General features: G+C 72.5%; 100 protein-coding genes and 2 pseudogenes (1 of these 102 cut by a window edge). 37 read left to right on the top strand and 65 right to left on the bottom strand.

Features of this window, described 5'->3' with window-relative positions; translation table 11 throughout:
- The 7 genes from ahcY to AB0I49_RS31995 form a co-directional block, all read right to left on the bottom strand.
- Positions 1-622, bottom strand: partial view of an adenosylhomocysteinase gene (gene ahcY / locus AB0I49_RS32025; RefSeq protein WP_363230651.1) — the 5' end (the start) only. The gene continues 836 nt to the left of window position 1, outside the view; only the first 622 of its 1458 coding nucleotides appear in the window; it begins with the start codon at positions 620-622; the stop codon falls past the left edge of the window.
- Between the two features lie 267 nt (positions 623-889).
- A complete protein-coding gene (locus AB0I49_RS32020) occupies positions 890-1834 on the bottom strand; it encodes a cation diffusion facilitator family transporter (protein ID WP_363230650.1) in 945 nt (314 codons plus the stop codon).
- Positions 1835-1948: 114 nt separating this feature from the next.
- Positions 1949-3148, bottom strand: coding sequence for a mannose-6-phosphate isomerase, class I (gene manA, locus AB0I49_RS32015; RefSeq protein WP_363230648.1), 1200 nt, complete (start codon positions 3146-3148; stop codon positions 1949-1951).
- A gap of 83 nt (positions 3149-3231) precedes the next feature.
- Positions 3232-4449 carry an SIS domain-containing protein gene (locus tag AB0I49_RS32010; protein WP_363230647.1) on the bottom strand — a complete coding sequence of 406 codons (1218 nt, stop codon included), beginning with the start codon at positions 4447-4449 and terminating at the stop codon, positions 3232-3234.
- A gap of 163 nt (positions 4450-4612) precedes the next feature.
- Positions 4613-4798 (bottom strand): Trm112 family protein, encoded by a 186-nt coding sequence (locus AB0I49_RS32005; protein WP_363230646.1) that lies wholly within the window; start codon positions 4796-4798, stop codon positions 4613-4615.
- Positions 4799-4920: 122 nt separating this feature from the next.
- On the bottom strand, positions 4921-6282 hold the full coding sequence (locus tag AB0I49_RS32000; protein ID WP_363230645.1) for a phosphomannomutase/phosphoglucomutase: 1362 nt from the start codon (positions 6280-6282) through the stop codon (positions 4921-4923).
- A 156-nt stretch (positions 6283-6438) separates the two neighbouring features.
- Entirely contained in the window at positions 6439-6882 is a 444-nt protein-coding gene (locus AB0I49_RS31995) for a DUF3499 domain-containing protein (protein ID WP_363230657.1), read from the bottom strand.
- A 277-nt stretch (positions 6883-7159) separates the two neighbouring features.
- Here AB0I49_RS31995 and AB0I49_RS31990 point away from each other — a divergent pair, with 277 nt between their 5' ends.
- Entirely contained in the window at positions 7160-7648 is a 489-nt protein-coding gene (locus AB0I49_RS31990) for a metallopeptidase family protein (RefSeq protein WP_363230644.1), read from the top strand.
- 227 nt (positions 7649-7875) lie between these two features.
- Here the strand turns inward: AB0I49_RS31990 and AB0I49_RS31985 are convergent, their stop codons facing one another.
- From AB0I49_RS31985 to AB0I49_RS31975, 3 genes are all read right to left on the bottom strand, one after another.
- Complete coding sequence (locus tag AB0I49_RS31985) at positions 7876-9459, bottom strand: DUF5719 family protein (protein WP_363230643.1); 1584 nt, start codon at positions 9457-9459, stop codon at positions 7876-7878.
- Complete coding sequence (locus tag AB0I49_RS31980) at positions 9456-13247, bottom strand: glycosyltransferase (protein ID WP_363230642.1); 3792 nt, start codon at positions 13245-13247, stop codon at positions 9456-9458. The genes AB0I49_RS31985 and AB0I49_RS31980 overlap by 4 nt, the downstream gene beginning before the upstream one ends.
- 354 nt (positions 13248-13601) lie before the next feature.
- A complete protein-coding gene (locus AB0I49_RS31975) occupies positions 13602-13865 on the bottom strand; it encodes a WhiB family transcriptional regulator (RefSeq protein ID WP_003983763.1) in 264 nt (87 codons plus the stop codon).
- Positions 13866-14640: 775 nt separating this feature from the next.
- Here AB0I49_RS31975 and AB0I49_RS31970 point away from each other — a divergent pair.
- The 3 genes from AB0I49_RS31970 to AB0I49_RS31960 all read left to right on the top strand — a co-directional run bounded on the left by AB0I49_RS31970 (position 14641) and on the right by AB0I49_RS31960 (position 17509).
- On the top strand, positions 14641-15147 hold the full coding sequence (locus tag AB0I49_RS31970; RefSeq protein ID WP_363230641.1) for a cysteine dioxygenase family protein: 507 nt from the start codon (positions 14641-14643) through the stop codon (positions 15145-15147).
- A 74-nt stretch (positions 15148-15221) separates the two neighbouring features.
- Complete coding sequence (cofD, locus tag AB0I49_RS31965) at positions 15222-16181, top strand: 2-phospho-L-lactate transferase (protein WP_363230640.1); 960 nt, start codon at positions 15222-15224, stop codon at positions 16179-16181.
- Positions 16178-17509, top strand: coding sequence for a coenzyme F420-0:L-glutamate ligase (locus AB0I49_RS31960; RefSeq protein WP_363230639.1), 1332 nt, complete (start codon positions 16178-16180; stop codon positions 17507-17509). Before cofD ends, AB0I49_RS31960 begins: the two co-directional genes overlap by 4 nt.
- A gap of 72 nt (positions 17510-17581) precedes the next feature.
- On the opposite strand, the gene AB0I49_RS31955 is transcribed toward AB0I49_RS31960, so the two are convergent.
- The 3 genes from AB0I49_RS31955 to AB0I49_RS31945 all read right to left on the bottom strand — a co-directional run bounded on the left by AB0I49_RS31955 (position 17582) and on the right by AB0I49_RS31945 (position 21315).
- Positions 17582-18496 (bottom strand): DNA-3-methyladenine glycosylase 2 family protein, encoded by a 915-nt coding sequence (locus tag AB0I49_RS31955; protein WP_363230638.1) that lies wholly within the window; start codon positions 18494-18496, stop codon positions 17582-17584.
- Positions 18497-18546: 50 nt separating this feature from the next.
- Positions 18547-19638: an NDP-sugar synthase gene (locus AB0I49_RS31950; RefSeq protein ID WP_363230637.1), complete on the bottom strand. Its 1092-nt coding sequence runs from the start codon at positions 19636-19638 to the stop codon at positions 18547-18549.
- Positions 19639-19740: 102 nt separating this feature from the next.
- Positions 19741-21315: an N-acetylmuramoyl-L-alanine amidase gene (locus AB0I49_RS31945; protein WP_363230636.1), complete on the bottom strand. Its 1575-nt coding sequence runs from the start codon at positions 21313-21315 to the stop codon at positions 19741-19743.
- Between the two features lie 137 nt (positions 21316-21452).
- Here AB0I49_RS31945 and AB0I49_RS31940 point away from each other — a divergent pair, with 137 nt between their 5' ends.
- The 4 genes from AB0I49_RS31940 (at position 21453) to AB0I49_RS31925 (ending at position 27447) form a co-directional block, all read left to right on the top strand.
- The gene (locus AB0I49_RS31940) at positions 21453-22208 is read left to right on the top strand and encodes a TIGR03089 family protein (RefSeq protein WP_363230635.1); all 756 of its coding nucleotides are present in this window, start codon (positions 21453-21455) and stop codon (positions 22206-22208) included.
- Between the two features lie 179 nt (positions 22209-22387).
- Complete coding sequence (locus AB0I49_RS31935; RefSeq protein WP_363230634.1) at positions 22388-23614, top strand: LCP family protein; 1227 nt, start codon at positions 22388-22390, stop codon at positions 23612-23614.
- Between the two features lie 223 nt (positions 23615-23837).
- The gene (locus AB0I49_RS31930; RefSeq protein ID WP_363230633.1) at positions 23838-25619 is read left to right on the top strand and encodes an LCP family protein; all 1782 of its coding nucleotides are present in this window, start codon (positions 23838-23840) and stop codon (positions 25617-25619) included.
- A gap of 124 nt (positions 25620-25743) precedes the next feature.
- A complete protein-coding gene (locus AB0I49_RS31925) occupies positions 25744-27447 on the top strand; it encodes an LCP family protein (RefSeq protein ID WP_363230632.1) in 1704 nt (567 codons plus the stop codon).
- A gap of 83 nt (positions 27448-27530) precedes the next feature.
- Here AB0I49_RS31925 and AB0I49_RS31920 read toward each other — a convergent pair whose 3' ends face one another.
- Positions 27531-28571, bottom strand: a complete 1041-nt coding sequence (locus AB0I49_RS31920; RefSeq protein ID WP_363230631.1) for a glycosyltransferase family 2 protein — start codon at positions 28569-28571, stop codon at positions 27531-27533.
- A 223-nt stretch (positions 28572-28794) separates the two neighbouring features.
- Here AB0I49_RS31920 and AB0I49_RS31915 point away from each other — a divergent pair, with 223 nt between their 5' ends.
- Positions 28795-30267 (top strand): LCP family protein, encoded by a 1473-nt coding sequence (locus AB0I49_RS31915; RefSeq protein ID WP_363230630.1) that lies wholly within the window; start codon positions 28795-28797, stop codon positions 30265-30267.
- 388 nt (positions 30268-30655) lie between these two features.
- On the top strand, positions 30656-30904 hold the full coding sequence (locus AB0I49_RS31910; protein WP_363230629.1) for a hypothetical protein: 249 nt from the start codon (positions 30656-30658) through the stop codon (positions 30902-30904).
- Between the two features lie 72 nt (positions 30905-30976).
- Here AB0I49_RS31910 and AB0I49_RS31905 read toward each other — a convergent pair whose 3' ends face one another.
- Positions 30977-31519: an acyl-CoA thioesterase gene (locus AB0I49_RS31905; RefSeq protein ID WP_363230628.1), complete on the bottom strand. Its 543-nt coding sequence runs from the start codon at positions 31517-31519 to the stop codon at positions 30977-30979.
- 223 nt (positions 31520-31742) lie between these two features.
- On the opposite strand from AB0I49_RS31905, the gene AB0I49_RS31900 reads away from it, so the two are divergent.
- Together AB0I49_RS31900 and AB0I49_RS31895 are read left to right on the top strand one after the other, a co-directional pair.
- Positions 31743-33041: an LCP family protein gene (locus AB0I49_RS31900; protein ID WP_363230627.1), complete on the top strand. Its 1299-nt coding sequence runs from the start codon at positions 31743-31745 to the stop codon at positions 33039-33041.
- Positions 33038-33970 (top strand): aminoglycoside phosphotransferase family protein, encoded by a 933-nt coding sequence (locus AB0I49_RS31895; protein WP_363230626.1) that lies wholly within the window; start codon positions 33038-33040, stop codon positions 33968-33970. The genes AB0I49_RS31900 and AB0I49_RS31895 overlap by 4 nt, the downstream gene beginning before the upstream one ends.
- 18 nt (positions 33971-33988) lie before the next feature.
- Here AB0I49_RS31895 and AB0I49_RS31890 read toward each other — a convergent pair whose 3' ends face one another.
- Together AB0I49_RS31890 and AB0I49_RS31885 are read right to left on the bottom strand one after the other, a co-directional pair.
- Complete coding sequence (locus AB0I49_RS31890; protein WP_363230625.1) at positions 33989-34459, bottom strand: pyridoxamine 5'-phosphate oxidase family protein; 471 nt, start codon at positions 34457-34459, stop codon at positions 33989-33991.
- 160 nt (positions 34460-34619) lie between these two features.
- Positions 34620-35792, bottom strand: coding sequence for an acyl-CoA dehydrogenase family protein (locus AB0I49_RS31885; protein WP_363230624.1), 1173 nt, complete (start codon positions 35790-35792; stop codon positions 34620-34622).
- 135 nt (positions 35793-35927) lie between these two features.
- Between AB0I49_RS31885 and AB0I49_RS31880 the strand changes: the two genes are divergently transcribed.
- Positions 35928-37268, top strand: a complete 1341-nt coding sequence (locus tag AB0I49_RS31880) for a UDP-glucose/GDP-mannose dehydrogenase family protein (RefSeq protein WP_363230623.1) — start codon at positions 35928-35930, stop codon at positions 37266-37268.
- A 71-nt stretch (positions 37269-37339) separates the two neighbouring features.
- On the opposite strand, the gene AB0I49_RS31875 is transcribed toward AB0I49_RS31880, so the two are convergent.
- The gene (locus tag AB0I49_RS31875; protein WP_363230622.1) at positions 37340-39259 is read right to left on the bottom strand and encodes an N-acetylmuramoyl-L-alanine amidase; all 1920 of its coding nucleotides are present in this window, start codon (positions 39257-39259) and stop codon (positions 37340-37342) included.
- 302 nt (positions 39260-39561) lie between these two features.
- Positions 39562-40146 carry a CGNR zinc finger domain-containing protein gene (locus AB0I49_RS31870; RefSeq protein WP_363230621.1) on the bottom strand — a complete coding sequence of 195 codons (585 nt, stop codon included), beginning with the start codon at positions 40144-40146 and terminating at the stop codon, positions 39562-39564.
- Positions 40147-40233: 87 nt separating this feature from the next.
- On the opposite strand from AB0I49_RS31870, the gene AB0I49_RS31865 reads away from it, so the two are divergent.
- Together AB0I49_RS31865 and AB0I49_RS31860 are read left to right on the top strand one after the other, a co-directional pair.
- Positions 40234-40599, top strand: coding sequence for a VOC family protein (locus AB0I49_RS31865; RefSeq protein WP_363230620.1), 366 nt, complete (start codon positions 40234-40236; stop codon positions 40597-40599).
- Positions 40600-40744: 145 nt separating this feature from the next.
- Positions 40745-41122 carry a VOC family protein gene (locus tag AB0I49_RS31860; RefSeq protein ID WP_363230619.1) on the top strand — a complete coding sequence of 126 codons (378 nt, stop codon included), beginning with the start codon at positions 40745-40747 and terminating at the stop codon, positions 41120-41122.
- Between the two features lie 72 nt (positions 41123-41194).
- On the opposite strand, the gene AB0I49_RS31855 is transcribed toward AB0I49_RS31860, so the two are convergent.
- The 4 genes from AB0I49_RS31855 to AB0I49_RS31840 all read right to left on the bottom strand — a co-directional run bounded on the left by AB0I49_RS31855 (position 41195) and on the right by AB0I49_RS31840 (position 45608).
- Positions 41195-42493 (bottom strand): dipeptidase, encoded by a 1299-nt coding sequence (locus AB0I49_RS31855; protein ID WP_363230618.1) that lies wholly within the window; start codon positions 42491-42493, stop codon positions 41195-41197.
- 159 nt (positions 42494-42652) lie between these two features.
- Positions 42653-43906: a dipeptidase gene (locus tag AB0I49_RS31850; RefSeq protein ID WP_363230617.1), complete on the bottom strand. Its 1254-nt coding sequence runs from the start codon at positions 43904-43906 to the stop codon at positions 42653-42655.
- Positions 43907-43908: 2 nt separating this feature from the next.
- The gene (gene purE / locus AB0I49_RS31845; protein WP_363230616.1) at positions 43909-44493 is read right to left on the bottom strand and encodes a 5-(carboxyamino)imidazole ribonucleotide mutase; all 585 of its coding nucleotides are present in this window, start codon (positions 44491-44493) and stop codon (positions 43909-43911) included.
- Positions 44490-45608: a 5-(carboxyamino)imidazole ribonucleotide synthase gene (locus AB0I49_RS31840; protein ID WP_363230656.1), complete on the bottom strand. Its 1119-nt coding sequence runs from the start codon at positions 45606-45608 to the stop codon at positions 44490-44492. The genes purE and AB0I49_RS31840 overlap by 4 nt, the downstream gene beginning before the upstream one ends.
- 346 nt (positions 45609-45954) lie before the next feature.
- Here AB0I49_RS31840 and AB0I49_RS31835 point away from each other — a divergent pair, with 346 nt between their 5' ends.
- Positions 45955-46461, top strand: coding sequence for a GtrA family protein (locus AB0I49_RS31835; RefSeq protein ID WP_363230615.1), 507 nt, complete (start codon positions 45955-45957; stop codon positions 46459-46461).
- A 27-nt stretch (positions 46462-46488) separates the two neighbouring features.
- On the opposite strand, the gene AB0I49_RS31830 is transcribed toward AB0I49_RS31835, so the two are convergent.
- Together AB0I49_RS31830 and AB0I49_RS31825 are read right to left on the bottom strand one after the other, a co-directional pair.
- The gene (locus AB0I49_RS31830) at positions 46489-47748 is read right to left on the bottom strand and encodes an ATP-binding protein (RefSeq protein ID WP_363230614.1); all 1260 of its coding nucleotides are present in this window, start codon (positions 47746-47748) and stop codon (positions 46489-46491) included.
- A gap of 145 nt (positions 47749-47893) precedes the next feature.
- Positions 47894-48574 (bottom strand): response regulator transcription factor, encoded by a 681-nt coding sequence (locus AB0I49_RS31825; RefSeq protein WP_030890910.1) that lies wholly within the window; start codon positions 48572-48574, stop codon positions 47894-47896.
- A gap of 473 nt (positions 48575-49047) precedes the next feature.
- Between AB0I49_RS31825 and AB0I49_RS31820 the strand changes: the two genes are divergently transcribed.
- Positions 49048-50577 (top strand): oligopeptide:H+ symporter, encoded by a 1530-nt coding sequence (locus AB0I49_RS31820; RefSeq protein WP_363230613.1) that lies wholly within the window; start codon positions 49048-49050, stop codon positions 50575-50577.
- An 89-nt stretch (positions 50578-50666) separates the two neighbouring features.
- On the opposite strand, the gene AB0I49_RS31815 is transcribed toward AB0I49_RS31820, so the two are convergent.
- The 6 genes from AB0I49_RS31815 to AB0I49_RS31790 form a co-directional block, all read right to left on the bottom strand.
- Complete coding sequence (locus tag AB0I49_RS31815) at positions 50667-52103, bottom strand: hypothetical protein (protein ID WP_363230612.1); 1437 nt, start codon at positions 52101-52103, stop codon at positions 50667-50669.
- Complete coding sequence (locus AB0I49_RS31810) at positions 52100-53266, bottom strand: neocarzinostatin apoprotein domain-containing protein (protein WP_363230655.1); 1167 nt, start codon at positions 53264-53266, stop codon at positions 52100-52102. The genes AB0I49_RS31815 and AB0I49_RS31810 overlap by 4 nt, the downstream gene beginning before the upstream one ends.
- Before the next feature lie 104 nt (positions 53267-53370).
- A complete protein-coding gene (locus tag AB0I49_RS31805; RefSeq protein WP_363230611.1) occupies positions 53371-54324 on the bottom strand; it encodes a hypothetical protein in 954 nt (317 codons plus the stop codon).
- A 252-nt stretch (positions 54325-54576) separates the two neighbouring features.
- Positions 54577-55359, bottom strand: a complete 783-nt coding sequence (locus tag AB0I49_RS31800) for an LPXTG cell wall anchor domain-containing protein (protein ID WP_363230610.1) — start codon at positions 55357-55359, stop codon at positions 54577-54579.
- 219 nt (positions 55360-55578) lie between these two features.
- Positions 55579-56070 (bottom strand): ATP-binding protein, encoded by a 492-nt coding sequence (locus AB0I49_RS31795; protein WP_363230609.1) that lies wholly within the window; start codon positions 56068-56070, stop codon positions 55579-55581.
- A gap of 172 nt (positions 56071-56242) precedes the next feature.
- Positions 56243-56611 carry an STAS domain-containing protein gene (locus tag AB0I49_RS31790; RefSeq protein ID WP_363230608.1) on the bottom strand — a complete coding sequence of 123 codons (369 nt, stop codon included), beginning with the start codon at positions 56609-56611 and terminating at the stop codon, positions 56243-56245.
- 239 nt (positions 56612-56850) lie between these two features.
- Between AB0I49_RS31790 and AB0I49_RS31785 the strand changes: the two genes are divergently transcribed.
- The gene (locus AB0I49_RS31785; protein WP_363230607.1) at positions 56851-57837 is read left to right on the top strand and encodes an RNA polymerase sigma factor SigF; all 987 of its coding nucleotides are present in this window, start codon (positions 56851-56853) and stop codon (positions 57835-57837) included.
- Between the two features lie 98 nt (positions 57838-57935).
- Here the strand turns inward: AB0I49_RS31785 and hutI are convergent, their stop codons facing one another.
- The 8 genes from hutI to AB0I49_RS31745 all read right to left on the bottom strand — a co-directional run bounded on the left by hutI (position 57936) and on the right by AB0I49_RS31745 (position 69627).
- Positions 57936-59114, bottom strand: coding sequence for an imidazolonepropionase (gene hutI, locus AB0I49_RS31780; RefSeq protein ID WP_363230606.1), 1179 nt, complete (start codon positions 59112-59114; stop codon positions 57936-57938).
- A complete protein-coding gene (locus AB0I49_RS31775) occupies positions 59111-60463 on the bottom strand; it encodes a formimidoylglutamate deiminase (protein ID WP_363230605.1) in 1353 nt (450 codons plus the stop codon). The genes hutI and AB0I49_RS31775 overlap by 4 nt, the downstream gene beginning before the upstream one ends.
- The gene (locus AB0I49_RS31770; RefSeq protein WP_363230604.1) at positions 60454-61644 is read right to left on the bottom strand and encodes an allantoate amidohydrolase; all 1191 of its coding nucleotides are present in this window, start codon (positions 61642-61644) and stop codon (positions 60454-60456) included. Before AB0I49_RS31770 ends, AB0I49_RS31775 begins: the two co-directional genes overlap by 10 nt.
- 137 nt (positions 61645-61781) lie before the next feature.
- Positions 61782-63452 carry a urocanate hydratase gene (gene hutU, locus AB0I49_RS31765; protein WP_363230603.1) on the bottom strand — a complete coding sequence of 557 codons (1671 nt, stop codon included), beginning with the start codon at positions 63450-63452 and terminating at the stop codon, positions 61782-61784.
- A 133-nt stretch (positions 63453-63585) separates the two neighbouring features.
- Complete coding sequence (locus tag AB0I49_RS31760; protein ID WP_363230602.1) at positions 63586-64587, bottom strand: proline racemase family protein; 1002 nt, start codon at positions 64585-64587, stop codon at positions 63586-63588.
- A complete protein-coding gene (locus tag AB0I49_RS31755) occupies positions 64587-65522 on the bottom strand; it encodes a dihydrodipicolinate synthase family protein (RefSeq protein ID WP_363230601.1) in 936 nt (311 codons plus the stop codon). The genes AB0I49_RS31760 and AB0I49_RS31755 overlap by 1 nt, the downstream gene beginning before the upstream one ends.
- Before the next feature lie 53 nt (positions 65523-65575).
- Complete coding sequence (locus AB0I49_RS31750; RefSeq protein ID WP_363230600.1) at positions 65576-68404, bottom strand: FAD-dependent oxidoreductase; 2829 nt, start codon at positions 68402-68404, stop codon at positions 65576-65578.
- The gene (locus AB0I49_RS31745; RefSeq protein ID WP_363230599.1) at positions 68401-69627 is read right to left on the bottom strand and encodes an FAD-dependent oxidoreductase; all 1227 of its coding nucleotides are present in this window, start codon (positions 69625-69627) and stop codon (positions 68401-68403) included. Before AB0I49_RS31745 ends, AB0I49_RS31750 begins: the two co-directional genes overlap by 4 nt.
- Before the next feature lie 133 nt (positions 69628-69760).
- Between AB0I49_RS31745 and AB0I49_RS31740 the strand changes: the two genes are divergently transcribed.
- A complete protein-coding gene (locus AB0I49_RS31740; protein ID WP_363230598.1) occupies positions 69761-71119 on the top strand; it encodes a diaminopimelate decarboxylase in 1359 nt (452 codons plus the stop codon).
- Between the two features lie 9 nt (positions 71120-71128).
- Here AB0I49_RS31740 and AB0I49_RS31735 read toward each other — a convergent pair whose 3' ends face one another.
- Positions 71129-71545 carry a PIN domain-containing protein gene (locus AB0I49_RS31735; RefSeq protein WP_363230597.1) on the bottom strand — a complete coding sequence of 139 codons (417 nt, stop codon included), beginning with the start codon at positions 71543-71545 and terminating at the stop codon, positions 71129-71131.
- A complete protein-coding gene (locus AB0I49_RS31730; protein ID WP_363230596.1) occupies positions 71542-71796 on the bottom strand; it encodes a hypothetical protein in 255 nt (84 codons plus the stop codon). Before AB0I49_RS31730 ends, AB0I49_RS31735 begins: the two co-directional genes overlap by 4 nt.
- A gap of 201 nt (positions 71797-71997) precedes the next feature.
- Between AB0I49_RS31730 and AB0I49_RS31725 the strand changes: the two genes are divergently transcribed.
- Positions 71998-73326, top strand: coding sequence for an esterase (locus AB0I49_RS31725; protein WP_363230595.1), 1329 nt, complete (start codon positions 71998-72000; stop codon positions 73324-73326).
- Positions 73327-73349: 23 nt separating this feature from the next.
- Here the strand turns inward: AB0I49_RS31725 and AB0I49_RS31720 are convergent, their stop codons facing one another.
- Complete coding sequence (locus tag AB0I49_RS31720; protein WP_363230594.1) at positions 73350-74231, bottom strand: MurR/RpiR family transcriptional regulator; 882 nt, start codon at positions 74229-74231, stop codon at positions 73350-73352.
- 69 nt (positions 74232-74300) lie between these two features.
- On the opposite strand from AB0I49_RS31720, the gene AB0I49_RS31715 reads away from it, so the two are divergent.
- On the top strand, positions 74301-75794 hold the full coding sequence (locus AB0I49_RS31715) for a cytosine permease (protein WP_363230654.1): 1494 nt from the start codon (positions 74301-74303) through the stop codon (positions 75792-75794).
- Here AB0I49_RS31715 and AB0I49_RS31710 read toward each other — a convergent pair.
- The gene (locus AB0I49_RS31710) at positions 75730-77100 is read right to left on the bottom strand and encodes an acyl-CoA synthetase (RefSeq protein ID WP_363230593.1); all 1371 of its coding nucleotides are present in this window, start codon (positions 77098-77100) and stop codon (positions 75730-75732) included. The genes AB0I49_RS31715 and AB0I49_RS31710 overlap by 65 nt on opposite strands.
- A 93-nt stretch (positions 77101-77193) precedes the next feature.
- Here AB0I49_RS31710 and AB0I49_RS31705 point away from each other — a divergent pair, with 93 nt between their 5' ends.
- The gene (locus AB0I49_RS31705; RefSeq protein WP_363230592.1) at positions 77194-77622 is read left to right on the top strand and encodes a hypothetical protein; all 429 of its coding nucleotides are present in this window, start codon (positions 77194-77196) and stop codon (positions 77620-77622) included.
- 343 nt (positions 77623-77965) lie between these two features.
- Here the strand turns inward: AB0I49_RS31705 and AB0I49_RS31700 are convergent, their stop codons facing one another.
- The 14 genes from AB0I49_RS31700 to AB0I49_RS31635 form a co-directional block, all read right to left on the bottom strand.
- The gene (locus AB0I49_RS31700; RefSeq protein WP_363230591.1) at positions 77966-79285 is read right to left on the bottom strand and encodes an MFS transporter; all 1320 of its coding nucleotides are present in this window, start codon (positions 79283-79285) and stop codon (positions 77966-77968) included.
- A gap of 115 nt (positions 79286-79400) precedes the next feature.
- Complete coding sequence (locus tag AB0I49_RS31695; protein WP_363230590.1) at positions 79401-80219, bottom strand: HAD family hydrolase; 819 nt, start codon at positions 80217-80219, stop codon at positions 79401-79403.
- Positions 80216-81379, bottom strand: coding sequence for a hypothetical protein (locus AB0I49_RS31690; RefSeq protein ID WP_363230589.1), 1164 nt, complete (start codon positions 81377-81379; stop codon positions 80216-80218). Before AB0I49_RS31690 ends, AB0I49_RS31695 begins: the two co-directional genes overlap by 4 nt.
- Positions 81376-82812: a dihydropyrimidinase gene (hydA, locus tag AB0I49_RS31685; RefSeq protein ID WP_363230588.1), complete on the bottom strand. Its 1437-nt coding sequence runs from the start codon at positions 82810-82812 to the stop codon at positions 81376-81378. The genes AB0I49_RS31690 and hydA overlap by 4 nt, the downstream gene beginning before the upstream one ends.
- Positions 82809-83894, bottom strand: a complete 1086-nt coding sequence (locus AB0I49_RS31680) for a cupin-like domain-containing protein (protein ID WP_363230587.1) — start codon at positions 83892-83894, stop codon at positions 82809-82811. Before AB0I49_RS31680 ends, hydA begins: the two co-directional genes overlap by 4 nt.
- On the bottom strand, positions 83891-84640 hold the full coding sequence (locus tag AB0I49_RS31675; protein WP_363230586.1) for a hypothetical protein: 750 nt from the start codon (positions 84638-84640) through the stop codon (positions 83891-83893). Before AB0I49_RS31675 ends, AB0I49_RS31680 begins: the two co-directional genes overlap by 4 nt.
- Positions 84637-85755, bottom strand: coding sequence for an o-succinylbenzoate synthase (gene menC / locus AB0I49_RS31670; RefSeq protein WP_363230585.1), 1119 nt, complete (start codon positions 85753-85755; stop codon positions 84637-84639). The genes AB0I49_RS31675 and menC overlap by 4 nt, the downstream gene beginning before the upstream one ends.
- A 48-nt stretch (positions 85756-85803) precedes the next feature.
- Entirely contained in the window at positions 85804-86724 is a 921-nt protein-coding gene (locus AB0I49_RS31665; protein ID WP_363230584.1) for an aminoglycoside phosphotransferase family protein, read from the bottom strand.
- 5 nt (positions 86725-86729) lie between these two features.
- Positions 86730-88865: an iron-containing redox enzyme family protein gene (locus AB0I49_RS31660; RefSeq protein WP_363230583.1), complete on the bottom strand. Its 2136-nt coding sequence runs from the start codon at positions 88863-88865 to the stop codon at positions 86730-86732.
- A gap of 61 nt (positions 88866-88926) precedes the next feature.
- The gene (locus tag AB0I49_RS31655; RefSeq protein ID WP_363230582.1) at positions 88927-89412 is read right to left on the bottom strand and encodes a hypothetical protein; all 486 of its coding nucleotides are present in this window, start codon (positions 89410-89412) and stop codon (positions 88927-88929) included.
- Positions 89413-89644: 232 nt separating this feature from the next.
- Positions 89645-90730: a Gfo/Idh/MocA family oxidoreductase gene (locus AB0I49_RS31650; RefSeq protein ID WP_363230581.1), complete on the bottom strand. Its 1086-nt coding sequence runs from the start codon at positions 90728-90730 to the stop codon at positions 89645-89647.
- A 21-nt stretch (positions 90731-90751) separates the two neighbouring features.
- Positions 90752-91585: a hypothetical protein gene (locus AB0I49_RS31645; RefSeq protein WP_363230580.1), complete on the bottom strand. Its 834-nt coding sequence runs from the start codon at positions 91583-91585 to the stop codon at positions 90752-90754.
- On the bottom strand, positions 91582-92742 hold the full coding sequence (locus tag AB0I49_RS31640; RefSeq protein WP_363230579.1) for a hypothetical protein: 1161 nt from the start codon (positions 92740-92742) through the stop codon (positions 91582-91584). Before AB0I49_RS31640 ends, AB0I49_RS31645 begins: the two co-directional genes overlap by 4 nt.
- A gap of 95 nt (positions 92743-92837) precedes the next feature.
- Positions 92838-94028 (bottom strand): type III PLP-dependent enzyme, encoded by a 1191-nt coding sequence (locus tag AB0I49_RS31635; protein WP_363230578.1) that lies wholly within the window; start codon positions 94026-94028, stop codon positions 92838-92840.
- A gap of 1143 nt (positions 94029-95171) precedes the next feature.
- Between AB0I49_RS31635 and AB0I49_RS31630 the strand changes: the two genes are divergently transcribed.
- The 3 genes from AB0I49_RS31630 to thiD all read left to right on the top strand — a co-directional run bounded on the left by AB0I49_RS31630 (position 95172) and on the right by thiD (position 98184).
- Positions 95172-96119: a hypothetical protein gene (locus AB0I49_RS31630; protein ID WP_363230577.1), complete on the top strand. Its 948-nt coding sequence runs from the start codon at positions 95172-95174 to the stop codon at positions 96117-96119.
- Between the two features lie 114 nt (positions 96120-96233).
- The gene (locus tag AB0I49_RS31625) at positions 96234-97238 is read left to right on the top strand and encodes a thymidylate synthase (RefSeq protein WP_363230576.1); all 1005 of its coding nucleotides are present in this window, start codon (positions 96234-96236) and stop codon (positions 97236-97238) included.
- A gap of 124 nt (positions 97239-97362) precedes the next feature.
- Complete coding sequence (thiD, locus tag AB0I49_RS31620; RefSeq protein ID WP_363230575.1) at positions 97363-98184, top strand: bifunctional hydroxymethylpyrimidine kinase/phosphomethylpyrimidine kinase; 822 nt, start codon at positions 97363-97365, stop codon at positions 98182-98184.
- A 207-nt stretch (positions 98185-98391) separates the two neighbouring features.
- Here the strand turns inward: thiD and AB0I49_RS31615 are convergent, their stop codons facing one another.
- Positions 98392-99786, bottom strand: coding sequence for a cystathionine beta-synthase (locus AB0I49_RS31615; protein WP_363230574.1), 1395 nt, complete (start codon positions 99784-99786; stop codon positions 98392-98394).
- Between the two features lie 194 nt (positions 99787-99980).
- Here AB0I49_RS31615 and AB0I49_RS31610 point away from each other — a divergent pair, with 194 nt between their 5' ends.
- The 3 genes from AB0I49_RS31610 to AB0I49_RS31600 all read left to right on the top strand — a co-directional run bounded on the left by AB0I49_RS31610 (position 99981) and on the right by AB0I49_RS31600 (position 103577).
- Complete coding sequence (locus AB0I49_RS31610; protein WP_363230573.1) at positions 99981-100991, top strand: SGNH/GDSL hydrolase family protein; 1011 nt, start codon at positions 99981-99983, stop codon at positions 100989-100991.
- 225 nt (positions 100992-101216) lie between these two features.
- Positions 101217-102437, top strand: a complete 1221-nt coding sequence (locus AB0I49_RS31605; RefSeq protein ID WP_363230572.1) for an acetyl-CoA C-acetyltransferase — start codon at positions 101217-101219, stop codon at positions 102435-102437.
- A gap of 324 nt (positions 102438-102761) precedes the next feature.
- Entirely contained in the window at positions 102762-103577 is an 816-nt protein-coding gene (locus tag AB0I49_RS31600; protein ID WP_363230571.1) for a hypothetical protein, read from the top strand.
- A 782-nt stretch (positions 103578-104359) separates the two neighbouring features.
- On the opposite strand, the gene AB0I49_RS31595 is transcribed toward AB0I49_RS31600, so the two are convergent.
- A complete protein-coding gene (locus tag AB0I49_RS31595) occupies positions 104360-104671 on the bottom strand; it encodes a hypothetical protein (RefSeq protein WP_363230653.1) in 312 nt (103 codons plus the stop codon).
- 107 nt (positions 104672-104778) lie between these two features.
- On the opposite strand from AB0I49_RS31595, the gene AB0I49_RS31590 reads away from it, so the two are divergent.
- Positions 104779-105009, top strand: a complete 231-nt coding sequence (locus AB0I49_RS31590) for a DUF4287 domain-containing protein (RefSeq protein ID WP_030890833.1) — start codon at positions 104779-104781, stop codon at positions 105007-105009.
- Positions 105010-105116: 107 nt separating this feature from the next.
- Here the strand turns inward: AB0I49_RS31590 and AB0I49_RS31585 are convergent, their stop codons facing one another.
- Positions 105117-105968 carry a Bax inhibitor-1/YccA family protein gene (locus AB0I49_RS31585; RefSeq protein ID WP_363230570.1) on the bottom strand — a complete coding sequence of 284 codons (852 nt, stop codon included), beginning with the start codon at positions 105966-105968 and terminating at the stop codon, positions 105117-105119.
- 616 nt (positions 105969-106584) lie between these two features.
- Between AB0I49_RS31585 and AB0I49_RS31580 the strand changes: the two genes are divergently transcribed.
- The 3 genes from AB0I49_RS31580 (at position 106585) to AB0I49_RS31570 (ending at position 109202) form a co-directional block, all read left to right on the top strand.
- Positions 106585-107496, top strand: coding sequence for a class I SAM-dependent methyltransferase (locus AB0I49_RS31580; protein ID WP_363230568.1), 912 nt, complete (start codon positions 106585-106587; stop codon positions 107494-107496).
- A gap of 3 nt (positions 107497-107499) precedes the next feature.
- A complete protein-coding gene (locus AB0I49_RS31575; protein ID WP_363230567.1) occupies positions 107500-108504 on the top strand; it encodes a terpene synthase family protein in 1005 nt (334 codons plus the stop codon).
- 296 nt (positions 108505-108800) lie between these two features.
- A complete protein-coding gene (locus AB0I49_RS31570) occupies positions 108801-109202 on the top strand; it encodes a hypothetical protein (RefSeq protein ID WP_363230566.1) in 402 nt (133 codons plus the stop codon).
- Positions 109203-109274: 72 nt separating this feature from the next.
- Here the strand turns inward: AB0I49_RS31570 and AB0I49_RS31565 are convergent, their stop codons facing one another.
- From AB0I49_RS31565 to AB0I49_RS31555, 3 genes and pseudogenes are all read right to left on the bottom strand, one after another.
- Positions 109275-109544, bottom strand: a complete 270-nt coding sequence (locus tag AB0I49_RS31565) for a hypothetical protein (protein ID WP_363230565.1) — start codon at positions 109542-109544, stop codon at positions 109275-109277.
- A gap of 263 nt (positions 109545-109807) precedes the next feature.
- Positions 109808-110008 (bottom strand): DUF397 domain-containing protein, encoded by a 201-nt coding sequence (locus tag AB0I49_RS31560; protein ID WP_363230564.1) that lies wholly within the window; start codon positions 110006-110008, stop codon positions 109808-109810.
- A 43-nt stretch (positions 110009-110051) separates the two neighbouring features.
- Positions 110052-110828: pseudogene (locus AB0I49_RS31555) on the bottom strand (helix-turn-helix transcriptional regulator); the annotation flags it as partial.
- A gap of 124 nt (positions 110829-110952) precedes the next feature.
- On the opposite strand from AB0I49_RS31555, the gene AB0I49_RS31550 reads away from it, so the two are divergent.
- The 4 genes and pseudogenes from AB0I49_RS31550 to AB0I49_RS31535 all read left to right on the top strand — a co-directional run bounded on the left by AB0I49_RS31550 (position 110953) and on the right by AB0I49_RS31535 (position 112544).
- On the top strand, positions 110953-111141 hold the full coding sequence (locus AB0I49_RS31550; protein ID WP_363230563.1) for a hypothetical protein: 189 nt from the start codon (positions 110953-110955) through the stop codon (positions 111139-111141).
- A 283-nt stretch (positions 111142-111424) separates the two neighbouring features.
- Positions 111425-111682, top strand: a complete 258-nt coding sequence (locus tag AB0I49_RS31545) for a hypothetical protein (RefSeq protein WP_363230562.1) — start codon at positions 111425-111427, stop codon at positions 111680-111682.
- 66 nt (positions 111683-111748) lie between these two features.
- Positions 111749-112354: pseudogene (locus AB0I49_RS31540) on the top strand (phosphotransferase); the annotation flags it as partial.
- 31 nt (positions 112355-112385) lie between these two features.
- Positions 112386-112544 (top strand): hypothetical protein, encoded by a 159-nt coding sequence (locus AB0I49_RS31535; protein WP_363230560.1) that lies wholly within the window; start codon positions 112386-112388, stop codon positions 112542-112544.
- On the opposite strand, the gene AB0I49_RS31530 is transcribed toward AB0I49_RS31535, so the two are convergent.
- Both AB0I49_RS31530 and AB0I49_RS31525 read right to left on the bottom strand, forming a co-directional pair.
- On the bottom strand, positions 112537-112923 hold the full coding sequence (locus AB0I49_RS31530; RefSeq protein WP_363230559.1) for a hypothetical protein: 387 nt from the start codon (positions 112921-112923) through the stop codon (positions 112537-112539). The genes AB0I49_RS31535 and AB0I49_RS31530 overlap by 8 nt on opposite strands.
- A gap of 35 nt (positions 112924-112958) precedes the next feature.
- The gene (locus AB0I49_RS31525; RefSeq protein WP_363230558.1) at positions 112959-113288 is read right to left on the bottom strand and encodes a hypothetical protein; all 330 of its coding nucleotides are present in this window, start codon (positions 113286-113288) and stop codon (positions 112959-112961) included.
- 196 nt (positions 113289-113484) lie between these two features.
- On the opposite strand from AB0I49_RS31525, the gene AB0I49_RS31520 reads away from it, so the two are divergent.
- Positions 113485-114510, top strand: coding sequence for an ALF repeat-containing protein (locus AB0I49_RS31520; RefSeq protein ID WP_363230557.1), 1026 nt, complete (start codon positions 113485-113487; stop codon positions 114508-114510).
- Positions 114511-114745: the final 235 nt, after the last annotated feature.

Genomic DNA, 114745 nt, shown 5'->3' with positions numbered 1-114745 from the left:
CCTCGGTGACGCCGCGGATCTCGGACGCCAGCTGGGTCCACTTCTGCGGGTTCTCGCCGATGGTGCGGTTCAGCAGGGTGAGGATCTGGGCGTACTCGTCGTTGTCGGCGGTCGACGGGTCGGGGACCTCGCCGGCCTTCTCGAACTCGACGCCCTTGTGGACGAGGAGGGTGGCGTCGCCGCCGTCGTCCAGGATCGCGGTCGGGCCGCCGGTGGCGGCGTTCGGCCAGGTCAGCGCCTGCTCGGTGCACCACCAGTACTCTTCGAGCGACTCGCCCTTCCAGGCGAAGACGGGGATGCCCTGCGGGTTCTCGGGGGTGCCGTTCGGGCCGACCGCGATGGCCGCCGCGGCGTGGTCCTGGGTGGAGAAGATGTTGCAGGAGGCCCAGCGCACGTCGGCGCCGAGGGCTACCAGGGTCTCGATGAGGACGGCGGTCTGCACGGTCATGTGCAGGGAGCCGGTGACGCGGGCGCCGGTCAGCGGCTTGGCCTCCGCGTACTCCTTGCGGATCGCCATCAGGCCGGGCATCTCGTGCTCGGCGAGGGTGATCTCCTTGCGGCCGTAGGCGGCCAGCGACAGGTCGGCGACCTTGAAGTCCTGGCTGCTGGAGCTCGTGGTCATACGGGCTGCTCCTCCTGGGAAGGGCGTGCGAGGTCTCGGTGCGGCAGGGCTGCAGGGCAGGCGGGGACACACTTCTCCCCTTGCCGCGCAGCTCAGTCCGTCGGAGGCCCTCTCTCCCTCGGCCGGTCCGCCATGCGGGCCGCCCGACCGCCATCAGCAGCGACGTCTGGCTCTCGGTCAAAGCTACACCGATCGGCCCAGCGAACCCCAGCCCCCGTGGTCAACGGGGACTGGAGCGCGGCGGCCGACCAGCGGCGGAGCGGGCGGTCAGTTTTCGGGGCGCGCGTCCGCGGTCTGGGCCGGGGCGCGGTAGATGTCCGGTTCGAGGTAGATGACCCGGGCGATCGGGACGGCTTCGCGGATCCGGGCCTCGGCGGCGTTGATCGCGTCCGCGACCTCGGCGGCGCTGTCGTCGTGCTGGACGGCGATCTTCGCGGCGACGAGCAGTTCCTCCGGGCCGAGGTGGAGGGTGCGCATGTGGATGACGCGGGTGACGGTGTCGCCGTCGACGACGGCGGCGCGGATCTTGGCGACGGCGTCGGGGCCGGCGGCCTCGCCGAGCAGCAGCGACTTGGTCTCGGCGGCCAGGATCAGGGCGATGGCGACGAGCAGGACGCCGATGCACAGGGTGCCGACGCCGTCCCAGACGCCGTTTCCGGTGGCGAGGGCCAGGCCGACGCCGGCGAGCGCGAGGACGAGGCCGATGAGCGCGCCGAAGTCCTCCAGGAGCACGACGGGCAGTTCGGGGGCCTTGGCGCGGCGGATGAACTCGACCCAGCCCTGCTTGCCCCGCAGCTCGTTCGACTCCTTGACGGCGGTGCGGAAGGAGAAGCCCTCGGCGATGATCGCGAAGACCAGCACGCCGACCGGCCAGTACCAGTGCTCGACGGCGTGCGGTTCCTTGATCTTCTCGTAGCCCTCGTAGAGCGCGAAGACGCCGCCGATGGTGAACAGGACGATGGAGACGAGGAAGCCGTAGATGTACCGCTCGCGGCCGTAGCCGAAGGGGTGCTCCTCGTTCGCCTTCTTCTGGGCCTTCTTCCCGCCGAGGAGCAGCAGTGCCTGGTTGCCGGAGTCGGCGACCGAGTGCACGCCTTCGGCGAGCATCGAAGAAGACCCGCTGAACGCGAACGCGACGAACTTCGCGACGGCGATCGACAGGTTCGCTCCCAGCGCGGCGACGATCGCCTTGTTTCCGCCCGATGCACTCATGTGTGCGACGTGTCCCTTCCACCCCTGCTGACATGGCCGCCGCCCGGTGCCGGGGACGGTTTTGCCGTTCTTTTACGGCGGGTCATTGTTGCAGCACCGGGGGCGGTCGGCGCGTCAGGCCGCCACGGTGGCCCGGAAGACGGTGCCGTCGCCGGTCAGCTCGACCTGTTCGCCGGCCGGGACGTACGCCGACTCGCCGCGGGCGAGGGCCAGCTCGGCCCCCGCCGTGTCGCGCAGTACGGCCGTGCCGGCGGTGCAGAGCAGGATCTGGGGCGTGCGGGCGGCGGGGCGGCTGGGTTCGGCGCCCCGGCCCAGGTCGTAGCGGGAGAGGCGGAATTCGTCGGCGGGGGTCTCGTAGACCTCCTCGCCGCCGGCGTCGGCCTCCGGGCGCAGGACGCCGGGGGCGGTGGCCTCGAAGCGGACGATGCGCAGCAGTTCGGGGACGTCGACGTGCTTGGGGGTGAGGCCGCAGCGCAGCACGTTGTCGGAGTTGGCCATGAGCTCGACGCCGAGGCCGTCGAGGTAGGCGTGCGGGACGCCCGCGCCGAGGTAGAGGGCCTCGCCGGGCTGGAGCCGCACGTAGTTGAGGAGCATGGCGGCGATGACGCCGGGGTCGCCGGGGTAGTGCCGGGCGATGGACGCGTAGGCGGCGTACGAGTCGCGGTGCGGGCCGTCCTGCGCGCCGAGCCGTTCGGCGGCGGTGGCGGCCTGCGTCACGGTCTCGGCCATGGCGGCGCGGTCGGCGGTCAGGACGGCGGTGAGCACCTCGCGCAGCGCCCCGGACTCCGGTGCGGCGCGCAGGATGTCGACGTACGGCTTGAGCGAGTCGACGGCGAGGCCGGCGAGCAGGTCGGCGGCCTCGGCCGGGGCGCGGAAGCCGCAGAGCCCGTCGAAGGGGGTGAGCGCGCAGATGAGTTCGGGCTTGTGGTTGGCGTCCTTGTAGTTGCGGTGCGGGGCGTCTATGGGGACGCCGCGCGCCTCCTCGTCCGCGAAGCCCTCCTTGGCCTGGGTGAGGTCGGGGTGGACCTGGAGGGAGAGCGGGGAGCCGGCCGCGAGGAGCTTGAGGAGGAACGGCAGGCGGGGGCCGAAGCGCTCGGTGGACGCCCGGCCGAGCTCGCCCTCGGGGTCGGCGGCGATCACGTCGTCGAGCGGCGCGGGGCCGCTGCCCCGGTCGATGCGGGAGGGCGCGCCGGGGTGTGCGCCCATCCACACCTCGGCCTGCGGCTCGCCGGTGGGGGCGGTGCCGAGCAGTTCCGGGATGGCGGTGGTGGAGCCCCAGGCGTAGGGGCGCACGGTGTTGGCGAGGCGGTCCATGCGGAGCGGTTCCTGACTGTGCGGGGTGTGCTGGGTATCCGGGGTGCGCGGGCGCGTGCGGGCGGCTGGGCGCCGCGGCCCGGTCATGGTCGCGGTACGGAGGCGAGCGCCAGGTATACGGCGGCGAAGTCCGCGATGGCGAGCAGCTCGGCGGCGGCTTCCAGCGGGGTGCCCTCGGTGGGTTCGAGCTCGCTGACGGGGGTGTCGTGGTGGAGCGCGAGGTCGCGGGCCGCGGGGGTCGGGGAGGTGCCGGCGGGCTCCCGTTCGCGGAGCAGGACGACGCGGGCGTGCAGCGCCTGCGGGTCCTCGACGCGGTCGCGGAAGAAGTCGTCGGCGTCGGCCCCGGCGGCGAACGCGCCCGTCAGCAGGGCGGCGTGGCCGGTCAGCGCCTCGGGCAGCTCGGCGGCGAGCGCGGGGCGGCCCGCCAGGGCGGTGAGCGCGGTCGCGAGGTGGCGGCCGGCGGCGCCCGCGACGGGGCCTTCGGTCCAGATCAGCGGGAGGGTGTCGGCGAGCTCGGCGGCGAGGGTCTTGGCCGGGTTGCTGTACGTGGCGATGGCGGGCCCGCAGCGCTCGGCGACCTGGTCCAGCCGGTCGGCGAGGGACTGGAGGGCGGGCGGGGGCGCGGTGATCAGGCCGATGCGGTCGGCGAGCGCGATCAGCGGGGTCAGCAGGGACCAGAGGGCGCCGGGGGCGGCGGGCGCCTCGTCGTCGCGGTCCGCGCCGACGCGCCCCACGGGGCTGCCGGGGCTTTCGGGGTCCCCTTGGCCGTATGGGGGCGTGGGCTCGTACGGGCTCGTGTGCTCGTACAGCGCCTTGGCGAGCGGGACGGCGAGGCCGCGGGCCTGTGCGGTGGCCTCGGTGACCGGGGAGCCGGCGGGGGCGACGGAGACGACCGAGCAGCCGCGGCGGTACGCCTGCTCCAGGAGGAGGGGGAGGCCGGGTTCGGTCCCCTCCGGGCTGGCGACGAGGAGCAGGTCGAGCGGGCCGGTCCAGCCGGGCAGCGTCCAGATCAGGGCGCCCGCGGCGGACGCGACGCCGGTGGGCCGGATGAGGGTGACGGGGCAGCTGCCGCCGCCGAGGCCGGCGAAGAGGTCGGCGGTGCAGGCGGCGACGGGGCCGGGGCCCGCGACGAGGACGGCGCGGGGGCGGCCGTCGGGCTTGAGGTCCGCGATGCCCGCCTCGGCGGCGTCGCGGGCGGCGGTGCGGACGCGGGCGCCGGACTCGGCGGTGGAGCGGAGCAGGCCGTGGGCGTCGGCGCGGGCCAGCGCGGCCGGATCATCGAGGAAGGACTCGTCGAGCATGGGGCTTCGGCCTCCGATCGCCGCGGCGGTGCGCCTGCCTGTGATGCCGTCGTGGCGGTGCCGCCGTCGCGTACTGCCGTGTGCTGTCTGTATCCGTTGGTCACCGGCTGCCCGGTCCCGGCGGGGGCAGTCCCGCGCCCCGCCGGTCCGCGGGCCCGCCGGGTCAGGCCGGTCGGCGGGCCTCGTCGACGAGGAGGACGGGGATGCCGTCGCGTACGGGGTAGGCGAGGGCGCAGTTCTCGCTGCCGCACACCAGCTCGGGGGCGCCGTCCTCGGTGGTCTCCTCGCGGAGGGGCGCGTGGCACGCCGGGCAGGCGAGGATCTCCAGGAGACCGGCTTCGAGCTGCATGGGGGTTCCCTTCGGGGCGGGCAGACGCGTCGCGGCCAGCCTACCGCCGGGTGGTGGAAGGCCGCCTTGGCGGGGCGGGGCGGCTCCGCCCGGCGCGCCCCCGCGTCGTACGCGCGTGGTGCCTACGCGCGCACGATGCCGAGGACCTCGTCCCGTACGCGCTCGACGGTCGCCTTGTCGCGCGCCTCCACGTTGAGGCGCAGCAGCGGCTCGGTGTTGGAGGGCCGCAGGTTGAACCACCAGTCGGCGGCGGTCGCGGTCAGCCCGTCGAGCTCGTCGAGGGCCGTGCCCTCGCGCCCCTCGTACGCGGCCTTGACCGCGGCCATCCGGTCGGCCTGGTCGGTGACGGTGCTGTTGATCTCGCCGGAGGCGGCGTACCGGTCGTACTGGGCGACGAGCGCGGACAGCGGTCCGCTCTGCTCGCCGAGCGCCGCCAGGACGTGCATCGCGGCGAGCATGCCCGTGTCGGCGTTCCAGAAGTCGCGGAAGTAGTAGTGCGCGGAGTGCTCGCCGCCGAAGATCGCGCCGGTGCGGGCCATCTCCCCCTTGATGAAGGAGTGCCCCACGCGAGTGCGTACGGGCTCGCCGCCGTGCTCCTTGACGACCTCGGGCACGGACCAGGAGGTGATCAGGTTGTGGATGACGGTGCCGCCCGGGTGCTTGGCGAGCTCGCGGGCCGCGACGAGGGCGGTGATCGCCGACGGGGCCACCGGGTCGCCGTTCTCGTCCACGACGAAGCAGCGGTCGGCGTCGCCGTCGAAGGCGAGGCCGATGTCGGCGCCCTCGGCGCGGACCCGTGCCTGGAGGTCGATGATGTTCTTCGGGTCGAGCGGGTTGGCCTCGTGGTTCGGGAACGTGCCGTCGAGCTCGAAGTACATCGGGACGAGCTCCAGGGGCAGCCCCTCGAAGACGGTCGGCACGGTGTGCCCGCCCATGCCGTTGCCCGCGTCGACGACGACCTTCAGGGGGCGGATGGAGCCGAGGTCGACGAGGCCGCGCAGATGGGCGGCGTAGTCGCCGAGGACGTCACGCTGGGTGATCTCGCCGGGCGTGCCGGCCGCCTCGGGGCCCGGGCCGCCGTCCAGCCAGCCCTCCACGAGGGTGCGGATCTCGGCGAGGCCGGTGTCCTGGCCGACGGGGGTGGCGCCGGCCCGGCACATCTTGATGCCGTTGTACTGGGCGGGGTTGTGCGAGGCGGTGAACATGGCGCCGGGGAGCGAGAGTTGTCCGCTGGCGAAGTACAGCTCGTCCGTGGAGCAGAGGCCGATCTCGGTGACGTCCACGCCGCGCGCCGCCGCCCCGCGTCCGAACGCGCGGGAGAGCCCGGGGGACGACGGCCGCATGTCGTGGCCGACGACGATCGCGCTCGCGCCGGTCACCTGGGCGAAGGCGGCGCCGAAGAACTCGGCGAGCGACTCGTCCCACTGGTCGGGCACCACGCCGCGCACGTCGTACGCCTTCACGATCTGCGACAGATCAGCCACAGCCAACCCCTCCTGGAGTCCGGTTCGGGGAGACAAACCTACCTGGCGGCGTCCTCGATCCGGCCCATCGCCGTACGGCCGGTCACGGTGGCGTCCGGCGGGGTGCGGCAAGGGGCGTACGGGGTGCGCGGCGATGAGGGGCGGGGGGCGGGTCCGTCAGGAGTCGGGCGAGCGCAGGACCCTGAGGTGGCCGCGGCGGGCGACCTCCATCGGGTCGGCCTCCCGGCCGTTGGGGCCGACGGGCCCCGTGCCCTGGCCGCCCGGTCCGCGGGACGGGCGGTCCTGCGGACGCGCGGCCTCGCGCACCGCGTTGGCGAGCGCTTCGAGGTCGTCGCTGCTGTGCCGGGCCGGGCCGGTGTCGACGGCGAGGCGCACGACGTCCCAGCCGCGCGGCGCGGTCAGCCGCTCGGAGTGCTCGGCGCACAGGTCGTAGCAGTGGGGCTCGGCGTAGGTGGCGAGCGGTCCGAGAACAGCGGTCGAATCCGCATAGACGTACGTCAGCGTCGCGACGGCGGGGCGACCGCACGCGGTGCGCGAACAGCGACGTACAGGGCTCACGACGTTGGACGGTACCGCACTCTTGAGCGGGCCGCGAAGAATCCACGTGGGCTCACCCCTCCGTGTCGTCCCGTTACGTCCGCTGTGGGCATGGCCGGAACCGCCTCTCTGACCTGCGAGAGGCCGATGGGGTTGAGGTTCCGAAAGTAATGATTCCTGTCACAGCCCGGCGCAATTCGTGTCATCCGGTACGAGTTCACCGGTCCGGTAGGTGGCTGTAATTGATCGCAGGCGTGACTGAAATGCTCATCCGGCGACATGCCGCGCGCTGGGCGTCGACCGCCGGGCCGCGGCCCGGTGAGGGCTACTCTCATACGTGATGGACAGCTCCGATCCACCCCGCAACTGCGAACCGCGGCCGCGCCGCCGCGACCGCCACGGACGCGGCATGCGCGGGCCGATCGCACCGCCCCAAGTGCCGCTGTCGGTCAGCCGCGGCGATGCCTTCGTCGACCTCGTGCACGACTCGGTGGAACGGCTGGAGCGGCGCTGGCCCCAGCTTTCCAAGGTCGACTTCGCCGTGCGCGATGTACCCGGCGCCGAACCGGGCCCGGACGACGACGCCCTGGCACTCGGGGCGTTGGACGCGCTCGACTCGCCGAACGGCGATTCCGTCCCGCTCGGGCGCTATGTCGCGGCGCACGGCGACGCCCCGGACCGGATCGTGGTCTACCGCCGCCCGATCGAAATACGCACCAAGGGCCGCGACGAGCGCGCGCTGCTCGTGCACGAGGTCGTCGTGGAGCAGGTCGCCGAACTGATGGGGCTGGCCCCGGAGTCGGTGGATCCGCGATACGGGCAGGACTGAGCGGAATCACCGACACGAACGGACAAACCGGCGCATTATTCCGAAATCGACCGTAAGTAACCGGACTTACGGCCGAAAGCGGAATGGCCTGTACGGGTCACGTCAGCCGGAAACAGACCGATCGAAACCGGACAGCACCGGGCAGCGGTGGTCGGGGCCCGTCACCGGCCCCCGACCGCCAACCCCCGGGGGCCCGGTCTCGTTTCTTCCGATCTGCCGCAGCCGTTTCAGTCGTTCAGCAGCGACAGCCGCTGCTCCGCCTCCGGGACCTCGACCGTCCCCCGGTCGTCGGGCAGCGTCTGGATCGTAAACATCGGAACGCCGCCCTCCGGCAGCGCCAGCATCCGCGAGGCGTACACCGGTCCGCCGGAGGTCTTCTCGACCGTCACGGCGAACGCGCCCTTGCCGCCGCCCGGCTTCGGCGGATCGACGGCGAGCGTCGTGCCGGCCTTGACCGTGTAGTTCTTGCTGACCGGGGCGCCGCCCTCGCTGCCCGCGGAGGAAGTGACCTTCACCTCCGCGTCCTTCGAGGTCGCGACCAGGGAGAGCGTCGAGCCCTTGGCGCGGTTGTCGGCGACCGTGCCGCGCTCCTCGATGGGCCTCGTCGCCGGGATGAACGCCGTCTCCTGCTTGTCGCCCTTGCCGCGCGTCACCCGCAGCGCCGCGACCACCTTGCCGCTGCCGCCCTCCGAGGTCAGCAGCAGCGAGCCCGTCTCGCCGTGGGTGACGTCGCCGAGGTCGGCGGTGGCCATCATGCCGCTCTTGACGTGCAGCGACTCATGCCCGGCCGGGGTGAACGAACTGCTCTTCCCGGCGAGCTTGACCTTGAGGTCGGCGTCGCTGCCGCCGGGCGCGAAGGCGACGAGCCGCACCGAGGTCGCGTCCGCCGGCACGCCGGGGAACACCGCGCCGGACGACTCCTCGGCGGAGGCCGGCAGCCAGTCGCCGCCGGTCTTCTCGTCCGACGCCTGGACCGCGGCCCCCACGCGCCCCGAGCGGGCCGCGACATGGAGCACGACGTCCTCCGCGGGGGCGCTCGTCAGGGTCGACAGGAGCACCGGCACGGTGGACCGGGGCGGGATGTTGATGCCCTCGCCGGTGGGGGCCTTGATACGGCCGTCCTTGCCGTACAGCTCCAGGTCCACGACGGCCGGGGTGCTGTCCGGGTTGGTCAGGTGGGCGTAGTCCTGGCGGGACTTGCCGGTGCTCGCGCCGGGGAACCAGAAGGACGTGTCGGGGGCCGCGCAGCTCAGGCCCTGTACGCCGCGCCCGCTGCCCGCGCTGATCGTGGTGGTCTGCTGCACGCTCCAGCCGGGGGCGAGCGCGCCGTCGGCGGAGCCGAAGAGGGCGGGGGCGTCGGAGCTGTCGGTGGTGGCGGTCACCGGTTTGCCGGGCTCCTTCACCGAGACGACGGGCTTGGCTCCATCTTTGGGGTCTTTGGAGTCTTTGGGGTCTTTGGAATCCTTCGAGTCCTTCTTCCCCTTGTCCTTCCCCTTGTCGTCCTTCTTCCCTCCGGAGCCGCCCGACGAGGGCCCCGCGACGGGCAGCATGTCGGCCGTGGGCTTGCCCGTGGACTTCTGGGACCCGTTCGCGCCGCCCTTCCCCTGCGGGGTGAACGCGGTGTAGGTCGTCTCCCCGACCTCCGAGGACGGAGGCGGCGGGCACACCAGGGTCGAGCGCTGTACGGGCAGCCGCTCGGCCGTCTTCGCGGTGGTCTGGGCCGTTCCGGAGGGCACGGTGACCGCGGCGACGCCGGTGACGGCGGCGAGCGCGGCGACGGCGCCGAAGAAGGTCAGGGTGGTGCGGTTCACTGGTGCTCGCTCCCGTCGCGGTGCGGCTGGGTTCCGTTGCCGTACGCCGTGTCGTAGGGCTGCTGCCCGCCGTAGGCGTACGGGTCGTACTGGCTGCCGTCATAGGGCTCCGCCGGATACTGGCCGTCCGGATACTGGCCGTCCGGATACTGGCCGTCCGGATACTGCCCCGCCGGGTACTGGCCGCCGTCCTGGTACTGACCGTCCTGGTAGCCGCCCTGATAGTGGCCGCCGCCCTGGTAGTGCCCCTCCTGGTAGGGGTCGCCCTGGTGCTGCTGCCCCTCCTGGTACGGGTCGCCGCCCTGCTGCCCGTAGTCCGCGTAGCTCCGGCTGTCCCACTCCCCGTACTGCCCCTGCTGCGGCACCGCGTACGGGTCCGCGAACTGGCCCGCCCCTTCCGGCGGCCCGTCGTCTCCGGGGTCCCCGTCCTCGCGCCCGTACGGATCCGCCGCGGACTCCCCGTCGGCGGCCGGCTGCGCACCGGTCTGCTCGGCCTCGGCCGCCGCCCGCAGCCTGCGCGCCCGGCGGCCCTCCCCCGACGCGGCCTGCGCCGGTACGGCCGCGGCCTCGGCCTCCGGGAGGTCGTCGTCGACCTCGCGGCGGCGGCCCGGCAGCGCGAGCACCAGCAGCACGACGGCCAGCAGCCCCTGCGCCCACACCCACGCGGTGTGCGCCAGCGGGGTGTCGTACGTGAGGTCCAGCCGGCCGCCGCCCGCCGGGAGCTCGAAGCCCTGCGCCCAGCCGCCCACGGTGGTGGCCTTGAGCGGCTTGCCGTCGAGGGTCGCCTGCCAGCCGGGCGCGGCCCGGTCGGCGACGCGCAGCACGCGCCCCGCGGGGCCGTCCGGGATCGTGCTGTGCGCCTCCACGGGCCCGGCCGCGACCGGCACCGGCGGCGTCGCCGCGCCCTGCCCGGCGCCGTCCTTCGCCGCGTCGACCACGGCGACGCGCGCGACCTGCTGGTCCACGCGCCACAGCGAGCTGCGGTCCTCCTGGCTGAGCCGGGTCAGGCCCGGCGTCGCGTCCAGCACCCGGCCGAGCGGCTTGGCGCTGTCGCGGAGGAGGACATAGCCGACGGCGTACTCGCCGAGCCGGCTGGTCTGGTCCGCGCCGGAGCCCGCGACGAGGTTGGCGACGACGCCGTCGAGCTGCTTGTCGGCGCCGCCGGCCGTGGCCAGCTCGGCGTCGCCCAGCCGGGCGCCGGAGCCCCGTACGAGCGTGTAGGCGACGTGTGCGGGCTCGCCGCCGAGCACGAGGGTGCGCGCCTGGTCCCGCGTACCGGCCTCCTCCGCGACGAACGCGGGGACCTGCACCGGGTCCCGCCGCTCGACCGGGCCGTCCGCGCCGCTGATCATCCAGCTGGCGGCGGCGACCACGGGGGCGGCGGCCGCGGCGACCGCGATGAGGGCGGCGACGGGCTGCCGCCAGCCGAAGCTGAGCCCCGTGACGCGCGTACGGGCGCCCTCCGCGCCGACGACGGCCGCGCCGATCAGGGCGATGCCGTAGACGAGGGAGGCGGGGCCGGCCCAGCCGGAGCCGTTGGCGAGCGCGGCGAAGAGCAGGCCGACCAGGGCCGCGGCCCACGCGCAGCGGACGGCGGGCTGCCGGTCGCCGCGGAGCAGCGCGGCGAGCGCCGCCAGCACGATGCCGAGCAGCAGCAGCCCGCCGAAGGTCTTGGGGCCGCCGGGGTCGATGGAGAGCAGCTGGAGGGCGGAGGCGGCGCCGTGTGTGTAGTCGAGTCCGGCCTCGGTGAGGAAGCGGCCGGGGTGGGTGAGGAGCGACAGGGACCAGGGCGCGAGGGCGATCAGCGGCGTGCCGACGACGGCGAGGAATCGCAGGCCGTGGGCGAGCAGCGCCTCGCCCCGGCCGACCACGACGCGTACGAGCAGGGTGACGACGCCCAGGACGAGGGCGATCGGCCAGACGACGGGGGTGAAGGCGGCGGTGAAGGTCAGCAGCAGCGCGTACGTCCAGACCGCGCGCCAGCTCGGGCGGGCCTTGGGCGTGCGCACCCCGCTGGCGGCGACGGCGGCGCGCGCCATCAGCGGCAGCAGGATGGCGAGCACGGCGGTGCCGAGCCGGCCGCCCGCGAGCGCGCCGGTGGCGGCGGGCAGGAAGGCGTACGCGACGGAGGCCCAGGCCCGCAGCTGCCGGGAGCCGACGAGCGGCCGGGAGGCGAAGTAGGCGGTGAGGCCGGCCAGCGGCACGGAGCAGACCAGCAGCAGGGTGAGCGTGAAGCCGGTGGAGCCGAGGAAGAGCGTCGAGAGGGTCGCGAGGATCGCCAGGTAGGGCGGTGCGGTGCCGGTGTTGCCGGTGCCGACCGGATGCCAGCCGTCCAGATAGCTCGACCAGAGGGCGGAGACGTCGGGCGCGGGCAGCAGCGCGCCGCCGGACAGCGAGCCGCCGCCGATCAGCGCGCGGCAGGCGACCAGGGAGACGAGCAGCAGGGCGGCGAAGAGCACCGGCGCGGGCCGCCGGGCGATGCGCTTGAGCCGGGCGAACTGTTCGATCTCCAGGAAGTCCGCGTCGTCGCCGCCGGGCCCGGACTCGACGCCGCCGTGCCGGCCGGCGGAGGACAGCTCGGGTTCGGAGCGGCCGCTGAGGTTGCCCGCGACCTGTTCGAAGGTGGCCCGTACGGTCGCGCCGGGCGGCGGGAAGAGCGGCCGCAGCTCGCTCGCCTCCACCGCGGGTTTGCCGCGCCGCTTGCGGGCGGCGAGGATCCGGCCGGGGCGCAGCAGCGTGCCGAAGAGGCCCGCGAGTTCGTCGAGCGCCTGGCCGGGGACCTTGCCGACGAGATAGGCGAGGGTGCGCAGCAGGGTGCCGATCACGAGCCGCGCCATGACGTACGGGAGGGCGGCGGAGCGGCTGTTGGCGAGGAGGGTGTAGACGGCGCCGGCCTTGTCGACGCGGTGCGGGTTGGCGACGGAGCGGCCCACGCAGTCGACGGGGCGGCGCTCGCGCGCGGACGCCTCCGCGTGCCGCAGCACGGCGTCGGGGGCGACGAGCACCCGGTGCCCGGCGGCCTGGGCGCGCCAGCACAGGTCGACGTCGTCGCGCATGAGGGGCAGCCGGGCGTCGATGCCGCCGAGTTCGTCCCAGACGTCGCGGCGGATGAGCATGCCGGCGGTGGAGACGGAGAGCACGGTGCGTACCTGGTCGTGCTGGCCCTGGTCCTGTTCGCGGCGTTCCAGGCCGGTCCAGCGGCGGCCGCTGCGGGCGATGGAGACGCCGACTTCGAGGAGTTGCCGGCGGTCGTACCAGCTGCGCAGCTTGGGGCCGACGATCGCGGCGTGCGGGTCGCTGTCGGCGACGCGCAGGAGCTCGGCGAGCGCGTCGGGTTCGGGCGCGCAGTCGTCGTGCAGCAGCCACAGCCACTGGACGGGTTCGCCGTGCGGCAGGTCCGGCATGTCGTAGGCGTCGTCGCGCCAGGTGCGGCTGACGGGGTCCCAGCCGCTGGGCCGCTTCAGATAGGGCAGGTCGTCGGGGGTGAGGACGGCCGCGGAGCGGACCGCCTCCTCGACGGCGGTGCCGAAGCCGCTGCGCCGCGCGAGGTGCAGCACGTGGTCGGCGCCGAGGGCCTCGGTGAGCAGCTGGGCGGACGCGTCGCCGCTGCCGGTGTCGGCGCCGACGGCGTTCTGCACGGGCCGTTCCTGGCCGAGGAGACCGCTCAGGGCCTGGGGCAGCCATCGGTCGCCGTCATGGGAGACGAGCACGGCGGTGACGACGTGCCGCGGGAACTCGGGGGTGGCGGCCGGGTCTTGGGCGGCTGCCGACTGACTGTGCACGGACATCGAGGTACGGGCCCTCCGGCCGGGGTCCCAGGGGTCGCCCCCCGGATAGCTGCGTGCTTGGACTGCGATGGACGCCCGCGCCCCGTGGGGTCGTTGGTGCGTCGCGGACGGCACCCCACACTAATGGTTCGCCGGTGTCCGCCGACCGGGTCCGTACGAGCCGGCCGCCCGGAACGCACGGCGGCCCGCCTCCGGCGGGCGTGGTGCCGGAGGCGGGCCGTGCGGTATGTGCGCTTTCGCAGTGTGTGAGTCGCAGTGTGTGCGGTCGGAGTGCGTGCGGTCGGAGTGCGTGCAGGGTGAATCACGTGCGTTTCGCGACGCAGGGATGCGGCCTCGGCCGCATGCGGTCCTCCGTCAGACCGCGGCCTTCTTCAGGCGGCGGCGCTCGCGCTCGGACAAGCCGCCCCAGATGCCGAAGCGTTCGTCGTTGGCGAGGGCGTATTCAAGGCACTCGGAGCGGACTTCGCACGCAAGGCAGACCTTCTTCGCCTCGCGCGTGGATCCGCCCTTTTCCGGGAAGAACGATTCGGGATCGGTCTGGGCGCAGAGTGCGCGCTCCTGCCAGCCGAGCTCCTCGTCCGCCTCCTCGACCAGCAGTTCCTGAAACAGCTCGGTCATGTGCGCCCCTAGTCTGTCTTTGCGTCCCCGTGATGTTGCCGTTACCGAATACGGCTGAACGACACGAGTGAAATTACAAGTGTGCCGATCCGGGCCAGTCAAGCCGAGATCTGCTATTGGGCCCCTTATTCACTCTGCGGAACCAAGGCTATGCGGAAAGTGTTCAAATCGCCATAAGACGGGACACACCCTCTCGCCCGCCGCGCATCCCCTCCCTGAAGGAAGGGACGCCGTGCGCGGCGATCCCGTTGCACCTCATGCGACGGAGGGCGTTTACGGGTGCACTTGATGCGCCACCTCTCCCGATGCATGGCGGCACAAACCTTTCGTTGAGCACTTTAACCGGATGAGGTGAAACATTATCCCCAAACCGGACATCTGGTTGACAAGGGGAGTCACCAGCCGCTCTTCTTGTTGCATGCCAGCGACCTCCACGCTCTGCCTGACCCGTTCCTACGGGTCCCGTTGCGCTGTGCAGGCACGCTGTCGCTGTTCCAGCTGTTGACGCCACCGAGCTCCAGCTGAGGCGGGCGCGCCGGGCGCGCACCGTCCCACCCGCACGGACCTCCGCGGCCGCCCACCGGCGCAGCCGGGTCCGCGCCGCGCCCGACCCACGGCGTCACTTCGCATCTCCGGGCTCATGCCGCACTCCTGCCCCGTGACTCCTGACTCATGGCCCCCTGGGCCGTGCGCCCGGCTCGCGGGCCGCGAGCCGGGGCTCCAGCCGAACGCCCGCCGCACTCCTGCCGAGACCCTTGCCGAGGAACTTCCGCACATGAACAGCGACGTCCAGATCGCCGGCGACCCGCTCGCCATCCCGCACCTCCTTCCCCCCGTCGCCGCCCACCCCTCGACCGTCGCCGGGTTCGCCGGCCTGGCCACCGCCATCGCGGCCGACCGCGGCGGCTGGGCGCACCTCGTCCGCTACGACGCGGCCAGCCGCTGGTACCACCGGCTGCGCACCGGCCCCGGTTACGAGGTCTGGCTGCTGAGCTGGGTCCCCGGCCAGGGCACCGGCCGCCACGACCACGGCCCCTCGTCCGGCGTCCTGACCGTGCTGGACGGCGAGCTGACGGAGCACTCCGCGGCCGAGGACCCCGCGCGGGCGGGCGGCACAGCGCGGCTCCGCCTCGGGGCGGGCGCGCAGCGCATCTTCGCGCCCGGCTACGTCCACGAGATCGTCAACGACTCCCTCGAACCGGCGGTCAGCCTGCACATCTACTTCCCCGGCCTCACCGAGATGCCCATGCGCGGCCCGCGGTGCGCGGCGGCGGCCCGCTGACGTACCGACAGGCGGCGCTCCGGCGCCCGCCACCGGCCTTCAACACGTCGGCCCGCGGCTGACAGACTGGCCCCATGCAGCGCATTGTGGTTCTGGCCGGCGGCATCGGCGGTGCCCGCTTCCTACGCGGCCTCAAGTCAGCAGCTCCCGACGCGGAGATCACCGTCATCGGGAACACCGGCGACGACATCCATCTCTTCGGCCTGAAAGTCTGTCCCGACCTCGACACCGTGATGTACACGCTCGGCGGCGGCATCCACGAGGAGCAGGGCTGGGGCCGGGCCGGGGAGACCTTCGCGGTCAAGGAGGAACTGGCGGCGTACGGCGTCGGGCCCGAGTGGTTCGGCCTCGGCGACCGCGACTTCGCCACGCATATCGTCCGCACCCAGATGCTCGGCGCCGGATACCCGCTCAGCGCGGTGACCGAGGCGCTGTGCCAACGGTGGAACCCCGGCGTCCGGCTGCTTCCGATGACGGACGACCGCGTCGAGACGCACGTACTGGTCGACACCGACGAGGGCCGCAAGGCCGTGCACTTCCAGGAGTACTGGGTGCGGCTGCGGGCGTCCGTGCCCGCGCACGCCGTCATCCCCGTCGGCGCCGAGCAGTCCAAGCCCGCGCCCGGCGTCCTGGAGGCGATCGCGGCGGCGGACGTCGTGCTCTTCCCGCCGTCCAACCCCGTCGTCAGCGTCGGCACGATCCTCGCGGTGCCGGGCATGCGCGAGGCCATCGCGGACGCCGGGGTCCCGGTCGTCGGCCTGTCCCCCATCGTCGGCGACGCGCCCGTGCGCGGCATGGCCGACAAGGTGCTCGCGGCCGTCGGCGTCGAGTCCACCGCCGCGGCCGTCGCCCAGCACTACGGCTCCGGGATGCTCGACGGCTGGCTCGTCGACACCGTGGACGCCGCGGCCGTCGAGCCGGTGGAGGCCGCGGGCATCCGCTGCCGCGCCGTGCCGCTGATGATGACGGACCTCGACGCCACGGCGCGGATGGCCCGCGAGGCGCTCGATCTCGCCGAGGAGGTACGGGCGTGAGCCAGCCGCCGGCCTTCCGGGTGTGGGCGCTGCCCGGCCTGCCCGAGGTGCGGCCCGGCGACGACCTCGCCAAGCTCATCGCGGCCGCGGTGGACGAGGGCGGGTCCGCGGGGCTCGTCGACGGCGATGTGCTGCTGGTCACCTCCAAGATCGTGTCCAAGGCCGAGGGCCGGGTCGTCGAGGCGACCGACCGCGAGGCCGCGATAGACGCCGAGACGGTCCGGGTCGTCGCCCGGCGCGGTCCGCTGCGGATCGTCGAGAACCGGATCGGCCTGGTCATGGCCGCCGCGGGCGTCGACGCCTCCAACACGCCCGCCGGGACCGTACTGCTGCTCCCCGAGGACCCCGACGCGTCGGCCCGGCGCATCCGGGACGGGGTGCGGGCAGCGCTCGGCGTCGAGGTCGGCGTCCTCGTCACCGACACCTTCGGCCGCCCCTGGCGCAACGGGCTCACCGACGTCGCCATCGGCGCCGCCGGGGTACGGGTCCTGGACGACCTGCGCGGCGGCGTGGACGCGCACGGCAACGCCCTGGAGGCGACGATCGTCGCGGCGGCGGACGAGCTGGCCGCCGCCGGGGACCTGGTGAAGGGGAAGGCCGAGGGGCTGCCGGTCGCGGTGGTCCGGGGGCTCTCGCACCTGGTGCCGGGCGCCTCCGGCGGGGGTACGGACGATAGTGCGCGGGCGCTGGTGCGGGTCGCCGCCGAGGACATGTTCCGGCTGGGGACGTCGGAGGCCGTACGGGAAGCGGTGACGCTGCGGCGTACGGTCCGGGAGTTCACCGCAGAGCCGGTCGACGGGGCCGCCGTGCGGCGCGCGGTCGCCGCCGCTGTGACCGCGCCCGCCCCGCACCACACCACGCCGTGGCGGTTCGTGCTGCTGGAGTCGGAGCACGCGCGTACCGAACTGCTCGACGCGATGCGCGACGCGTGGGCGGCCGATCTGCGCGCCGACGGCTTCACGGAGGAGAGCGTCGCCAAGCGGCTCCGCCGGGGCGACGTGCTGCGGAACGCGCCGTATCTGGTGGTGCCGTGCCTGGTGATGGACGGCTCGCACACCTACCCCGACGCGCGCCGCAACGCGGCCGAGCGGGAGATGTTCGTCGTGACCGCCGGGGCCGGGGTGCAGAACTTCCTGGTGGCGCTGGCCGGTGAGCAGCTCGGGTCGGCCTGGGTGTCGTCGACGATGTTCTGCCGCGACGTGGTGCGGCGGGTGCTGGAGCTGCCGGAGGACTGGGATCCGATGGGGGCGGTGGCGGTGGGCCGCCCCGCCGCGCCGCCCCGGCCCCGGCCGGAGCGCGACGCCGACGCGTTCGTAGCGGTGCGGTAGCCGGTCGAGGTCACGACCACCGTGGCGGCCTCGTGAGCGGGGCCGCCGGTCATGCGGACGGACGGCGTCCGGCTACAGCGCGCGGATGTCGTTGACGGAGAAGCGCGGCGCGCGGCGGGGCGGGGTGCGGCCGGTGAGGAGGATGAGGCGGCAGGCGCGGTGGCGGTGGCCCGCGTAGGGGGCCAGCAGGTCGAGCATGGCCGCGTCGTCCGTGCCGCGCTCGCCCGTCAGCGCGTAGCCGATGATCTTCGGCAGGTGGAGGTCGCCCACCGTCACGGCGTCCGGCGAACCATTGCTGCGTTGCAGGGTCTCGGCGGCCGTCCAGGGGCCGATGCCGGGGACCGCCTGGAGGCGGGCGGCGGCGCGTACGTCGTCCATGCCCGCGGCCTCCTCCAGGCGGCGGGCGACGCGGGCGGCGCGCAGGATCGCCGACGAGCGCTTGCCGTCGACACCGGCCGTGTGCCACTCCCAGGACGGGATCAGCGTCCAGCCGCGCGGATCGGGCATGACGCGCATGCCGTCGGCCGGGCCGGGCGCGGGTTCGCCGTGGCGCCGCAGGAGGATGCGCCAGGCGCGGTACGCCTCGTCGCTGGTGACCTTCTGCTCCAGGATCGAGGGGATCAGCGATTCGAGGACCAGGCCCGTACGGATCAGGCGCAGGCCGGGGTGGCGGCGGTGGGCCTCGTGGACGAGGCGGTGCCGGGGGGTGAAGTCCGCCGCGTCGTCGTGCTCGCCGAGCAGGGCGGGCGCCCGCGCCAGCAGCCAGCCGGCCCCCGGCCCCCATGCCTGTGCCGTGGCCTCGCCGCCGGCCACCGCGATGCGGACGGTGCCCGGCCCGTCCGGCGTCCTCGACGCCCGCCAGACGGAGCCGTCGGCCGCCGCCCGGTAGGCGGGGTCGCCCGGCCCGCGCCCCAGGACGCCCAGGTTGCGCCTGAGGTCATGGCGGTCGTAGGGGCCGGTGAGCCCCCAGGTGCGGGTGTCGGACATCGGACCAGGGTACGGGCCGGGCGCGTACGGCCGGTCTCCGGCCGGGCCCGCTACTGGTCCGAGGAGAAGCGGACCGCTCCCGCCCCCAGGTCCGCGCCGCACCACACCCGCACCCCGTCGCGCAGCTCGTTGTCCGGGCCGACCGTGGCGCCGTCCCCGATGACGCCGCCCTCCACGACCGTCCGCGCGCCCACGCTGGCCCCCGCCCCGATGAGCGAGTCCACGACGCGCGCCCCGGCCTCGACGACGGCGCCGTCCAGCACCGTGCTCCCCTCGACGCGCGCGCCCGACTCGATCCGGGCGCCCTTGCCGATCACCGTGCCGCCCGTCAGTTTGGCGTCCATGGCGACCAGCGCGCCGTCGATGACCAGGCGGTCGCCGCAGCGGCCGGGCACGGCCGGGGACGGCGCGCGGCCCAGGACCAGGTCGGCGGAGCCGCGGACGAACGCCTGCGGGGTGCCGAGGTCGAGCCAGTAGGTGGAGTCGACCATGCCCTGGAGGTGCGCGCCGGCGGCGAGGAGGTCCGGGAAGGTCTCGCGTTCGACGGAGACGGGGCGGTCGTCGGGGATCGCGTCGATCACGGAGCGGTTGAAGACGTACGCGCCCGCGTTGATCTGGTCGGTGACGATCTCCTCGGGGGTCTGCGGCTTCTCCAGGAACGCCGTGACCCGCCCGGAGTCGTCGGTCGGCACGAGGCCGAAGGCGCGCGGGTCGTCCACGCGCGTGAGGTGCAGGGAGACGTCCGCGCCCGCGGTGCGGTGGGTGGCGACGAGGGCCTCGATGTCGAGGCCGGTGAGGATGTCGCCGTTGAAGACGAGCACCGGGTCGTCGGGGCCGGACCGCAGCCGGTTCGCGACGTTGCGGATGGCGCCGCCGGTGCCCAGCGGCTCCTCCTCCGTGACGTACTCCAGGTGCAGGCCGAGGGCGGAACCGTCGCCGAAGTACGGCTCGAAGACCTCGGCCAGGTAGGAGGTGGCGAGCACGATGTGCTCGACGCCGGCCGCGCGGGCCCTGGCGAGCTGGTGGGTGAGGAAGGGCACGCCCGCCGCCGGGACCATCGGTTTGGGCGTGTGCACCGTGAGCGGGCGCAGCCGGGTTCCCTTGCCGCCGACCAGGAGGATCGCTTCTGGCGATTCAGTCAACGTGTATCTCTGCTTCCTGCTGGGGCCGGCCGTGGTCGGCGGCCAGTGTATGCAGACAGTTAAGGCGTGGCCTTCGCCCGGTCAGGGGTACGGGGCCGGGGTTCAGCGCCCCTGGAGGCGGGCCGAGACGGCGCGGGCCGAGCCGAGCTTCCGGTACAGCCGGGCGCCGGGGCATTCGGTGGCGAAGCCGTCGCGGTGGCCGGAGATGACATGGAGCTTGACCCGAGCCCCCTTCTTGAAGCGGTTGCCGCCGCCCGACACGAGACGGGTGGTGCCGCGCGGGTTGGCGCCGTACAGGCCGAGCTTCCAGGCGGTGAGACGGGCCACGGCCTTGACCGCGGCTGCGGGCGGGTTGGCATGTGCGAACGAGCCGAGGACGGCGATGCCCATGCTGTTGCTGTTGAACCCGAGAGTATGGGCGCCCATGACGGGTTTGGCCACACCGCCCGCCCGGCCCTCGTAGACGGTGCCGCACTTGTCGATGAGGAAGTTGTAGCCGATGTCCCGCCAGCCGCTGCTCTTGACGTGGTAGCGGTAGATACCGCGAATGACCCTGGGCGCCTGGGAGCAGCGGTAGTTGTTGCCGGTGGCGCTGTGGTGGACGAACGCGGCCTTCACGGTCCGGGTGTAGCGGAACCGCCGCTCGCGCAGCCCCTCGTTCGCGCCCCAGCCGGACCGGGTGACGATGCGGGGGCGGGGCCCGATGCGGCGGCGCATCTCGGCGGCGCGGGCGTCCTCCTCCTCCAGCTTGCCGTCGTGGACGATCCCGTCGTGGGGCGCCGTCCCTTCGTGGACGGCCCCGCCGGGGCGCGTGTCGTCGTGGCGCGTGCCGTCGTCGGAAGTGTCGGAGGCGTCGGAGGGCCCGTCGCCGATCCCCTCGGCGGTCCGGTCGGCGATCCCGTCGCCGATCCCGTCGCCGATCCCGTCGACCACCGCCGCGTCGGCCTCGGACTCGGCCTTGTCCAGCGCCGGGATCTCGGTCGCGCCCAGGGGCGCGAGCTGCGCGTTCACGTCGGAGCTGGCGGCCTCCTCCCCCGTCGGCACCGGGCCGGCGGCGCGCTCGGCGGGGGTCGGGTCGGCACCGGGGTCGACGAGGTCGAGGCGGAGCCCGGCGGGCAGGGCGGCGTGCGGCGCGCCGCCGCGCCGGCCCTTGGCGTGGCCCGTGCCGCCGTGCCGGCCGGCGGCCTTGGGGCCGCGGACCCGGACCTGGACGCCGTCGGAGTCGCCGACCCACAGCGGCGCGGTCGTGCCGTGCGCCCGGCGGCCGCGCGCCTCGGGCGAGTCGGCGTCGGGCCGGTCGTCGTCGTGGGTCTGCACGTCCTGCCAGCCGGACCAGACGTGGGTGCGGGCCGCGCGGGTACGGACCTGGACCCGGCCGTGGAGTTCGGCGGCGGGGTCCTTCCAGACGACGCCGAGGAGGGAGAAGGGCCGGACGCGGCGGGCGGCGAGGCCCATCTCGGCGGCGCCGCCGGCGCGGTCGGCGGCGGTCCCGAGGTCGACGAGCGGCAGCGACCGGGTGGAGCCGGGTACTCCCGCGGACGAGGGGGCGGGCGCGGCGGCAGCGGTTGCGTTTGCGACGCCGGACCGTACGGCGGCGGCGCCGGAGGGGGCGGTGAGCGGGAGTGCCAGGACGGCCGCGCAGGCAACGGCCGTCGAGGAGGCGAGGAGTGGACGCATGGAAAAATCGTGAACAAAGGTGGCATATCTGTCTATTCGTGAGCTGACGGCCCCTCGGCCGAACCGGTGGCCCGCCGCCCGGCCGGGGACGCCCGTACGGCTGATGCGCGGCGCGCCCGGCGCGTACCCTGGCGGCGATGAACGCCACCGATCGCACCCCCGCCGACCTGCTGCGATCCGCCCTCGCGGCGGACCCGGCCCGCCCGCTCGTGACCTTCTACGACGACGCCACGGGCGAGCGCGTCGAACTCTCCGTGGCCACCTTCGCCAATTGGGTGGCGAAGACCGCCAATCTGCTCCAGGACGACCTGTCCGCCGAGCCCGGCGACCGGCTCGCGCTGCTGCTGCCCGCGCACTGGCAGAGCGCCGTCTGGCTGCTGGCCGCCTCGTCCGTCGGCGTCGTGGCCGACGTCGGCGGCGACCCGGCCGCGGCCGACCTGGTCGTCAGCGGCCCGGACGCGCTGGAGGAGGCCCGCGCCTGCTCCGGCGAGCGCGTGGCGCTGGCCCTGCGCCCGATGGGCGGCCGGTTTCCGCAGCCGCCGCAGGGGTTCGCGGACTACGCGGTGGAGGCGCCGAGCCAGGGCGACCGGTTCGCGCCGTACGCGCCGGTGGACCCGGACGCGCCCGCGCTCGCGGTCGGCGGCCTGGAGCTGACCGCCGCGCAGGCCGTCGACCGGGCCCGCGCGGACGCCGCCTCGCGCGGCCTCGGCCCGGGCTCCCGGCTGCTGTCCGGCCTGCCGTACGACACGTGGGAGGGGCTGTCCGCCGGCCTGCTCGCACCCCTGGCGGCGGGCGCCTCGGTCGTCCTGTGCCGCCATCTCGACCGGCTGCCGGAGCCGGACCTGGCCCGGCGCGTGAACGACGAGCGGGTCACGGTGACGGTGTCGCGGTAGCGGCCTCCTCACCGCCCGGCTCGGGAGCCCACCACCCGTCCGGGCGCACGGCGCGCCGGGTCCCCGGGCCGCGGGGCGCGCCGCGCGCGATGATCGGCGGTACGTACGGCCGTGCTCCGCCCCTCACCCCGGCGGCGGGCCCCGGCCCGGCGCCGACTCCGTGAGGGATGGACGCATCCGTGACCGACCGCCCAGGCTTCCCGCCCGCCGCCGACCCGGACGCCCCCGACCCGGAGGCCACGGCCCCGGCGCGGCGCGGGCGCCGCTGGCTGCGCTGGGCGGCGCTCGGCGCGGCGGTCCTCGTGCTGGCGGCCGGCGGCACCGCCTGGTGGCTGTACGAGCAGCTCGACGGGAACATCAAGACCGACACGGACACCGCGCGCGAGCTGGCCCGCTACGAGTCGGAGCGCCCGGTGGCGGCGGTCGCGGGCGCGCGGAACATCCTGGTGATCGGCTCGGACACGCGCGGCGGCGGCAACGGCGAGTACGGCGAGGACAACGGCACCCAGCGCTCCGACACGGCGATCCTGCTGCATCTCGCCGCCGACCGGCGCAGCGCCACGGCCGTCTCGCTGCCGCGCGACCTGATGGCGGAGATCCCCCGCTGCCGCAAACCGGACGGCGCGCACTCCGAGGCGCAGTTCGCCCCCTTCAACCGGGCGTTCGAGGTCGCGGGGACGGCCTGCACGATCCGTACGGTCGAGAGGCTCACCGGCATCCGCGTGGACCACCATGTGATCGTGGACTTCACCGGCTTCAAGAAGCTGGTCGACGCGGTCGACGGCGTCGAGGTCTGTCTGCGCTCCCCCATCGACGACCGCAAGGCCCATCTGCGGCTGCCCGCGGGGCCGCAGACGCTGCGCGGCGAGAAGGCGCTCGGCTTCGTGCGGGCCCGCTACAGCATGGGCAACGGCAGCGACACCGACCGGATGGGGCGTCAACAGGAATTCCTGGGTTCGCTCGTGAAGAAGATGCAGAGCGACGGGGTGCTGCTCAACCCGGTGCGGCTCTACCCGGTGCTGGACGCGGCGACCTCCTCGCTGACCACCGACGCGGGTCTCGACACCCTCCGCAAGCTGTACGACCTGGTGCGCGAAGTTCGGGGGATTCCGGCCGGAGGCGTCCAGTTCATGACGGTTCCGCGCCGCCCGTATGCGTACAACTCCGACCGGGACGAGCTCGTCGAGCCGGACGCGCGAAGGCTTTTCGACGCCCTGCGCAACGACAGGACCGTTTCAGTCGTCAAACAGATCAGGACAGATGACGGGGGACCGGCGGGCGGCGAGGAAAGCCCCGGTCCGTCGGCGGGTCCAGGTACTCCGAGTACGCGACCGCCGCGCTCCCCGCAGCCGAGCGCCGAGCCGACGTACGAAGGAACTACCGCAGAACAGGATGTATGCAAGTAGAGGGCGCAAAAGGCACGCTCGGTGGCTCGAATGGATTGGGCAGATTGCCCAGTTGTAGGGAAGTGGAATTTGTCACCGGCGTCGCTTGACGCTGAACTGGGCGGATAGTGTGAGCGATCCGGTGCGCACGGCCGGGTCGACCGCGCACTGCTTTCAGACGACTTGACCGGAGCGCCTCGCGGGGGAAGGCGCCGCGTGGCACCGACGGAGGACGCAGGCGACCGTGGACGCGCAAGGCCGTGGGCAGGCGGGCGATATGGACCCCGCCGACCAGTGGGTGCTGAACCCCGACACCGGCAGCTATGAGCTGCGGATCAACCATGCCGCGGACGCGGCTTCCGGGCAGTCCTCCCCCGCCGGCGCGACCAGATCCTCCGCCCCCGCCACCGCCGGCGCGGCCAGACCCGCCGTCCCCTCCCCCGCTTCTCCGGCCGACGGCTCCCCCGCCGGCCGCTCCGCCGCCCCGCCGGGCCGCCGGGGCGTACCCGATCAGCGGGGCCGGCGGGCCGCCGGCAAAGGCTCCGGCCGGCGCAAGGCGAAGCCGAAGGCGTCGGGCAAGAAGAAGGCGCTGACCTGGACCGGCGGCGTGCTGGCCTTCCTCCTGGTCGGCGGCTCGGTGACCGGCTACCTCGTCTACCAGCACTTCAACAACAACATCGACAAGGTCGACGTCGGCGTGAACAACGCCGCGGTCATCGACGGCCCGGTCAACATCCTGGTCATCGGCACGGACAAGCGCGACGGCAAGGGCAACAAGGGCTACGGCGACAACGGCAGCGTCGGCCACGCCGACACCACGCTCCTCTTCCACGTCTCCGAGGACCGCTCCAACGCCACCGCGCTCTCCATCCCGCGCGACATGATCACCGACATCCCCGACTGCGAGGTCAAGGACGACGGCGGGGAGAAGAAGACGATCCCCGGCTCGCACAAGGTGCGCTTCAACGAGAGCCTCGGCCAGGAGGGCCGCGACCCCGGCTGCACCTGGCGCACCGTCGAGAAGATCACCGGCCTGAAGGTCAACCACTTCATGATGGCCGACTTCAACGCGGTCAAGGAGCTGTCCTCCGCCGTCGACGGCGTCGAGGTCTGCCTCGGCAAGGACATCGACGACCCCGACTCGCACCTGAAGCTCGGCAAGGGCCGGCACACCGTCAAGGGCGAGCAGGCGCTGGCCTTCGTCCGTACCCGGCACTCCGTCGGCTTCGGCGGCGACCTCAGCCGGATCGAGCTCCAGCAGCAGTTCCTCAGCTCGATGATCCGCAAGATGAAATCCGGGGGCACGCTCACCAACCCCGCGAAGCTGTACGACCTCGCGGACGCGGCCACCAAGTCGCTGACCGTGGACACCGGCATCGGCAGCGTCAGCAAGCTGACCTCCGTGGCCAAGGACCTCAGCAAGGTCGACCTCAAGCACATCACCTTCGCCACCGTCCCGGTCCTCGACAACCCCGAGGACGGCCCGGTCAAGAAGACGGTCATCCTCGACAAGGCGAAGGCCGAACCGCTCTTCTCCATGGTCAGGCAGGACACCTCGCTGACCGAGGTGAAGGAGAAGGAGAAGCAGAAGGAGAAGGCGGCCAAGGACAAGCAGGCCGCGCTCCTCAAGGGCCCCAAGGCCGCCCCCGCCGACGTGCGGGTGCGGGTCTTCAACGGCAGCGAGAAGCTCGGCGCCGCCCAGGACACGCTCTCCTGGCTGCAGAACTCCCAGGGCATGCTCCGCACCAGCAACGGCGGCAACGCGCCGGGCGGCAAGAAGCAGGCGACGACCACGCTGGAGTTCGCCCCCAACCAGGCCGATCAGGCGCGCCGGCTCGCCGCGGCCATGGGGCTCCCCGCCTCCGCCCTCAAGCAGGGCACGCAGAACGCGGCGCCGATGGCCGAGATGAAGCTGGTCCTCGGCGCGGACTTCAAGGGGGCGGGCGCCCCCGTCGGCGCCCCGTCGAAGGCCCCCGCGGGCATCCAGAAGGTCGAAGCCGACGACAAGAACATCTGCGCCAAGTGAGCCACGTGAACCACCGCACTCCGCACGCTCCGGCGCACGGCACGCACGCTCCGGTGCACGGCACCACCACCTACCACACGCCTGCCCAGCGGGCCGGACGCACCACCTAGAACGGGGAGGCACGATGCGGCAGAGCAGTGTGCGGGGGGAGCGTGGGCGCCGGCGCGCCCCGGAGGCCCGGGATCTGGGCTGGGACGACAGCATGTACGAGGAAGGGGCCGACCCCAACGTGACCGCTCCCCAAGGCAAGGGCGAACACTCCGGCAAAGGCCGGGGCGAGCGCCATCGCCGCGGCGGCCCCCGCAAGAAACGCGGCCGCGGCGCGCGAATACTGCGCTGGACCGCGTTCTCCGCCGCGGTCCTCATCCTCGGCACGGCCGGCGCCGGGTACTTCTACTACGAGCACCTCAGCGGCAACATCAAGAAGGGCGACCTCAACCTCGGCAAGAACCGGCTGGACCGCAGTGCCGCCAACGCCAAGGGCCAACGCCCCCTCAATATCCTGCTGCTGGGCTCCGACAGCCGCAACAGCGCCGAGAACGTCGCGCTCGGCGGCTCCCACCGCGACGTGGGCCGCAAGCCCCTCGCCGACGTGCAGATGCTGCTCCATGTGTCGGCCGACCGCAGCAATATGTCGGTCATCAGCATCCCCCGCGACACCCGCGTGACGATCCCCGAGTGCAAGGACCCCGACGACGGCAAGGTCTACCGGAAGACCGACCGGGAGATCATCAACGCCAGCCTCATGAACGGCGGTCCGGGCTGCACCGTCGCCACCTGGGAAGAGCTGACCGGCATCCCCGTCGACCACTTCATGATGATCGACTTCGCCGGCGTGGTGAACATGGCCGACGCCGTCGGCGGCGTCCCCGTCTGCGTCAAGAACAATGTCTACGACAAGCTGTCGGGGCTGCGGCTGGAGAAGGGCGACCACAAGGTCAAGGGCAAGCAGGCCCTCCAATGGCTGCGCACCCGCCACGGGTTCGAGGACGGCAGCGACATCGGCCGCACCCACGCCCAGCACATGTACATGAACGCGATGGTCCGTCAGCTCAAGTCGGGCACCAAGCTCACCGACCCCGGCCAGCTCAGCGACCTCGCCGAGGCCGCCACCAAGGCCCTCACCGTCGACAAGGGCCTCGGCACGCCCAAGAAGCTCTACGACCTCACCGACGAGCTCAAGCAGGTGTCCACCAAGCGGATCACGATGACCACCATGCCGTGGATCCAGGACCCGCTGAACCCCAAGGCGCACGTGGTGCCCAAGCCCGGCGACGCCGACAAGCTCTTCTCGCTCGTCCGCGACGACAAGTCGCTCGACGGCAAGGACAAGAAGGACAAGGACAAGAAGGACGAGAAGGGCGCGGGGCAGGACAAGAAGACCACCCCGTCCGACCCGGCCGCGCCCAAGGGCGAGATCGGCGTGACCGTGCAGAACGGCACCGGCACCGCCAGCCAGGCCCCGGCCCCCGGCCGCGCCGGGACGATCTCCGCGGAGCTCGTCAAGGAAGGTTTCACCAAGGCCGCCGCGGACACCACGCCCAAGACGCAGGCGACCACCGTCATCAGCTACCCGAAGGCCGACAAGCGCGGCGACGCCCAGGCCGTCGCCAAGGCGCTCGGCCTGCCGGACAGCGCGCTGCGGATGTCGACGTCCGTCCAGCAGATCACCCTCGTGGTCGGCGCGGACTGGCGCACGGGCACCTCGTACCCGAAGGACGCGGGCTCGGACGACAAGAGCGACGACAAGGCGCCGGACAGCTCCGCGGCGCTCAACGGCGACGACTCGGCGGCGTGCATGGACGTGAACCCGCTGAACCGTTTCTGACGCCTGTCCGACGCCTACGTGGAGAAGGGCCGCCCCGGGATACCGGGACGGCCCTCTCCGTCTGCGTACGCGCGTACGTACCGCTACGACTGCTGCTGCTCCTCGCGCTGCGGCGACGTGACCGCCGGGCGGCGGCTGGCGATGACCTTCCTGGCGAGCGAACGCGGGCTGGTGAGGAAGCCGTAGCCCCAGGTCATGTGCATCGTCGCCAGCGCGAGCGGGATCTGGGCCCGCGCCTTGAGCGACAGCCCCTTGCCCGCGGGCAGCGACCCGGCGGTGATGGCGGCCAGATACCCGGCCGGGACCACGAAGCCCCACGGGGTGACGGCCGCGCCCACCACGATGCCGGCGGCGATGGCGACGACGGCGGTCGGCGGCGCGAGGTAGCGGAGGTTGATGGAGCCGGAGTGGTAGCGGGCGACGACGTGCCGCCAACGCCCGTAGTTCCTGTACTGCTTGGCGAGCGCGCGGACGCTCGGCCGCGGCCGGTACTGCACCCGCAGCTCCGGCGAGAACCAGACCAGGCCGCCCGCCTCGCGGATGCGGAAGTTCAGCTCCCAGTCCTGGGCGCGGATGAACTCCTCGTTGTAGCCGCCCTGTTGCTCCAGCGCCTCGCGCCGGAAGACGCCCAGATACACGGTTTCGGCGGGGCCCGCCGCGCCGCCCGTGTGGAAGGCCGCGTTGCCCACCCCGATCTTCGAGGTCATCGCGGCGGCGACGGCCCACTCCCAGTCGTTCTCGCCCTCGGCGTGCATGATGCCGCCGACGTTCTGCGCGCCGGTCTCCTCCAGCAGCCGCACGGCGGTCGCGATGTAGTTCGCCGAGAGCATGCCGTGGCCGTCCACCCGCACCACGATCGGGTGCCGGGACGCCTTGATCGCGGCGTTGAGCGCGGCGGGGGTGCGGCCGGTGGGGTTCGGCACGGTGCGGACGCGGGGGTCCTCCCGTACCAGCTCGGCGGCGATCTCGTCCGTACGGTCCGCGGACGGGCCCAGGGCGATCACCACCTCCAGCTCGCCCGCGTACTCCTGTTCCAGGATGTGCCGGACGGAGCTTCGCAGATGCCGTTCCTCATCGAGCACCGGCATGATCACGGAAACGGCGGGGGGCTGCGGCTCAGACATCGTTCCTCGGGGGTACGGCCCGCGGCGGCGTCCGCTGGGTCGGCGGAGCCGCGTCGGGGGTGAAGGATCGACCGTCACGTTACCGCGAACGGATGACCCGGGCGCACGCCGCCCGGGTGGCAGCCGGGCGCGCGGCGGCGTGGGGGCGACGGCAGCTGATCGTATGGGCTTACCGTGACCGCGGTCCTGCCCAGCCGCCCAGCCCGTCGCGGAGGTCTCAGACGTGACCCCACCGGCCCGCTCCCCCAGGCCCCGCCCCCACTCCCGGCCCCGGCCGCCGGAGCGTCGCCGCCGTACGCGCTGGGGCCGCCGCCTCGCCATGGGCACCGCCGCCCTGGTCCTGGCCACCAGCGGCATCGGCCACGCGGTGGTCACCGGCCTCGACGGCGGCATCGACCGCGTCGACCCCTTCAGGGGCCTGTCGAACCGGCCCGGCAGCGGCGGCGGCATGAACATCCTGCTGGTCGGCACGGACGGCCGCGACAAGATCACACCGGCCGAGAAGGCCCGCTACCACCTGGGCGGCGAGCCCTGCCACTGCACCGACACGGTCATGATGGTGCACCTCTCCGCCGACCGGGACCGCGCCAGCGTGGTCAGCCTGCCGCGCGACTCGTACACCGAGATCCCCGAGCACACCGACCCCGCGACCGGCAGGCGCCGCGCCGCCCACCCGCAGAAGCTCAACGCGGCGTACGCGGAGGGCGGCCCCGGCCTGACCGTACGGACCGTCGAGCACATGACCGGCGTGCACCTCGACCACTACCTGGAGGTCGACTTCACCAGCTTCATGAAGACGGTGGACGTGCTCGGCGGGGTACAGGTCTGCACGCCCCGCCCGCTGAAGGACGACTACTCGGGCCTGGACCTGCCGGCGGGCACGTCGAACCTCAACGGCGGCCAGGCCCTCCAGTACGTACGCTCCCGCCACCTCGACGGCGCCTCCGACCTGGGCCGGATGCAGCGCCAGCAGCGGTTCATGGCGTCGCTGATCCACCAGGCCACCAGCAGCGGGATGCTCCTGAACCCGATGAAGCTCCAGGACCTCGCCTCCGCGATGCTCGGCTCGGTCCGCGCGGACCGGGGCTTCGGCAGCACGGACATCCTGGCGCTGGGCCAGGCCATGAAGGACTTCACGCCCGCGTCGTCGGAGTTCGCCTCGGTGCCGCTCGGGGACATGAACTACAGCGTCCCGAACGTCGGCTCCACCGTGAAATGGGACGAGGCCAAGGCCCAGCGGCTGTTCCAGTCGCTCCGCGAGGACCGGCCGATCGCGGCGCGCCAGGGCGGCGACGGTGCACACGGCGCGAAGCCGGTGGACGTGGCGCCCCAGCAGATCCGGGTACGCGTCCTGAACGGCAGCGGCCACCCCGGCCTCGGCCGCGCCGCCGACCACGCCCTGGCCGCCACCGGCTTCAACACGGACAAGGCCCCCGCCACGGCCCAGGGCACCCCGATGCCGCACACGGTCGTCGGCTACGACCCCGGCTGGGACCGCTCGGCCCAGTCCCTGGCCGCAGCCCTCCCCGGCGCCGAACTGCGCCAGGTCCCGAACCAGGGCCCGGTACTCACGGTCACCCTGGGCACCCAGTTCACGGACGCGGCGAAGGGCGTACGGAAGGTACGGGCACAGGAACCGGCGCAGGACAGCGACAGCGCGCGGGCGGTGAAGGGGGACGAGGTGGTGTGCCCGTAGGGGGCGGGGCGGAGAGGGGGCGTACCCGCCCGTCAGTACGCCGCGGGACGGACAGCACGACAGTCCGCCCCAAATGATCTACCATCGGCGGAGCGACGCAGATCCCCATGGCGCCTCGTCACACCCTGCCTCCAGCCGTTACCGGCTGACGCGGGGCCTGACCTCGGGCGACAGAGCAGATCGCGCGCTTCACCGCAGAACGAGGCCCCCTCCGCCGCAGCGCATTTCTCCTTCGGCGCCCCGTTCGCCCGTGCCTGGTACCTCAACGCACAGATCAACATTCGCCGGTCCGAACCAGGGCACGGCGGGTGTACTCACCCACCGTGACATTCCGATCATGGCTCCAGCCTTGATCCGACCACACGCGCACCAGAGAGGACCACAATCCGTGTCTGAGATCATCCGCGCCGAAGTCGCCGTTTCGTACGGCGACCATAACGGCGCCCCGAGCATGGCCGTCATCACCCACGACATCCCCGTCACCACGTGGGCGCCGGGCGGCAGCCTCTACCTCACGCCGGAGGAGAGCGAGGCCGCGCTGAAGGCCGCGGCCCAGGCATTCACCGCGGCTCTGCCCACCGACCGTGGATACGAAATAGCCGGCTCCCTGGTGAGCGAGACGAAGATCGCCGTCTGACCGCTCCACCATCCCGCACCGCCGCCCGCGCGTTTCCCCCGAGACGTGCGGGCGGTGTTGCGCGTGGCCGCGTCAGGCCTCGTCCGGCTGCTGCTCGCGCAGTTCCTTGATCGCGCGGCGGCGGGCGAGCCGGTGCGTGCGGCGGATCTGCGCTTCCTTGAAACGTCGCTCGTTCCGCTCGGTGTCCGGGATCACCGGCGGTACGGCCCGCGGCTTCCCGTCGGCGTCGACCGCCGCGAACACGAGATACGCCGAGCCGACCTGCTGGGCCGGCGTCGATTCGTTCCAGCGCTCGGCCATCACACGCACGCCGATCTCCATGGACGTGCGCCCCGTCCAGTTGCACTGCGCGTGGACGTGGACCAGGTCGCCGACGCGGACCGGCGAGAGGAACGCCATTTCGTCCATGGAGGCCGTGACGGCGGGCCCGCCGGAGTGGCGGCCGGCCACCGCGCCCGCGGCGTCGTCCACCAGTTTCATGATCACGCCGCCGTGGACGGTGCCCATCAGATTGGTGTCGCTACCGGTCATGATGTGGCTCAGCGTCGTACGCGACGCCTCGGTCAGCTTGCCGGGGAGGTCTTCCCCCGGCTCTATAGGGCCGTGATCAGTCATGACACCAGCGTAAACGGCCGGACATGTCCCTCCGGGCGGGAGCGGCCGCGGCCCCGTGACCGCGGCGCCGGCTCGCGCGGTATCGCCGCGGCCGGGTCCCGGGCCTGAATGGTCATGTCCTCCACCATATGTGGACCCGGAATGCATCAGCTCTGCAACAGCAGGGCCCCGATCCGGTCCTCGCCCTGTGAGCCGCCCCGCTCTGGCAGGCACACTTCATCTCATGAACGATTGGCCCGAGGGACGGACCGGTGGCGGCAGGGACCGGTATGGACGCGGCGGCGCCGGCTCCGAGCCGGAAGGCGCCCGAGCCATGCCGCACGTCCGCCGCGGCACGCGGCAGCCCTACCTGCCGCAGCAGCCCCAGGGATACGACGACGGCTACGCCGCCCATCAGGCGGGCGGCTACGACGACGGCTACAACACCGGCCAGGTGTACGGCCGGGGCGGCCAGCCCGGCGGACCGGGCGGGCCCGGCGGCCCCGGAGGACCCGGCGGCGGCCCGTACGGCCGTCCCCCGCGCGCCAACCCGCCCAACTGGCGCAAGCGCATCAAGATCGGCGTGCTGACCCTCGTCGTCGTGGTGCTCGCGGTCTCCATCGGCACGTACTTCTGGGCCGACTCGAAGATGCGCCGCGAGGTCGACCTGAGCAAGGTCGAGGACCGCCCGGGGTCCGGCGAGGGGACCAACTATCTGATCGTGGGCTCCGACAGCCGCGAGGGCCTCTCCGACCAGGACAAGAAGGACCTGCACACGGGCTCGGCCGACGGCAAGCGCACGGACTCGATGATGATCCTGCACACCGGCGACAACGGCTCCACGATGCTGAGCCTGCCGCGCGACTCGTACGTCACCATCCCGGCGTTCACCGGCAAGAAGTCCGGCAAGCGCTACCCCGCCTCGACGCACAAGCTGAACCAGGCGTACTCGGACGGCGGCCCGGAGCTGCTGACCCGGACCATCGAGTACAACACCGGCCTGCGCATCGACCACTACGCGGAGATCGGCTTCGGCGGCTTCCGCAGCCTCGTCGACGCGCTGGGCGGCGTGGACATGTGCCTGGACAAGGCGGTCAAGGACAAGGACTCGGGCGCCGACTTCAAGAAGGGCTGCCAGACCCTCGACGGCAAGCAGTCGCTCGCCTTCGTCCGCCAGCGCCACCAGGAGGCCGACCAGGACCTCGGCCGCATGCGCAACCAGCAGAAGTTCCTCAACACCCTGGCCAAGCAGGCGGCTTCGCCGTCCACGATCCTGAACCCCTTCCGCCTCTACCCGGTCATCGGCTCGGGGCTGGACACGCTGATCGTCGACAAGGACATGGAGCTGTGGAACCTCACCTCGATGTTCTGGGACATGAAGGGCGTGACGGGCGGCGACGGCAAGCAGCTGACGGTGCCGATCTCCTCGGCGAACGTCCCGACGCCGAGCGACGGGGTCGCGGTGAAGTGGGACAAGACCAAGTCGAAGCAGCTGTTCGACCAGCTGAAGAACGACGAGAAGGTCACCGTCTCGGACAAGTGACCACGTCACAGGGGTTGGAGATCCCGGCGCGTCTGGCGGCGTCGTACGACAGGGCCTTCGGCGCGGAGGGAAGGGCCTGGACGGCGGCGCTGCCGGAGCTCGTCTCGCGCCATCTGGACCGGTGGGGGCTGGTACGGGACGGGGCCGCCGGGGCCGGGGAGGCGTCGCTGGTGCTGCCGGTGCGGCGCGCGGACGGTACGCGCGCGGTCCTCAAGCTCCAGCCGCCCCGGCAGGAGACGACGGCCGCGCTCATCGGCCTGCGCGCCTGGGACGGGGCCGGGGCGGTACGGCTGCTCGACCACGACCCGGAGAGCAGCACCATGCTCCTGGAACGGCTGGACGGCGCCCGTACGCTGGCCGCGCTGGAGGACGACGACGAGGCGACGGCGATTCTCGCGGGACTGCTGGCGCGCCTGGTGAGCGTCCCCGCGCCGGCGGGGCTACGCGGCCTGGGGGAGGTCACCGCGGAGATGCTCGCGCGGGCACCGGACGCGGCAGCGGCGCTGATCGACCCGTCCGAACGGCGGCTGCTGCGCGGCTGGGCCTCGGCGGTGGCGGAACTGGCCGACGAGCCCGGCGACCGCCTGCTCCACTGGGACCTGCACTACGGCAACGTCCTGGCAGCCGACCGCGAACCCTGGCTGGCCATCGACCCCGAGCCTCTCTCGGGCGACCCCGGCTTCGACCTGTGGCCGGCCCTGGACAGCCGCTGGGACGACGTGGTCGCCAAGGGCGACGCCCTCCGCATCGTCCGCCGCCGCTTCGACACGCTCACCGAAGCCCTCGCCCTCGACCGCCCCCGCGCGACGGCCTGGACCCTGGCCCGCCTCCTCCAGAACGAGCTCTGGAACGTCGAAGACGGCGCCCGTTCCCTCGCCCCGTCATCGGTCGCGATAGCAGAGTCCCTCCACAACCGCCGCGCCAACTGACCGCCCCGGCAGGCGAGTTCAGACCAGCCACTCCCCCGCGCGCATGAGCGTCCGCCCCGCCATCTCGGAAACCGTCCCCCACGCCTGCACGAATTCGGGAACGATCCGGAACCAGACGTACGAGGGGTGGTCCTCCCGCGGGTCCCAACCGTCCTTGGCGGCGAAGGCGTCGCCCACCCCGGCCGGGAGTCCGTCCCGGTCCAGCGTGCGAACGGCGCCGCGGACCAGGACCACATCCCTGGTGTGCCCGAAGCAGAGCCGGACCTTCCCCGAGGCGGCCAGGTTGCGTCCGGTCGGGTTGGTGTCGCGGGTGCACAGCCACACGGCCTCGCCGTCCCAGTAGAAGGCGAGCGGCACGAGACACGGCTCACCGCCGTCATCGGCGGTCGCGACCCACACGTCCTTGTCCCGCTCCAGCCGCTCCAGCGCCTCGCGCTTACGCCGCTCCGGGCTGCGGGGGCCGTCCGAAAGAGAATCATCTGACGTCATGGCACGACGCTATGACGTGACCTCCGCCGCCGCATCGGTCGGCGGATCTAGGACGCGGGACTCAGGACGCGGGACTCAGGACCCGGTCCTCGCGCCCGGGGGCCGGCGGCAGACGAACGCCCCCGCCGCAGCCGGCAGGGGCGTTCTCGCGAAAGTCGCGTTACGGCAGGTTTCTCGCCATGACGATCCGCTGGACCTGGTTCGTGCCCTCGTAGATTTGGGTGATCTTGGCGTCGCGCATCATGCGCTCGACGGGGTAGTCGCGGGTGTAGCCGTAGCCGCCGAGGAGTTGGACCGCGTCCGTGGTGATGTCCATGGCGGCGTCGGAGGCGTAGCACTTGGCGGCGGCGCCGTAGAAGGTGAGGTCTTCCTTTTCGGCGCCGGCGGCGACGCGTTCGGACTTGGCGGCGGCCGTGTAGGTGAGCTGGCGGGCGGCTTCCAGTTTCATGGCCATGTCGGCGAGCATGAACTGGACGCCCTGGAAGTCGCCGATGGGCTTGCCGAATTGCTTGCGCTCCTGGACGTAGCCCTTGGCGTAGTCGAGGGCGCCCTGGGCGATGCCGAGGGCCTGGGCGGCGATGGTGATGCGGGTGTGGTCGAGGGTCTTCATCGCGGTGGCGAAGCCGGTGCCCTCGGCGCCGATGATGCGGTCGGCGGGGATGCGGACGTTGTCGAGGTAGACCTCGCGGGTCGGCGAGCCCTTGATGCCGAGCTTCTTCTCGGGGGCGCCGAAGGAGACGCCCTCGTCGGCCTTCTCGACGACGAAGGCGGAGATGCCCTTGGTGCGCTTGTCGGGGTCGGTCACGGCCATGACGGTGTAGTAGTCGCTGACGCCCGCGTTGGTGATCCAGCGCTTCACGCCGTTGAGGACGTAGTGGTCGCCGTCGCGGACGGCCTTGGTCTTCATGCCGCCGGCGTCGGAGCCCGCGTCGGGCTCGGAGAGCGCGTACGAGAACATCGCGTCGCCCTGGGCGAGCGGGCCCAGGTACTTCTTCTTCAGCTCCTCGGAGCCCGAGAGCATGACCGGCAGGGAGCCGAGCTTGTTGACGGCCGGGATCAGGGAGGACGAGGCGCAGACGCGGGCGACCTCCTCGATCACGATGACGGTGGCCAGCGCGTCGGCCCCGGCCCCGCCGAACGCCTCGGGCACGTGGATGGCGTGCAGGTCGGCCGCGGTCAGCGCGGTACGGGCCTCCTCCGGGAAGCGCCCCTCCTCGTCCACCTCGGCGGCGAACGGGGCGATCTTCGCCTCGGCGAGTGCGCGCACCGTATCGCGGAGCATGTCGTGCTCCTCGGACGGCCGGTACAGGTCGAAGTCCTTTGATCCCGCCAAGGTGTTCTCACTCCCCTGAGAGTTAACTACCGTTTAGTAACCGCAATTCTAGGGCCGCCACCCCGGCCCGGCCTACGTGAGCTTGCCGACAGATATGCTCGGGAAGGATCAGCCCGCACGCATGTTGGAGCACTCATGGCCCCCAAGATCACCGTGATCGGCACCGGCTACCTCGGGGCCACGCACGCGGCCGCCATGGCCGAACTCGGCTTCGACGTGCTGGGGCTGGACGTGGTCCCCGAGAAGATCGAGATGCTCGCGCAGGGCCGGGTCCCGATGTACGAGCCGGGGCTGGAGGAGCTGCTGCGGCGGCACGTCGCCGGATTCGAGGGGTCCAGCGGGCGGCTGCGCTTCACCACCTCCTGGGAGGAGGTCGGCGAGTTCGGCGACGTCCACTTCGTCTGCGTGAACACCCCGCAGAAGCACGGCGAGTACGCCTGCGACATGTCGTATGTGGACAGCGCCTTCGAATCGCTGGCTCCGCATCTGCGCCGGCCCGCCCTCGTCGTCGGCAAGTCCACCGTCCCCGTCGGCAGCGCCGAGCGGCTCGCCGCCCGCCTCGCCGAGCTGGCCCCGGCCGGCTCCGACGTCGAGCTCGCCTGGAACCCGGAGTTCCTGCGCGAGGGCTTCGCCGTCCAGGACACCCTGCACCCCGACCGCATCGTCGTCGGCGTCGCCGGCGAGAGCGCCGAGCGGCGGCTGCGCGAGGTGTACGCGAAGCCGCTCGCCGAGGGCTCGCCCTTCGTCGTCACCGACTTCCCCACCGCCGAGCTGGTCAAGACCGCCGCCAACTCCTTCCTCGCCACCAAGATCTCCTTCATCAACGCGATGGCCGAGGTCTGCGAGGCCGCCGACGGCGACGTGGCCAAGCTGGCCGAGGCCATCGGGCACGACGAGCGGATCGGGCGGAAGTTCCTGCGCGCCGGCATCGGCTTCGGCGGCGGCTGCCTCCCCAAGGACATCCGCGCCTTCATGGCCCGCGCCGGCGAGCTCGGCGCCGACCAGGCCCTGACCTTCCTCCGGGAGGTCGACTCCATCAACATGCGGCGCCGCGGCCACATGGTCGAATTCGCCCGCGAGGCCGTCGGCGGCTCGTTCCTCGGCAAGCGCATCGCCGTCCTCGGCGCCACCTTCAAGCCCGACTCCGATGACGTACGCGACTCCCCCGCGCTCAACGTCGCGGGCCAGATCCACCTCCAGGGCGGCCAGGTCACCGTCTACGACCCCAAGGGCATGGACAACGCCCGCGCCCTCTTCCCCACCCTGGGGTACGCGGCGACCGCCGCCGAGGCCGCGCAGGGCGCCCACGCCGTGCTGCACCTCACCGAGTGGCGCGAGTTCCGCGACCTCGACCCCGCCGAGCTGGGCAAGGCCGTCTCCGAACCCTTCATCCTCGACGGGCGCAACGCCCTCGACCCCGAGCTGTGGCGCGCGGCCGGCTGGACGTACCGCGCGCTGGGGCGGCCCCGCGCCTGAACCGGCGGGAACGCCAGGACGCCCGGAACCTTCGCGGTTCCGGGCGTCCGTCGTGTGCGCTCGCTGTCGCGTCAGTGGCGCGCGGTCTTCTTCGCGCTCACGTCAGCCGCGTCCACCAGCACATACCGGTGGTTGAACTGGACGGTGTAGTACTTCTTCGCGCCCTTGACCACCGCCTGCGTGGACGGCGAGAAGTCGACGGCGCCGACCGGCGGCTGGTCGGCGACGTACGCCTGTCCGGCCGGGATCGCGTAGTTCTTCGCCGTCAGGGGCTCCTGCTTGGAGGGGGACATGCCCTTGGGGTACTCGGCCGCGTCCGGGTACGCGGTCCCGTACACCTTGGCCGCGTCCTTGCCGGGCGCCTTGATGATCCGTACGTCCTTGGCGGGCGTCGTGTTCTTGCCGCCCGGGTTGTGGATCCAGCCCTTCTGGCCGCCGAACCAGATCGCGGTCCAGTCGCCCTTCTTCTCGGCGACCACGAACTTCTGGCCGGCCTGGACGGTGGTGGTCCAGTCCGAGACGTCGTTCGTGCCCTTGTCGTCCTTGCCGCCGTGCACCACGGGGTCGAGAACGAGCGGGGCGTCCTCGCGGGGCTCGGTGCGGACGAACAGGGCGCTGGACGGGCCGGTCACCGGGCCGCACTTCTTGATGGCGCCGGACGGGTCGTCGTTGGGGCAGATGTTGTACGTCTGCTGGTTCTTCTCGAAGCCCGGCGTGATCGTCACCGCGGACCCGACGGGGCCGACGCCGCGCTTGCCCTCGTCGACCGGGGCGCCGATCATCCGCATGAAGCGGGTCCAGTCCCAGCCGTTGCCCGGGTCCCAGTGCATGCCGGCGATGGTGCCGTTCGAGGGGCCCGTCACATTGTCGTGGCCGAGGATGTGCTGGCGGTCCAGCGGCACGTCGTAGCGGTTCGCCAGGTACTTCACGAGCTTGGCGGTCTGCTCGTACGCCGCCGTCGTGTACCAGTCGGCGCCGTGGGCCGAGAAGCCCTCGTGCTCGATCTGCACCGCGTGCAGGTTGCTGTCGTAGTTGCCGTCGCCGAACGCCACGTCCTTGTTCGGCACCATCTGCGTGACCTCGCCGTCCGAGGACCGCATCACGTACTGCGACGAGGAGCCGCCGGCCGTCTGGAAGGTCTTGATCGCGTTCTCGTACGACCCCTCGGTCGTGTGCAGCACGATCTGCGTGATCTTGACGCCGTTGGCCGGGCGGTTGGAGACCTGGCCGTTGGAGGCCGCCGCCGGCACGAACTTGCAGTTCATCGACGGCGGGCACTCCGCCTTCGGCGAACCGGCGTCCTTCAGCTTCAGCTTGTTGTACTGGGCCGCCATCGGCTTCGCGGACGGCTGGGCCTTCATCGTCACCGACCCGCCGTCCGCCGCGTCGCGCTTCGCGCCGGACTTGATGGCGGCGAACACGCCGTCGACGTACGACGCCGCCGCCTTGCGGTCGGTCAGGCGGCTGTACTTGGCGACCGCGGCGGTCCACTGCGCCGGGTCCTTCGCGGTGCCGCCGGTGAGCTGCTTCTGGTACGCGGCGAGGAGGGCCGCGCCGCCGCGGATGTTCTCCTTCTGGTCGTGCTGGAGCTTGTCGGCGGAGGCGCCGGTCAGCTTCGCGGCGGCCCGCAGCGTGTGCAGTTCGGGGTGGTCGGTGAAGGAGGCGAGGTCGGAGCGGCCGGCCGCGCCCGCGGCGCCGCCGGAGACCATCTTCGACGTCACGTCGGTGAGGTTCATCAGGCCCCAGCCGCCGGTTTCGCTGTATCCGGTGTGGTGCTGCCAGCCGGATTCCTGGTGCGCCACGCCGAGCAGAACGGGCAGCGGCACGTCGAACTCTTCAGCGGCCGCGGCGAATGCGGCCTGAGTGGTGGGCGACTGCGGGTCGTCCGCGTTCATCGCCTGTGCGAGGGACGGCAGGAAAGCGAAAGCGCCAATGGCCAGTGCGCCGCCGACGGCAGCCGTCGGCAGCCAACGCTTTTTCCGCTTGTGCAAAGGGGTTCCCTTCAATGCGACGGTGCGCAGGGCTCCCTCATCAGGAGGGCCATCGACTCGCCCGGTACGCACCCAAAGGTGTGGGGGTGGGCGCGCAATTCCCGTACAGACATGCCGAAGTGGGCGGTGACCACCCCGGCGGTGACGGTTGTCGCGCCGAATGACATCAGATCAGAAAAACATTCGGGATCCCAGGGCGGGGTGGCCGATGACACGTTTATGTGCGGTGTCCGGCAACCGAACAGTGCGATGCGGGCGGCCCGATCCGTACCTTTATCCGGACCTTTCCTCTTTCACGCCCGTTATCCCTGTTCCGGCTTGTCCGGCATTTCGGGGTTATGGATCCGCGCCGGGGCGCCGCGCCGCCCGGCCGCCTTGTTCGCCCGGTACGCGCGCATTTTCGCCCGGCTCCCGCACACCGCCATCGAGCACCACCGGCCGCGCCCCGCCGGGCTGCGGTCGTAGAAGACCCACTGGCAGTCGTGGGCCTCGCACGCCTTGAGCCGGGCCCAGGTCCCGTCCGCGGCCGCGGCCGAGACGGCAGCGGCGATACGGGCCGTGAGCGCGGCGAGCCCCGTCAGGCCGTTGGCGGGGCGCAGCGCCGCCGCGCCCCGCCCGTCCACCGCGAGCACCAGCGGGCCCGCGGCGAACAGCCGGTCCAGCTCCGCGACCTCGGATTCCGCGAGGTCCGTGCCCGTATGGGCCAGGCAGACGGCCCGCAGCGCCTCGCGCAGTTCCTGGGCCCCGGACCGTTCCCGCTCGGCGAGCCCGAAGCGGGCCGGCCCGCCGGGGGCCGCCAGGGCGTCCTGCCCGGTCTCGACGTCGAGGGTGTTCACCAGGTCCTGGACGAGGGCGAGGCCGCCGGGCGCCGTTCTTTCCGCGCTCATGCTTGCGACGTTACCTCCATTGGGGGAGTATGCAGTAACGGTTACCAACAGATAGCTCTTACTAGTAACTTCCCCTCAGGAGGAATCATGGCCATCGCCACGCTGGGCGCCGTCGCACTGGACTGTCCCGACCCCGTCGCGCTCGCCGGCTTCTACGCGGAGCTGCTGGGCGGAGAGGTGGTGGACGAGGGCGACGGCTGGGTGGAGCTCGTCGGGGCGGGCGGCATCGTGCTGGCCTTCCAGGAGGCCCCCGACCATGTGCCGCCGCGCTGGCCGGACCCCGCCGCGCCGCAGCAGTTCCACCTCGACCTGCGGGTGCCGGTGATCGACGAGGTGCACGAGCGCGTCCTGGCGCTCGGGGCGCGGCTGCTCGACGACAATGGCGGCGAACCGCGTTCCTGGCGTGTTTACGCCGATCCAGCGGGGCACCCGTTCTGTCTGTGCGGCCAGTGATCTGGCGGCTGACCAGGCGGTGAGCCGCCTGATCAGCCGACCGGGGAGGGCGCGCGGAACGTGAGACCGTGGCCGGAATCCGGCCACCGTACAGAGCAGGAACGTACAGAGCAGGAAGCAGAGCAGAGACCGAGGAGGAGTCCCCATGCCCATCGCGAAGCTCCGCGTCACCGTCGTGGACTGTCCCGAGCCGCTGCGGCTCGCCGAGTTCTACGCGCACATCCTCGGCGGCCGGATCGAGGGCGACGCCGACGCGGACTGGGTCGACCTGTACACGCCCGACGGGCAGCGGCTCGCCTTCCAGCGCGCGCCCGGGTTCGCCCCGCCGAAATGGCCGAGCGCCGACGACAATTCCCAGCAGATCCATCTCGACCTGGACGTCGACGACATGGAGACGCGGCAGGAGCAGGTGATGGCGCTGGGGGCGACCGCGCTCGACCTCGACGACGACGGCGGGAAGCGCGATTTCCGGGTCTTCGCGGACCCCGTGGGGCATCCCTTCTGCCTGATCAGGCCGCAATAGGCGCGACCGGCCGCAGCGGGCCGCGCTCCCGCGCCGAGCGGTCCGGGGGCCGGGTCCCGGCCCCCGGGCCGCTCAGATACGCGCCCCGTCGAGGCGGCCGATCGTCGCCATCGACGGGGCGCGCCGCCGTCCGCCGGCGCGCGCCGCGAATTCCGCGCCGCGCATCACGCGCAGCGTGTTCTCCCAGGTGAGCTTGGCGATGTCGGTGTCCGACCAGCCGCGGTCGAGGAGTTCCGCGATCAGATACGGGTAGCGGGAGGTGTTCTCCAGGCCCCTCGGGCGGGGCAGCGGGCCGCCCGCGTCACCGTCCGCGGCGGCGGGCGAGGACTCCGGGCCGCCGTCGTAGCAGCCGCTGAGCCCGACATGGGCGGCGCCCGCCGCCTCCCGTACGTGGTCGAGGTGGTCGGCGATGTCCGACAGCGTCGCGGGGCGCCCGCCGCGCGCCATGCGCTCCGGCTCGAACGTGACCATGCACAGCCCGCCGTTGACCGGCAGCCGCTCCAGGATGTCATCGGGCACGTCGCCCGGCCGGCCGGTCAGCGCGGCCGCCGCCGAGCGCGAGAAGAGGACCGGGGCCTTGGAGACGGCCAGGGTCTGCCGCATGACGTCGACGGAGCTCATGGAGAGGTCGATGAGCATGCCGAGCCGGTTCATCTCCCGGACCACCTCCTCGCCGAAGAGGGTCAGGCCGCCCGCCCGCGGCTCGTCCAGCGCCGAGTCCGCCCACGGGGTCCTGCGGTCGTGGGTGAGCGCCATGGTGCGCACGCCGAGGCCGTACAGCCCGCGCAGGGTGCCCAGCGAGCTGTCGATGGAGTGCCCGCTCGCGGCTCCGAGCAGCGAGGCGATCCGGCCGCGGTTGCGGGCGTCGCCGATCTCGTCGGCGGTGAGGGCGAGGCGCAGCGACTCCGGGTAGGCGCGGACCAGCGTGTGCACGAAGTCGATCTGATCGAGGGTCGCGCTGACCGCCCGGTCCCCGGCCGCTTCCGCCGGCACGTGGACGGACCAGAACTGCGCCCCGACGCCGCCCGCGCGCAGCGCCGGGAAGTTGGTGTGCAGCGTGGCGTCGTCGAGGTCGAGGTCGTAGTAGCGGCCCGGTGTCAGGTCGTGGCCGGACCGCGCCCGCAGCGTCCAGGGCAGGCCGTTGTGGCCGTCGGCGACGGGGCGTACGGCCAGCAGCTGTCGCGCCCGGGTCACGGAGGCCGGGTCGGCGGCGGAGTCGGCGGCGGGGTCGGGGGCGGAGTCGGCGGCGGACGGGGCCGCGAGGTCCGGGGCGGGCCCGGTCGCGGGCGCCGGGTCCGGCGCGGGGGCGGAGGCGGGGGCAGGGGTGAATGCTCGGGGGCTCCCCTGGAGGACGGGGGCTGTGTCGGCCATGAAGGGGCTCCGTGCTCGTCGCGGCGCAATAACGGCCACGGTGACACGTGGATCCCGCCGCACCGCGCTGCGCGGCGCGTATGGGCTAGAGCGCCCGCCCTGACGGAGCACGGCCGACGAAGGGGCGCCGAGGACCGGGCCCCGGCGCCCCTGCGGCCGTCAGCCCTGCTCCGGCGCCCCGTCCAGCTGCTCGATCGTCGCGTTAGACGGGCCCCGCTCGCTTCGCAGCCCGCGCGCCACGTCCTCTGCGGCGCGCAGCGTGCGTACCGCGTTCTGCCAGGTCAGCTTGGACAGGTCGGCCTCCGACCAGCGGCGGTGCAGCAGTTCCGCGATGAGGTTGGGGTAGCCGGAGACGTCTTCGAGGCCGGCCGGGGTGAAGGCCGTGCCGTCGAAGTCGCCGCCGATGCCGATGTGGTCGACGCCCGCGACCTCGCGCATGTGGTCGAGGTGGTCGGCGACCGTCGCCGCGGTGGCCATGGGCCGGGGGTGGGCGGCCTCGTACGCGCGCTGGACCCGCATGCCGTCGGCGGTGGTGTCGAGGTGGTGGAGGCCGTGGGCGCGCATGTTGTCGTCCGCGGCCCGCGTCCAGGCGACCGCCTCCGGGAGGATGAACTTGGGCACGAACGTCGCCATCGCCGTGCCGCCGTTGGCCGCGAGGGTCTCCAGCACGTCGTCCGGGATGTTGCGCGGGTGGTCGCAGACGGCGCGCGCGGAGGAGTGCGAGAAGATCACCGGCGCCTCGCTGACGCGCAGCGCGTCGCGCATCGTGGCGGGCGCGACGTGCGAGAGGTCGACGAGCATCCCGGCCCGGTTCATCTCGCGGACGACCTCCTCGCCGAAGCGGGTGAGGCCGTTCGCGCGCGGCTCGTCCGTCGCCGAGTCCGCCCACGCGACGTTGTCGTTGTGGGTGAGGGTCATATAGCGCACGCCGAGCGCGTACAGGGCGCGCAGCGTGGCGAGGGACTCGTCGATGCTGTGGCCGCCCTCGGCGCCCATGAGGGAGGCGATGCGGCCCTCGGCCCGCGCCGCCTCCATGTCGTCCGCGGTGAACGCGAGCCGCAGGTCGCCGGGGTAGCGGTCGGCCAGCTGCCGTACGCAGTCGATCTGTTCGAGGGTCGCGGCGACGGCGTGGCCGCCGGGCATGTCGCTGCGCACGTACACGGACCAGAACTGCGCGCCGACGCCGCCGGCCCGCAGCCGGGCCAGGTCGGTGTGCAGTCGGCCGCGCTGGTCGGCGGCGATGTCGCACCGGTCGAGGTCGTAGCGGACCTGCTCGCGCAGGGCCCAGGGGAGGTCGTTGTGGCCGTCGACCACGGGGTGGCCGGCGAGCAGTTCGCGCGCCCTCGCCAGATGGCCGGCCGCCCCGGAATCCGCCGTCTCAGTCGTCTCGGACACCTCTGACTCCTCCGTCATCGTCACTTGCCGCCGAAGCCGAAACCACCCGACCGGCCGCTCTCCACCTTGGCCCGCAGCCGCTTGCCCTTCTCCGCGGCCTGCTCGTTCAGCTCGTCCTGGAAGTGCCGCATCCGGGCCAGCAGCTCGCTGTCGTGCGCGGCGAGCATGCGGACCGCGAGCAGCCCCGCGTTGCGGGCGCCGCCCACCGAGACGGTGGCGACCGGGACGCCGGCCGGCATCTGCACGATGGACAGCAGGGAGTCCATGCCGTCGAGGTACTTGAGCGGTACGGGCACGCCGATCACCGGCAGCGGGGTCACGGAGGCCAGCATGCCGGGCAGGTGCGCCGCTCCCCCGGCGCCCGCGATGACCGCCTTGAGGCCGCGGCCCGCGGCGCGCTCGCCGTAGTCGATCATCTCGCGCGGCATCCGGTGCGCGGAGACGACGTCGACCTCGTAGGGGATCTCGAACTCGTCGAGGGCCTGGGCGGCGGCCTCCATGACGGGCCAGTCGGAGTCCGAGCCCATGACGATGCCGACCAGCGGGGCGGCGCCCGCGTCGGAGCCGGTCGCGGGCGTGGTGCCGGGGGGCGTGGGCGCGCTCATTCGGTGATCGTTCCTCGCAGGTATCCGGCGGCGTGGCTCGCGCGCTCCCGCACGTCCGCCAGGTCGTCACCGTAGGTGTTGACGTGCCCGACCTTGCGGCCGGGCTTCACGTCCTTTCCATACATATGGATCTTGAGGCCCGGGTCCCGCGCCATGCAATGGAGGTAGGCGGCGTACATGTCCGGGTAGTCGCCGCCGAGGACGTTGGCCATCACGGTCCACGGGGCGCGCGGCCGGGGGTCGCCCAGCGGCAGGTCCAGCACGGCCCGTACGTGGTTGGCGAACTGCGAGGTCACCGCGCCGTCCTGGGTCCAGTGGCCGGAGTTGTGCGGGCGCATCGCCAGCTCGTTGACGAGGACGCGCCCGTCGGGCGTCTCGAACAGCTCGACGGCCAGATGGCCGACGACGCCCAGCTCCCCCGCGATCTTCAGGGCGAGCTCCTGCGCGGCGGCGGACTGCTGCGCGGACAGCCCCGGCGCGGGCGCGATCACCGTGTCGCAGACGCCGTCGACCTGGATCGACTCGACCACCGGGTAGGCGACGGCCTGGCCGTGCGGGGACCGTACGACGTTGGCGGCCAGCTCGCGCGTGAAGCCGACCTTTTCCTCGGCGAGCACGGGCACCCCGGCCCGGAACGGCTCGGCGGCCTCCGCCTCGCTCCGTACGATCCACACGCCCTTGCCGTCGTAGCCGCCGCGCACCGTCTTGAGCACGACCGGGAAGCCGTCGCCCTCCGCCGCGAAGCGCGCCACGTCGGCGGGGTTCTCCACGATCCGGTGCCGGGGGCACGGCACGCCGATCTCGGTGAGCTTCGCCCGCATCACGCCCTTGTCCTGGGCGTGCACCAGCGCGTCGGGGCCGGGGCGTACGGGCACGCCGTCGGCCTCCAGCGCGCGCAGGTGCTCCGTGGGCACATGCTCGTGGTCGAAGGTGATCACGTCGCAGCCCTGTGCGAACGCACGAAGAGTCGCGAGGTCGCGGTGGTCGCCGACGACGACGTCGCCGACGACCTGCGCCGCGGACTCCTGCGGGGTATCGCTGAGCAGCTTGAACCTGATGCCGAGGGGGATGCCTGCCTCGTGGGTCATACGGGCGAGCTGACCGCCGCCGACCATGCCGACTACCGGGAACGTCACGCGGACCAGGGTATCCGCCCGGCCGGATACCGCCGCCCCCGCCTTGGACGTTCCTCCAATCGCCCCTATGATCGACGCAGTTTGACGCGTACCCGACGCGTTCGGCCGTCGGCGCGGGCCGCCCTGCCGGCCGCGCCGCCGCTGCGATCAGCCGCCGCACCGCTGTGACCAGCCGGAGCGCCCTCCGCGGCCACTCCATTGCCCAACCGCGGGAGCACGCCTCGGGGTCGCTGGTTAGCATGAAGAAGCTGGACCCACGCTGACCGACGCCGACCGACACTGCTGGACGCCGCCTTCCGCCGGACTCTGGAGCTTGAAGATCACTATGGGAGAACCGAGCGCACTCCGTTCTCGGGCGGATCGGCTGATCCGCGAGGTCGCCAAGTTCGGGGCGGTCGGAGGCGCGGGCGTGCTCGTCAATCTCGCGGTCTTCAACCTCGTACGGCACGCCAGCGACCTGCCGGTCGTGCGCGCGAGCATCGTGGCGACGGCCGTCTCGATCATCTTCAACTACGTGGGGTTCCGCTACTTCACCTACCGCGACCGGGACAAGCAGGGGCGCACGAAGGAGCTGACGCTCTTCCTGCTGTTCAGCGCCATCGGCCTGGTGATCGAGAACGGCACGCTCTACACGGCGACGTACGCCTTCCACTGGGACAGCCCGCTGCAGAGCAACGTCTTCAAGTTCCTCGGCATCGGCATCGCCACCCTCTTCCGCTTCTGGTCCTACCGGACCTGGGTGTTCAAGGCGCTGCCGGCCCGCGAGGCGGTGGAGACCGCTGAATCGTTCCTGACCGACCCGCGGACCCACGTCCGGGTCATCAACAAGTAGCGCGGACGGGACCGGACGGCCCGGCCCTCACGGCTCCCGCGAGTCCCGCGCCTGGTCCGCGTCCCGGCTCAGGAACAGCGCGAAGACCGGCGGGTACCCCTGGAGCAGCTCCAGCCGCCCGCCGTCCGCCTCGGCGAGGTCGCGGGCGACGGCGAGCCCGAGCCCCGTCGAGTTCCGGCCGCTGACCGTACGCTCGAACACCCGCGAGCCGAGGTCCGCCGGGACCCCCCGGCCCTCGTCGGAGACCTCCACGACGGCCTGGTTGCCGGTGACGCGGGTGCGCAGCGCCACGGTGCCGTCCCCGTGCATGAGCGAGTTCTCGATGAGGGTGGCCAGCACCTGGGAGACCGCGCCGGGCGTGCCGACGGCCCGCAGCCCCTGCTTGCCGGAGCGGACGATGGCCCGGCCCTCGCTGCGGGAGGCGGGCCGCCACTCCTCGATCTGCTGCTTGACGACCTCGTCGAGGTCGAAGGTGACGGCCGAACCGGACTGCGGGTCGCGGGAATTGGTCAGCAGCCGCTGCACGACGTCGGTGAGCCGTTCCACCTGGGTCAGGGCGATCGTCGCCTCCTCCTTGACCGTGTCCGGGTCGTCGGTGAGCGTGATCTCCTCCAGCCGCATGGAGAGCGCGGTCAGGGGCGTGCGGAGCTGGTGCGAGGCGTCCGCGGCGAGCCGCCGCTCGGCGGTGAGCATCCGGGCGATCCGCTCGGCGCTGGCGTCCAGGACGTCGGCGACCCGGTCCAGCTCGGCGACGCCGTAGCGGCGGTGGCGCGGCCGGGGATCGCCGGAGCCGAGCCGTTCGGCGGTCTCGGCGAGGTCGGTGAGCGGGGTCGCGAGCCGGTTGGCCTGCCGTACGGCCAGGAAGACGGCGGCGACGACGGCGAGCAGCGCCACCCCGAGGATGACCATCAGGGTCCGGCCGATCTCCTGGCTGACCGTGGTGCGGGACTCCACGACCGTGATCGTCTCGCCCCGCTCGCCCTTCTGGGTGGCGGTGATGACCTCGCCCGCGGGGTGCTTGCCCAGCTCGATGGCGGCGCGGCCGGGGATCTCGATCTTGGCGTAGCGGTTCGGCGTGATCTGCTCGCGCAGCACCCCGGAGGCCACCCGCTCGCCGCCCAACAGCCGGCTGTCGACGATGCTGACCAGCCGTACGGCCTCGGACTGCACGCTTTCCTGCGCGCTGCTCTCGATCGTGCGGGTCTCCACGATGACGAGCGAGATGCCGAAGACGGCGATCACGACGAGCACCACGGCGAGCGTGGAGTTGATCAGACGGCGGCGCACTGTGCCCTCCGGGGCGGGGTGGTACGAGTCTCGGCCCCCGGGCGGGGCGCCCGCGCGGGGCGCGCCGCGCCGTGGCGCGTCCGCCCCGTGTCGCCGACCGCGGACCACGGTCGCCGGCCCCCGCCCGGCGAGGCCCTGGGGCCTGCTAGCTCTTCTCGAAGCGGAACCCGACGCCGCGCACCGTGGCGATGTAGCGCGGGTTGGCGGCGTCGTCGCCGAGCTTCTTGCGGAGCCAGGAGATGTGCATGTCGAGCGTCTTGGTCGACGACCACCAGGTGGTGTCCCAGACCTCGCGCATCAGCTGGTCGCGGGTGACCACCCGGCCGGCGTCGCGGACCAGCACCCGCAGCAGGTCGAATTCCTTGGCGGTGAGCTGGAGTTCCTCGTCGGCCATCCAGGCGCGGTGCGACTCGACGTCGATCCGCACCCCGTGGGTGGCCGGCGGCTGCTGGGCGGACTCGACCGCGCCGCGGCGCAGCAGCGCCCGTACCCGGGCGAGCAGCTCGGCGAGGCGGAACGGCTTGGTGACGTAGTCGTCGGCCCCGGCGTCCAGGCCGACCACGGTGTCCACCTCGTCGGCGCGGGCGGTGAGCACCAGCACCGGGAAGCCGTGGCCCTCCGTGCGCAATCGGCGGCAGACCTCCAGCCCGTCCATGCCTGGGAGACCGAGGTCGAGTACGAGCAGGTCCACGCCTCCCTGGAGGCCGGCGTCGAGCGCCGTGGGACCGTCCTCGCGCACCTCGACCTCGTACCCCTCGCGGCGCAGCGCGCGTGCGAGCGGCTCCGAGATGGACGCGTCATCCTCGGCGAGCAGTACTCGGGTCATGGGGTGATGGTAGTCCGCCGAGCCGCACGTCAGAGGTGCCCTCACCCCGCCCTGCGAGTTCACTCACCCAACTGGCCTTTAACCTTCGAATATAGGCGGGTAGTTCCCGATTCTCCTGTGATCCATGTCTCAACTCCTTTCTTATCCGGGCGGGGTGTGACGTATGGTGACGGGACGTCTGCAGCACCACGGGGGGACCTTCGGCACTTAACGCGCGCCGTGGGTCTCTGATGTGCACGGGGCCGGCATCCCCGGCCCTGATTCACAGCGAATGACCTGTCGGCCAGGTCCGCCGCGCGCCCGCGCGCGATGGACGTGGATGCCGGTGTGCGGCTGTCCCATCCGATTACTTCGTTCCCCGGGGTGTCGGTCCCCCGGACGTGGGAAGTGGGCGGTGCGGCGCCGGTTCCGGCCCACCCCCATCCGGGCGTGTGAGTTCTTCTCCGCGCGTCCCGACCACACAAGGATCGACCATGGCGTCCAGCCTGACGAAGGGCGCCGAGAAGCAGGGAACCCCTGATTCCGGCGGCAAGACCTTCTTCGGCCACCCCCGCGGCCTGGCCACTCTCTTCATGACCGAGATGTGGGAGCGCTTCAGCTTCTACGGCATGAGGGCACTGCTCGTCCTTTACCTGATCTCCGGTGGACCGGATGCCAAGACCGGCGGTCAGGGCGGCGGCCTGGCGATGTCGCTCGCCACGGCGTCCGCGATCTACTCCGTCTACATGGCGACGGTCTACCTGCTGGCGATGCCCGGCGGCTGGATCGGCGACCGGATCTGGGGCCCGCGCAAGACCGTCGCGATCGCGGCCAGCGTCATCGTCTGCGGCCACCTGGTGCTCGCCATCCCCGGCGCGCCGACGTTCTTCGTCGGCATGGTGCTGGTCGCGGTCGGCTCCGGCCTGCTGAAGGCCAACATCTCGACGATGGTCGGCCAGCTGTACGACGGCCCGCAGGACCCGCGCCGCGACAGCGGCTTCTCCATCTTCTACATCGGCATCAACGTGGGCGGCGTCGCCGCCCCGATCGCCGTCGGCACCGTCGGCCAGACCGTCAACTGGCACCTGGGCTTCGCGGTCGCCGCGCTCGGCATGGCGCTGGGTCTGATCCAGTTCCTGATCGGCACCCGCCACCTCAACCCGATCAGCAGCGTGGTCCCGACGCCGCTGGAGCGCGAGGAGCGCAACGCCTGGCTCCGCAAGGGCCTGATCTGGGTGGCCGTCGCGGCCGTCTTCTACATCGTGGTCGTCTCCGCCGGGCTCTTCACGATCAACTGGGCGCTGATCCCGATCGCGCTCATCGGCCTGTTCACGCCGATCGCCGTGCTGTTCCGCATCAAGCGGGACAAGGAGCTCACCGACGTCGAGCAGACCAAGATGAGCGGCTACATCTGGTTCTTCGTCGCCGCCGCCGTGTTCTTCATGATCTTCGACCAGGCCGGCTCGACGCTGAACGTCTTCGCCGACAAGAACACCGCCTCCAAGGTCCTCGGGCTGGGCTTCCCGTCCTCGTGGTTCCAGTCGGTGAACTCGGCGTGGGTGATGGTGCTCGCGCCGTTCTTCGCCTGGATGTGGATGGCGCTGAACCGCCGCGGCAAGGAGCCGACCACCACGGTCAAGTTCGCGACGGCCATGCTGCTGATCGGCGCCTCGTACGTCATCTTCATCGTGCCGATGCTGATGACCCAGGACGGCTCGAAGGCCAGCCCGATGTGGCTGCTCACCGTCTACATGGTGCAGACCATGGGTGAGATGTGCCTCTCCCCCGTCGGCCTCTCGGTGACCACCAAGCTGGCGCCGCAGAAGTACGCCAGCCAGATGCTGGGCGTCTGGTTCCTCGCGGTCACCGCCGGCGACTGCGTGGTGACCCTCGCCGTCACCGCGGGCGCGGACCTCAACGGCGTCGCGGTCATCGCGGTGGAGGCGGCGCTGGCGGCCCTCGCCGGTGTGGCGATCTACTTCAACCGCAAGAAGGTCAGCGCGCTCCTGGGCGACGTCCGCTGACGTCTTCGGGCACCTGCTGACAGGGCCCCGGCCGCGGTTCTCCACCGCGACCGGGGCCCTTTCGCGTACGTCCTGGACGGCCGGCGGCCTCAGCGCCGCAGCCGCCGCCACGGGGTGAAGGTGAAGACCGCGGCGCCGAGGAGCACGGCGCACCCCGCGATCAGGCCGAGGGCCTTGAGGCTGCCGTGGTCGTCCGCGCCGGTCGCGGCGAGACCGCCGGACGTGGCGGCCGAGCCGCCGGAGGCACCGGCGCCCGTGCCGCCCGCGGAGGCCGGGTGGCCGCCCGTACCGCCGCTGGAGCCGCCGCTGCCGCTCCCGCCGGAGACGCCGCCCTGCTGCGCGGTGGTGTCGAGCTGGAGGGAGGCCCCCGGGTCCTTCGCCGGGGTGCAGGTCGTGGTGGTGCCGAGCGCGTTGACGGTCAGGACGCCGGGCGTCAGCGTGGCCTTGCCGCTCGCGCCGGGCTTGTACGCGCCCTTGAGGTCGGGGATCGCGATGGGCTGGCCGGTCTTGATCGGGTCCTTGTTCGGCGCGCCCTCCGTCTTCACGGTCCCCTTGTCCGCGCCCCCGACCTTGACGGCCATCGAGGGCTTCACCGAGCCCGCGGGGATGTCGGCCGGGCTGTCCATGACGGACTTGCCGAACTTGACCGTCAGGTCGTAGCCCCCGCCGTTCTTCTTGGCGTTGATCTGCACCGGCGAGGTGGCGTTCTTGTCGCCGATGGGCGTCTTGCACTGGTAGTCGACGCTGACTTCCTTGCCGGTGAACGAGTCGCCGCCGTCGGAGCCGCCGCTGGAACCGCCGGTGCTGCCGCTGGAACCGCCGGTGCTGCCGCCGCTGTTACCACCGGCGGTGCTGCCGCCGGAGGACGACGAACCGCCGCTCGTGGTCGTACCGCCGGCCGCGGTGCCGCCGCTGGAGCCCGTACCGCCACTGGTGCTCGTACCGCCGCTGCCGGTCGAACCGCCGCTCGTGCTGCCGCCTCCGTCGGTCACCTTGATGGTCGCGCCGGGCTTGACCGTCTCCTTCGCCGAGCACTTGGTGTCGGTGGAGATCGGCTTGTTGACGTTGATGCTGTACGCACCGGGCGTCAGCGTGACGTCACCGGCCTTCGTCAGCTTCACCTTGGCCTTCATGTCGGACAGCACCATCGGGCTGTTCTTGGGGATCGGCGGGTTCTGCCGGGGCCCCTCCATCGGGACCTCGCCGCTCTGCGCGCCGCCGAGCGTGAGCTTGCCGGTCGGCTTGACGGTGTCCTTGCCCAGATCGAGGATGTTCGGGTTCTTGGAGGCGGCCTCGACCGTCTTCCAGACCACCTCGACCTCGTCGCCGACCTTCGCCGTGGCCGGGGCCGTGATGTCCACCTTGGTGGTGCCCTTGACCGGCGGCAGGCCGGAGATCGGCGGCGGCAAACACTCGGTCTTGTACGAGACTTCGGCGGCCTGCGCGGTACCCGTGGTCAGCGCCACGCCCGCGCCGCCGAGCAGCAGCGCGACGGTCGCCGCGCCCGCTCTCCGATGCGTTCTCACGTAGTCCCCTTCGTTTTCGTCTGCCTCGTCGGATGTTCGTCACTCGGTCGTTCATCACTGGGTCGTTCACTGGGTCGTTCATCACTCGGTCGTTCATCACGGGGGTGCTCGTCACTCGGTGCGGAAGTCCGGGGCGGTGCGCCCGGCAGGGTGTCCGGGGTGAACCAGGGCAGCGAGCCGGTCTGTTCGGGCTCCTCGCGGCCCTTGCGGGCGGCGGCCCTGCGTCCGGCGGCCGGGCGGCGCGGGAGGGCGGCGGCGAAGGCGGGGCGCGGAATGCCGGGGAGGCCGGGGACGCGGCGGTGGGCTGGGCGGGTGCCGACCGTGGGGGGCCGCGGCCGCAGCCGGTCGACGACCGCCATGCCGATCCGGAAGACCGCCGCCGGGATCACCACGCACAGCAGGATCCAGAAGACCGTGACGCCCCACGGCCGCCCCACCGCCCACGGCTGCTCGACCAGCACCTTGCCGCCGTACTTGAGCGAGACGAGGTAGTCGCCGTACGCGCCCGCCGACAGCTCCACCGGCAGTTCGACCCGCGCCTTCTTCCCCGGCGGTATCGCGCCGCGCCACTGCTGCTCCTCCCAGGAGGGGGCGAGCACCCCGTGCGAGGTGCCGACCTGGAAGACGGGGTCCTTGGCGGGCGTGGAGCCCAGATTGGCGACGGTGACCACCAGCCGGCGCTGCGGGGGCGCGCCGAACCAGGTCAGCACCCCGCCGGAGCCCTTGAGCCGCGCGCCGAGCACGCTCAGCCGCTCGCCGCCCGACTGGGCGGGCAGCGGTGCGACGGGGTGGCCCGCGACGCTGAAGTCGGCGTCCGCGGCGGCCGCCTCGCCCGTCACGGTCGCGGCGTGCACCACGCACGGGCAGGGTTTCGGCGGCTCGCTGACCGCCAGCTTCTCGCTGAACGCGCCGTCGCCGCCGGTGGTGACGGCGCGGCCGTCCGCGTTGGCGCAGGCGTTGGTGCCGCCGATCATCTTCTGCCCGCAGATGAGCAGCGTCAGCAGGGTGTGCGGTCGCCAGCCGGTGCCGCTGACGGTGATGGAGCCGCCCGTGCCGGCCTCTCTCTTGTCGACGGTGACGGCGGGCCCGTCGGCGGCCGGCGCCGCGCTCGCGAACCCCGCCGACGGCAGGGCGAGCGCGAGCGCCGTCAGGAGTACGGCCAGGGCCCGGTGCCGGGCCCGGCGCCGCGGGTTCGCGGGGTGGGGGGATGGGGGGTGGTGGGGGGCTGGGGACCGCGGCCCCGTCGCCTGTCGCTGCGTACTGCCGATCACGTTCTTGCTCCTGACCCCGTACCGGCCAATTCCTCTCGCTCCCCCGTCTCTTCACCGGCCGGTCCCCCGGCCTCCGGCGGCGCCCGTCTGCGCCTGCGGCGCGCGAACCAGACCGCTCCCGCCAGGCAGAGGCCGGCGGCGAGCGCGACGGCCCCGCCCCAGGGCAGGGCGCGGTAGGAGGCGGTGGCCGTGGCGTGCGCGCCGCCGCCCGCGGTCGCGGTGAGCTCGACGCGCACCGAGTCGAACGACGGCGCGTCCGCCCACTTCTCCGACAGCCGCACCCGCTGCCCCGGCCGCAGTTCGACGGGGAGCGTGCGGGCCGGGCGGTGCAGGACCTGGCCGAACAGCCCGTCGGCGCTGACCGCGAGGCGCGGCGTGAGGGTGACGTTGCCGTGGTTGACGAGCGCGTAGCGGATGCGCGCGCCCGCGCCCCGGCCGGTGACGCGCACGTCCTCCACGGACAGCGCGGCGAGCGTCGGCCCGCTGACGCGCAGCGCGAGGCGCACCCCGGCCCGCCGGCCGTCGCCGCTCACGACGATCGCGCCGGGGTGGTCGCCGGGCACCGCGTCGGCCGGGACGGTCACGGTGAACGGCACGTCGGCCCGTGTGCGGGGCGGGACCTTGACGGTCTTCGAGGCGAGGGAGAGCCACGCCCCGGCGTCGCCGGCCGTACCCCTCTTCTCGGCCCCGTCGGCGTCCGCGCCGCGCAGCCGCACGGTGCGCGGCACGGCGCCGGGGTTGGTGATGGAGATCTTGTCGGTGAGTACGGTGCCGGGCGCGCCCTCCAGGTAGAAGTACGGCCGGCCGGACGCGCCCGCTCCGGTGGAGCCGCCGGGCGCGGGCGCGGCGGACCACGTCTCGGGTGCGGCGGCCGTCGCCGCCGCGGGCGCGCCCAGCAGCGCCGCGGCGGTGGCTGCCGCGACGACGGCGCTGCGGGTACGGGACGGCATGTGCGGGCTCCCTGCGGCTCGTACGCGATGGCGCGCGGGGCGGGACGGCTGCGCCGAGGCGGCCGGGCCGCCTCTCTTCCCGCACCGTCCTCCTCCGGAAGGGGGGTTCCGCCGGGGCCGCGCCCCGGTTGCGGAGGTGTCGGACGGTGTGGGTGACCGATGTGCGAAATGTTCCGGTGGCCCGGTGGTGGGGGTGTCCGGGTGGTCCGGCGCCCGGCCGCTCCGACGGCCCGGTCTGCCGGTCAACGGCCTTTAGCGGACGGCCTTCTGGCGGCGCGTCAGCCACAGCGTGCCCGCCACTCCGGCGAGCAGCACGGTGCCGCCGAGCGTGCCGAAGGCGACCGCGTTGTCGGAGGGTCCGGTCTGCGGGAGCTGGCCGCCGCCGGTCGAACTGGAGCCGCCCGACGCGCTGGAGCCCGTACCGCCCGTACTCCCCGAGCCACCCGAGGAACTCGAACCGCCCGAGGAGCCCGACCCGCCCGAGGAGCCCGTGCCGCCCGAGGAGCCGCCCGCGCCCTTGACGTCGAGGGACAGCGACGGCTTGGGGTTGTTGTTCGGCGTGCAGGTGGTGGTCGTGCCCATCGCCTTGATGGTGAGGGTGGAGGCGGTGAAGGTGACCTTGCCGCTCTTCTTGGGCGTGTAGGTGCCCGACAGGTCACTGATCTTGATGGCGGTGTTGGCCGGTATCGCCGCGTCGTTGGGCGGGCCCGTGACGGCCACGGTGCCGGTCTCCGCGCCGCCGAGCTTGATGAGCGCGCTTGGCTTCATCGCGCCCTTGCCGAGTTCGATGGGGCTGGAGGACACGCCCTTCTGGAAGGACATGGTGAGCTTGTACGAGCCGCCGCTCGCCACGCTCTTGATGTCGATCGGCGAGACCGCGCCCTTGTTTCCGATCGGTGTCTTGCACTGGTAGTCGACGTCGACCGTGTCGGCGTGCGCCGCGGGGGCGGCCAGCAGGACTGTCCCGCCGGCCAGCGCCGCCGCGACCGCGAGCGCGCCGCCCCGGCCGACCGCGTGGCGTTTCGTGTGGGACACGTCGGGTTCCCCTCTCGTCACGTACTCCTCGAACGCCCGTCGTGCGCCGCCGCGGAATGTTACTGACGGCACATCAGATCGGGCGCCGACAGTACGCCGGGGACCATGGAGAGGGAAGACAAAGAACACGCCGGATCGCGGCGGGTGCGTGGACGCGTGGGAGAGGACGTACGGAAGGGGCGACGCGCGACGGTCGCCGGGCGGGGACCGGAACGGCGCTCAGGACGGGGCCGCGAGCTCCGCCCAGACCGTCTTCCCGGCGCCGCCCGCGTTCCGCACGACGCCCCAGTCGAGGCAGAGCCGCTGCACGATGAACATGCCGTGGCCGCCGGGCCGCCCTGCCCGGTGCGGGGTGCGCGGCTCGGGCGTGCCGGAGCCGAGGTCGACGACCTCCAGGCGCAGCACTTTCCCGCTGCACGCCACTCTGAGCTCCTCGGGGCCCTCCGCGTGCAGACACGCGTTGGTGACCAGCTCGGAGACGACCAGCAGAACGTCCTCGGCGGCGGCCCGCTGATCGGCGGAGGCGGCGGGCAGCCAGCCCCAGTCGTGCAGGGCCTCGCGCGTGAAGTCGCGGGCGCGCGGTACCGCCCCGCTGGCTCCTATGAGGTGGAGGCGGCGGACCTGCCCGGCCGGGGGCGGGGCCGCGGCCGAAGCGGCGCCGCCCGGCTCCGGACCGCGGTCGCCCGGCGGGGACGGCCGGGTGGTGCTCATCAGCGCTTCACCTCACCGATTCACCGATTACAGGACTGACGGAAACCTGGGACATTCAACGGATTCAGGTCTCTCCTGCCCGTCCGCTCGGTGAGAACACCCACTTCTTCGATACGGGTCGTGTGACACGGGTAACGCCCAGGTTGCCCACAGTGGCAGGAGAGGCGACCGCTCAGTCCGCGAGGGCGGCTTCGAGCGTGTCGTGAACGGTGAAGACCGCCTCGGCGCCGGTGATCTCGAAGACCCTGGCGACCACGGGCAGCATTCCGGCCAGATGGACCCCGCCGCCCGCGGCCTCGGCCTTGAGCCGGGCCCCGAGGAGCACGTTGAGTCCGGTGGAGTCGCAGAACTCCAGCTGCGAGCAGTCGACCACGAGGCGCGAGCACCCCTCGTCCACGCAGCTCTCCAGCGGTTCGCGCAGCAGCTCGGCGGTGTGGTGATCCAGCTCACCCACCGGAGTCAGAACCGCGCTCGCCCCATGCCGACGGACCCCGACATGCAGCCGGCCCCTGCTTGCACTGCCGACCATCCCGCGGTCCATGCGCACCCCTTCTCGGTTGCTTGCCTGGCGCTTGGGGAAGCCTACGCCTTCACAACGGCGTCCGGTAGCCAAAGATCCGTCATTCCAGGGCGAATACGGACAACTCGCACTTGCCATGGGTAGGTAAAGACCGGTAGGGCTAGTAAGAACGACAAACACGGCCGGCTTTGGAGGCGCCGCACACCGCAGCAACTGGTCATGGCATCGGCAGCCATATGCCGAGAATGATGGAGGACACCATGTCACCCCGGCTCGACGAACTGCGCACCGATATTCCTCGGGAGACCGCCTCGTCGACACCCCCGCCCGAGCACCGCGCCGAGCAGGCCGCCCCGGCCGCCGGCACCGCTGAGACCGCACGCACCGCCGAGACGGCCGACGCCGCCGGCCCGGCCGACGACATCGCCCTCGGCGACGTACCGCTCGACGAGCTCCCCGAGATCCCGCCGTACGACGAGGTCGGACCGGTGGACGCGCGGGCCCTGTCCAAGACGCTCTTCGAACGCCTTGAGTCGCTGGAGGAGGGCACCCACGAGCACGCGTACGTCCGCAACACCCTGGTCGAGCTCAACCTGGCGCTCGTGAAGTTCGCCGCCTCCCGGTTCCGCTCCCGCAGCGAGCCGATGGAGGACATCGTCCAGGTCGGCACCATCGGTCTGATCAAGGCCATCGACCGGTTCGAGCTCAGCCGCGGCGTCGAGTTCCCCACCTTCGCGATGCCGACGATCGTCGGCGAGATCAAGCGCTTCTTCCGCGACACCAGCTGGTCCGTCCGGGTGCCGAGGCGGCTCCAGGAGCTCCGGCTCGACCTGGCCAAGGCCGGCGACGAACTGGCCCAGAAGCTGGACCGCTCGCCCACCGTGGCCGAGCTGGCCGCGCGCCTCTCGCTGACCAACGAGGAGGTCGTCGAGGGCATGGCCGCGAGCAACGCGTACACCGCGAGCTCGCTGGACGCCCAGCCCGAGGAGGACGACACCGAGGGCGCCCTCGCGGACCGCATCGGCTACGAGGACCACGGGCTGGAGGGCATCGAGTACGTCGAGTCGCTCAAGCCGCTGATCGCCGAGCTGCCCCCGCGGGACCGGAAGATCCTCTCGCTGCGGTTCGTCGCCAATATGACGCAGTCCGAGATCGGCGAGGAGCTGAACATCTCCCAGATGCACGTCTCCCGGCTGCTCTCGCGCACGCTCGTCAAGCTCCGCAAGGGCCTGATGATCGACGAGTAGGAGCGGCGCCCGGCACCGGGCTCCCCCCACGGCTTCGAGGCCCCGGCTCCAGCGGACTCCACCGCTGTCGAGCCGGGGCCTCGCCCGTACTCTCGTGCCTACCCTGCCCGCTCCCCGTTGTGCCACACCGCCGAGACCAGCGGGACGCCCGGCCGGTAGGCGAGGTGCACGTGGCTCGGGGCGTCGAGGAGGGCGAGGTCGGCCGCCGCGCCCGCGGTGACAATCCCGACGTCGGTGCGGCGCAGCGCGCGGGCGCCGCCCGCGGTGGCCGACCAGAGCGCCTCGTCGGGGGACATGCCCATGTCGCGGACGGCCAGCGCGATGCAGAACGGCATGGAGCTGGTGAAGGACGAGCCCGGGTTGCAGTCCGTGGACAGCGCCACGGTCGCGCCCGCGTCGAGGATGCGGCGGGCGTCGGGCCACTCGGCGCGGGTGGAGAACTCCGCGCCCGGCAGCAGCGTCGCGACGGTGTCGCTGTTCGCGAGCGCGTCGAGGTCCGCGGCGTCCAGGTGGGTGCAGTGGTCGGCGGAGGCCGCGCCGAGCTCCACGGCGAGCCGCACGCCCGGCCCGTGGGAGAGCTGGTTGGCGTGGACGCGCACGCCGAGCCCCTTCTCGCGGCCCGCGGTGAGGATCGCGCGGGACTGGTCGGCGTCGAAGGCGCCCTTCTCGCAGAAGACGTCGATCCAGCGGGCGTGCGGGGCGCAGGCGTCCAGCATCGGCCCGGTGACCAGCTCCACGTACCCGGCCGGGTCGTCCGCGTAGTCCGGGGAGACGATGTGCGCGCCGAGGAAGGTGACCTCGTCGGTGTGGGCGGCGGCGATGCGCAGCGCGCGGGCCTCGTCCTCGGTGTTGAGGCCGTACCCGGACTTGGTCTCGATGGTCGTGGTGCCCTGGAGCAGCGCCTCGCGCAGATAGTGGACGAGCCCCGCCTCCAGCTCGGCGTCGGTGGCGGCGCGGGTCGCGGCGACGGTGGTGCGGATTCCTCCGGCGCTGTAACTCCGGCCGGACATCCGGGCGTTGAACTCGGCCGTGCGGTCGCCCGCGAAGACCAGGTGGGAGTGGGAGTCCACGAACCCGGGGATCGCGGCCCGGCCGCCCGCGTCGTGGACGGCGTCGGCGGCGGGGGCGTCGGCGGCGGGACCGACCCAGGCGAAGCGGCCGTCCGCGATGACGACGGCGGCCTCCTCGATCAGCCCGAGCGGCCCCCGGTCGAGGGCGGGGTCGTTGGTGACGAGGCTGCCGATGCCGGTGATGAGGGTGGACGCGGGGGGTGTCATGTTTCCTCTCCGTGGGATGGGCGCAGCGCCGCGACGGCGTCGGCGAGGGCCGCGGGGACGTCCGGTACGAGGGTGTGCTCCCCGTCCCGTACGACGTGCCGTCCGCCGACGACCGTATGGCGGACGTCGGCGCCGGTCGCGGCGAACACGGCGGTCTCCGCGCCGAGCCGGGGCAGCGCGCCCGCCGTGCGGACGGTGTCCAGGGCGACGGTGGTCAGGTCGGCGAGCGACCCGGCGGCGATCTCGCCCGCGTCGTGCCAGCCGAGGGCCGCGTGGCCGTCCGCGGTGGCGGCGCGCAGCAGGGCGGCGGCCGTCCAGTGCCCGCGGGCGCGGGTGCGCAGCCGCTCGTCGAGCTCCATGGCGCGGGCCTCTTCGAAGAGGTCGATGACGGCGTGGCTGTCGCTGCCCAGCGACAGCGGGGAGCCCGCGCGCTGGAGGCGGGCGGCGGGGCCGATGCCGTCGGCGAGGTCGCGTTCGGTGGTGGGGCACATGCAGGTGCCGGTGCGGCTGTCGCCGAGGAGGGCGATGTCCGTGTCGGTCAGGTGCGTGGCGTGCACGGCGGTGGTGCGGGGCCCGAGCACGCCGTGGTCGGCGAGGAGCCGGGCGGGGGTGACGCCGTGGGCCCGCGCGCAGGCGTCGTTCTCGGCGGTCTGCTCGGAGAGGTGGACGTGCAGCGGCGCCGAGCGCTCGGCCGCCCAGTCGGCGACCGTCCGCAGCTCGGCCGCGGGGACGGCCCGTACGGAGTGGACGGCCGCGCCGATCCGGGCGTGGCCGGGGGCCTTGAGGGCGGCGGCGCGCTCGGCCCAGGCGTCGGCGGTGCCGTCGCTGAACCGCAGCTGGTGGCGGTTGGGCGGCTCGCCGAACCCGGAGGAGAGGTAGGCGGTGTCGAGGAGGGTGATGCGGATGCCGGCCTCGGCGGCGGCGGCGATCAGCGCGTCGCCCATCGCGTTGGGCTCGTCGAAGCGGGCGCCGCCGGGCGCGTGGTGGAGGTAGTGGAACTCGCCGACGCAGGAGATGCCGGCGAGCGCCATCTCGGCGTAGACGGCGCGCGCGAGGGCGTAGTACGTGTCCGGGGTGAGCCGGGCGGCCACCTGGTACATGACCTCGCGCCAGGTCCAGAACGTGCCCGAGCCCACCTGGACGGTGGAGCGCAGGGCGCGGTGGAAGGCGTGGCTGTGGGCGTTGGCGAGGCCGGGGAGGGTGAGGCCGCGCAGCACGACCGCGCCCGGCGGCGGGGTCTCGGCCCCGGTCCGTACGGCCGTGATGCGGCCGTCGGCCGTCTCTATCGCCACGCCCGGTTCGACGTTGGTCCCCAGCCAGGCGTGCTCCGCCCAGTACGTCACCTGCACGCGAGGCCCTCCACTACGTCGGCGAGTGCGGCGACCCCGGCCAGGCAGTCGTCCTCGGCGGCGGATTCGGCCGGTGAGTGCGAGATGCCGGTGGGGTTCCGTACGAACAGCATGGCGGTGGGGACCGTACCGGACAAAATGCCCGCGTCGTGTCCGGCGCCGGTGGCGAGGACCGGGGCCTTCCCGCCGAGGAGGGCGCCCAGCTCGTCGCGGAGGGCGTGGCCGAACTCGATGACGGGCGTGAAGGACTCCCGGACCACCGCGACGTCCACGCCGTCGCGCGCGCCGCGCTCGGCGGCGGCCTGCTCGATCTCGGCGACGACGCGGTCCAGGGTCTCCTGGTCGGCGGCGCGCGAGTCGAGCCAGCCGCGCACGAGGGAGGGGATGGCGTTGACGCCGTTGGGCTCGACGGCGACCTTGCCGAAGGTGGCGAGCGCCCCCGCGAGCCGGGCCTTCTTACGGGCGGCGAGGACGGTGTTGGCGTAGGTCAGCATCGGGTCGCGGCGGTCTTCGAGCCGGGTGGTGCCGGCGTGGTTGGCCTCGCCCCGGAAGTCGAACCGCCAGCGGCCGTGCGGCCAGATCGCGGAGGCGATGCCGACGGCGTCGCCGGAGAGGTCCAGCGCCCGGCCCTGCTCGACGTGGAGCTCCACGAACGCGCCGATCCGCGCCAGCCGCTCGGGGTCGGGGCCGATGGCATCGGGGTCGTACCCGGCGTGCTCCATGGCCTCGGGCAGCGAGACGCCGTCCGCGTCGCGCAGCTCGCGCGCCTGCTCGGCGGTGAGCTGCCCGGCGGTGAGCCGGGAGCCGACGCAGGCGAGCCCGAAGCGGGCGCCCTCCTCGTCGCCGAAGTTCACGATGGCCAGCGGCTTGGCGAACTCGGCCCCCTTACGGCGGAGTTCGTCGAGCGCGGCGAAGGAGGAGACCACGCCGAGCGGCCCGTCGAAGGCGCCGCCGTCCGGGACGGAGTCCAGGTGCGAGCCGGTGACGACGGCGTCGCCCGCGGCCGGGTCGCCGTGCCAGGCCCACTGGTTGCCGTTGCGGTCGGTCTCGTAGGCCAGGCCGCGGGACTCGGCCTGCGCGCGGAACCAGGACCGGCAGTCCGCGTCGGCCGGCGTCCAGGCGTGGCGGCGGTAGCCGCCGGTGGCCGCGTGGCGGCCGAGGGGTGCGAGGTCGCGCCACATCTCCTGAAAGGAAGGGGGATTTCCCCCAGCCCCGCCCCTTCCCGGAACCGGGGCCGCGCCCCCGGGCCCCCGTCGGCCTGCGGCCTTGTCCTCAAATGCCGGACGGGCTGAATTCCCGGCGCCGCCGTCGGAAGACGTCACGCGCCGTCACCCGTGCCCTCCCGCATCGGGATGCGGACCCCGCGCTCCGCCGCGACCTCGTCGGCGCGCTCGTACCCGGCGTCCACATGCCGGATGACGCCCATGCCCGGGTCGTTGGTCAGCACGCGGCGGATCTTCTCTCCCGCGAGCTTCGTGCCGTCGGCGACCGAGACCTGTCCGGCGTGGATGGAGCGGCCCATGCCGACGCCGCCGCCGTGGTGGAGGGAGACCCAGGAGGCGCCGGAGGCGACGTTGACCATGGCGTTGAGCAGCGGCCAGTCCGCGATGGCGTCCGAGCCGTCGAGCATGGCCTCGGTCTCGCGGTACGGGGAGGCGACCGAGCCGCAGTCGAGGTGGTCGCGGCCGATGGCGAGGGGGGCCTGGAGCTCGCCGGAGGCCACCATGTCGTTGAAGCGCTCGCCGGCCTTGTCGCGCTCGCCGTAGCCGAGCCAGCAGATGCGGGCGGGGAGGCCCTGGAAGTGGACGCGCTCCCCCGCGAGCTTGATCCAGCGGGCGAGGGACTCGTTCTCCGGGAAGAGGTCGAGGATCGCCCGGTCGGTCTTGTGGATGTCGGACGCCTCGCCGGACAGCGCGGCCCAGCGGAACGGGCCCTTGCCCTCGGCGAAGAGCGGCCGGATGTAGGCCGGTACGAAGCCGGGGAACGCGAACGCGCGCCCGTACCCTGCCAGTTGGGCCTCGCCTCGGATCGAGTTGCCGTAGTCGAAGACCTCGGCGCCCGCGTCCATGAACCCGACCATGGCCTCGACGTGCCGGGCCATCGACTCGCGGGCCCGCTGGGTGAAGTCGGCGGGCTTCTCGGCCGCGTAGGTGGCCATCTCGTCGAAGTCGACGCCGAGCGGGAGGTAGGCGAGCGGGTCGTGGGCGCTGGTCTGATCGGTGACGATGTCGATCGGCGCGCCCTCGGCGAGCATCCGCGGCAGCAGCTCGGCGGCGTTGCCGAGCAGCCCGATGGAGAGCGGGCGGCGGGCGTCGCGGGCCTCGGTGGCGAGCTGGAGGGCGTGCTCCAGGGAGTCGGCCCGTACGTCGAGATAGCGGTGCTCGATGCGGCGCTCGATGGCGCGCGGGTCGCAGTCGATACAGATCGCGACGCCGTCGTTCATGGTCACGGCGAGCGGCTGGGCGCCGCCCATGCCGCCGAGCCCGGCGGTCAGGGTGATCGTCCCGGCGAGCGAGCCGCCGAACTTCCTGGCAGCGACGGCCGCGAAGGTCTCGTACGTGCCCTGGAGGATGCCCTGGGTGCCGATGTAGATCCAGGACCCGGCGGTCATCTGCCCGTACATGGTGAGGCCGAGGGCCTCCAGCCGCCGGAACTCCTCCCAGTTGGCCCAGTCCCCCACCAGGTTGGAGTTGGCCAGGAGCACGCGCGGCGCCCATTCGTGCGTCTGCATGACGCCGACGGGGCGGCCGGACTGGACGAGCATCGTCTCGTCCTGCTTGAGGGTCTTCAGCGTGCGCACCATGGCGTCGAAGGAGCGCCAGTCGCGGGCGGCCTTGCCGGTCCCGCCGTAGACCACGAGCTGGTCGGGGTGCTCGGCGACCTCCGGGTCGAGGTTGTTCTGGAGCATCCGCAGGGCGGCTTCCTGCTGCCAGCCCTGGGCGCTGATCTCCGTGCCGCGCGGTGCCCGTACGGGTCGTGGTCCTGACATGGGCCGTGCCTCCCTGACGTCGCATGGATCGAGCTATTCACATCTTTGCCAGACTGAATAACGCTAGTCAACAGGTCGGCGGGGCACGGCCCACGGAGCCGGGCGGTCGCAGGGCTCGGAGCGGTCCGGACGCTCAGAGAGTGAAGCCGGCGGGGAACGGATCGGTCGGGTCCAGCAGGTACTGCCCCATGCCGGTGATCCAGGCGCGGCCGGTGACGGTCGGGAGTACGGCCGTACGGTCGCCGACCCGGGTGGTGCCGGTGAGGCGGCCGGTGAACCGGGTGCCGATGAGCGACTCGTTGACGAAGTCCTGGTGCAGGGGCAGTTCGCCGCGCGCGTGGAGCTGGGCCATCCGGGCGCTGGTGCCCGTACCGCACGGCGAACGGTCGAACCAGCCGGGGTGGATGGCCATCGCGTTGCGGGAGTCGGAGCCGTCCCGGCCGGGGACGGTGAACTGGACGTGCCGGCAGCCGGAGATCGCCGGGTCGGTGGGGTGCACGGGCCGGTCGTGCTTGTTGATCGCCTCCATGACGGCCAGCCCGGCGGCGAGGATCTCGTCGCCGCGGGCCGAGGAGAAGGGCAGGCCGAGGGCGGCGAGCGGGGTGATGGCGTAGAAGTTGCCGCCGTAGGCGAGGTCGTAGCGGACCTCGCCGAGGCCGGGCACCTCGACGCGGGCGTCGAGGGCGGCGGCGAAGGACGGCACGTTGTGGATGGTGACGTGCTCGGCGCGGCCGTCCCGCACCGCGACGCGGGCCTCGACCAGCCCGGCGGGCGTGTCGAGACGGACGGTGGTGGTGGGCTCGGCGACCTCGACCATGCCGGTCTCCACGAGGACCGTCGCGACCCCGATCGTGCCGTGGCCGCACATGGGGAGACAGCCGGAGACCTCGATGTAGATGACGCCCCAGTCGGCGTCGGGCCGGGCGGGGGGCTGGAGAATGGCCCCGCTCATGGCGGAGTGGCCGCGGGGCTCGTTCACCAGCAAGCGGCGGATGTGGTCGAGGTGTTCCATGAAGTAGGCGCGCCGCTCCGCCATGGTGGCGCCGGGGACGGTGCCGACGCCGCCGGTGATGACGCGGGTGGGCATGCCTTCGGTGTGCGAGTCGACGGCGCTGAAGTAGCGCGCGGCGCGCATCAGCGACCGTCCTCGATGGCTTGAACGGCTTGGACGGCCCGCTTCATGTCGGCGTCGAGCTGGGCCAGCCGGTCGGGCGGGAGGGGGCCACGGGGCGGGCGGCAGGGCCCGCCGGGGCGGCCGACGAGGTCCATGCCGTGCTTGATCGCCTGGACGAACTCGGTCCGCGAATCCCAGCGGAAGGCCGCGACCAGCGGCTCGTACAGGGCTCTGGCCTCGGCGAGGCGGCCGGCGAGGGCGAGTTCGTAGAGGCGGACGGACGCGGCGGGGAAGACGTTCGGGAACCCGGCGAACCAGCCGGTGGCCCCCATGAGGAGGGCTTCGAGCACGAGGTCGTCGGCCCCGGCGACGGGCTCCAGGCCCGGGGCCTGCTCCCTGATGTGCAGGATGCGGCGGACGTCGCCGGAGAACTCCTTCACGGCGACGACGCCGTCGATCAGCGCCAGCTCGCGGAGGATCTCGGGGGTGAGGTCGACCTTGGTGTCCAGGGGGTTGTTGTAGACCATGACGGGCAGCCCCGCCGCGGCGACCTCCGTGTAGTGGTGCACGATCTCGGCGGTGTTGGCCCGGTAGAGCGTCGGCGGCAGACAGAGCACCCCGTCGGCCCCGTCCTCGGCCGCCGCCTCGGCCCAGGCCCGCGCCTGATGGGCGCCGGGCCCGTGCACCCCGACGACGACGAGCGCGTCCCCGCCGACCGCCTCGACGGCCGTACGGGCGACGGCGCGCCGCTCGTCGTCGGTGAGGGAGGAGTACTCGCCGAGCGAGCCGTTCGGGCCTATGCCATGCACTCCCTCGTCGACGAGCCAACGGCAGTGCTCGGCGTACCGGTCCAGATCGGGCCGCAGCCCGGCGGGGGCGGCGGGGTCCTCGGCGTACGGGAGGGTGGTGGCGACGATGAGGCCGGTGAGGGTGGTGGGGGCCTTAGGACCGGGCATGGCGCTTCCCTTCGATATGCGGCGGCTGGGTGGTGCCGGCAGGGCCGTGCCGTTCACGGAGCCGTGGACTCGGGTTCCTCGCGGGGCCCGGCCAGATCGGCCAGGTCGCCCAGACGGATGGGGTGGGCGATGGGGCGGCGGTCGACGGCGTGCGGGTCGGCGAGGGCGGGCGCGTCGGGTGAGCCGGGCGCGCGCAGAAGGCCGTCGGCGAGGGCGGGTGCATCGGGTGAGCCGGGCGCGCGCAGAAGGCTGTCGGCGATCTCGGCCACGTTGCGGCCGCACACGCGCCCCTGGCAGAGCCCGAGCCCGGCCCGGCAGGTCAGCTTGATCGCCCGCATCCCATCCGCCCCGCGGTCGAGCACGGCGTCCCGCACCTGCCCGTACGTCACTTCCTCGCAGCGGCAGACCACGGTGTCGTCCGCCAGCCACGACCGCCATCCGTCCCGGACCGGGTGCGCGTCGGCGAGGGCGGCGGCGAAACGCCGGGCGGAGCGGACGCGCGCGCCGAGGGCCGGCAGGGTGGCCGTGGTGGTCGCGGGAGGGGCGGCGGGTGGCGCGGCGGGCCGAGTGACGCCGGGTGGCGCGGCGGCTGCGGGCCCAGCCAAGGGCGTCACGGCGGCCGTGGCATCGACAGTGTCGTCAGACGACGCAGGCGCGGCAGGCGCCCCGACCGGACCCGCGGCGGGGGTCGCGGACCCGGCGGGTGGCGTAGGCGCGGCAGGCGCCCCGACCGGACCCGCACTGGCCGGCCCCTCGTGAACGGCGGACCCCGCAGTGGCAGCGGCCGACTCCGACGCCGTGGGCGAGGCGGGCCCGGCAGCCTGCGGGGCGGGCGCGGGTGGCGCCGCAGGCCGAGTGACGCCGGGCGCCCCGGCGGCTGCGGGCCCCGCGTCGAAGGACACGGGCGCGACGTGGGCAGCGGATCCCGCGGGTGGCGTAGGCGCGGCAGGCGCCCCGACCGGACCCGCACTAGCCGGCCCCTCGTGAGCGGCGGACCCCGACGCCGTGCACGACGCGGGCCCGGCAGCCTGCGGGGCGGGCGCGGGTGGCGCCGCGGGCCGGGTGACGCCGGACGCCCCGGCGACTGCGGGCCCCGCGTCGGAGGACACAGGCGCGACGTGAGCCGCGGACCCGGCGGGTGGCGTAGGCGCGGCAGGCACCCCGACCGGCCCCGCGCCGGGCGCCCCGGCAGTGGTCGCGCTCGCGACGGCGAGGCTCAACGCGGCGACCGAGCCCGCCAGTTCGCCCTCGGCGGCAGCCAACTCGGCGCCGCCGATCCCCGTGAGCTCTCCGGCCGCGTAGACGCCCGGCACGGTGGTGGCCTGGCGGTCGTCGACGGCGACGTGGCCGCCGTGGAGGGCGCAGCCCGCGGCTAGGGCGAGTTCGAGTTGGGGGGTGAAGCCGTAGCCGACGCATACGGCGTCGACGCCTTCGAGGCGGTGTTCGCTGCCGGGCCGGATCCGCCACCTGGCGTCGAGCCGGGCGACGGTGACGGCTTCGACGCGGTCGTGGCCGTGCGCGGCGACGACGGTGCCGCGCGAATGGTAGGGGACGCGGTGGCGGGCCAGTTCGGCGGCGTAGGAGGAGAGTTCGGACGCCTTGGCCCGGCCTCCACTGCGAGCGACCGCGACCGGGTGCCGTAACCAGCGGGCCGGGGAGCCCGCCTCGTACACGCCGAGCACGCGCGCGCCGACGGCGAGCAGGGAGGTCGCGACAGGCAGCAGGAACGGGCCCGTCCCCGCCACGACGACGCGCCGCCCGACCGCGGCCCGCTGTCCCTTCGCGAGCGCCTGCGCCGCGCCGGCCGTCACCACTCCGGGCAGTTCCCAGCCAGGGAACGGCAGGGCCCGGTCGTACGCGCCGGTGCACAGGATGAGCGCGTCGGCGGTGAGCGTACGGGCCGTACGGCCGGTTCCGTCGGCGGGCCCCTGCTGGACGTGGACGAGGTGACGGCGGCCGGGAACGGGCTCCAGGGCCCAGACGTCGGCACGGTCCAGATACTCGACGCGGGGATGGTCAGCGACCGCCCGCTCCAGCGGATGCCCGCCCCCGCCGGAGAACCCCACGGGCGGCAGCCGGTGGAACTGGCCCCCGACCCGCGCGCCCCCGTCGACCAGCGCCACCCGCGCCCCGCCGTCGGCCGCCGCCAACGCGGCGGCCGCCCCGGCGGGCCCGGCCCCGACGACCACGACCAGCGGCTCGGCCGGGGGCCGGTCCGCGCGCCGCGCCTGGACGTCGGGGCTGCGCGGCCCGCACCCCGCTTCCGTCTCGGCCGCAGCCGCAGCCGCGATCCCCGGGCCCGCTGCGCCCGTGCCTGCCCCGCCCGCGCCTGCCGCATCCGAGCCGCCCGCGGCCACCGCACCCATGGCAGTCGTGCCTAGGTCCGTCGCAGGAAGGGCCCCCGGCCCCGTCCCGGCGGCAAGCCCCTCGGCCCGCCGACCGGCGTCACCGACGTCACCGGCGTCACCGACGTCACCGCCGACACCGGCGTCGTCGGCTCCGCCCCTGGCCGGCCGCGCCTCCGTCGTCGATTCCCTTGCCCCCGGACGCCGCTGCGGCCCCTGCGCACCGTCCTCCCGCGCAGGTGACCGCCGCCCCCCGTAGGGGAGTTCGGCCCCCCGCAGCGTCTCGATCCGGTCGCCGTCCGCGACCTCCCGCCGGCAGGCCCGCACATCCGGCAGGCCGTTGACCGCCACCAGGCAGTCGTGGCAGACGCCGATGCCGCAGAACAGGCCGCGCGGGCGGCCCCCGTCCCGCGTCGTACGCCATGAGGTGCGGCCCGCGGCGAGGAGGACGGCGGCCACGCTCTGGCCCGGCAGGGCCAGTTGGAGGGCACCGTCCACGTACACGCGGACGGTCCGCTCCGGCTGCTGCGGTCTCATCGGATGGCGGCCTCCAGACCCGGGCGGGCGACGCGGAAGGGTTCCGGGTTGAGGTGGGGTTTCTCGCCCGCGTAGAGCTCGGCGAGGAGTTCGCCCGTCGCGGCGGCGAGGCCGATGCCGGCGCCCTCGTGGCCGGTGGCGTGCCACAGGCCGCGCAGGCGGGGGTCCTCGCCGATGACGGGGAGGTGGTCGGGGGTGTACGGGCGGAAACCGCCGTACGCGCGCATCACCGGTACGTCCCGCAGCGCCGGGAAGAGCCCGGCGGCCTTCCGCGCGAGGGCGCTCAGCACGGCGGCCCGCACGGTCTCGTCGAAGCCGACGCGCTGGCGGCTGGAGCCGATGAGGACGGTCCCGGCGCGGGTCGCCTCGACGACCGTGGAGGTCTGGAGCGCGGCGTCGCCGCTGCCGACGGCCCCGACGTAGTCGGCGTCGTACACCTTGTGCCGCACCGTGCCCGGCGGCAGCGGCGCCGTGACGAGGACCATGCCGCGGCGCGGCAGCACCGGCAGCGGCGCGCCCGCCGCCGCCGCGAACTCCCCGGCCCACGGCCCGCAGGCGTTGACGGCCGCGCCGCACGGCACGGGCCCGGCCGTGGTCCGTACCGCCCGCACCGCGCCGTCGCCGCGGCGCTCGACACCGAGCGCGCGGACGCCCGTACGGACCGCCCCGCCCCGCGCCCGTACGGCGGCGAGCAGCGCGGTGGCGGCCAGTACGGGCTGGAGCTGGGCGTCCTCGGGGTAGAACACGGCGGCGCGCACGTCGCGCGTCAAGTGCGGCTCGTACGACGCCACTTCGCCGGCCGCGAGGTCGACGGCGGTCACGCCCGCCGCGCGCTGCGCCGCCGCGAAGGGGCCCAGGGCCGCCGCGCCCGCCTCCGCCGTGGCGACGACGAGGCCGCCCTTCGGCTCGTACTCGCACTCCGCGCGCCCCGGCCCCAGCTCCTCGGCGAGCGCCGCCAGGAGCGGCGGCCAGCGGGCCAAGGAGGCGCGGGCGAGGTCGAGTTCGGGGCCGGGCGGCTTGTCGGAGACGAGGAGGTTGCCCTCGCCGCGCGCCGTGGTGCCGGAGCTGACGCCCGCGTGGTCGAGCACGGCGACGCGCAGGCCGCGCCGGGAGAGCGCCTCGGCGCAGGCCGCGCCGATGACGCCGCTGCCGACGACGGCGACGTCGGGGTGGAAGGGGAGGAGGGGCAGCGAGGGGGACAGGGGGAGCCGGAGAGCGCGCACGGGCGTACCGCCGTTCCGCCGAGGGGGCGCCGTGACGCTATTGCGGCTCCGGTGGAAGGTCAACACCGCCGGAGGGCATGGAACAGGCCACAGAACGGTGGCCCCGGCGCCCGCTCAATGATGAAGTGGACTGATGAACCAAGGAAACTCAGAGGCCGAACGGTCGGCCGCGCGCCGCGACGCCGCGGTGCGGGCCGCCGTGGAGCAGGGCTTGATCGGCCCGGCCGAACCGGTCGTCGGACTGCTGGACGTGACGGGCATCCGCGCCTCCGCCAGGGCGCTGCGCGCGGCGTTCGAGGAGGTCGCCGCACCCGGCACGGAGGTGCTGCACGCCTTCGCGGTGAAGGCGGCGTCCCTGGTGCCGGTGTTGCGGCTGCTGTACGAGGAGGGGCTGGGCTGCGAGGTGGCCAGCCCCGGCGAACTGGCGCTGGCCCGCGCGGCGGGCGTGCCGCCGGACCGCACGGTCCTGGACTCGCCCGCCAAGACCCCGGCCGAACTGCGCGAGGCGCTCGCCCTGGGCATCGCCCTCAACGCCGACAATCCGGATGAACTGGCCCGCCTGGACGCCCTCGTCCGCTCCGCGCCGACCTCCTCGCCGCTGGGCCTGCGGGTGAACCCGCAGGTGGGCGGCGGTTCGATCGGCGCGCTGAGCACGGCCACGAAGACCTCGAAGTTCGGCGTGGCGCTGCGCGACGAGGGCGCGCGGGAGTGGGTCGTACGGGCCTTCGCCGACCGCCCCTGGCTGACGCGGCTGCACGCGCACGTGGGGTCGCAGGGGATGCCGCTGGAACTGATGGCGCGCGGCGTGCGGGAGACGTACGAACTGGCGGAGGAGATCAACCGCGCGGCGGGCCGGCAGCAGGTCGACACGGTCGACATCGGCGGCGGGCTGCCGGTGAACTTCGGTTCCGACGACGTCGATCCGACGTACCGCGCGTACGCCCGGCTGCTGGCCGGGACCGCGCCGGGGCTGTTCGACGGGCGGTACGGCCTGGTCACGGAGTTCGGCCGGTCGCTGCTCGCGAAGAACGGCACGATCGTCGCCCGCGTCGAATACGCCAAGTCGGCCGGCGGCCGGGCCATCGCCGTGACCCACGCGGGCGCCCAGGTCGCGATGCGCACCGTCTTCGCCCCCCAGTCCTGGCCGCTGCGCGTAGCGGCCTTCGACGAAAAGGGCCTCCCGAAAACGGGCGACCCTCTCCCCCAGGACGTAGCCGGCCCCTGCTGCTTCGCCGGCGACCTGATCGCCGAGAACCGCCCCCTCCCCCGCCTGGAAGCAGGCGACCACGCGGCTCTCCTCGACACCGGCGCCTACTACTTCTCCACCCACTTCGCCTACAACAGCCTCCCCCGCCCCGGCGTCTACGGCTTCGCGACGAACCCGGACGACGACACGGTGCGCTTCACCCCCGTACGCGCCCCGCAGCCCATCGCCGACCTGGTCGCGGAAAGCGGCGGAGAATATACGAACGGCCTCAGCGACCTGCGGTGACGAGGCCGGCTACGGCAGGAGGGTGAACGCCGTTACGTGCTTGGGGCGCACGGCGGAGAAGTGGCGACGGTCGATGGTGGCGACCTCGGTCAGCCTCAGCCGCTCGGCGACGGCGACGACGGCCGCGTCGACCGTGCCCAGGGGGAAGTCCGCGTACTTCCGGAGCAGTTCGGCGATGCGGACGTAGTCCGCGCTCACCAGGTCCACGACTTCGAGCGTGCCGACGGCGAAGAGGTCGATGAAGACCGCTTCGTCGTCGGGGCCCAGCCGGCGCTCGATGAGCCACCCGGTCTCCGCCACTACCGGCGCCGGTACCAGCAGGCGGCCACGCAGCGCGCTCACATGGCTGACGCACCTGTGGTGGTCGTCGTCGCCTTCATCGGCGATCGCGTAGAGGACACCGGTGTCCAGGAGGTGTTCTCTCACCGGTCCTCGTCGCTCCACTCCTGGATCAGCTCGCGGTGCCTGCGCGCCGTGTCGGAGTGGCCTGAGCGGCCCATGCCGACGAATGCCGCGAATCCAGGGCGTTCGATGGCCGGCGGCATGGTGTCGTCCTCGTCGACGTACGGGGCGAGGTCGGGGTCGGACCTCAGCAGGGCCAGCGCGCGGGACGCGCGGTCCGGGGGGAGCCGGTCCAGCAGGTGGCGCAAGCGCTCGTAGTCCTCCGCGGCCGTCATGACTGCGAGCCTACGCGGCCGGGCGGGCCGGGTCCGGGCTCCTGCGCCGCGCTCACCCGAACGTGCCCGCCCCCCCCCATGTCATACCCCGGTATCACCGCCCCTTTGGCTCCGTCGTATGACGCCCCGGGTGCCCTCCCCGCCATAGCGTCGGCCTCACTGAACCGCCGGTCCCTCGGCGGGATACGGGAGGAGAGCGCCATGTCGGCGTACGAGAGCAGGCAGAACACTCGGCGGCCGAGTCGCCGCCGCGTCATGGCGGGGGTCGCCGCGCTGGCGGCGGTGGGGGTGCTGGGATCGGCGGGGGCGGCCGGGGCGGCGGCGCCGGTCCACGCGCGGGGCGTGAGCTCCCCGGCCGCGGGGGCTCAGCGGGTGGCGGCGCGCGCCGAGCTGCCCGCGCCCACCGGCCCGTACGGGATCGGGACCAGTTCCCTGCGGCTGACCGACCACGGCCGGGCCGACCCTTGGAAGCCCGCGCAGCGGCGGGAGCTGATGGTCAGCTTCTGGTATCCCGCCGAGGGCGGCGGCAAGCGGACCGCCCCCTATATGCGGCCGGGCGCGGCGGCGCACTTCGGGTCCGCCGGCGGCGCCGCCTCCTTCAACCACGGCCTGCCCGTCGGCACGGCGGACTGGGCCGCCACCCGCACCCACGCCGTCGAGGGCGCGCCCGTCGCGCGCGGCGGCAAGCGGCCCGTCGTCCTGTACTCGGCGGGGCTCGGCGATCCGCGGACCTGGAACACCGCTCTCGTGGAGGAGCTGGCCTCCCGCGGCTACGTCGTCGTGACCGTGGACCACACCTACGAGGCGTCCGAGGTCGAGTTTCCCGGCGGGCGGCTCGTCCCCTCCGTCTTCCCGGGCCTGCTCACGCAGCCCGGTCTCGACGTCGGCAAGGTGCTGCGCACGTCCATGAAGACCCGCGTCGCCGACACCCGCTTCGTCCTCGACCGGCTCGGCGGGCTGCGCCACGAGCGCGGGCTGCCCCGCGGCCTCGCCCGCTCCCTCGACCTGCGCCGCGTCGGCATGGCCGGCCAGTCCGCCGGCGGCTTCACCGCCGCCCAGGCCATGCACGACGACCGGCGCATCAAGGCCGGGATCAACATGGACGGCCAGATGGACTTCCCGGACGCCAAGGGGCAGGGCAGCGAGCTGAGTTCGGTGGCGCGGGACGGGCTGGACCGGCCGTTCCTGCTGATGGGCACCGACGCCGAAGGTTCCGGGGACTACCGTCGGCAGCCCTCCTGGAACGCGTTCTGGAAGAACACCCGCGGCTGGCGCGCGAACCTCACGATGACGGGTGGGGCGCACGGCTCGTACACCGACGCCGCCGCCCTCCTCCCGCAGCTCGCCCGCCAGGGAGCGGTCCCGGTGGACGTCCTCACGAGGAACGTCGGGACCGTGCGGCCCGAGCGGGCGGTCGCGGCCGTACGCGCGTACACGGTCTCCTTCTTCGACCGCTGGCTGCGGGGACAGGACGACCACCTGCTGGAGAAGGGCTCGAAGCGTTTCCCCGAGATGGTCCGCGCCGAATAGCCGGAACCGCTTAGCCGGAACCGCTATTCGGCGAACAGCCCCCGCTCCGTCGCCTTGGCGTCGAACTCCTCCAACCTGGCCTGCGCGTCCGGCAGTTCGTCGCACATCGCCTCCAGTAGCACCCGCCCCAGCAGCATCGGCGCGCAGGCCGTGTCGAAGGCCAGGCCGGTGCCCACGGCCGCGGGCAGCAGGAGGTCGCTGTGGTGCACCACGGGCGCGAAGGCGCTGTCGGCGACGGTGACCACCCGCAGCCCGGCGCCGCGCGCGTACTCCAGCGCCTCGACGACCTCGCGCGGGTGGCGCGGCAGCGCGAAGCAGAGGAGGGCGGTGCCGCCCGCCCGTACGGCCGCGTCCACGCGGTCCGCGAGCATCGTGCCGCCCTCGTCCAGGAGCCGTACGTCCGGGTGGACCTTCCGGGCGAAGTAGGTGAATCCGGCGGCCTGGGCGGAGGCGGCGCGCAGCCCGAGGACCGGCAGCGGGCGCGAGTGGGCGAGGAGCCGGCCGGCCTCGGCGACGGGCTCCGGGTCGGCGAGGAGCGCCGCGAGGTGGCGCAGGTTGTCGATCTCGGCGTGCACGGCCTGCTGGTATTCGTTGTACGAGCCCTCGCCCGCGAGCCGCCCGGCGGGGGCGACCTCGCGCAGGTGCCGGCGCAGCGCCGGGTAGCCGTCGAAGCCGAGCGCGACGGCGAAGCGGGTGACGGAGGGCTGGCTGACGCCGGCCAGTTCGGCGAGTTCGACGCTGGAGTAGAACGGCGCGTCGCCGGCCTGCCGCACCATGCAGTGCGCGATGCGCCGCTGGGTGGGGGTCAGCCGGTGTCCCTCGAAGAGCTTCTGGAGCCGCGCGGCGGCCCCGGAAACCCCTTCTGAGCTGCCGTTTTCGGTGGCGCTCCCGCCATTGCCCTGCATGCTGTCCTCCTGGCGTTTCCCGCCGGACTATTGACTTCTATTCACTCACCTATGACTGTGCATGACTATATGCAGCCCCGGGCCCCGCCCGAACGCACCGCCATAGGGAGGCACGGGATATTGGCCATCGAACGCCGCTCCATCGACGTCGTCCCGGACGACGAACGCCATGGCACCGCCTTCAGCCAGTTCACGCTCTGGCTCGGCGCCAACCTCCAGATCACCGCCGTCGTCACCGGCGCGCTCGCCGTCGTCTTCGGCGCGACCGCGCTCTGGGCGCTGGTCGGGCTGCTGCTCGGCAACCTGCTCGGCGGCGCCGTCATGGCGCTGCACTCCGCGCAGGGGCCCAAGCTCGGGCTGCCCCAAATGATCTCCTCCCGTGCCCAGTTCGGCGTGCGCGGCGCCGTCGTGCCGCTGCTCCTGGTCATCCTCATGTACATCGGCTTCTTCGCCAGCGGCACGGTCCTCGCCGGCCAGGCGGTCGGCGAGCTGACGCACCTCGGCGACACAGCGGGCATCGTGATCTTCGCACTGGTCACCGGCGTCACGGCAGCCGTCGGCTACCGCCTCATCCACGCGCTCGGCCGCGTCGCCTCCGTCGTCTGCGCCGTCGCCTTCCTCTACCTCGGCGCGCGCCTGCTCCACCGCGCCGACCTCGGCGCGCTGCTGCACGATCGCTCCTTCGGACTGCCCGTCTTCCTGCTCGCGGTCTCCCTGGCCGCCTCCTGGCAGCTCGCGTTCGGCCCGTACGTCGCCGACTACTCCCGCTATCTGCCGCGCTCCACCTCCGGCCGGGCCACGTTCTGGTGGACGCTGGGCGGCTCCGTGCTCGGGGCGCAGTGGTCGATGACCTTCGGGGCGCTGGCGGCGGCCGCCGCGGGCGGCGCGTTCGTCGGGCACGAGGTCACCTACATCGTGGGCCTGGGCGGGGACGCGGCGCTGATCACCTCGGCCCTGTACTTCGTCATCGCGTTCGGCAAGCTGACCATCAACGTGCTCAACACCTACGGCGGCTTCATGTCCATGGTGACCAGCATCGGCGGCTTCCGGGAGCAGCGGACGATCACGCCGCGCGCCCGCGCCGCGTACATCGCCGGGATCATGGTCGCGGGCACGGCGGTCGCGCTGCTCGGCAAGGACAGCTTCCTGTCCTCCTTCAAGGACTTCCTGCTCTTCCTGCTGACCTTCTTCACGCCGTGGAGCGCCGTCAACCTGGTCGACTTCTATCTGATCTCCAAGGAGCGCTACGACATCGCGGCGCTCAGCGACCCCGCCGGGCGGTACGGCGCGTGGCGCGCGCCGGCCCTGATCGCGTACGGGGTGGGGGTGCTGGCCCAGTTCCCGTTCCTGGCGACGTCGTTCTACACGGGGCCGCTGGTCGGTCCGCTGGGCGGCGCGGACATCTCCTGGATCGTGGGGCTGGTCGTGCCGGCCGCCCTGTACTGGCTGCTCGCGCGCGGCGGTGCGGCGGCCGACGGCGCCGCACCGGAGGAAGGGCCTACGCCGGCGGCAGCAGCTTCTTCTGCGGCTTCCCCATCGCGTTCCTCGGCAGCTCCTCGATGAAGCGGACCCGGCGCGGCCGCTTGTGCGCCGAGAGCCGCCCGGCGACGAAGTCGATCAGCTCGCCGTCGCCGACCCCGTCGGCCACCACATAGGCGACGATCTCCTGCCCGAGGTCCTCGTGCGGGACGCCGACGACGGCCGCCTCGCGCACCGCCGGATGGTCGAGCAGCGCGTTCTCCACCTCGCCCGCGCCGATCCGGTAGCCGCCCGACTTGATCAGGTCGGTGGAGGCGCGGCCGACGATGCGGTGCGCGCCGTCCGCCTCGATGGCCGCGATGTCGCCCGTACGGAACCAGCCGTCGGCCGTGAAGGCGGCGGCCGTGGACTCGGGGCGGCCGAGATAGCCGTCGAAGAGGGTGGGGCCGCTGATCTCCAGCTCGCCGATCTCCGCGCCCGGCTCGGCGGCGATCCGGGTGCGCACGCCCGCGATCGGCGTCCCCACAAAGCCGGGCCGCCGCTCGCCGTCGGCGCGGGCGGCCACGGTGATCAGCGTCTCGGTCATGCCGTACCGCTCCACGGGCCGCTGCCCGGTGAGCGCTTCGAGGTCGCGGAAGACGGGGGCGGGCAGCGCCGCGCTGCCCGACACCAGCAGCCGGGCCCCGGCCAGGGCGCGCGCGGCGTCGTGGTCGCGGGCCACCCGGCCCCAGACCGTGGGCACCCCGAAGTACAGGCTGCCGCCCGCCGCCGCGTACGCCTGCGGGGTCGGGCGGCCCGTGTGGACGAGGCGGCAGCCGGTGCGCAGTGCCCCGAGCACGCCGAGGACCAGCCCGTGCACATGGAACAGCGGCAGTCCGTGGACGAGCGTGTCCTCGGCGCTCCACTGCCAGGCGTCCGCGAGGCCGTCGAGCCCGGCGGCGACGGCGCGGCGCCCGATGAGCGCGCCCTTGGGCGCGCCGGTGGTGCCCGAGGTGTAGAGGATGAACGCCGCCGCCTCCGCGGACGGCCGCGCGACCCGGAACCCGGCGCGCTCGCCCATGTCCACGGTCAGCTCCTCGCCCGCCCCGAGCACGATCTCCGCGCCCGAGTCGCGCAGGATGTGGTCCCGCTCGGCGGGCCCCGAGTCCGGCGGCAGCGGCACCACGGGCACCCCGGCCAGCAGGCCGCCGACCACGGCGGCCACCGTCTCCAGCGTGGCGTCGGCCCGTACGGCCACGGATTTCGCGCCCGCGATACGGGCCGCCACCGCGCCGCCCGCGTCCAGCAACTCCGCGCGGGAGCAGGGGCGGCCCGCGACGGTCAGCGCGTCGGGGCGGTCGGGGGCGTCGGGGTCCGTCAGAGAGGTCAGCAGGGAGGCGGAGTCGTGCACGGCTGCTCCTTCCACGGGGCCGGGTCGGCCCCACCGCGAATACGGGGGTTAGCCCCACTTTCACGGGGCTTCGCCGACCGTATCGTTGCCGTTATGACGGCCCGCGACCCAGAGTTGAAGAAGGAGCTCGACGCCACCTTGCAGACCCGCAAGGAACTGGGCGTGGAGTACGAGTCGGAGCTGGTCGACTCGTTCCTGGAGAAGGTCGAGCAGAAGCTCGACGGAACGCTCGACAAGCGGGTGCGACGCCGCCTCGCCGAGCAGCAGATGTCGACGGCCCGGGGACCGCAGCAGCGGCCGGGCGCCGGCCCCGGCGTGGACGGCTTCGGCGAGCGGTTCGGCTTCGCCGCCGTCTCGCTGGTGCTCGCCATCCCGCTGTCCGCGATCGGCGCGGTCAACGCGGGCCTCGCGGGGCTGCTCGTGACCTGGGTCGGCATCGTCGGCGTCAACGTCGTCAACGCGGCGGGGTACGTGCCCTGGTTCCGGCAGCGGACCCGCAAGGGGGACGACGACTGGTCGTAGAGCCGGCCGCGGGGGACGGACGGCCCGCGCCCGCGGGCGCGGCCACGGGGGAAGAACGGCCGGGGAGTGGCGCGGGGACCGCCGCACCCCGGCCGGAGCCGGGGGCGGGACGACGGCGGTCCCCGCGAGGGACGCGGAACCGGGTGAGGACCGGCGCTCGCGCCCCGGGCGTCCGCGGAGGTCCGGGAGCCGCTCCGGAGGTCCTTGACGCCACACGGGTGTCGGTTCGAACGGACGTCCTCGCCGACACCCCTCAATATGCCGGTCCCGTGTTAAATGCGTGCTGCGGGCGCGTGACTCATACGTACCGTTTACGCGAAACAAGCGTCCCCTGTCGGCCTGTTCACTCCACGGCGACGTCCTGGGCGCTGCCCTTGCGCTCCGGCGCCCGGCCCTCCTCCTGCGGCAGCCGGCGCTCCAGGCGCAGCATCAGCACCGAGCCCAGCCCGGCGAGGAGGCCCACGGTGAGCCAGGGAAGCAGCCGGTTCTGGCTGAAGAGCAGGCCGAACAGGCTGGGCGCGATGACGCTCGCGCCGGCGAAGGCGTACTGGAACGCCGCGAGGTAGGTGCCCCGCGAACCGGCCGGCGCCGCTGCCGCGGCGAGCGCGTTCGACACGGGCCCGTAGGTCATCTCCGCGGCGGAGAAGCACACCACCACGACCACCAGGAACGGCACCAGCGCCGCGGACGGCAGCAGGGCGGCCGTCGCGGTCGCGGCGCACCACACCACCCACAGCCCGCCGGCCCACGCCATGGCGCGGGCGCGGGTGCAGCGGCGGCGGACGAAGCGGCTGACCGCGGCGGTGCAGGTGGCCAGCAGCGCGGTGTTCAGGGCCAGCAGGGCGCCCGGCGCCCAGCCCGGCCCGTGCAGGCCCTCGACGACGTAGGCGGGCAGCGAGAGGGCCAGGAAGTTGCTGCACAGGGAGAAGATCGTGCACGTCCCGATCAGCGCGAGGTAGGGCCGGTCCCGCAGCAGCGCGGGGAGGCCGGAGCGGCCGGAGCGGTCCTCCCCCGCCGCCGGCTGCTGGGCGTGCGAGGTGGTCGGCACCGCGAAGACGACCGTCAGGGCCGCCGCCAGGAACGCCAGCGCGCTGCCGAGGATCAGCCCGTCGTAGACGCGCGAGGAGTCGGCGGCGAGCAGCGCGCCCGCGATCAGCGCCCCGCCGCCGGCGCCCGTCTCGCGGAGCATTCCGGTGCGCGCGAACCAGTACTCCTTGGCGTCCACGCCTTTGGCGGACGTCCCCTCGGCGTCCGCCTGGTCGGCGATGAGGGTGAAGACCGAGGACCAGTAGACCCGTGTGCCGGCCTTCATCACCAGGACGGCGACCACCAGCGAACTCGCTCCGGAGACCGTCAGATAGAGCAGGAAGCCGAGCCCTTGCAGCGCCTGCCCGCCGGCGACCACCAGCCGCGGCCCGATCCGGTCGACCAGCCGCCCGATGGCCAGCGGCACCGGCAGGGCCGCCGCGCTGGCCACGCTGACGAGCACGCCGACGGTCCCCAGGTCCAGGTCGGTGACCCGGAGGAAGTACAGCAGCGACAGCGGGAGGTACAGGCCCGTGCCGAGCGAGTCGATGCCCACCGCCGCCAGGAGCGGCCATCTCCTCGGGCCGCTCCGTCCCGTGCCGTAGTCCCTCGCCGCCCGTGCCACGCGATGCACCACCCTCGCTCCGCCCCGCCTGTGTGAGACCTTCGCCGTACGTGTCGCGGGCGTCGGCGTCCCGTGCCCTTTCCTTCCCGTTCTCCCCTACGGATTCCCGGCGTTCCGGCCGCGCCGGTCAACCGAACCATCGCTCCAGTTCGAGCGCCACGCCGTCGTCCTCCGCCGCCGCGGTGACCGCGTCGGCCGCGTCACGGACGTCCTGGGGCGCCTGCGCGACCGCGACGCCGCGGCCGGCCTCGCGCAGCATCTCGATGTCGTTGCACCCGTCGCCGATGGCGAGCACGTCGGCGTCGGCCAGCCCGAGTCCGGCGCGGACCTGGCGCAGCCCCGACGCCTTCGAGACGTCGAGCGGCGTCAGGTCCAGCCAGGCCGACCAGCCGACGGTGTGGGCCGTGCCCCTCAGATCGACCTCGCCCGCCAGCCGCGCGAACTCCTCGGGGGTCGCCGCCGGGTCGCGGACTATCACCCGGCCGGCCGGGCGGGCGAGCAGGTCGGCGAGCGGGGCCAGGACCGTCTCGCCGGGCAGTTCGCCCGCGGGGAACGGCGCGGTGACGCGGTAGCCGCTCTCGTACTCGACCGCGACCAGGGCCGACGGCCGCCGGGCGAGGAAGGCCCGCACCGCCGGCGCCGGGTCGAACGTCTCCTGGCGCACGGTCTCCAGCGGCGCGTAGCGGCACAGCACCGCGCCGTTGCTCGCCACCATCCACAGCCGGTCGCCGCGCTGCCCGTACAGGCCGAGGCGGTCGGCGACGCGGGTCATGCCCAGCGGGGAGCGGCCGGAGCAGAGCACGACCTCGGCGCCCGCGTCCAGGGCGGCCCGCAGCGCCTTGAGGATCTTGCTGCCGGCCGGTTCGGGCGCCGCTTCCTCCCCCTCGGTCCAGGCCGGGAGGGTGCCGTCGATGTCGAGCGCCACCAGGCGCGGGCGCCACCTCACGCCGGCTCCAGGAGTACGCGCATGAGCCTGGCCAGCGGGACGGCGGACGGGTCCCCGGCGTCGTCCACGGCCTTCGCGAGCGCCGCCGCGAGGGGCGCGGACTGGCCGGGCCGCCGCCCGAACACCTTGCCGTAGCCGCGCGGCGTGACCCCGCTGAACGGGGCGACCCGCACCTTGTCCGGCGCGGCGCCGTCGAGGGTGAGGGCGTCCGCGTGGAAGGGGTAGCGCGCGGAGTCGGCGGGCCCGAGGAAGCGGACCTTCGAGACCCCGGTGACGATGAGCTGGCGCAGGCACTGCCGGCACGGCGGCCGGGTGACCACGGCCTCCGCGCCCACGACGTCGGCGCCGTGCCGGGCGGCCGAGGCCAGGGCCGCCAGCTCGGCGTGGACCACCCGGCCGAGGCTCTCCAGCGCCCGCGCGACGCCGTCGTGGCCCGGCCCGCTGTCGAGGTCGGCGACGAACCGCGCGGCCAGCGCCCGGAGGTCGCCGAGGCTCCCGCCCCGGTCCTCCTCGGCGAACTGGAGCACCGCGCGGACCAGCGCCACCTTCGCCTCGTGCGCCGGGTCGACGCCGCCCAGCAGGTCGCGGGCGTCGTCGGGGGAATCGGCCCAGTACTGGCCGCCGCCCGCGCGCGGCACCTCGTTGGTGCCCAGCGCGATGACGTCGCCCACCTCGTCGAGGAGGGCGCAGCCGACGCTGCCGCGCATCCCCGCGGACCGGCCCGCCTGGGCCTCCGCGAGGAACATCGCGTGCTCGTACCGGTTCGGCCGCAGGTCCGGGCCGCCGGCCAGGGTCGCCGCCGCGCCGTCCAGCCCCGGCCGGCCGTCGCCCTCCGGGGCGACCACGTAGTCGGCCAGGCCGAACATCAGGCCCTGTCCGGACGGCCCGTCCGCGCGGGCCAGCAGCCGGAAGTCGGGGCCGAGGAGCTTGTCGAGCACGGCCGACCAGCGCCACGGGTCGGGGAGCGGCACCACGAGGGCGTCGTGGTCCCGCATCCGGTGGACGAGCGTGGTGAGGACCTCCTCGGCCGGTACGGCGTCCGTGACGGCGAAGAGCCCGGTGTCGGTGGAGACCGTCAGACCGCGCTCCTTGAGCATGCCGTGGACGGCGTCGAGCGAGCTGTCGGCCAGCTCCGGGGTCAGGGCGACGACGGTGCTCACGCGCTCACCGCGCCGTCGCCCCGGCCCGGCAGCGCGCGCCGGTCGTAGAGCTCCGTGCCCTGCCGCCGGTGCACGAACCGGCCGTGGCCCTCGGGCCCCACCCACTGCCCCTTGCGGACCAGCGGCTCCCCCCGCAGGAGGACGGCGTGCACGCTCCCCCGCAGGGCCAGGCTCTCGAACGCCGAGTGGTCGACCCGCATGTGGTGGTCGGACGGGCCGGTGCGCGTCACGCCGTTCGGGTCGAGGAGGGTGATGTCGGCGTGCGCCCCCGGCGCGAGCGACCCCTTGTCGGGGTCCATGCCGAACAGCCGCGCGGGGGTCGTGGCGGTCACGTCGACGAACCGGGACAGCGGGATCTTCCCGCGGAGCGCGGCGTCGTAGAGCAGGGGCGCCCGGTACTCGATGCCCGCGATGCCGCCGGGCAGCTTCGTGAAGTCGCGCTGATCGGCCGGGAAGAGGGTGGACCGGCAGAACGGGCAGTGGTCGGACGACACCACGGACAGGTCGCCCGCCGCCAGCGCCCACCACAGCCGCTCGCGGTGCTCCTCGGTGCGCAGCGGCGGCGCGCACACGAAGTCGGCGCCTTCCTCCCACGGCCGGTCGAGCTCCGCGACGTCCAGGTAGAGGTAGTGCGGGCAGGTTTCGGCGAAGACGGGGAGCCCGCGCCTGCGGGCGTCGGCTATCGCGTCCAGCGCCTCGGCGGAGGAGACGTGGACGAAGTAGAGCGTGGGCATCCCGGCCAGCTCGGCGAGGAAGATGGCGCGGCGGGTGGCCTCGCCCTCGATGGCCGGCGTGGCGGTCCTGGCGTGCCACGGCAGGGACAGGTGGCCGCGTTCCCTGGCCCGTTCCCGCAGGAACTCCATGGCCAGGCCGTTCTCCGCGTGGACCATCACCGTGACGCCGAGTTCCGCGGCGCGTTCCATAGCGGCCAGGAGCCGGCTGTCGTCGCTGTAGAGGTCGCCGGGGAACGCCATGAACAGCTTGACGCTCGGCACGCCGGCCGCCACGAGCTGCGGAAACTGTCCGAGGGACGTCTCGTCGACGTCGCCGACGATCTGGTGGAAGCCGTAGTCGACCGCGCACCGCCCGCGGGCCCGCTCGCTCGCGTCGGCGAGCCGGTCGAGGAGGTCCTCACCGGGTCCTTGGCGGACGAAGTCGACGACCGAGGTGGTGCCGCCGAACGCCGCCGCCCTGGTGCCCGAGGCGAAGTCGTCCGCGGTCGAGACGCCGGCGACCACGGTCTCCAGATGGGTGTGCACGTCGACGAAGCCCGGCGCCACGTGCAGGTCCGTGGCGTCGATGACCTCGTCGGCGTCGGTCGCCGTTCCCGGCGCGCGCCACGCGTCGATGCGGCCGTCGCGGACCACCAGGTCCACGGTGTGCGCTCCGGACGCGGTCAGGACGGTGCCGCCGCGGATGGCCAGTGTCGTCATCGGGTCGCGCCTCCGTCGTATCGCGGGTCCGCCGGTCGCCGGTCGGCGCCGCTGCCCGTATCAAGGTCCGTATCGATGCCCGTATCGATGCCCGTATCAAGGTCCGTATCAAGGTCCTTAGCAAGGTCCGTATCGAGGTCCGCAGCAAGATCCGCGGCAAGGTCGATATCGATATCGATGTCCCGCGCCTCGGCGAGCACGCGGACGAAGGCCCGCTCGCGCGCGAGGAAGTCCTCGCGGTTGCGCCGCAGCAGCTCGGTGATCGCGCCGACGTCGCGGGTCGGGCGGTTCGTGACGTCGCGCAGCAGGCCGTTCTGGCTGAGCTGGTGCAGGTCCGAGGAGACCGACTGGGTGGTCGAGAAGCGCATCGGGATGGAGATGTTGCCGTCGGTCAGGGTCTCGACCTCGTGGACCCAGAACGGCGGGATGTAGAGGATCTCGCCCGCGGACAGGACCCCCTCGTAGCGCACTTCGCCGGACCAGTCGGGCTGGGCCGCGAGGCTGAGCCCCGGCGCGGGCGCCAGGTCGTAGCGCTCGTCGTCCTGCCACGCCGACTGGAGGTTCACGGTGTCGAGCGGGTGGACCAGGGTGTAGCGCTTGGCGCCCCGTACCTGGATCAGGAAGCTGTGCCACCAGTCGTGGTGTCCGGGTGTCACGTTCCCCGCCTGGCTGAACCAGACCCCGGTCGCCTCGGGCCGGTACGCGGCGCCGACGTCGGGGACCGTGAAGTCCCGTGCCAGCTCCTCGTATCCGCGCTCGGCGGCCCCGATGCGGAGGTAGAGCGAGCCGTCGACGATCCGCCGCTCCCCGAAGAGGTGCGCGAGGGCGTCGCCGAAGGTCATCGTCTTGGTGGCGTTGACCTGCTTGAGCACGGTGTTGCGCGCCGCCTCCCCGGTCACGAAGGGGGCGACCTCGACGTCGCCCATCCGCTCGGTGAGCGAGGCCAGGCCCCAGTCCGTGCAGCACGCCCACCGCGCGGCGACCCCGGTGATGAGCAGCGGCGTCTCGCCGAGCATCGGCCGTCCGTCCGTACCGCCGCGCACCGGCAGCACGTCCACGCGCGCGGCCTCCCGGCCGGTCACAGGGCGGCCTCGGCGGTGATGGAGGCGTCCGCGGCGGCCCATCCCGTCGCGGGCCAGCCGGGGTGGCTCTCGTACGCGGCGTCGAAGACGCGGATCTGGTGCTGGAGGCTCCGGGCGTAGGCGAACATCATCTTCTCGCGGGCCTCCGCGGTGGTCGCGCACTCGTCCATCACCGCGGCGTGGGCCTCGGCCATCGCGCTGCCCGCCTTGTTCGCGTAGTACTGGGCCCAGGCGCCGAAGGCGGGCGGGCCCTTGATGTCGACGCCCTTGTACCGCTCCCCGACGACCCGCGTGAACATCGCGCACGGGTACAGGGCGGCGGCGATCTCGCCGATGCCGCCGTCGAGCCCCGTCTTGAGCATGTGGTTGGCGTACGCCTCGCGGGCCGGCGTCAGCGCCCCCGCGTCGAAGCGCACCGCGGTGTGCCCCAGGCTCTCGACCAGCGACTGCTTGAAGCCGGTCTCCTCGGTGACGAAGTACTCGGAGAGCAGGTTCGCCGTCGTCCTCGACCACGCGGAGCCCGTGGGCGACTTCGTCAGCCCGAGCGCCAGCGTGCGGTGGATGTAGGGGATGAACGGCGCGTCGTCGACCTGGAAGGCCAGGAACCGCCCGGTGGTCATCCTCCCCCGCTCCAGGTCGGTCAGCCAGGGGTGGTTCTCGTACGCCTCCCAGCCGGCCGCCGTCGCCTCCCGGCACTGGTCGGTGAAGGTGGTCGGCGCCTGTGCGCCGGTGTCGGCAGCGCTCACGTTGTCACCTCTCCGCTGTCGGCGATCAGCCATCGCGACAGCACGTCGTCGTACGGGACGGCCGGGTTTCCCGGTGTCGTGGTCACGGTGAACTCCCACTCCCCGCCGGGCGGGGAGGCGATGTCGTGCGCCGCGAGCGGCGTCGGGAAGAACCGCTCGGAGGCGAAGAGGTCCGCCGGGTACGTCGCCCAGTCGCACGACGCGAGCGCGAGGCAGACCTGCGCGCCGACGGGGCTTTCGAGCATGTTGCCGACGACCGCGCCGACGCCGGAGCGGGCCGCGAGCTCCCCGATGTCGGCGGCGGCGCGCAGACCGCCCACGCGTCCGGGTTTGACGTTGACGTATCCGCAGCTGCCGAGCTCCAGGGCGGTCTCCAGGTCGTGGAGCGAGCGGACGGACTCGTCGAGGCAGACCGGGGTCTCCAGCCGCCGCTGGAGTTCGGCGTGGCCGAGCAGGTCGTCCTCGGCCAGCGGCTGTTCGATCATGGCCAGGCCGAGCGGGTCCAGCAGTGCGAGGCGGTCGATGTCGTCCCGGCGGAACGTCGCGTTGCAGTCGACGTGGAGGGTGGCGCCGGGGAACGCGCGCCGCACCTCGCGGAGTTGGCTGATCTTCGTCCCCCGGCCCATCTTCAACTTGACTCGCGGGCATCCGGAGCCGACCGCGTCCGCGATCTTCGCCAGCAGTTCACCGGTGTCGGCGTGGATGTCGAAGTCCGCGCCGGCCGGCACCGCCGCGCGCGTCCCGCCGGCGTACGAGCTGAGCGGGCGCCCCTCGATGGCGCCGCGCAGCGCCCACCAGGCCGTCTCGACGGCGGCCTTGGCGAAGGTGTTGCCCCGGATCTCCGCGAAGAGGCCGGTCAGCGCGTCGATGTCGTCGACGGCGGCCCCGGCCAGGCGGGGGAGCAGGTAGTCGCGCACCAGCGTGAACGTCGGCTCTCCCCACTCCCCGCAGAACCGCGGCCAGGTGCCCGGGGCCGCCTCGCCCCACCCGGTCGTCTCCCCGCTGGTGAGCCGGACGAGCACGGTGTCGATGTCGGACTGCGCCCCGAACGACGTCTTCCAGGGCTCCTTCAACGGCATGCGCAGCATGAACACCCGCGCGGAATCGATCTGCATGGGCTCCTTTCCGCTGTCCGGCCCGCCAGGGGGCCTCACCGGGTCAGCTCACGAACGGCTCGCGAGCCACTTCTTGGCCTGTTCGGCGTACTGCGGCGCCCACTGCGGGCTCCAGCGCCGGAAGTAGACGTGCATGTTCAGGGCGTGCAGCGCATTCCCGAGCTCGATGCGCCGCTCCCAGTCGCCGGGCATCGGGCACGCCGCGTCGTAGGCCGCGAGGAAGGCCGCCCGGCCCTCTCCGAACGCGTCGAAGATGTGCTCGTCGAGCTTGCCGAAGTCGCGGAACCGGTCCGCGTACGTGGCGTGTTCGAAGTCCAGGACGCAGCTGATCCGGCCGTCGCGCACCAGGAAATTGGGCAGCCACAGGTCGCCGTGGTTGAGGGCCGGGACGTTCGCCGAGTCGTCCAGCCCCGCCACGGCGGCGCCGATCGCGGACCGGAGGGCGTCGGCGTCGCCGATCAGGGAGAGCTCGGCCCCCGGGATCAGCGCCTCCACCTCGGCCTCGACGGACTCCTTCAGCGTCGACGCCACGGGCCCGCCCAGCACGGGCCCGAAGTGGGGCCCCCTGATGGCGTGCAGCCGCCCGATGACGTCGCCGAGGTCCTCGACCAGCGCCGTCCGCTGTCCGAGGTCGAGGGACTCCCACACCTCGCCCGCGGCGTCGCCCTCCTCGTACTCCTGGATGAGCAACGGGCCGTCCATGGACGGGTCGTGCTCCACCAGCCGCCGATACCGCACCACGGGGATGCCGTGGTCCGCCGCGACCTTGGCGTTGGCCACGAGCCGCCGCAGATGCTCGGGGTCCGGCTCCCGCTGCGGCACCTTGACCAGCAGCCGGCCGTCATCGGTGTCGGCCACCCACTGCTTGCTCGTGTAGCCCTTGTCGAGCGGGCGGACCGAGGTGACCCGGCTGTCCGGGCACTCCCTTCCCAGGATGTCCCGGATCGTGCTCGCGGTATCGGTGGACATGGAAATCACCTGCTGTTTGCTGGGGAAAGACGGGTCGGGACCTGCGTCGGAGCGATCTTGAGGCGCCCCTGCATCAGGACAACGTAGGCCATGCGCATGGCCGTAGCGCCCCGCCGGACCCGTTCCCAGACGAGATCGGCGACGCCGAGCCGCGCCGCCTCCGCCATGAGGAACACCACCGCGTCACGGGATTTGGCCGAGTGCCCCATCTCCACGTTGTCGTCGGCGATATGCAGCCGCGTGAAGCTCGTGTCGTACCCGAGGCCGGTCAGTCCGTCGGCCTTCGAGATGCCGGCGGTGCCCAGGCCGTGGAACTCGCAGACCATGTTCACGCCGACGATCTCCGGCAGCCGGCTCGCCGGGAACTCCGCGACGGCCAGCCGGAGCACCGGGGCGTGGAAGCCCTCGTCGAGGAAGTCGACGTCCTCGACGAACTCCCTGGTCCAGAACTTGGGGAGCCGGTGGCCGAGCCCCACGAGCAGGTCCTCGTACAGCACGCCGTGGCTGTGGCCGGGCTTGCCGTTGCCGATCTCGTCCCAGTAGATGTCGTAGAGCAGCCGCTCGGTGTCCGACAGCGCGACGCTCCGGGTCAGCCCCTGTAGCCACGCGCCGTCGACCAGGTTGTCGGCCGCCCCGTGGAAGCTGCGGTCGTGATGGGCCCGGCCGCCGTCGGTCACCGGCGAGACCGGGGCCGACGCCATGGCCTGGTAGGTCGCGTGCATCCACTCCGGGAACTCCTCGGCGTCGTAGCGCTCGGGGAGTTCCCAGGTGAACACCGGCTTCTCCATGCGCTGCGCCTCGTCCAGCCAGTAGGCGACGAAGGCGGCGGCCCGGCGTACGGTCCGGGCCCGGTCGTGCCCGACGACGAGGTCGCGGAACAGCTGCCGGGTCTGCGGGCCGTCGAACACGGCGGGGACCGGCTCGTCCTGCGAGCGGCCGGGCCCGGACCGCCCGCCGCTCGCGGACGGAGACTCGACCAAGGACACGGACAAGGACTCGGACAGCGACGGCGCGGGGACCGCCCGGTCGCCGACGGGGTCGGCGAGCCAGGTGATCCAGCGCCGGATGACGGCGATGTCCTCGGCGCTGAAGATCTTGCCCATCGGCGCGTGCACCGGCGTGAGCGTCGTGAGGAACGGGCTCCGGTCGGGCGCCCCGGCCTTGATCCAGTTCGACGTGGCGAGCGCGTCCAGGAGGTCCTGGCTCCCCTCCGGAGACCGGTCGAAGTACTGGTCCAGCGGGGTGCCGTGCAGCGCGGACGTGCCGTGCGCGTGGCGCGCGGACGGCGTCTTGCGCTCCACGAGGTCCCGCATGGCCGACTCCGGCGCGCGCAGCGCGTTGAGGCAGATCCGCCGCCACTCGGCCCGGTGCAGGCGGACGGCGTCGTCCAGCAGCCGCGCGAACCTCTCGAAGCGCCGGGCGCCGTCCGGGGCGAGGCCGGAGTCGGTGAACTCGCGCAGCGCCGCGGCGACGTCCGGCGCGACCTCGGCCGGCCGCAGCCGCTCGGGCGCGGGCCAGTCGACGCCCTCGGTTCCGTCCGCGACCGCCGCGAGGCAGGAGGAGATCCAGTCCGGGATCGCGTACAGCGCGCCGGTCAGGGTCGGTTCGACGACGGCCAGCAGCTCGGGCGTATAGCGGTACGGCGAGTTGGCGAGCGCGAGGAGGATGCCGGGCAGGAGGTACGCGGCCTCGTCCAGCCGCAGGGACCGCAGGTAGGCGTCGCTGCCCACGTCGCCGCTCGGCTTGCCCAGCTCGCGCAGCAGTCCTCCGGTCGCCTTCGGCAGCCGGCCCTGCCGGCCGGGCGCGAAGCGGTACGCGTGGCTCAGTTCGGCCAGCCGCGCGCCGGTGGGCAGATGGCAGAACGGCGCGCGGGCGAACGGGGCCAGCCAGACGCCGTCCTGGTCGGCGAGGACGGCCAGCTGCCGGGCGGCGGCCGCGGCGACCACCCGGATCTCGTCCGCGCCGAGGTCCGCGAACTCCGGTTCGTCCGCGCGGAGTTCGCGCTCCAGTCGGTCCAGTTCGCCGGCCGGTAACGGCGGCGCCTCGATCAGTCCGTCGAGGAAGCGCTCCGCGCGCGCCAGCTCGTCGGGCGCGGGCTCCTTGACGCCCAGCCCCCGGTACAGCCCGGTCAGTGATCCCATCGAAAACCTTCTGTGTGTGTGATCAGGTCACGTCCTGCGTCACGGTGCGGGCGCGCGGCGCTCACCCGACCGCGCCGGCGGTACGGACCTCCGCCATGACGTCCTCGACCGCGGCGTCGAGGGCGTCGAGGTCCACCTGGTCGGTGAACCTGAGGATCTTCACCGGCGCGAAGGCGTCGAGCCCCATGATGAGACCGGCGTACTCCTTGCCCTCTTCGAGGAGCAGCACCATCGGCACCTTGTTGGCCGACGCCCAGCCGACCTCGATGTGCGTGCCGGGCGACGCCGGGCTCCCCGGCGCCGCGACGATCACGTCGGACGAGCAGATCTGCTCGTAGTCGAGCACCGTGAACTGCTCGGGCTCCAGGAACGCCTGGCCCCACTTCTCCCGCCGGTGGGCGTTGTGCACGACGCAGCCCTTGGCGTCGTAGTGCTTGAGGATCCGGTTGATCGTCTCGAACGCCTCGGTGTCGAACTCGCCGGTCTCCTTGTCGACGTAGGCCCAGAAGGGCGCGGCGACGAAGACTGTCTCGATCTTGGTGCCCATGTCGGTAGTGCCTCCGTTGTCGGTGGTGCGCTGCCGGTGGTGCGCTGCCGGTGTGCGCCGGCCTGGTTCCTGTGCGGTTGTCGCGGCTCCTGTGCGGTGCTCGCGGCTCCTGTGCGGTGCTCGCGGCTCCTGTGCGGTGCTCGCGGCTCCTGTGCGGTGCTCGCGGCTCCTGTGCGGTGCTCGCGGTTCCCGCGCGGTGGCGGAGAGCTGGTTCAGCTGCGATCGCAAAGGGTTATCGATCCGCGGCCCGCACGATGTCGATCATCAAACGGGTGTCCAGCACCGCTTCGCGCGCATCGGTGAGAGGACGGCTGTCCGTGGTCACGCACTCATGGAAATGCTTCAGCTGCGCCTTGAAAGCTTCTTCGTGCGTTCCGGTGATGACTTCCTCCACCGCGTTTCCCCTCGCCTGCCCCGGTGCGGGGTCGGGCTCGTCACGCCAGACCCTGACGACCGACGGTGTGTCGCGGAGGAACGGGTTGGATATATCGATCCGTACCGTACGGTCCTCACCCCACACCGTGAGGCTCTCCTCGAATCGGCGCACCGAGGTGGAGGCGCCGAGGAAGGAGCACTGGAATCCGTCGGCGTACTGGAGGGAAGCGGTCAGGAGTTTCCCGTCCCGGGAGGTGTGCGCCTTGATCGAAGCGGGGTGTTCGGGGAAGGCGGCACGGTACAGATTGATGTCGTGGCTCCAGACCCCGAACATGTCCATGTAGGCGTCGAGCGCGTAGGCGTGTGAATTCTTCAGCTCCCTCTCGACTCTGGCACGGCGTGTGTCCTCCACGGGCCGCGGGTTCTCCGACCGCGTGATTCCGGTGAGCTCGGGAATGATCCAGTTTCCGTAGTCCGGGCCCACGACGATGTCGACGCGCGCCGCCAGCGGGCGGGCGATCCCGGCGATTTCCGCGAGCCCGCGCCGCACCCCGCTGTCGAAGCGCTTCATATAGCCCACCATCACCGTGATCCCCGACCGCTCGGAGACCCGGGCCACTTCCTCGGTCTCCGCGAGGGTGTACCCCAGGGGTTTCTCGGTGAATACGTGCTTCCCGCGCCCTACGGACGTCAGGATGGGCTCCACGTGGTCGGCGTTCAGGACCAGGACCGCGTGAATGTCGGCCTCTTCCGCCAGCATGTCGTCCAGCGAGGAGTAGGCCCGGGGAATATGGAAGCGGTTCGCCACGGATTCCGCAAGATCCAGGGAGCGGTCGCAGACGGCCGCGACCTCGAAGAGGTCACGCGATTCGGTCAGATACGGCAGATGCATCAGCTGGGAGATCATGCCGCAGCCCAGCACGCCGACTCGTATTCGGTGCACGCGGATCCCTTTCTCCGTCAACTATCTCTGCTGGGCGAGTTGTAGCTCGGTCACTTTTCCGAGGATGTCGATGACACCCGCGAGTACGGGGCGATCCGAGAAGTGCCACGCTCCTGTCGCGGCCTCGGCCGGCACATCGGAATGCGCGACGAACGCGCTGCGCACGCCCGGCACGTCCGGTATCCAGTCGGCGGCCGAGTCCCCGACCATCAGCATGTTCCGCTCGCCCGCCGCGGCCAGCTCGGCGAAGGCCCTGCGTTTCCCGAGCCGCGTCGGGGAGTAGGGATGCAGCCCCGCGAACGTACGCGCCGGACTGATGTCGACGGACAGTTCCCAACGGTCGCGAAGAGCCCATTCCGTGAGGTGCCGAATCGCCGACTCGATGAAGTCGGCAGGCCCGAAGAGGCTCAGCGAGGCGCGGCGGTTGGCTCCGAAACCCCATTCGCGGGCGGCGGGCGCGGAGCCGCCGAATTCGGGGGCCAGGACATCGGCGACCCTGCGCAGCCCGGACTGGCGGGCGAGTTCCGCCATCCGCTCGGCGATCGCGGTTCTGCGGGAGAAAGGCGTCATGACGCGTACGGTGCCGTCAGCCGCCACGTTCCCGTTCTCCGCGATGACGGGGAAATCCGGCGGCGTGCCGAGCCCGATGGCGCGCCCGAATTCCCAGAGCTGCTCCAGCGGGGAATCCGAGCACAGCCCGACGCGGACCCCGGCCGACCGCAGCGCCCGCACCCCCTCCCGGAACGCGACGGATGTCCGGGGGTCCGCCGCACCGCTCCGCGGGACGGAGGGCACCAGAGTGCCGTTGACGTCGAGGAACACCGTGTCGATCCGGTCGCCCGGGCCGCCGCTCATGTCAGCGGTCCCGTGGAGGTGCTGAGGCCGGACATCCGCCACTTGTGCATGAGGTCGAGCCAGTCGTCCATCTGACCCATGAGCCGTTCCAGCACGGCGACGACCGTCTCCTGGGGAGCGGCGACCGCCAGTGAACTCAGCAGGCGGCGGACCATCGGATGCAGGTCCAGGATGCGGACGGGGGTGCCGAGCAGATGGCCGACGCGGCTGAAGAAGTTCGTGTTCGCCACCAGCATGCAGACCGCGAAGTCCTCATCGGACTCGGGCGAGATGCCCGAGCGGGCGGAGGTGCTGACGAAGGGGAGCCAGTACGGGGCTCGGGCCCATTCCCCGTCGGGCGCCTGCACGACCAGCCCCGACACGCCCAGCAGGAAGTTCCTCGTGTCGACCACTTCCATGGCCGGGCGGTGGGCGGCCCGGACGTCCGTCCCCACGGCCGGGCCGTCGGCGGCCCCCGCGTCCGGGCGGTGGGCGGCCCTCGCGCCCCGGCGGTCGCCGGTCCCCACGGCCGCCCGGTCGCCTGTCTCCACGGCCGCGCGGTCGCCTGTCCCCGCGGCCGGGCGATCGGCGGCCCGGTCGTCTGTCGCCACGGCCCGGTACTGGAGGACCGGCTCCACGGGGACCCCCTGGATGCTGCTCCTGTCGGTGTCCGTCACACGGATACCGGGGACGACGCGGCGCACCCGCACCCCCGCGTCGTGGAGCGACCGGATCACCCAGGAGACCGTGCTGCCGGTGATGATGTCGTCGTCGACGAGCGTGTAGCTGTGCCCGGCGGCGGCCAGCGCGCCCAGTTGCTCCCGCATCGGGCGGTGCCGCTGCCCGGCGACGATCCCCACGGGTTCGCTGCCGCCGATCAGGAATCCGCGGGAGACGCGCAGCCGGTGGACATCCCGGTGGATCAGCGGGTCGAGGCTGATGATCCGGTCCCGCCGCCCGCGGAGCCGTACGGCTTGCTCCAGCCGGTGCGCGTCGACCAGGTGGAAAGCCACGTCGACCGATGTCCCGGACATCCGCCGGAAGGCTTCGCGCACCTCCTCCTGAAAGTCGAAATAGCTCTGCTTCAGGGCGGGCACGAGAACTTCCGGCGGGACCGGGTTCCGGCGGGCGAGCAGGTCGTATAACTGCCGCACGCAGTACGACGCGTCATCACGCATGATCACGGTGAAGGTGCCGGCTCCGGGGACGTCGACGAATGTCGTCCCGGAGGCGGCGGGATCCGGCTGTATATGGCATTGGCTGGCGCCACGCATCATGAAGCACACCATTCACGGCTCATCAGCTGCCTGCTGCGGTCGACTTCGCGGCCCGCGTCCACCACCACTTCCAGGGGCATGGGGTGGCAGTGGAAATGCGTCAGCGAGGAATGCAGGCCGTACGCACCCACGTTCGGCACGGCGAGGAGGTCCCCGACCTTCAGTTCCGGCAGGGACCCGGTTCTGGTCCACAGGTCGAGCGGATGGCAGAGCGGCCCGCTGACGATGTCGTCGCCCCTTTCCGCGCGGGTGCGCCCGCCGGCTTCCTCGGTGAACTCGAATTCGGGGTCCAGCAGCGCTTCCTTGCCCAGCCCCGCCATGCCGCCGAGATGGTTGACGCCGGCGTCGAGGACGACGACCCGGCGCCCCTGTGAGATCTTGACGTCGAGAACCCTGGTGAACAGCCGGCCGCAGGTGGCGGTCAGATAGCGGCCCGTCTCGAAGATCAGCCTGCGCTCGCCGTCCCGCCAGTGGGGAATGCGCTTCGCGAGCAGGGCGTGCATTTCCTCCCTGAGCGAGGGAAACTGCGGAAGATCGCCTTCCACGGCATAGGGCGCTCCGAAACCGCCCCCGAGGTCCACCATGGTCAGGGGGTGGCCGAGCCGCTCCTCGACCTTCGCCACGATGTCGAGACCGTACGCGAAAGTGGCGAGCAGCCTCGACTCGTCCGTCTGATTGCTTCCCATATAGAGGTGGATCCCCGCGGTGTCCACATGCTCTCGGCCGCGGAACAGCGCGGGGTCCGCCAGGATCCAGGACAGGTCGGCGCCGAATTGCGAGGGCCCGCCCGTCATCGCCAGCCCGACGCCCGCGGGCGGCTCGGGCGGGTTGACGCGCAGCAGGGCGGAGAGCCGGACGCGCTGGGCCCGGCCCGCCCGGTCCAGTTGGTCCAGCGCGTGCGGGGAGTCGACCGAGAACTGGCGCACGCCCTTCGACACCGCGAGCAGGACATCGGCGTCCCGTTTTCCGGGGCCGGTGTAGATGACGCGCTCGGCGGAGAAACCGGCCCGCAGGGCGGCGTCCAGTTCGCCGGGCGAGCTCACCTCGGCCTCGGAGCCCAGCGCGCATATCTGCCGGAGCACGGTGGGGTGCGGGCTCGCCTTGAGCGAGTAGAACAATTCCGCGGACCGGGGCAGCGAATCCACGAGAAGTGTGTGTGCACGCCGCACGGATCCCAGGTCGTACACATATGCCGGCGTCTCGATGTCAAGACCGTCCGATACACGACGGTGGAGTGGAAATTCTCTCGCGGACGTGATGTACACCCCCCTTGCGCGAACTTCGCGCCCTCTGGCGTTGCGTCAGGAATACCCGTGGCAAGATCGTCCAGGACCGTCACGGCACGACCGGCTTCCCCAAAGGGGGCGATCACCGCCGAGACGATGGAGTTGACTCCTCCTGAGGCAAAAACATACATGGGTTAACGGCTGTGCCACAGCATGATTAGAGACACTTAAGTTGCACCTGTGAAGCCCCGCCCGGCGCGACAGTCCATGATCCACATGGCGCGTCGGCAGCATGCGACGCGGGCGGCTTTTCCGTCGCGCCGCCGCCCATGCCAACGCCTTCAAGTGAAGGGAGAGTTGGCATCGGGGGCGGTCCTTACAGGTCAGCGCCCTCGCCGCAGCGGGCTGTCCGGGACGCGTACCCGCGGCGCCGCCGGAGGCCGACTCCCCGTGTGGCTGAATCGGACTGCCTTACGGATGCCGTGGCCCTACCAAATCGCCCGCCCCGCCGCCCGTCGGCAGTCGGCCGAGCGCCCGGCCGACTGCTCGTACCGCACGGCACATTCGCACCACGAGCGCCACGGTGCATCACGCGTTACGGACACGATGAGTTCGGCCCGAGCGGCTGCGCCGCCGGCGTCCCCGCAGCGCGCCGCCGCGCCGCCGCGCGCCTGCCACGAGCGCTGTCAACTCGGTTCTGAGCAGCGGAAATTCGGTGATCATGCGCGAGGGTCCGGCACCTCCCGCCACGCCTCCACGAGGAGCACGCTCCACCATTTCCGCGAGCAAAATCCGCCGCCTCTTTGGCGGGTTACCGTCGGCGGGCCTTGCTGGCCTCGTGACGCATTCATATGCTTGCGCGTCATGACTCCAGCACCTTTGGCGTCAGTAGGCATCAGGACCCACATTCATTGCCGTGGGTGCGTGGATTGGTCAGTCTCGTTGAAATTCTGCGGCGCCTGGTCGGCGTAATCCGGGGGTATCTCCGTGGTCCATCCTCTGCGATCTGCCAACTTCTCGTTTACTGCGGAGTCGGCCGTTTTCCCACGTCACAGTGGCGTTTACCTGCCGCTGTACGGACTGGAGGGCGCATCCGTCCTTCATGTGCGCGAACTGACGCAACCGCAGCTCCTCGCCCTCTTCGCGCTGGCGTCGGACTTGCAGTCCGGCCGCTGCCGGGCAGTCCGGGCGCTGGAGGACGTCGTCGTTCTCACCGCGTTCTTCGAACCCAGTACGCGCACGCGCCTCTCCTTCGAGAGCGCGGCACACCGGCTGGGCGCCGCCGTGCTCAGCGTGCCGGACGGCCGTGTCAGTAGCGTCCGCAAAGGAGAGAGCCTCGCGGACACCGGAGTCATGCTGAACTCGTACGCCGACATCGTGGTGCTCCGCCACCCTTCCGATACGGCGCTGGACGAGATCCGGAACACCCGGCTGACCGTTCCTCTCATCAATGGCGGCAACGGCTGCGAGGAGCATCCGACGCAGGCCATGGCCGATTGGTACGCCCTCCTCAAGCGGTGCGCGCACCTGCACGACGCGGACGCGCCGCCCGAGCAGCGGATATCGCTGGGAGTCGTCGGGACGCCCCGCAGGATGCGGGCGCTGCGCAGCTTCCTGCTGATGGGGGCGCTCCACTTCCCGCACATCCTGCGGGACGTCACCGTGGTCTCCGAGGACCCGCGCCCGCTCGACGCCGAGCTCGACAACGCTTTCCGCGACGCGCTCCTGCCCGTACGGTGCACCTCCGACCTGCGGCGACACGTCGGCAGCTTCGATGTCGTCTACCAGAACTCGCTGACCCTGGTGGGCACCGAGTACGAGGTGTTCGACGCCGCGTTCCGCATCGACGGCGACACGCCCCTGAAGCCGCACGCCCTGGTGATGCACCCGCTGGCGCGCCTGGGCGAGCTGGGCGCCGACCTGGACGACACCCCGCACAACCTCTACTTCAGCCAGGCGGACGGCGCGGTCTTCATACGCCAGGCGCTGCTGCTCGCGGTGGCCGGAAGGCTCGACCGGGTCCGCTGGCACGAGCCCGAGGAATTGGGGTGAGGGAATGCCGTGAGGTGACCTGACGGATTCATGAGACCACCGGACGACGCCCCCGGACGCCGGGCGCCGACTGTCGCGCCGTTGGTCCACGACTGTTCACGAGGAGTTTCCCAGGTGCAAACTCGTACGAGCTACCCCACATTCGAAGCTGCCTATCTGGACCATCTTATGGCGGTACGGGAATCACCCGAGTACGTCAATGCCCCGAGGGGGTTCCACAGTCAGGAGATCCTCGGCGTCACCTACCGGATCGCGAACCCGCGGGAACGGATCGTACGGATTCCCGAGCGGAAGTCGAATCTGGTCTTCAACTTCGCCGAGTCGCTGTGGTACTTATCCGGCGGCAACTCGCTGGACTTCATCTCGTTCTACGCGCCGTCCATGAAGAAGTACTCGGCGGACGGCCGCAGGCTGGCCGGCACCGCCTACGGGCCCCGGCTGTTCAACTGCGGCGGAGCGGGCTTCAACCAATGGGACAGCATCGTACGGACGCTTCAGCAGGACCCCGACTCCAAGCGTGCCGTGATGCAGATATTCGCCCCGGAGGAGCTCCTCATCGAGGGCAACATCGATGTGGCCTGCACCTTGGGTCTTCAGTACATGATCCGTGAAGGGGCTTTGCACGCCGTCTCCTTCATGAGAGCAAACGACGCCTACCGCGGCACGGTGAGCGACGTGTTCTCGTTCACCTTCCTCCAGGAAGTGCTGGCCACGCAGCTCGGACTCCGCCTGGGCACGTACACCCACACGGTCGGCTCCTACCACCTGTACCAGCACGACGAGACGTACGCCGAGAAGGTCCTCGCCGCGCGTACGGAGCAGCTCAGCACCGAGCCCTTCCCGGCGATGCCCGCCGGGGACAACTGGCCGGCCATCCGCGAAGTCCTGTCCCTGGAAGCCGCGTTGCGGACACAGCGCCTGACGCTTCGCGCGGGCGATGTGAGCAGTCTCGGCCTGGGGAAGTACTGGACCGATGTCGTGGTCCTCTTCGCCCTGCACGCGCAGTGGCGCCACGCGGGCACCGTCGACCGCGCACTGCTCGACGTGCTCGGCCCGCTGTACGCCCGGCTCGTGGAGAACCGCTGGGGCGTTCTCGAACCGCTGTCCCCGGCGGAGTAGCCGCCGCGACAGCACGGCGATATCCACGCAAACGGACCCGGAGCCACCGCGCCACTCCCGCGCGGAGTGGGGGCCGAAACCGGCCACACGAGCTCCGGGCGGACACCGGAAGGGTCGAACCGACGTGACAGACAGCTCAGCGCCCCCGGTATGCCTCACCATCGGGTCCTCCGACTCCGGCGGCGGCGCGGGGATCCAGGGGGACATCAAGGCCCTGGCCTCCATCGGATGTTTCACCGCGACGGTCGTCGTCGGCCTGACCGCCCAGAACACCACGGGCGTCCTCGGCCGGCACCCCGTGCCGGTCGACTTCGTGCGCGCGCAGTTCGACGCCGTACGCGCCGATCTCGCGGTACGGGCCGTGAAGGTGGGGACGGCGTGGAGCGCGGAGCACATCGCCGCCATCGCGGATCTGCTGTCCGGACTGGGGGTCCCCGTCGTCCTGGACCCCGTCATGGTCAGTGCGGCGGGCGGCGACCTGGCCGGCGCCGACGCCCGGGCCGAGCTGATCGGCTCGCTCCTGCCCCTCGCCGAGGTGATCACCCCCAATGTGGCGGAGGCCAGGCTGATCACCGGTGACGGGACGTCCGGGGCGCGGACGCTGGCCCAGCGGATGATCGACCTCGGCGCGCCGGCCGTCGTCGTGACGTCCGGCGGCGAGGACGACGGGGACTGGTTCGCCGACGGCCTGTCGCTGGTCCGCCTGGACCGGCCCAACCACCGCACCGGGGCCGAACACGGCGCGGGATGCGCGCACTCCGCGCTGATCACCGGGTTGCGGGCGCACGGGTTCCCGTTGCCCGAGGCGGTCCGGACGGCGACGGAACTGGCATCCGGAGCGGTACGGGACGGCCTGACGTCGGTCGGCCGGGGTGTGCACCCCGTCGACACGCTGGGACTCCCGCCCCGGTCCCCCAGGCGACGCGTCCCGGCCGACCACGTCTGAGCCAGGGGCGGACGGACGGGTGCTCGATCCGCCCCGACGCCCCGACGCCCCTCACCGCCCGTACGACCACGGCCCCGGACACGCCCGTACAACCGCGGTCTCAGACACGCCCGTACAACCGCGGCCTTGGACCGCCCGCTCGGCGGTGGGCGGTCCAAGGCACCCGCTCGACGCGGGGGGGCCGACCCGTCAGAAGGAGCCCGGCTCCTACTTGGCAGTCTTGGCGGTCTTGGCCAGGAACGCGAGCAGGTCCTGCCGGCTCACGACGCCCTTCGGCTTCCCCTCGACCAGCACTATCGCGGCGTCCGCCGTACCCAGCACGGCCATCAGGTCCGCGACCGGCTCGCCCGAGCCGACCTGCGGCAGCGGGCCGCTCATGTGCTTCTCCAGCGGGTCGCCGAGCGAGGCGCGCTGCGCGAACAGGGCGTCCAGCAGTTCGCGTTCGACGACCGAGCCGATGACCTCGGCGGCCATCACGTCGGGGTGGCCGGCGCCCGGCTTGACGATCGGCATCTGCGAGACGCCGTACTCGCGCAGCACGTCGATGGCCTCGCCGACGGTCTCCTCGGGGTGCATGTGGACCAGCGAGGGCATCGCGCCCTCCTTGTCCCGCAGCACGTCGGCGACGCGGGCCGTCGGGCCGCCCTCCTCCAGGAAGCCGTAGTCGGCCATCCACTCGTCGTTGAAGATCTTCGACAGATAGCCGCGGCCGCTGTCCGGCAGCAGCACGACGACCACGTCGTCGGGGCCGAGCCGCTTGGCGACCTCCAGCGCGCCGACGACCGCCATGCCGCAGGAGCCGCCGACCAGCAGGCCCTCCTCCTTGGCGAGCCGGCGGGTCATCTGGAAGGCGTCCTTGTCGGAGACGGCGACGATCTCGTCGGCGACCGACTGGTCGTAGGCGGTCGGCCAGAAGTCCTCGCCGACGCCCTCGATCAGATACGGGCGGCCGGAGCCGCCGCTGTAGACGGAGCCCTCCGGGTCGGCGCCGATGACCTTGACCCGGCCGTCGCTGGCGTCCTTGAGATAGCGGCCGGTGCCGCTGATGGTGCCGCCGGTGCCGACGCCCGCGACGAAGTGCGTGATACGGCCCTCGGTCTGCTCCCACAGCTCCGGGCCGGTGGAGTGGTAATGGGAAAGCGGGTTATTGGGGTTGCTGTACTGGTCGGGCTTCCAGGCATTGGGCGTCTCGCGCACCAGCCGGTCGGAAACGTTGTAGTACGAATCCGGGTGTTCGGGATCGACGGCGGTCGGGCAGACCACCACCTCGGCCCCGTACGCCCGCAGCACATTGATCTTGTCGGTGGAAACCTTGTCCGGGCAGACGAAAACGCATTTGTAGCCCTTCTGCTGGGCCACGATCGCGAGCCCCACCCCGGTATTGCCGGAGGTCGGCTCGACAATGGTGCCGCCGGGGCGCAGTTCGCCCGACTCCTCGGCGGCCTCGATCATGCGCACGGCGATCCGGTCCTTCACCGAACCGCCCGGATTGAAGTATTCGACCTTGGCAAGGACTGTCGCCGTAATGCCCTCGGTCACGCTGTTGAGCTTGACGAGCGGGGTATTGCCGACGAGCTCGATCATCGAATGGTGAAACTGCACGGTGGTCTCCGCGGTCGGGGGCAGCCGTCGTCGCGTGCCCGTAGTACCAGCCTATTGCGCATCCGTTCACCGGAACGTCGCGTTGCGCGCACGGCCGCTCGGGGCAACAACCTGTTAGCAGGATGTACGGCGCCGTCGCGCTCGGTAGCGGCGGCGCCCGGTACTCAGCGGTGGAGCGGGAGGAGGCCCGGCCTATGTCGATGTCGAGGGCGAGGGCCGCGCGGCGGATCGCGGCGGCGGCGGCGTACGGAGGCGGCGGAATCGGACTGCTCGGCGGGGCGGCGGTCGGGCTGCTGCTCACCGAGGTCCGGCTGGCGAAGCGGGTCGTCGGCGGCGCGAACGAACCACCGCCCTGCGCCGACGGCCGGTACGGCGCCTCCTTCGTGCACCGGCTGCACCAGCCGCCGCTGCGGCTCGGCTTCCTCGGCGACTCCACGGCGGCCGGCCAGGGCGTACACCGGCCGCGCCAGACGCCGGGCGCGCTGCTCGCCACGGGGCTCGCGGCGGTCGCCGAGCGGCCGGTGACGCTGCGCAATGTGGCGGTGCCGGGCGCGCAGTCCGACGACCTGGAGCGGCAGACCACGCGGCTGCTCGCGGACCCCGGGCCGGCCCCCGACGTCTGCGTGATCATGATCGGCGCGAACGACGTGACGCACCGGATGCCGCCCGCCCGGTCGGTGCGGCTGCTGTCGGAGACGGTCCGCAGGCTCCGGGAGGCGGGCTGCGAGGTGGTGGTCGGCACGTGCCCGGACCTGGGCACGATCGAGCCGGTATATCAGCCGCTGCGCTGGGTGGCGCGGCGGCTGAGTCGTCAGCTGGCGGCGGCGCAGACGATCGGGGTCGTCGAGCAGGGCGGCCGCACGGTCTCGCTGGGCGATCTGCTGGGCCCCGAGTTCGCGGAGAACCCGCGCGAGCTGTTCGGGCCGGACAACTACCACCCCTCGGCGGAGGGGTACGCGACGGCGGCCATGGCGGTGCTGCCGACGCTGTGCGCGGCGCTGGGGCTGTGGCCGGCGGACGAGGAGCACCCCGACGAGGCGCGCCGCGAGGGCATCCTGCCGGTGGCGCGGGCGGCGGCGCAGGCCGCGGCGGAGGGCGGCACCGAGGTCACGGGGGCCCGCGGCCGGTGGGCGCTGCTCAAGCACCGCAAGCGGCGGCGGCTGCCGTCGGACGCGGACGCGGCGGAGCGGACCGCGGCGGGGTGAGCGACGGGGTGAGCGACGGGGTGAGCGACGGGGTGAGCGACGGGCCGCCGAGGGGGGCGGCAATGCTGAGCAAGCGCTTAGAAAAGAGGCCCGCATCACAGTGCGCGGGCAGTGACCCCGGCGGTACGGACGGGTAACTTCCCCCAGAGGCCCGCCCGTCACCCGGCCGCCGCGCGCCGCACGAGGCGCCGCGCGGCGGCACCCCTTCTCGCCCTGGAGCCCGTGATGCCCGAAGCCGTGATCGTCTCCACCGCCCGCTCCCCCATCGGCCGCGCCGGCAAGGGCTCCCTCAAGGAACTGCGCCCCGACGACCTCACCGCGACCATCATCGGCGCGGCCCTCGCCAAGGTCCCCGAGCTCGACCCGCGCGACATCGACGACCTCATGCTCGGCTGCGGCCTGCCGGGCGGCGAGCAGGGCCACAACCTCGGCCGCATCGTCGCGGTGCAGATGGGCATGGACCACCTCCCCGGCTGCACGATCACCCGCTACTGCTCCTCCTCGCTCCAGACGTCCCGGATGGCCCTGCACGCCATCAAGGCCGGCGAGGGCGACGTCTTCATCTCGGCGGGCGTGGAGACGGTCTCCCGCTTCGCCAACGGGTCCTCCGACGGCATGCCGGGCACCCACAACCCGCTGTTCGCCGACGCGGAGGCCCGTACGGCCGCGCGCGCCGAGGCGGGCGGCGAGGGCTGGCACGACCCGCGCGAGGACGGCCTCGTGCCGGACGCGTACATGGCGATGGGCCAGACCGCGGAGAACCTGGCCCGCCTCAAGGGCATCACCCGGCAGGACATGGACGAGTTCGGCGTCCGTTCCCAGAACCTCGCCGAGGAGGCCATCAAGAAGGGTTTCTGGGAGCGGGAGATCACCCCGGTCACCACCCCGGACGGCACCGTCGTCAGCAAGGACGACGGGCCCCGCGCGGGCGTCACGATGGAGGGCGTGCAGGGGCTGAAGCCCGTCTTCCGCCCCGATGGCCTGATCACCGCGGGCAACTGCTGTCCGCTCAACGACGGCGCCGCCGCCGTCGTCATCATGTCCGACACCAAGGCCCGCGAGCTCGGCCTGACCCCGCTGGCCCGGATCGTGTCCACCGGCGTCTCCGCGCTCTCCCCCGAGATCATGGGCTACGGGCCGGTCGAGGCCAGCAAGCAGGCGCTGCGCCGCGCGGGGCTCGGCATCGGCGACATCGACCTCGTCGAGATCAACGAGGCGTTCGCCGCCCAGGTCATCCCCTCCTACCGGGACCTCGGCATCGACCTCGACCGCCTCAACGTCAACGGCGGGGCCATCGCCGTGGGTCATCCCTTCGGGATGACCGGAGCCCGTATCACCGGCACCCTCATCAACTCCCTCCAGTTCCACGACAAGCAGTTCGGCCTGGAGACCATGTGCGTCGGCGGCGGCCAGGGCATGGCCATGGTTCTGGAACGCCTCAGCTGAGCTGCGACGACGCGGACGGCTACGGGCGGGGCTCGGGCGGCCCCCGGGCACCGGCCTCACCGGTGCCCGCGCGGGGCCGTACCGCCACGCAGCGCAACCGGCGGCCCGTGCGCCCGGCGCGAGCCCCATAGCGTGCGCGAATCTCCCCCAGGATGTGACCAATCTCCTGGGGGATTTCCGTCTATGCAGGTCAGCGTGGTTGAAAGGCGAACGTCCCGGACCTAGGGCCTGTCCGGTTCGTGACGTTATGCACTGACGCCCGGGGGCGGAGCCCGCGAAGCTGAGGTAGGAATTCGGGGGATCTATAGCAACCGGGAGTCGTCAGTGAGCGCCATGTCCCTTGCCCTGCTGCTGGCAGCGGCCACCGCGACGGCCGCCGGCGCCGCCGCCCTGCACACCACCCGCGGGCTGCGCCGCCAGATCGCCGCCCTGCGCGACGAGCTCGCGGCCGCCGCCGACCGGAGCGCCGCCGCCGCGGTACCCGCCGCCCGCCCCACGCCCACCGCCGAGATACGCGCCGCGGTGGCCGACGCGCTCGCCGAGGAACGCGAGCGCGAGCTGGCCGAGGCCCGTGCCTTCTGGGCCGCCCAGGAGGCGCGCGACGCCGCCGACGCGCCGACGCTGCTCGGCCTGGCCGGGCTCGGCGACGACACGCAGCCGGAGAGCACGCTGTACGTGCCCCGCCAGACCGACTTCGCCGGCCTGGAACCGCTCGTCGACGCCGAACTGGTGGAGGCCGAGGCGCTCGACGCGGAGTCGGAGGCCGCCGACTCCCCGGAACTGGCCGCCGCCCGCCGCCGCCACCCCTCGCACCCGGACTTCAGCCCCGTACCGGCCATCGGCGACCACGACCGCACCGTGGGCCGCCTCACCGAGCTCGCCGACGCGCGCGTACCCCTCGCGGACGTGCGCCCCGGCCCGCTGGGCACCCTGGACGTGTACGTCTTCACCGACGGCACCACCGTCTGCATGACCCCCGGCCACCGGGAGACCGCCGAACGCCTGGCCGACGCCCTGCGCGCGGGCGACACCCCGGTCCTGCTCGGCGGCTCCGGCGTCTCCGGCGCGTACGCCCTGACATTCGGCTGCGGCGGGGAGAGCGTGTACGTCCTGGCGGACCGAGTCATCGCGTCCCTCTGAAGCCCAGCGCCGACAAGCGGCACGTGACGCCCTCCCCTTGGGCGGTCCCCCACGCCCCGCGGCAATGCCACCCACAGACGGTTGCCCTGGCCCCGCGGCAGTGCCACCTGCGGACGGTTGCCCTGGCCCGGCGGCAGTACCGCCCCGGACGGTTGCCCACGACCCGCGGCAGTACCGCCCCTGAACGTTGCCCGCGCCCCGCGACAGGGCCGCCCCCTGGACGCCGTGCGCGACCCGCGCAACGTAGCTGCGCAGCCCCAAGGGGCAGGGCCAGGGCCCCAACCAACGGCAGGCTCCCGCTCACGGGACGCGACCCCGGTCAGGGACAGGCCCCACTCACGGGGGCGGCCCCGACCACGGGGTGACCGCCCCGGTCAGGGGATGACGCCCCCGTCACGGGACGGCCCCGGCCTCGGGAGCGGCAACCCCGGCCAGAGACAGCTCCCCACTCACGGGGCGCGCCCCCGCCCACGAAATGACCACCCCGGTCAGGGGATGACGCCCCCGTCACGGGACGGCCCCGGCCACGGGGCGACGCCCCCGCCCCCGGGGGCGGCAACCCCGGCCACAGGGGTGGCAACCCCGGCCAGGGGTGCCGGCAACCCCGGCCAGAAACAGCTCCCCACTCACGGGACGCGCCCCCGCCCACGAAATGACCACCCCGGTCACGGGATGACGCCCCCGCCCCCGGGACGACCACCCCGGTCACGGGGCGACGCCCCCGCCCCCGGGGGCGGCAACCCCGGCCAGGGGGGTGGCCGGCCGCCATCGCAGGTGCGGCCTCAGAGGCCGCACCGTTTGGCCGCGGCCTCCACGCTGGCGATGGCCTCCTCGACCTCCGCGGCAGGAGCGCCCCGCAGCGCCTCCACGGCGTCGTGTCCGGCGACAGCCACTTGGTCGGCGGCGGCGAAGAGCCCCGCGTCCGGCATGTCGCGGGGGCCTGGTGAATCGGGTTCCTCCAACCTCCTGGCGCGTTCGGCCAGTTCGCGCGCGAGCTCCAGCCCCTCGGCGGCGGCCCCCCGGCTCAGCCGGGACTGCGGCAGGGCGCGCAACCGGTCGGCGAAGGAGTCCACGGCTGTCAGCAGAGACGTCAGATCATCCACGGCGTGAGCCTATGCGCCGCCCGCCGACTGTTGCCAACGCCTGAACACTCAGGCACGGTGACATGAAGGACCAGCATTCGACGCGTCCGGAGGCGCCGATGTCCCACGTCTTCTCCGACGAGACTCACCGGAACCTGCTCTCCCACATCCCCCATTGCACGGGCCGTGAAGTCGCCGACTGGCTGCGCACGGTAGACGAAGGCCCCGCTCTCTTCCGCTTCGAGGAGAAGGTCAGCTGGCTGCGCGGCGAGCACAACCTCGCGTACGGCCACGCCAAAGCGATCATCCACGAGTACGACCTCCGCCGGGCCGCGCGAAAGCTGCTGTAGCGGCGCCCGCACCCCCCGCGACAACGCCGAAGGGCCCGTAAAGGCAATGCCTTGACGGGCCCTTCCGACGTACGACGGCCGGGGCGGCGCGGCCGCGGCCGCAGCCGCTAGTTGTCGTTCAAGATCGCGATCAGTCGCAGCATCTCGGTGTAGATCCACACGAGGGACAGCGTCAGGCCGAAGGCGGCGAGCCAGGACTCCTCGCGCGGAGCGCCGTACCGGATGCCGTCCTCGATCTGCTTGAAGTCCAGCGCCAGGAACGCGGCGCCCAGCAGCACGCCGATGATGCCGACCACGATGCCCAGGCCGCCGGTGCGGATGCCGAGGCCGTCGCCGCCGCCGAAGACGCTGAACAGCAGGTTCACGGCCATCAGCAGCACGAAGCCGATCGCCGCGGCCATCACGAAGCGGTAGAACCGCCGGTCGACCCGGATGAGCCGGGTCTTGTACGCGATGAGCACACCGGCGAAGACGGCCATGGTGCCGAGCACGGCTTGTACGGGCGCGCCGTCGGCGAGGTAGTTGAACGCCTTGCTGATCACGCCGAGGAACAGGCCCTCGAAGAGCGCGTACCCGATGATCAGCGCGGGCACCGGCTTCGCCTTGAACGCCTGGATGAAGCCCAGGACCATCGCGACGAGCCCGGCGGCTGCCCCGGCGCCCCAGGGCAGGTTCATGGTCCAGGCCGCGACGGCGGCGACGACGACCACGCCGAGCGTGATGCCGGTGCGCGTGACGACGTCGTCCATCGTCATCCGGCCGGTCTGCGCCGGCGCCTGCGGGGGGCCGGTCTGGAGATCCTGCTGCCCTGCCGCGTACGGGTTGTTCGCGTACGGGTTCCCGCCGGCGTACGGGGTCGCGGTGGGTGCCCCGGCCTGCGGCGCCGCGTTGAAGCCGGCGTAGCCGCCGCTGTCGCGGCTGAACCCCCGTCGCGAGAAGACCGGGTTGCTGCTCCTCATCTCACTCCTCCGTGGCCACCCTGCGCGGCCTCGCGAACAAGGGTAATGGGTGGGCAAAGAAATAGTTCTACTGCTTGGGGACGATCTTTTCGTCCCTGTCGTCATCTGTACGGCAGAACGCCGCCGACCGCCACTGAGTTCCCGTGCCCCGCCCCTCGCCACCGCTGGTCAGGCGTACACCACCGGTCGGCGCCGGACGCGCGCCGGACCGCTCTGCCCCGTACCCACGACGGCGCGCCCGCAACCGCCCCGGCGGCCAGGCGGTGCGGCGCACCACCAACTGAGCGCCGCACCGTGCCGCGAGCGGAACAAGACGTCGACACGTCGACTCATTCGGCGTCAGTGAATCGTCGAGTGCTTCATGAGGGGCTTGGTCGAGCGATTGGCGCCGGACGGGCCAGAACGGCATTTCATAAGGGCGCAAACGTTCAACACGTGCACGTGCCGATCATTCCGACACCTTGTCCGGGCCATCCATACAGATGCCTGATGGACCTATCGCCCGCACCTTCCGATGCGAAAGCGATCGGACCGGTCCCGGGCGCCGACGCCCCCATCGGCGAAGTCCGCCGGCTCGCCGACAACTCACCAGACAATCCCGGAAGGAGAGCAGATCATGACTGACCCCGCTGCCTTATTCGACATCATCCGAGGACCTGCGGTCGACACGTATCAGGAAAAGGTGACGCTCACCTACCAGGACGACCCCCAGCTGTGGAGCAGGGCCATCGGTGAAAACCTGCTCTTCCAGTGGGGAATCTACAATCACCCGGATTCACCCCGTCCAGTGTCACTGGACGAAGCCGGGGTCCGGTTCTTCGACCGGCAGCTCGAACTGGCAGGCGTGACCGCCCCCGGGCGGCCCTCACCGCAGCGAATCCTTGATCTCGGCTGCGGCTGGGGATTCACCCTCGCGTATCTGGCCCGCCTGTTCCCGGCCTGCCCGCGCCTGGACGGCATCAACATCAGCCGACAGCAACTGGAACACTGCGCCCGGCATGTGGCGCGGCAGGGCACGTCCGACCGAACCCACCTGTACCTGTGCAATGCCCGTGACGTCGACCGGCTGCCCGACCCCGGCCGGCCGTACGACCTGGTGATCATCCGAGGGGTGATCACGCACTTCCCCAACGAGCTGTACGAGACCTCGATCCGGGATCTCGCGAAGCGCGTCGGGCCCGGGGGAACCCTGGTGATATCCGAGAACCTCTACAACGGTGATCTCACCGCATACGAGTCGGCGATCCCCGACGAAACGGACCGGCTCGCCTGCGGTCACCGCAAGACCCCGGAGTACGTCGCCAAAGTCCTGGAGGGCAACGAATTCACCGTGCGGGACAACCGGGTCCTCCCCTCCAACACGGACGTCGCGCACTGGCTCCTGGAAGTCCGGAGCAACATCGAGACGCACTTCCCCGAGAAAACCGTCGACGCGCTGGAAGAACTGCGCGTACTGGCGCAGAACCTCTCCATCGCCCTGCTACAGGACAAATTCTCCGCCTACAGCATCATCGCCGAACGGAGGTGACCCATGCCCCGGCGAACTCTCCCCCGGATCTGGATGCCCCTCCCGGAAGTCGGCCCCAACCCCGCCGTGGCCCAGGCGGACGCCGCGATGTGGCGATGGCTGGACGCCCACAGCCTCTGCCGCACCGACGCGGCACGGCACAACGTGCAGCACACCGACAACGCCTTGTGCATCGGCCTCTACTATCCCCAGGCCCCGGCGCCGGTCCTCGCGCTGATCACCGAATTCACCGGCTGGACGCTCCTCGTGGACGAGGGCTTCGACGCCGGCGCCGCGGGGCGTGACCCGACACGTTGCGCCGCCCTGGTCGAGGACTTCATCACCGTCCTGAACGGCGGACCGCCGCACAGCCGGACGGCTTACGCGCTCGCCGAGGTCTGGGGACGCATCGCCGCAGGGCGGTCGGCGGACTGGTGCACCGTATTCCGCACCGACATGACCAGGTGGCTCTGGGGCTTCTACGCGGAATCCGTCGACCGCGGCAGCGGCCGAATTCCCGACCTGAACACCTATCTCGACCACCGACGCGCCATGTTCGGCGTTCCCTACTACCTGCACCTGTGCGAACTGGCGGTCGGGGCAGACCTGCCCGACCCCATGCGCCGACTGCCCGCCCTCACCGTGCTGCGCAACGCGGCGGCGGACACGACCGCGCTGTGGAACGACATCTGCTCCGTCCCCCGGGAGGCCCGACTCGGCTACACCCACAACGCCGTGCTGCTCGCGCAACGCGAGCAGCACAGGAGCGAGACCGCCGCCCTCCAGTACGTCGCCGACCTTCTGGACGCCCGCACCCGACGGATGATGCAGGCCCGCGAACAGATACCGGCGCAACTCGACGCTGTCGCCGCTCCCCGGCCCGATCGAGAGGCCGCGCTGCGCTGCGCCGACGCCTACCTGGCCGCGGTGCGCGGCAACTTCGACTACCACCGTCGCGCGGTGCGCTACACCGAACTCGCCCACACATCGACGGACAACCGCACGGGGTTCATCGAAGACCTCACCTGAGTGGGCACCATGCGCCGAGGCGGCGGCGCGGCCCCCGCTGTGCGCACTCCTCCTCCTGGCGCAGAACGAAACGGCGTCGGAATGCCTCCGAGGGGCGGCCAGAACTCACGAACCGGCCGAACGGAAACAGCCGCGGATTTCGAAATCCAGTAACTACCGCCAAAAGAAGGCCAGTTGACGCGCACCGACAGGCGGGGCCGGATTGCGGCGCCGATCAGGGATAATGGGGGTGGCCATCGCAGTCGGCGGGAGACCGAATCCGTCGACCGGGCTCCACATGGGTGAAGGAGAGAGTCTTGCACGCCCCTCACATATCTGAAAATGTCTGGTGGATCATCACCGTCGTCACGACGGCCCTCTTCTTCGCCATTTGGCTTCCAATACTTCCGACATCCAAATCCAGGACTCAGATCTCCCTAATCCCCCTCCTCGGCGTAAGTTTCCTGTCGACGCTCGGAAAACTGCGGGGGCACGACCTCGGAACGCTTCTCGCCATCTATTCCACCGTGGTCCTCGGGCTGGCCCTCGGCGCCATAGGGCGCCGTGCGGACGTGCGCGTAGCGGTCCGGCAGGGCGAGGACCCCCTGGGCACGCCGGCCGCCAAGGCGGAACCGGCGAACAGAAGGCTCACGATCCAGATGTCGGTGGCGTTCCTGGCGTCGTTCGCACTGTGGGCGTGGCTCACCTGGGGCAAATGAGACGTCCCCGGCGCAGCCGTACTGGCCGTGCCGGGGACGTCACGCGTTCCTGGGAACGCCGGCTGAAAAGGATCAGCTCCAGTGGAAAATGTACTTACCCCCCGAGGGGGTGCAGGTGTAGCTGTGCAGCATTCCCCGCTGGGCCATGATGTTGCCGTAGGTCTGACATTCCTGGAGCGAGCCGAACGGCACATTCTGCCGAGGCGTGTCCAGCACGCGCACAACCGTGGCCCGGCTCGGTTCCAGCGACGCCGCGGAGGCGGAACCCACCCCGGTCAGCGCCACCGCGGCGGCGGAGAGAGCAGCGAGAGTCAGGGCGGATCGCTTGGTCCACGTGCGCATGAATTCTCCTTCTGTGAATCCTCGGCCTTCCGCGGCGCCCACGACAACCGCCACCAGGTGGCATCGCCCCAGGTACACAGCGTCCCGCCACGCTAGGCCGGTGCCGCTGACGCGGACACACACCTGACTGCTCACTCCTTGCCCAAGCGCTGCCCGCCCCGCTCTCCTCGGCCCGGCGAATCGGCCTACGCCGGGCCGGCTTCCCGGCTGCGCCACGACGAAGCCCCGCCCGTAACTGCTCAGTCGGGCGGGGCCGGTGTGCCTCAGATGTCGCTACGGGCCGCGAACGCGATGAACGAAGCCCACGCATCAGGGGAGACCGTGAGTATGGGCCCGTGCGGAACCTTGCTGTCACGAACGGGGACTACGGGAAAGCCCTCGGCCACCTCGACGCACTGCCCCCCCTCCTGGTTGCTGTAGCTGGACTTGCGCCAGACGGCGGCGCTGAGATCGTGTCGGGACACGCGCGTCAAGGTAGTCGTCCTCCATCACGGATTGGATCAGGTCCCGGGACAAGGCGGGAGGCAGTGCCAGCGCCCGAATGTGATCGTAGGCTACGGCGTACGTCTTGACCTCTTCCGGTTCTTCGGTCAGACGGCCCCAGTCGGCACCTTCGATGTATGCCGCTTCCGAGCCGCCCGGCGTCGTCAGGATCGTCAGCGATCCGCCCATGGCTGGATGATGCCCACTGGAGAACGGCAGAACCTGAATGGTCAGACGGGGGTTCGAATAGGCCTCCAGGAGGTGCGAGAGCTGCTGCCGCATCTCCGCCCGACACCCGACGGGCCTCCGCAGCACGGCCTCGTCCAACACCATCCAGAGCTTCGGGCCGTCAGCCCGAGTCAGTATGGCTTGTCGCCCGAGTCGGGCTGCTACTCGTTCTTCCAGCTGTTCCGGAGACGTCAGCGTTCGCCCCAAAGCCAGCATCGATCGCGCGTAGGACTCGGTTTGGAGCAGCCCTGGTACAACCTGCGCGACATACATGCCCATCGCAGGAGCCAGCGCTTCCAGATCCATGAACTGCTGAGACCAGTCGGGAAAGGTCTCGCGGTAGACGTGCGGCTGAAGTTCGGTGAGAAGCTCGTCCGATCCGAGCGCGCGGTCCAGCGCCCGGGAAATCGCCATCGTGGGCTTTGCGCCCGTGACCCCCTCAAGCTGCGCGATACGTGATCGGTCGACGTTGCTCAAGAGACCGAGCGCCTTCTGGGTGAGCCCCGCAGCCGTGCGGAGTCGGTACAAGCGTCGGCCATACGTGACGGCCAGGGATACAGCGTCAGGACCCATGCCGAGAACCTCGCTCTGCGTGGTGTTACGGAGCAAGCCATAACCGGCTACCCCCTGTTGATCGTACGCGCAAGTACCGATTCTTGAGGCAGGAGTTGGAACTGACGGAAGGGTCATCACGTCCGTGCGCAAAGCGATCGAGCAAGCTTCCGATATTCCGGGCCCAGAGGGCGATGTCGAGGCGCTGTACGAACTGATCCGCGCGGGCGGCTTCTGGCGCATAGCCCCCGACTGGGTGCCCCGCCACTACGCGGAGCCCACCAGGGAGTTGACCGAACGAGTACGGCACGGACTGAGGCGAATGACCACATGAAAAGCACAGCGCGAGCGAACCTGGCCCGGATGATCGAGGAGAGGGGGGTCAACGGAGCACTCCTCGTGTTCACAGACGCCTCTTCACCCGCCTCCGTCGAGGCCGACGAAAGGCCGAGCCCGAGGCGGGCGATTCCGCCCAGCCCCGTCGCGTTCCCCACGTGCCAATGCCCGCAGCACCGGGCCGGTCTGGGGAGGCCGGACACCGCTATCCGTCTGGCCGACAAGAACGCGCCCGGCGAAAGCGGCCGAGAGGCAAGGCCATGAGGCGCACGTTCCGATTCATGGCATGGACGTTCGAGCAGGATGCGACCACGTATCCGGAGTACAGCGCCACGTGCGTAACAGGAGAGGAGAAGGACTGCGGGGAGATGATTCGTTCCGGTGGCTCGGACTGGATCGAGGAATGGATGCGCCGCCACACCCAAACCACCGGCCACACCCGTTACCGCCGAACCTTCGACGACTACGTGACGCTGGAACCTCCCCGTAACGCGAGGGTGTTGTTCCCCGGAAAGGGGACGGCCGCGCCGCCACACTGAGCAGGTGAACAACGGCGCGTGGAACGACCTGTACCGGCAGGGCCCGACCGCGAATCCCCCCGTGCAATGCGTCAAATGCCAGGGAACCGAAGTGATCCTGTCCCAGGTGCCCCACCCTGGGACAGGCGAACTCCAATGGAGACTCACCTGCCTCCGCTGCCGAATCGCCTGGCCGCAGGACCAGCACGGCGGCGCACCCGACGAATACGCCTGAGGAAAGGCGAGTTGGCCGGACGACGGCCTACTCTGGGCGGCCCGACCCCCGCGCGGAGGATTGCCGCAATGGCCGACCGCCACCCCTCGTACGACGCTCAATCCGTCGCCCGGCTGCTCGAAGAGCACTGGGCGCTGCACACGGACGAGATCACGCCCATCGAAGGCGGGATGAACTCCCTGACGTGGGAAGTCCGCTCGGGGAACACCCGCTGGGCGGCGAAGGCGGTACCGCCGGAGGCGAAGGAGGCGTTCGTCTACGGTCTCGGCCTGGCGGAGCGGCTGGACCGGGCGGGCATACCGGCCGGGGCCCCGGTGGCGACGACCGGCGGGCTGACGGCCGTACCCCTCACCCACCGGACGATGGCGCTCCTGCGCTGGGTGGAAGGCCGCGGGCTGACCGGGGAGTCACGCACCGAGCTGGAAACGATGGGCACCGCCTTGGCCCGCGCCCACCGCGCGCTCGGCGCGCTCGGCGCGCGGAACACCGGTGGCGCCGCGCCCGCCCGTCTCCGCCTCCCCACCGAGCACCTGGACGTACGCCGGCCGAATTGCCCGCGGAGACCTCACGGGCATCGACGGCCCGGCCGCGAACGAGACGGGGCTGGAGGCCGCGCACCACTGGCTCGCCGGCCGCGACGTCACGTGAGGTCCGCCCGCTCCGTCCACTCGCGCACGGACATGGCACGCTCCATGCGCCGGGCGATCTCCGTCTTGGACGCCGCGTCCAGGGTCTCCGGGATCTGGTCGAAGGTGGCGGGGAGGACGTCGAGCAGGCTCAAGAGCTGTTCGCCGGTGCTGACGGTCAGCAGCAGCCGGCATCGCCACTGGGGCGACACTTCGGGGCGGTGGCGGAGCTGGTGCACGAGGACGGGAAACAGGTAGTGCGTACCCGCCGCGGGGACGTGTTCGCGGAGCCAGTCGACCGGAAGCCGCTGGCTGAGCCCGCACGCGGCGGCTTCTCGCTCCAGGTCGAGAAGGCGGTCGGTGGCGACGGCTCGGACGGTACGCGGAAGTGCTGGGGCCATGCCGGGATGATGGCAGGCAGGGCCCTGCCCCCCTGTCACAGACCGGAGACGAAGCCCGCGGAGAGGTCCAGTTCGAAGGGGGAGCCGGGGCGCGTCGGGTTCCAGCCTCGGGTCAGTGCGATGAGGATGTGGTTCGCGACGGCGGCGGGCAGGACGGGGTCGGGCCGCACACCGAACCAGTTGCCGGGGTGCGCCTGATCGGTGGTGACCACCAGGACGGCACCGTGCTGGTCGGCGCGCTCGACCGCGTACGTACAGGGCGACCAGCACAGCGCCTGGCTATAGGTCGGCCTCCGCCGAAGCCGCCACCGGTATGCGACCCCGCGCACGACGATGCGCCGGCTGCCCTTCCTGCCCAGTGCCACCGTTCCCTGCCCCTCCGCGGTTCCGGCGCGAGGCTAACGCCCCGGCCACGCCGCCCACCAGGCATTTCGTGCGGGCCGGACAGCCGATACCGGCCAACTGGCCATCCAGGGCGGCCACTTTGCCCACCCAAGATCATTCACGATTTATCCTGGGGAGGCAGTTTCGAGATCTTCCATAGAAAGCGGTTTTCAGCGTATGAGACTCACGCGCGTCTCGGTGGCCGTAGCTGCCGCCGCCATCGCACCGGCCTTACTCCTGTCCTCTCCCGCCTTCGCCGCGGACAGCGCTCCGGCCCCGACGAAACCGGTGACCGGCACCGCCTCGCACACCGATCCGGCAGGGGCCACGGCAGGGGCCGAGACGGGATCGCAGGAAGAAGAGGACCGCGCCGCGATCCGCAAGATCCTCGCCGACAAATCAACCGGCTCGTGCCTCCACGAGGCGGCGCAGGAAGCGCTCGACGGCACCGCGCAGCAGATGCGCCGCTTCCTGGAGCACGACCAGTACCGGGCGCGCCTCAACGACGACCGGATACTCGCCACCCGCATCGAGGACGCCGGCGGCCCGGGGGTGCGGGAAGCCGCGCGGAAGGCGCTGAACTCCAACGACGAGGCGGACCTCCAGTACTTCCTCAGGGTGGGCCAGTACGAAGCCCGGTACGAGGACGACCGGGTACTCATCGCCCGCATCGTGAACAGCGGCGGCCCGACCGTGCGGGCCGCCGGCCGGAAGGCGCTGAACGCCAACAGCGCCCGAGCCCTCCGGGAGTTCATCGACGTGGGCCAGTTCCAGGCGCGGGCCAAGGACGAGGCGGACGCCGCTGCCGCCCGTAACAAGCCCGCTCCGGGCAAGGACCACGACGGCGACAAGGGCGGCAAGGACGCCGAGCCCGGCAACAACAGCAAGGACAGCAAGGACAAGTCCGGCCACCAGGCGAACGGCGGGGCGGGCAAGGACGGCAGCGTGTCGGCCAAGGCCGAGAAGGCAGCCGGGCCCGTCGCCGTCAGCGCGGAGGGCACCGACACCACCACCGTGAAGGCCGCGGCAGCCACCGCCTCGAACTCCGCGACGCCCTTCCAGACCACCACCACAAGCGCCGAACTCGCCTCTACCGGCACCGGCCCCGCCACCCCCTGGGCCCTCGGCGGAACCGCCGTCGCCCTCACCGCCGGCGCCGGCCTCATCCTCGCGGCCCGCCGCCGCCCCTCCGCCGAACGCTGACCCGTGATCGCTGCCTCTGACCGCTGACCGCTGACCGCTGACCGCTGACCGCCCGGGGTCTCTCCCGCCCCGGCGGTCCGTAGACAGCTCGGACGAAGGACCTCACAGGCGAAGACCGGGCCTCGGCCCCGATGGGGCGACGACGCGCCCACGGCCGAGGGACGCGCCCACGGCCGAGGCCCGCAGGTCGGCCGCGCGCCTCCGGGGGGGGGGGCGGCGGGCGCCCAGCCCCCCC

The sequence above is a fragment of the Streptomyces sp. NPDC050617 genome (assembly GCF_040654795.1).
Lineage (GTDB): Bacteria > Actinomycetota > Actinomycetes > Streptomycetales > Streptomycetaceae > Streptomyces.
The sequence above is the reverse complement of the archived record's forward strand: the minus strand, read 5'-3'. Positions and strand labels throughout refer to the sequence as shown.

What these genes read in the sequence shown, in the direction of transcription:
- AB0I49_RS31940 (WP_363230635.1), top strand. Translation starts at nt 21,453, where the DNA reads ATGAACGCCACCGATCGCACCCCCGCCGACCTGCTGCGATCCGCCCTC.
- hutU (WP_363230603.1), bottom strand. Translation starts at nt 63,452, where the DNA reads ATGTCAGGACCACGACCCGTACGGGCACCGCGCGGCACGGAGATCAGC.
- AB0I49_RS31715 (WP_363230654.1), top strand. Translation starts at nt 74,301, where the DNA reads ATGCAGCCCCGGGCCCCGCCCGAACGCACCGCCATAGGGAGGCACGGG.
- AB0I49_RS31975 (WP_003983763.1), bottom strand. Translation starts at nt 13,865, where the DNA reads ATGACCGAGCTGTTTCAGGAACTGCTGGTCGAGGAGGCGGACGAGGAG.
- AB0I49_RS31955 (WP_363230638.1), bottom strand. Translation starts at nt 18,496, where the DNA reads ATGTCCGACACCCGCACCTGGGGGCTCACCGGCCCCTACGACCGCCAT.
- AB0I49_RS31805 (WP_363230611.1), bottom strand. Translation starts at nt 54,324, where the DNA reads ATGCCGTCCCGTACCCGCAGCGCCGTCGTCGCGGCAGCCACCGCCGCG.
- AB0I49_RS31850 (WP_363230617.1), bottom strand. Translation starts at nt 43,906, where the DNA reads ATGACGGAGGAGTCAGAGGTGTCCGAGACGACTGAGACGGCGGATTCC.
- menC (WP_363230585.1), bottom strand. Translation starts at nt 85,755, where the DNA reads ATGCAGATCGATTCCGCGCGGGTGTTCATGCTGCGCATGCCGTTGAAG.
- AB0I49_RS32005 (WP_363230646.1), bottom strand. Translation starts at nt 4,798, where the DNA reads ATGCAGCTCGAAGCCGGTCTCCTGGAGATCCTCGCCTGCCCGGCGTGC.
- AB0I49_RS31645 (WP_363230580.1), bottom strand. Translation starts at nt 91,585, where the DNA reads ATGAGCGGCGGCCCGGGCGACCGGATCGACACGGTGTTCCTCGACGTC.
- AB0I49_RS31655 (WP_363230582.1), bottom strand. Translation starts at nt 89,412, where the DNA reads ATGGGCACCAAGATCGAGACAGTCTTCGTCGCCGCGCCCTTCTGGGCC.
- AB0I49_RS31585 (WP_363230570.1), bottom strand. Translation starts at nt 105,968, where the DNA reads ATGAGGAGCAGCAACCCGGTCTTCTCGCGACGGGGGTTCAGCCGCGAC.
- AB0I49_RS31820 (WP_363230613.1), top strand. Translation starts at nt 49,048, where the DNA reads ATGGCGTCCAGCCTGACGAAGGGCGCCGAGAAGCAGGGAACCCCTGAT.
- AB0I49_RS31865 (WP_363230620.1), top strand. Translation starts at nt 40,234, where the DNA reads ATGGCCATCGCCACGCTGGGCGCCGTCGCACTGGACTGTCCCGACCCC.
- AB0I49_RS31590 (WP_030890833.1), top strand. Translation starts at nt 104,779, where the DNA reads ATGTCCCACGTCTTCTCCGACGAGACTCACCGGAACCTGCTCTCCCAC.
- AB0I49_RS31905 (WP_363230628.1), bottom strand. Translation starts at nt 31,519, where the DNA reads ATGACTGATCACGGCCCTATAGAGCCGGGGGAAGACCTCCCCGGCAAG.
- AB0I49_RS31945 (WP_363230636.1), bottom strand. Translation starts at nt 21,315, where the DNA reads ATGCGTCCACTCCTCGCCTCCTCGACGGCCGTTGCCTGCGCGGCCGTC.
- AB0I49_RS31740 (WP_363230598.1), top strand. Translation starts at nt 69,761, where the DNA reads ATGAACCAAGGAAACTCAGAGGCCGAACGGTCGGCCGCGCGCCGCGAC.
- AB0I49_RS32010 (WP_363230647.1), bottom strand. Translation starts at nt 4,449, where the DNA reads ATGCTCGACGAGTCCTTCCTCGATGATCCGGCCGCGCTGGCCCGCGCC.
- AB0I49_RS31755 (WP_363230601.1), bottom strand. Translation starts at nt 65,522, where the DNA reads ATGCCCGGTCCTAAGGCCCCCACCACCCTCACCGGCCTCATCGTCGCC.
- AB0I49_RS31855 (WP_363230618.1), bottom strand. Translation starts at nt 42,493, where the DNA reads ATGGCCGACACAGCCCCCGTCCTCCAGGGGAGCCCCCGAGCATTCACC.
- AB0I49_RS31725 (WP_363230595.1), top strand. Translation starts at nt 71,998, where the DNA reads ATGTCGGCGTACGAGAGCAGGCAGAACACTCGGCGGCCGAGTCGCCGC.
- AB0I49_RS31760 (WP_363230602.1), bottom strand. Translation starts at nt 64,587, where the DNA reads ATGCGCGCCGCGCGCTACTTCAGCGCCGTCGACTCGCACACCGAAGGC.
- AB0I49_RS31790 (WP_363230608.1), bottom strand. Translation starts at nt 56,611, where the DNA reads ATGGACCGCGGGATGGTCGGCAGTGCAAGCAGGGGCCGGCTGCATGTC.
- AB0I49_RS31970 (WP_363230641.1), top strand. Translation starts at nt 14,641, where the DNA reads ATGAACAGCGACGTCCAGATCGCCGGCGACCCGCTCGCCATCCCGCAC.
- AB0I49_RS31640 (WP_363230579.1), bottom strand. Translation starts at nt 92,742, where the DNA reads ATGCGTGATGACGCGTCGTACTGCGTGCGGCAGTTATACGACCTGCTC.
- AB0I49_RS31785 (WP_363230607.1), top strand. Translation starts at nt 56,851, where the DNA reads ATGTCACCCCGGCTCGACGAACTGCGCACCGATATTCCTCGGGAGACC.
- AB0I49_RS31890 (WP_363230625.1), bottom strand. Translation starts at nt 34,459, where the DNA reads ATGACGTCAGATGATTCTCTTTCGGACGGCCCCCGCAGCCCGGAGCGG.
- AB0I49_RS31925 (WP_363230632.1), top strand. Translation starts at nt 25,744, where the DNA reads ATGCGGCAGAGCAGTGTGCGGGGGGAGCGTGGGCGCCGGCGCGCCCCG.
- AB0I49_RS31575 (WP_363230567.1), top strand. Translation starts at nt 107,500, where the DNA reads ATGCCCCGGCGAACTCTCCCCCGGATCTGGATGCCCCTCCCGGAAGTC.
- AB0I49_RS31835 (WP_363230615.1), top strand. Translation starts at nt 45,955, where the DNA reads ATGGGAGAACCGAGCGCACTCCGTTCTCGGGCGGATCGGCTGATCCGC.
- AB0I49_RS31825 (WP_030890910.1), bottom strand. Translation starts at nt 48,574, where the DNA reads ATGACCCGAGTACTGCTCGCCGAGGATGACGCGTCCATCTCGGAGCCG.
- AB0I49_RS31610 (WP_363230573.1), top strand. Translation starts at nt 99,981, where the DNA reads ATGTCGATGTCGAGGGCGAGGGCCGCGCGGCGGATCGCGGCGGCGGCG.
- AB0I49_RS31545 (WP_363230562.1), top strand. Translation starts at nt 111,425, where the DNA reads ATGGCATGGACGTTCGAGCAGGATGCGACCACGTATCCGGAGTACAGC.
- AB0I49_RS31565 (WP_363230565.1), bottom strand. Translation starts at nt 109,544, where the DNA reads ATGCGCACGTGGACCAAGCGATCCGCCCTGACTCTCGCTGCTCTCTCC.
- AB0I49_RS31520 (WP_363230557.1), top strand. Translation starts at nt 113,485, where the DNA reads ATGAGACTCACGCGCGTCTCGGTGGCCGTAGCTGCCGCCGCCATCGCA.
- hydA (WP_363230588.1), bottom strand. Translation starts at nt 82,812, where the DNA reads ATGACGACACTGGCCATCCGCGGCGGCACCGTCCTGACCGCGTCCGGA.
- AB0I49_RS31705 (WP_363230592.1), top strand. Translation starts at nt 77,194, where the DNA reads ATGACGGCCCGCGACCCAGAGTTGAAGAAGGAGCTCGACGCCACCTTG.
- AB0I49_RS31580 (WP_363230568.1), top strand. Translation starts at nt 106,585, where the DNA reads ATGACTGACCCCGCTGCCTTATTCGACATCATCCGAGGACCTGCGGTC.
- AB0I49_RS31730 (WP_363230596.1), bottom strand. Translation starts at nt 71,796, where the DNA reads ATGACGGCCGCGGAGGACTACGAGCGCTTGCGCCACCTGCTGGACCGG.
- purE (WP_363230616.1), bottom strand. Translation starts at nt 44,493, where the DNA reads ATGAGCGCGCCCACGCCCCCCGGCACCACGCCCGCGACCGGCTCCGAC.
- AB0I49_RS31660 (WP_363230583.1), bottom strand. Translation starts at nt 88,865, where the DNA reads ATGGGATCACTGACCGGGCTGTACCGGGGGCTGGGCGTCAAGGAGCCC.
- cofD (WP_363230640.1), top strand. Translation starts at nt 15,222, where the DNA reads ATGCAGCGCATTGTGGTTCTGGCCGGCGGCATCGGCGGTGCCCGCTTC.
- AB0I49_RS31990 (WP_363230644.1), top strand. Translation starts at nt 7,160, where the DNA reads ATGGACAGCTCCGATCCACCCCGCAACTGCGAACCGCGGCCGCGCCGC.
- AB0I49_RS31870 (WP_363230621.1), bottom strand. Translation starts at nt 40,146, where the DNA reads ATGAGCGCGGAAAGAACGGCGCCCGGCGGCCTCGCCCTCGTCCAGGAC.
- manA (WP_363230648.1), bottom strand. Translation starts at nt 3,148, where the DNA reads ATGGACCGCCTCGCCAACACCGTGCGCCCCTACGCCTGGGGCTCCACC.
- AB0I49_RS31860 (WP_363230619.1), top strand. Translation starts at nt 40,745, where the DNA reads ATGCCCATCGCGAAGCTCCGCGTCACCGTCGTGGACTGTCCCGAGCCG.
- hutI (WP_363230606.1), bottom strand. Translation starts at nt 59,114, where the DNA reads ATGACACCCCCCGCGTCCACCCTCATCACCGGCATCGGCAGCCTCGTC.
- AB0I49_RS31920 (WP_363230631.1), bottom strand. Translation starts at nt 28,571, where the DNA reads ATGTCTGAGCCGCAGCCCCCCGCCGTTTCCGTGATCATGCCGGTGCTC.
- AB0I49_RS32020 (WP_363230650.1), bottom strand. Translation starts at nt 1,834, where the DNA reads ATGAGTGCATCGGGCGGAAACAAGGCGATCGTCGCCGCGCTGGGAGCG.
- AB0I49_RS31980 (WP_363230642.1), bottom strand. Translation starts at nt 13,247, where the DNA reads ATGTCCGTGCACAGTCAGTCGGCAGCCGCCCAAGACCCGGCCGCCACC.
- AB0I49_RS31880 (WP_363230623.1), top strand. Translation starts at nt 35,928, where the DNA reads ATGGCCCCCAAGATCACCGTGATCGGCACCGGCTACCTCGGGGCCACG.
- AB0I49_RS31770 (WP_363230604.1), bottom strand. Translation starts at nt 61,644, where the DNA reads ATGTGGCGCGACCTCGCACCCCTCGGCCGCCACGCGGCCACCGGCGGC.
- AB0I49_RS31795 (WP_363230609.1), bottom strand. Translation starts at nt 56,070, where the DNA reads ATGAGCACCACCCGGCCGTCCCCGCCGGGCGACCGCGGTCCGGAGCCG.
- AB0I49_RS31840 (WP_363230656.1), bottom strand. Translation starts at nt 45,608, where the DNA reads ATGGTCGGCGGCGGTCAGCTCGCCCGTATGACCCACGAGGCAGGCATC.
- AB0I49_RS31720 (WP_363230594.1), bottom strand. Translation starts at nt 74,231, where the DNA reads ATGCAGGGCAATGGCGGGAGCGCCACCGAAAACGGCAGCTCAGAAGGG.
- AB0I49_RS31530 (WP_363230559.1), bottom strand. Translation starts at nt 112,923, where the DNA reads ATGGCCCCAGCACTTCCGCGTACCGTCCGAGCCGTCGCCACCGACCGC.
- AB0I49_RS31605 (WP_363230572.1), top strand. Translation starts at nt 101,217, where the DNA reads ATGCCCGAAGCCGTGATCGTCTCCACCGCCCGCTCCCCCATCGGCCGC.
- AB0I49_RS31750 (WP_363230600.1), bottom strand. Translation starts at nt 68,404, where the DNA reads ATGAGACCGCAGCAGCCGGAGCGGACCGTCCGCGTGTACGTGGACGGT.
- AB0I49_RS31900 (WP_363230627.1), top strand. Translation starts at nt 31,743, where the DNA reads ATGAACGATTGGCCCGAGGGACGGACCGGTGGCGGCAGGGACCGGTAT.
- AB0I49_RS31665 (WP_363230584.1), bottom strand. Translation starts at nt 86,724, where the DNA reads ATGTCCACCGATACCGCGAGCACGATCCGGGACATCCTGGGAAGGGAG.